This window comes from Streptomonospora nanhaiensis (assembly GCF_013410565.1).
Classification (GTDB): Bacteria; Actinomycetota; Actinomycetes; order Streptosporangiales; family Streptosporangiaceae; genus Streptomonospora; species Streptomonospora nanhaiensis.
Genome location: NZ_JACCFO010000001.1, coordinates 2172262 through 2284133, shown reverse-complemented (window position 1 = coordinate 2284133; position 111872 = coordinate 2172262). Strand labels below are relative to the sequence as shown.

Below are 111872 nucleotides of genomic sequence, written 5' to 3'. Positions count from 1 at the left end.
CCGCGCCGGCCGCGGCCCCCGAGCCGCAGGGCGGCGGTCTGCTCAGCCGCCTGTTCGGCGGAGGCCGCTGAGGAGCGGTCGGCCTTCCGGGGCCGGGCCCGCCGCGCGGCGCGCCCGGCCCCGCCGGCGCCCCGCCTACCTCGGCGCGGCCAGCGCCTCCCGCACGCCCGGCTCCCGCGGCCCGAGGAACTCCGGGTCGGGGCGGGTCAGCGCCTCGGTCAGCCCTAGGAACGCCGCCGGGACCTCGCGGACGTAGCCGTAGACCGTGGCCACCCCGCGCACGTGGTAGCTGGGGTCGCCCACGCCCTGGGAGTCGATCCCGGCGCTCGTGCACAGCGCCACCGCGCGCGGCAGGTGGAAGTTCTGGGTGATCACCGTCGCCGCCTCGACCCCGAACACCCGCCGCGCGCGGGCGCAGGTCTCCCAGGTGCTGAAGCCCGCGTAGTCGGCGACGATCTTGGTGCGGGGCACGCCGAGGTCGGCCAGGTACTCCCGCATGGAGTCGGGCTCGTTGTAGTGGTCGACGCTGTTGTCGCCGCTCACGAGCACGGCGTCGACCCGCTCGCTGTGGTAGAGCTCGGCGGCGATGTCCAGCCGGCGCTGCAGCAGCGTGGTGGGCGTGCCGTCGTCGCGCAGCCCCGCGCCGAGCACGATCGCCACCGGCCGCGGCTCCGCGGAGTCCAGGCCGGTGCGGTGCTCGGCCGTCGACAGGTTCAGCCACGTGTAGGGCGCCAGCGCGGCGACGGGCGCCAGCACGCACGCGACGAGCCACGCCCACGGATTCGACCACAGCCCCCGGAGTGTCTTCACACCAGGAGTGACGCTTCAACCGCGGCGGGGGTTCCGATCCGGCGGCCGCGCGGGGCCGGAAAAGCCTTGCCTGCGGCCCGCACCGCGCGAGTAGGGTCCAGGCCATGGACGACTATCCGGCGCGGCTGCGCGCCATCGCCGACCTCAACGTGGCCTCCGCGCGCGAGGAAGGCGGCCGCCACGAGTACGACGGCGTCGTGGGCGACCTGTCGCCCGAAGGCGTCACCGCCGGGCTGGCGCGCCTGGGGCGGGGGGACCCCTTCGCCGACGCCCACGACGAGGCGCACGCGCGCGCCGCCGAGGAGGCGCTGCGCGTGGAGCTGGGCGAGCTGGAGCTGCACCGCTCCAACCCGCTGCGCCACGTCTTCGAGCTGGACGTGTCCTGCTACGACCGCGAGTACGCGCCCGAGGCCGAGCGCCGCGCCGCCCGCGACCGCCACCTGGCCGCCTGGCCCGACGCGGTGGGCGCGGCGATCGCCGCGCTGGACCGGGTGAGCGCCCCCACCGCCACGGCGCTGCTGGACGCGGTGCGCGGGCTGGCCGCCGGGGTGCCCGAGGACGTGCCCGCCGAGGTCCGCGACCCCGCCCTCTCGGCCCACCGCCGCCTGGTCACCCACCTGGAGCGCGCCCAGCGCGAGGGGCCCCGCGACGCCGCGCTGGGCGGCGCGGCCCTGGCCCGCTACATGGGCGCCGGCGAGGCCCTGGAGGTCGACCTGGACCGGCTGCGGGCCCAGGCCGACACCGAGCGCGACCGGCTCATGGCGCGCCTGGCCGAGTCCGCCGGGCGCCTCGCCCCGGGCCGCCCGCCCCTGGAGACCGCCCGCGAACTGCTGCGCGACCACCCCGCGCCCGACGGCGTGCTGGACGCCGCGCGCACCTGGACGCGGCTGTGCCTGGACTTCACCCGCGAGCGCGACCTGGTGCCCTACGACGACGGCCGGTGCGAGGTGCGGCTGTCGCCGCCCTCGGGGCGGTGGGCGACCGCCGCGCTGGGCTGGTCGGGCCCCGCCGAGGCCGACGCGCCGTCCAGCTTCTTCGTCACCCCGCCCGATCCCGCGTGGTCGGAGACCGAGACCGCCGAGTGGATGGAGCTGTTCAGCGCCACCACGCTGCCGGCGATCGGTGTGCACGAGGTCGCGCCGGGGCACTTCTCGCACGGCCGCGCCCTGCGCCGGGCCCAGGGGCAGGTGCGGCGCTCGCTGTTCTCGCTGTCCTTCGTGGAGGGCTGGGCGCACTACACCGAGGAGCTGTGCGTGGAGGAGGGGTTCGGCGCCTACGCCGAGGAGGCGCTGGGCGCGGACGCCGGCTCGTTCACCGCCGCGCACTTCGAGGTGGGCGTGTGGGTCGAGGCGCTCATCCGGGTCACCCGGCTGTCCTCGGCGATCGGCGTCCACACCGGTGAGATGACCGTGGAGGACGCCGCCCGCCGCTTCGCCGCCGACACCCCGCACACCGGCCCGGCCGCGCTCGCCGAGGCCCGGCGCGCCCTGTTCGACCCCACCTACGGCCGCTACACCTGGGGCAAGCTGGCGATCCTGGACCTGCGGGAGCAGGCCCGCCGCCGGTGGGGGAGCGGGTTCAGCCTGCGGCGCTTCCACGCCGCCCTGATGGAGTTGGGCGCGCCGCCGCTGGGCCTGCTCGGCACGGCCCTGGAACGGGGCTGAGCAGGGCGGCGGCCCGCGCGGGCGGCCGCGCGCCCCGGCCGTCACTCCGGGGCGCCGCCGTCGTCGCGGGCCCCGTGCGCGGGGCGCGGGTCGGCGGAGGCGGCCCGGCGGCGCGGGGCCGGCCGGCGGCGGTCCTCGCCCACGCGCAGGCCGCGCACGGCGTCGTAGGTGGTGGCCAGCGCGCTGCGGCTGTCGGCGTAGCGCGACTGGGCCAGCCCCACGAACAGGCAGTCGATCACGGTGAGCTGGGCGAGCCGGCTGGCGGTGGCCCCCGAGCGGAAGGTGGTCTCGCGCGCGGCCGTGGTCAGCACGTGGTCGGCGGCCTCGCTGATGGGGGACCGGGGGAAGTTGGTGATGGCCACGGTGGTGGCGCCCCGGCGGCGGGCCTCGGTCAGGGCGTCGATAGTGTCGATGGTGGTGCCGGTGTGGGACACCGCCAGCGCGACGTCGTCCTCGCACAGCAGCGCGGCGCTGGTCAGCATGACGTGGGTGTCGGACCAGGCGAAGGACGTGATCCCGATCCGGTGCAGCTTCTGCTGGAGGTCGGCCGCGACGAACCCGCTGGCGCCCACCCCGTAGATGTCGATGCGCCGGGCCACCGCCATCCGCTCCACGACCGCCTGCAGCACCTCGATGTCGAGCTGTACGGCGGTGTCCTCGACCGCGCGCGCGTCGGTGTAGGCGATCTTCTGGACGACGGTCACCAGGGTGTCGTCGGGATTGATGTCGCCGGCGAACTCGCGGGTGCTGATGCCCGCGCCGCGTGCCTGCCCCGCCTCGGCGGCCAGGGCGAGGCGGAGTTCGCGGTACCCGGTGAAGTCGATGGTGCGGCAGAATCGGATCACCGTGGCCTCGGATGTGGCGCAGTCCTTGGCGAGCTGGGTGATGGAGGACGCGGCGACCCCCTCGGGGTCGGCGATGATGCGCTGGGCCACGCGCTGCTCGGCCGGTGCCAGCGACGGCAGCAGCGAGCGGATGCGCAGGACAGTGGTCGGCGAGGCGGAGTCGTCCCGTCCGAACAACCCCGTGGTGCCCTCGCCGCCCGCTGCCCCGCCCTCGTGGGTATTCGGCGGTTTCGCCGTTTTCGCCATGATGGAAAGTTTCTTTCGGTCGCTGAGCCGAGTCAATGCGGCGCCGGTTTTTCCCCATGGCCCGGCGCGGCGGCGCTCATCCGCCGCGCGCGTTCGGGACCGGCAGTCGGCGCCCTCGGCCGTGTCCGAATCCACGGTGGCCGACGGCGCCCGGTGTCACTGCCCGCAACGCTACCCGTCCCGCGGCGGTCGCTCCGGCTCCAGGGGGCGCTCAACGCGACGGCGCGGCAGGCGGCGGAACGGGTGGTGGCGGTGGCGCAAGGGGCGCGCCGCGCCCGCGCGGGCGGAGGCCGGGGCGGCGCCGATGGCTGACGGCGGGCGTGGGCGCGGGCTTTCGGCCCGCGGCCGCCCACGGCGGTGCCGGGATCGGAATCCGTGGGCTCGACCGGCGCCCGGGGCGGGCGGCGGCCGGGGAAGGTGGCGCCGCCGCAGCGCCTCCACGGTGCCACCACCGTGCCGCCACGGCGCCAACCCAATGCCGGTCCCGCGCGCGTGGACCCGGGCTTCCGGCAGGAGGGGTGGCCGCCACCGCCTGGGCGCGGCCGACCGCGGCCCGGGGGCGCGGGCGGCCGCCGCCGCGCGGCGGACCGGGCGGGCGTGCCTGGCGAGTGTGGACCTGCGTGGTCATCTCGCCAGGCACGGGCGGCTCTGCCGAGCCGCCGTCCCACGAGCCGGCCGTCCTCCGGCTCTTGGGAGCCGAGAGGATCGCCCACCGTTGTCCCGGCCCGCTTCGCGAAGGGGCTTCGGCCGCGGGGAAGTACCGGCCGCAGCCACCTTCTGACATCAGGCTCGTGCACTGGGCTTACAGCGCGCTGGCGATTCACTTTCACCTGCGTGCGATGCCGCCCGGCGGTCCGCGCCGCCAGGCGCCCCGACGCGGTATGACAACGGCCGCGCCCCCCGCGGGGTTCCCGCGGCCGGCGGTCCGTGGCCGTACCCGGCCAGCCTGACGGTCCGCGGCGACCTGGCCACCCGGTCGGCGGATCGTGCGGGCCGGGCGGCCCTCCCGGCCCGCGCGGCGGCACTAGGCTCTGCGGGCATGGTGCGGCATGCGGTCATCGGCGTCGACGCGGGCGGTACCGCGACGCGGTGCGTGGCGGTCTCCCTCGACGGCCGGGTGCTGGGCGCCGGGCGCGGCGGCGGGGCCAACCCGTTCTCCAGCGCCGACCCGGCCGCCGCTCTTGAGGGCGCCCTGCGCGCGGCCCTGGCCGAGGCCGGGCCGGTCGAGGTGGACCACGCCGTGTTCGGCATCGCCGGTTCGGCCGCCGCCGGGCGGCCCAAGGCCGAGGAGGCCATGCTGCGTGCGTGGGCCGCCGCGGGGCTGGGCGGGCGGCCGCGCCTCACCGACGACATCGCGGTCGCGTTCGCCGCGGGCTCGGCCGCCGACGCCGGGACCGTCCTGATCGCGGGCACCGGCGCGGTCGCCGCCTCCGTGCGGGCCGGGGCCGTCGTGCGCCGCTGCGACGGCTACGGCTGGCTGCTGGGCGACGAGGGCTCGGCGGTCTGGCTGGGCGTGGCGGGACTGCGGGCGGTGCTGGCGGCGATCGACGGGCGGGGCCCCGGCACCGCACTCGGCACGCGGCTGGCCGCCGCCCTGGGCGTCCCCGCCGGCGACCCGCAGGCCATCGTGCGCGCCGCCCACGGCCGCCCTCCGGCAATGCTCGGCGCGCTGGCGCCGGTGGTCGCCGGCGCGGCCGACGACGGCGATGCCGTGGCGGCCGGAATCGCGGCCGAGGCCGCCGAGCGGCTGCTGGCCACGCTGGGCGCGGTGATGGCGGCCGGGGCCGACCCGCTGAGCACACCGCCGGCCCCCGGGAGCGGCACCGCGCCCGCCCCCGCACCGGCCGCCAAGGCGCCCGCCCCGGTCGTGCTGGCCGGGTCGCTCCTGGCGAGCGGCCGCATCGCCGACGCGGTCCACGCCGGGGTCGCCGCCCGCTACGGGGTCCGGCCGCGCCGGGCGGTGGAGGGCGCGCGCGGGGCGGCCGGGCTGGCGCTGCGCGACCTCGGCGCCCCCGCCGAGGCGCACGCGGCGCTGCTGGAGGCGCCCGCAGGCTGAGGCCGAAGGCGGCGGGTGTGAGGTCGGCCGCGCCGACCGGTGGCCCCGCCCGGGGGCCGGACCCCGCCGAAGGCCGCGCGGCACCGCGGCCACCTGGCACGTCGCGCCGGGACCGGCGGCCCGGGGCGCGCGCCGACAAGACCGGCGAATCGGCTGATACCCGCTGATTTCTGCGTGGTGCGGGCTTCACGCGGGGGCGCGAGTCGCTATGGTCGTCTCCATGTCTGACAACAAGGATCAAGAGCAGGTCGACCCCGCGGGTTCGACCATGATGTTCCGCCGCTTCGTGGCGGAGAACCGCGAGCCCGAAACCCAGCCGAAGCCCCCGATCACCCCCTACATCCTCGCCGGTGTGGGCGCGATCGTGGCCATCGGCATCATCGTGGCCGTGGTCATGACGTGGTCCTGACCATGGTCCTGGCCATGGCCCCCGCCCGGGCCTAGCCCCCACTCCTCGTCCCCCCGCGGAGTGGGGGCGGCGGGCCGTACGCGGGCAATTCGGTTCGCCAGTCCTCTGGGCGGCTGCTATCGTTTACCACGTCGCGAGCCCGGCAGGCCGGATTTCCGCCGCGTAGGGCCGCACGGAGCGCCATTAGCTCAATTGGCAGAGCAGCTGACTCTTAATCAGCGGGTTCGGGGTTCGAGTCCCTGATGGCGCACCCACACAGCAGGCGCGGACGATCCCGTCCGCGCCTTCTGCTTTTCACCGGCCGAACCGCGGCCCCGCCCCGCGCCGGGGCGCCTGCCCGGAGGCGCCGTGGCACCGGGCCGATGGCGCGGCGGCGCCCGCACCGTGATTCCGCCGAACGCACGGCTACCGGCCACTGCGCCACCGGCCGGCCGCACGCACCCGGTGGGGGCGGCGGTCCGGCGTGCCGGCGCTTCCGGGCCGTCATCGGTACAAGTTTCAGAAAAGTTTGAAAGTTCATGCCGTTCGTCGTAGCATCGCGCCTGACACCACCGACACAGGGGGACGAACATGCCGGACACCGGGATGGAGCGTGAGCGCCAGGTCTTTGCCGAGGAACTCGGCCGGTTCTTCGAGGAACGGGGCCTGCCCCGCATGGAGGGGCGCGTCCTGGGCCGACTGATCGTGTGCAGCCCTCCGCACCAGTCGGCCGACGAACTGGCCGAGGCCCTCGGCGTGAGCCGGGGGGCGATCAGCATGGCGATCCGCCTGCTGCAGCGCTCCGAGGCGGTCGAGCGGTTCACCGTCCCCGGATCGCGGCGGCACTACTACCGGCTCCGCCCCGGCTTCTGGCGCGGGGAGATCGACACGCGCGTGCAGGAGGCGGCGGCCGTCCGGGCCCTGGCCGAGAACGGGCTCAAGCGCCTTGAGGGCGCGCCCGCCGAGGACCTGGACCGGCTCCGCGACCTGCACGCCATGTACACGTTCCTGGAACGCGGCTACGCCGCCCTGCGCGACTCCTGGCACGGAAACGGGCGGGCGCCGGAGGAGCATCCGGCACATCCACCTGACGCACCCTAGGGAAACCACCATGGCCCAGACCCGGGCCGGGGCCGACCGCATCCCGGCCGCCTCCGGCAAGACGCCCCCGGTCATCGAGGTCGCCGACCTCACCTACACCTACCCCAAGGCCCCCGTGCCCGCCGTGCGCGGCATGGCCTTCTCCGTCGCCCCCGGGGAGGTGTTCGGCTTCCTCGGCCCGAGCGGGGCGGGTAAGTCCACCACCCAGAAGATCCTCACCGGGCTGCTCACCGGCGCCCAGGGGACCGCCACCGTCTGGGGGCGCCCGCCGGCGGAGTGGGGAAACGACTACTACCGGCGGATCGGCGTCTCCTTCGAACTGCCCAACCACTACCAGAAGCTCACCGCGCTGGAGAACCTGGAGTTTTTCGCCTCGCTGTACGGCGGCGCGGTCGAGGACCCCCTCGCACTGCTGCGCCGGGTCGGCCTGGCCGACGCCGCGCACACCCGGGTGGGCCGCTTCTCCAAGGGCATGCAGACCCGGCTGACCTTTGTCCGCGCCCTGCTCCACCGTCCCGAACTGGTCTTCCTGGACGAGCCCACCAGCGGGATGGACCCCGCCAACGCGCGCATCGTCAAGACGATGATCACCGAACTGCGGGAGCAGGGCCGCACCGTCTTCCTCACCACGCACAGCATGGAGGCCGCCGAGGAGCTGTGCGACCGGGTGGCGTTCGTGGTCGACGGGCGCATCGCCGCCCTGGACTCCCCCGAGGAGCTGCGGCTGGCGCGCAGCCGGCGCACCGTGCGGGTGGCCTACCGGTCGGCGGACGGCCGCCTGGAGACCGCGGAGTTCCCGCTGGACGGCATGGCCGACGACCCCGCGCTGCTCGCCCTGCTGCGCGAGCACCGGATCGAGTCGGTGCACAGCCAGGAGGCGGGACTGGACGACGTGTTCGTCGAGGTCACCGGGCGGTCGATCCGATGAGCGCCTCCGCCGCCTCCCTCCCTCCGGCCGCCCGGCGCTCCGCCCGGCTGCGCAGCGCCGTCCGGCTGGAGCTGCGCCTGCAGAAGCGCTACGGGTTCCTCTACGCCGCCGCCTTCTCGACCGCGCTGTGGCTGGCGGTCCTGCTGCCGCTGCCCATGGGCTACCGCGAGGTCGCCGCGCCCCTGGTGATCTTCGGCGACCTGGTGGTCGTGCCGTTCTTCTTCATCGCCGCCTCGCTGTTCTTCGAGAAGGGCGAGCGCACCCTGTCGGCGCTGACCGTCTCGCCGCTGCGGTTCACCGACTACCTGGTCGCGAAGGTGGCCACCCTGGCCGTGCTGAACACGGCGCTCGCGCTGGTGATCGTGGTGATCGCGCACGGCACGGCGTTCTCGCCCCTGCCGCTGCTCGCCGGCGTGGCGACCACGTCGGTGTTCATGCTGATGCTCAGCATCACCACCGCGCTCCCGTTCTCCTCGGTCACCGACTGGGTGGTGCCCTCCACCTTCTGGCTGACGCTGGTGAACACCCCGCTGCTGTACCACGCGGGCCTGTGGGAGCACCCGGTGCTCTACCTGGTGCCCACCCAGGGCTCGCTCCTCCTGCTCGGCGCGGCCTTCGGCCAGGCCGACCCCGCCGCCTGGGAGTACGCCTACGCGGTCGGCTACCAAATGCTGTGGGTGGTCCTGCTGGGGCTGCTCGCCCGCCGGCTCTACACCCGGTTCATCGTGGCCGAAGGAGCATGACATGGCCCACGCTGTGCGCGCCTTCGGGCGCAACGACCTGATCGGCCTGCGGCGCGACTCCATGCTGCGCTTCCTGGTCGTCGCGCCTTTCATCTACCTCGCGGTGCTGCGGTTCACCCTGCCGCCGCTGACCGCCATGCTGGACGAGCGCTACGGGTTCGAGCTGACCCCCTACCACCCCCTGATCGTGTCGATGTTCCTGGTGCTGGGGCCGGTGGGCGTCCTGGGCTCGCTGGCCGGGCTGATGCTGCTGGAGGAGAAGGACTCCCGCACCCTCCAGGCGCTGCGGGTCACGCCGGTGGCCATGCCGGTGTTCGCGCTGTACCGGGTGGCCACCCTGGTCGCGGTGACCACGGTGTTCGTCACGGTCGCCGTGGCGCTCAGCGGTTTCATGCCCGCGGCGGGCCTGCCCGGCACCGCGGCGGCGGGGCTGTGCGCGGCCCTCACCGCGGCGGTGGTCGCGGTCCTGATGGCGCTGGCGGGGCGCAACAAGGTGGAGGGGCTCGCGGTGATCCGCGCCGTGGGGACACTGCTCTTCGCCCTGCCCGTCCTGCCGTGGTTCCTCCCGGGCGCCTGGGGCCTGGCGTTCGGGGTGCTGCCGTCCTACTGGGCCGCCAAGGTCTTCTGGGTCACCGCGGAGGGCGGTGCGGTCTGGCCCTGGCTGCTCGGCGGGATCGCGGTGAACGGGGCCTACCTGATCCTGCTGGTCCGGGGCTTCGCCCGCCGCAACCGCTGAAGCGGCGCCACCCCGCCCCACGGGCGCCCTCCCCCGGGAGGGCGCCCGCCGGTGTTTCGCGGCCGTCCGCCGCTCCACCGCGACGCTCGACGCAGCGTGCTCGAAATTTTCGGCAGGGTGGCGGTGCGGTTGGAATGGGATTGGAGGACGGGGGATTTCGGTCAGGGGCCTATGCGCACGGCTTCCGTGGTGGACACCGGTGCACCGGGCGGTGCGGAGTGATCCAGATCTCCTTTGGGGCTTGGCCATGTGATGGCGCTTACGTAAATTCAGGCGCCAAGCCTTGCGGCAGGAATTCCGATAGTTTCGGGACCCCGTTTAGATCCCATTTCCCGGTCGCGCCCCGTGCGCGGGCCCGTGCACCCGACCCCTCGAACCCCCCGCCCTCTCCGCCCGACGCGGCGGCCTCGGTTCCCGCCCGCCGGGAGCCCCCAAGGAGGAGAGCCATGCACACCCCCGACCCGGCGCCCGGCCCCGCGCATCCGCTGCGCGTGGCCGTCGTCGGCACCGGAAACATCGCCCGCTACCACGTCGAGGCGCTCCAGGCCCTCTCCGGCGACGCCGTGGTCGTGGCCGCCGCCGACGTCAACCCCGACGCCCTGGCCGTCTTCACCGACCGCTACGGGATCCCCGAGCGCTTCACCGACCTCGACCGCATGCTCGGCGAGGTCCGCCCCGACCTGGTCCACCTGTGCACCCCGCCCGGCCTGCACCACGGCCAGGCACTGGCCTGCCTGCGCGCCGGGGTGAACGCCCTGGTCGAGAAGCCGCCCGCCCTCAGCCTGGCCGAACTTGAGGACATGGCCGCCGCCGAGGGCCCCCAGGGGCCCTACGTCGCGACCCTGTTCCAGCACCGGTTCGGCTCGGGTGCCCGCCGCGTGCGGGCGCTGGTGGAGTCGGGCGGCCTGGGCCGGCCCCTCCTCGCCGTCTGCCACACCCTCTGGTTCCGCGACCAGGCCTACTTCGACGTCCCCTGGCGCGGGCGCTGGGACACCGAGGGCGGCGGCCCCACCATGGGCCACGGCATCCACCAGATGGACCTGCTCCTCGCGCTGCTGGGGGACTGGACCGAGGTCAGCGCCACCGCCCGGCGCCAGGCCCGGGTGATGGAGACCGAGGACCTGTCGCTGGCGCACGTGGCCTTCGCCAACGGCGCGGTGGCCAGCGTCGTCAACAGCGTGCTCTCCCCCCGCGAGGAGAGCTACATCCGCCTCGACTTCGAGCGGGCGACGGTCGAACTGCGCCACCTCTACGGCTACGGCGACTCCGACTGGACGCTCACCCCGGCGCCGGGGTTCGAGGAGGCCGCCGCGGCGGCCTGGGCGGCGGGGGAGAGCGGGGTGGCCAGCGGGCACCACGCCCAGATCGCCCAGGTGCTGGCGGCGCTGCGCGCCAAGGAGCCGCCGCCGGTGACCACCGCCGACGCCCTGCGCACCCTGCGGCTGGTCGCCGGGCTCTACGCCTCGGCCGCCCAGCGGCGCACGGTGACCCCCGCGGAGCTGCGGCGGGGGTCGCGCTACTACGACCGCATGCACGGAGGCGGCACGCCATGGCAGTCACGGTGAACGCCCATGAGGTAAGCGCTATCCGCTTGCGGGCCGCCGCGCCGGCCGCGTCCGGCTCCGCGCCGCCCCGGGTTCGGCAGGCCCGCCTGGTAAGCGCTATCCAACACGGCCGGTCGGCACACCGCTCCGCTCACCGCAGCCGGGGGTCCGCATGCGCGCGCTGGTGATCCGCCGCCTGGTCTACATGGTGCCCACGCTCTTCGCCATCTCCCTGGTGGCGTTCCTGGTCATCCAGCTGCCGCCGGGCAACTACCTCGCCACCTACATCGCCGAGCTGTCGGCGCGCGGCGCGGAGGGCAACCAGCTGCCCTACATCGACCGCGTCGTGTTCGACATCATGCAGGACGAGGAGGTGATGCTGACCCGCGCGCTCAACGGGGACATCAACTTCCACACCCGGCACTTCAACACGCTGGAGAACCGGCCGGTGCTCGCCGACAACCGGGAGTCCGGCGGATACCGGTTCGTGGACCTGCAGCCGGGCGAGATGAACACCGCCGTGATCTCCTTCAACCTCACCCACCAGGACGAGGAGCTGCGCGAGGTCTTCCGCGACCGCGACTTCCGGGTGGCGATGTCGCTGGGGATCGACCGGCAGTCCATCATCGACGTCGTCTACCAGGGGCAGGGCGAGCCCTGGCAGGCCGCGCCGCGCCGCGACACCCCCTTCTTCAACGAGGAGCTGGCCAAGCAGTACACCGAGTACGACGTCGAGCGCGCCAACGCGCTGCTGGACGAGGCCGGCTACGACGAGCGCAACGGCGACGGCGTGCGCGTGGCCCCCGGCGGGCGCGCGCTCAGCTTCACCCTCTCGGTGCCCGGCGACTTCCGGCCCGACATCGTCGACTCCATGGAGATGGTCGTCGGCTTCTGGGAGGAGCTGGACGTCGACGTCGAGATGGAGATCGAGGAGCGGTCGCTGTGGCAGGACCGCCGCGAGAACAACGAGCACGACGCCAACGTCTGGTCGGGCGACAGCGGGCTGATGGACGCCATGTACGACCCCCGCTGGTACGTCCCCGTCCACAGCGGTGAGTCCAACTACGCCATCCCGTGGGCGCAGTGGTACGTCTCCGACGGCGAGGACCCCCGCGCCCAGGAGCCGCCGCGGGAGGTGCGCGAGCACCTGGAGATCTACGACGAGCTGCTGGCCGAGCCCGACCCCGAGGGCCGGCAGGAGCGGATGCGCGAACTGCTGGAGGTCTCCCAGGAGCGGTTCTACGCCATCGGCATCAACCTGACCCCGCCCGGATACGGGATCGTCGCCGAGGACTTCCGCAACGTGCCCGAGTCCATGCCCGAGGCCGCCGTCTACAACACCCCCGGCCCCAGCAACCCCGAGCAGTACTTCATCCGGCAGTAGGACCGCACAGGACCCGCCGCCGCGCCCCGCCGCCGCCACTCCCACCGCGGCGGGGCGCGGCCGGCGCGCGCCGCGCCGCGCGGCGCGGCCCGAGCGCACAGGAGGCCGCACATGACCCCCGACCAGCACGACCGCCCGGCCGCGGACGGGGCCGAGCCGCCCGCCCGCGGACTGGGCCTGGTGCACGAGCACGACCGCGCCCTGCGCATCACCCACGACGGCGCGGAGCTGACGCGCTACGTCTACCGGCCCTGGGACGTCCAGCTGGAGTCCCCGCGCCCCTACTTCCACCCCGTCCGCACCCTGGGCGGCGACACCGTCAGCCTCTACCGCCCGCACGACCACGTCTGGCACAAGGGGATCGCGTGGTCGCTGCCCAACGTGGGCCCGGCCAACCTGTGGGGCGGGCCGACCTACGTGCGCGACCGCGGATACCAGCAGCTGCCCAACGACGGCGCCATGGTGCACCGCGGCTTCGACCGGCTGGCGGCCGGGCCCGAAGCGGTGTCGGTCGCCGAGCGGCTGGACTGGGTCACCGAGCAGGGCGAGACCTGGTTCACCGAGGAGCGCGCGTTCCGCGTCAGCGCCGACCCCGCGCGCGGCGCGTGGACCCTGGTGTTCGACAGCGCCTTCACCAACCGCACCGGCGCCGCGATCCGGATCGGCAGCCCCACCACCGAGGGGCGCGAGAACGCCGGGTACGGCGGCCTGTTCTGGCGGGGGCCGCGCTCCTTCAGCGGCGGCCGGGTCTACAGCCCCGACACCGAGGGCGGCGACGACATGATGGGGCTGCGCGCGCCCTGGCTGGCCTTCGCCGGACGGCACGACGGGCACGACCGCTCCGCCACCCTGGTGTTCGTGGACGCGCCCGGCAACCCCGGCCACCCGGTGCGGTGGTTCGTGCGCACCGGGATCTTCGCGTGCGTGTGCCCGGCGCCGTTCTTCAGCGAGGAGGTCCCGGCCGAGCCGGGCCGGCCGCTTCGCTACCGCTACGCGGTGGTGATCGCCGACGGCGACCGGGGGCGGGCGGGCAGCGCCGAACTGGCGGAGTCGGGCCTGACCGGGCTGGAGCGGGCGGCGGCCGAGCAGGCGCCGGGGGGCGTACCGGACCAGGAGGGGCGGGTGCGGGTGCCGTGAGCGGCGGGGGACACGCGGCCGGGGTGCCCGGGTTCCCCGGCGGCACGGCGGTCTCGCACCTGCGGGTCTACGACTGGCCCGCGGCCGACGGGCAGGCGGGCGGCTCGCCGCACCTGCACACCGCCTCGGCCGAGGGCTACGTGGTGGTGGGCGGCGAGGGCGCCCTGGAGACGCTGAGCGGCGCCGGCTACGCCCGCACGCCGCTGCGGCCGGGCACGCTGCTGTGGTTCACACCGGGCACGGTGCACCGGCTGGTCAACGGCAGCGGCGACCTGGAACTCCTGGTCGTGATGCAGAACGCCGGGCTGCCGGAGTCCGGCGACGCCGTGCTGACCTACCCGCCCGACGTGCTGGCCGACCCGGCGGCCTACGCGCGGGCGACCGCGATCCCGGCGTGGTCGGACTTCGCCGACACCGCCACGGCGGGGGCGGCGATGGCCCGCGCCGCGCGCGAGCGGCGCGACCTCGCCGTCGAGGGGTACCTGCGGCTGCGCGACCGCGTGCGCGCCGAAGGGCCCGGCGCGCTCGCCGGGCTGTACGAGGCGGCGGTGCGGCTGGTGCGCGACAAGGCGGCCGGCTGGCACCACCACTGGGAGCGCGGACCGCACGCCCAGGCCGAGGCCACCCGGGGCCACGTCGCCGGCCTGGCGGCCGGGGAGGGCGGCCACCTGCGCGACTCGGCGGTGTACACGGCCGGGTCCCCGCCCGGTCCGCGCCGCAACGGCATGTGCGGCACCCTGCGGGTGTGGGACCTCGACGGCGCCCACCCCGTGAGCGGGCAGGAGTAGCAGCGGGCGGGCGGCGGGCGGGAGCGGCTGCGCCCGCCCGCCGGGCGCGGGAACCGGGTCGGGGCGCGGGGGCGGCGCAGCGGAGGCGGGGCGGAGCGGAGGACGGCCGCAGCCGGTCGGCGGGCCCCGGATCGGGTGCCTCTCCACCCCGGAGGGCCGCAAGCGGCCGCCCCGGCCCGCGCGACCGCGCGCGGCGGTGGCGGGCTGTGGACAACGCATTACCAATCGGGTGCCAAGGCGCTAGGGTGGCAACCGATCGAGGAATTGTGGATCAGCGGGCACGGGCTTCGCCGCGGCCGCCGTCCTCCGCCCCGCGCGGGCGGCGGACCGGTGCGCGGGCGGCTCTCCGGCCACCCGCTCGCGGCCGTCCTCGCCCGTGGCCCCGCCCTCGGATCTAGGAGGCAGCACCATGCGACCCTGATCCCGCCGATTCCCCCGCGCGCCGCTCTCCGGACGGGCCGCCCCTGTCCACCCGTCCCGGGGAAATAAGGCGGACCGCCTCATGATCGTGTCTGTCACGCCCCGGTGATCATGAGACGGCCGCCCGTTCCGACACCTGGGTCCTCCCAGCCGGGCCGCAACCCGGCTGCCGTCCTTGGAGGACCAACGGTCTCTTCCTCCCGCCAAGCCCGCTTGTGGTGCCCGCGGATGTCTCCGTAGCGACGACCCTGCGGGCCCGTCGAGCGGGAGACCACCGTGCGGTTCCCGAGAGTTCCGCTCCGGCCCTTCCGATCCTCGCGGAGGCCGGCTGAAATCCGGTTGGAAGCCGGTTGGGAAACCGTGGCGGGGCCGGGACCGGCCGAACCCGGAACGCGGGCGCGCACCGGGCGGTCTCACCGGTAGGCCGTCCGACCACCGCACCGGCCCCCACGGCCGGTGCGACCGCGGGTTCCGGACGGGCGCGGCGAGCACCGCGCCCCCCGGAGCGGGCGGCCGGGCGTGCGACCACCGCCAGGCGCCGGGCCGGCGCCGGGCGGTCGGGGTCTCTCCCCGCACCGGCCCGTGAGGAGTTGACATGGAGTTCGAGGTTCTCGGACCACTGCAGGTGAGCAGCCGCGGCGCGTCCGTACGCCTCTCGCCCAAGCTCGCCGCCCTGCTCGCGGCGCTGCTGTGCAAACCCGATGTCGTGATCCCCGAGGACCAGTTGATCGACGTGCTGTGGGGCGAGGACCCGCCGCGCTCGGCCACCAAGAGCCTCCAGGTCTACGTCCACCACCTGCGCCAGGCCCTGGGCGAGGGCGGCCGGATCGAGCGCGCGGCGTTCGGCTACCGGTTCGCGGTGCCGCGCGCGGCCGTCGACGCCCGCCGCTTCGAGGACCTCGCCGAACGCGGCGAGCAGGCGCTGGAGTCCGGCGACACCGCCGAGGGCAGCGCGCTGCTGCGCTCGGCCCTGGGCCTGTGGCGGGGCACGGCCTTCGCCGGGCAGGACACCCTGCCCCTGGTCCGCGAGGAGGCCGCCCGGCTGAACGAGCAGCGGCAGCGCGTGGCCGAGTCCTGGGTCGACGCCGAGCTGAGCCTGGGCCGGCACAGCGCGGTGGTGGCCGAACTCCGCGCGCTCGTGGCCGAACACCCCTTCCGCGAGCGGCTGCGGGCCCAGCTCATGATCGCCTACCACCGCATGGGCCGCTCCACCGAGGCCCTGGAGGTCTTCCGCGAGGGCCGCGACCTGCTGGTCGACGAACTCGGCATGGAGCCCGGCCGCGAACTCGCCGCGCTGGAGCAGGCGGTCCTGCGCAACGACCCCGCCCTGCACGGCCCCGCGGCCGCCGACCCGCCGCCCGAGGCCCCCGCGCCCGGCGCTGCGCCCGAGGGCGGGCCGTCCGCACCGGCCGACCCCTCCGCCGCGCCCGGCGACCCCCTCCCGCCCGCCGAGCCGGCCCGCCCCGTGCCCGCGCAGCTGCCGCCCGACATCGCCGACTTCACCGGCCGCGAGGAGCAGGTCGCCCTGCTCCACACCCGCCTGGGCGTCCGCCCCGCCACCCCCTCCGCCCCCGCCGCCGTCCCCGGCCCGCGCCCGGCCGACGGCGGGGGCCGGGGCGGAGCCCAGGACGGCGGCCGTGCGAGCGGGGGAGCGGCCGAACCCCCCGCCACCACGCCCGGCACCCCGGGGGGCGGGGCGCGCCCGGTCGTGGTGTCGGCCGTCGCCGGCATGGGCGGGGTCGGCAAGACCGCGCTCGCGCTGCACGCCGCCCACACCAGCGCCGCCGCGTTCCCCGACGGCCAGCTCTACGCCAACCTGCGCGGAGCCCAGGAGGTCCCCGCCGATCCCGCCCAGGTGCTGTCGCAGTTCCTGCACGCCCTGGGCATCGAGGGCGCGGCCGTCCCCGAACCCCTTGAGGCGAGAGCGGCGCTGTTCCGCTCGCTGCTGGCCGACCGCCGGATGCTGGTCGTCCTCGACGACGCCGGGTCCGAGCAGCAGGTCCGCCCGCTGATCCCCGGCGCGCCCGGCTGCGCGGTGCTGATCACCAGCCGCGCCCGCCTGACCGGCCTGGAGGGCGCCCACCTCATCGACCTCGACGTGTTCGAGCCCGAGCGCGCGGTCGAGCTGCTGGCGCGCATCATCGGCGCCGACCGGGTCGCCGCCGAACCCGGGCACGCCGCCGAGATCGTCCGGCTGTGCGGGTACGCGCCCCTGGCGGTGCGCATCGCGGGGGCGCGGCTGAACGCGCGGCGGCAGTGGCCGCTGTCCCGGCTGGCGCGGCTGCTCGGCGACGAACAGCGCCGCCTGGACGAACTCCGCACCGGCGACCTCGGGGTGCGGGCCACGTTCGCCCTCAGCTACGCCGCCCTGAGCGAGCGCGGCCGCTCGGCGTTCCGGCTGCTGGGCCTGCTCGACGCCGGCGACTTCACCGAGTGGGTGGCCGCCGCGCTGCTGGACGTCCCCCTGCCCGAGGCCGAGACCGTGGTCGAGGACCTGGTCGACGCCCAACTGCTGTCCATCTCGGGCACCGACGGCACGGGCCGGCTGCGCTACCGCATGCACGACCTCATGCGCCTCTACGCCCGCGAGCGCTGCGCCGAGGAGGTCCCCCGGCCCGACCGCGAGGCCGCGCTGCGGCGCGCGTTCGGCGCGTGGCTGTGGCTGGCCGAGCAGGCCACCGAGTACATCCCCGGGCCCTGCTACGCCACCATGCACGGGACCGCGCTGCGCTGGCCGCTGCCCTCCCCGGAGGCCGCCGACCTCCTCAACGAGCCGATGTCGTGGTTCGACGCCGAGGCCGGGGCCATGGCGGCGGCCGTGACCCAGGCGTGCGCGCTGGGCTGGGACGAACTCGCCTGGGACCTCGCCGGCTGCCTGGAGAAGTACTTCGACGTGCGCGGCCGCTTCGACGACTGGCGGCGCACCCACGAGGCCGCGATCGCGGCCTGCCAGGCGGCGGGCAACGTCCGCGGCGAGGCCGTGCTGCGGCGCGGCCTGGCCGACCTCGTCACCTGGACCACGCAGAACACCTCGGGCGGCGCCAGCGGCGCCATGGGCACGCTGCTCGACCAGTCCCAGCTGGTGTGGGAGATGTTCCACGAGGTCGGCGACCGCCGCGGGATGTCCGACGCCCTGGTCATGCGCACCTGGGCGCTGGTGTCGCAGGGCGACTCCGCCAAGGCGCGCGAGTCCGCCGAGGCGGCCCTGGACCTCGCCGAGACCGCCGACTACCTCGGCGGCCGGGCCCGCGCCTACCACGTGCTGGCGGTGGCGGCCCACGGCGAGGGCCGCGACGACATCGCGGTCACCCATCTCACCAAGTCACTGGAACTCGCGCGGCTGCTCGGCAACTCCCGGTTCGAGGCCACCGCCATGCAGTTCCTGGGCGCCGCGCAGTGCCAGATCGGCCGCGTCGACGAGGGCCGCGCCAACCTCACCCGCTCGCTGGCCATGTCGCGCGCCCTGGGCGACCACTACGCCGAGGTGTTCTCCCTGCTCTACCTGGCACGCCTGCACCGCGCGACCAACGACCCCGCCGCCCTGCCCACGGCCCGGACCGCCGCCGAACTCAGCCGCCGCCACAACATGAACCACCACCTGGCCGACGCGCTGACCCTGATGGGCGGCGCCCTCCTCGACCAGGGCCGCACCGTCGAGGCGGTCTCCGCCCTGGAGGAGTCCGTGGCCCTGTGGCGCACCCGCGGCTGGCCGGCGTTCCTGGCCGACGCCCTGACCACCCTGTCCCGCGCCTACACCGCCCTGGGCGACCACACAGCCGCCACCACCGCCGCCCAAGAGGCCGCCACCATCCGCGCCGACTCCCCCGACACCACCCGAACCGAGTAATCCGCCCCCGCAGCGCCGGTGTGGCCCACACAGCACCGCACCCGCCCAACGCCGCCCCAACATCCGGTAAACTGACCACGTCAGCGCGCCATTAGCTCAATTGGCAGAGCAGCTGACTCTTAATCAGCGGGTTCGGGGTTCGAGTCCCTGATGGCGCACCAACACAACCGCAGGTCGACTGCGGTGCAGGGGACGGACCGGGCGAACACGTTCGCCCGGTCCGTCCCTTTCTCGCGCTCCGCGCTCGCTCCGCGTCCCGCCCCGGACGCATCGCCGACCAGCGGATTGGGCGCAGTCCCGCCCGACAGTTGCCCAGCAGCGCCGACTCGTTGCCGAACCGGGCTGTACGGACCAAGCCGCCGCCCGCCAGGGCGGGCTGAGTGCCACGCGAAGAAGCCGTCGTCCTATGAGAACGGTCGCTTGGCTGAGGAGGTGAGTCGCGCCGGGGTACCCGGCCGCGACCGGCATGGGCGGCTAGCAGTCGGCCAGGCGGTCGAACCTACCGGGCCAGGGCCACTGGTAGTTGTGCGATCCGCCGCTGGGAATGCTCTGGCAGGCGAAATCGGTGGCGTTGGCCAGCACGACCTTGACGCGCACGCTGTAGCTGCATCCGTTGCGCACGGTCAGGTAGTCGGTTGCTCCGTCGTCGTTGAGGCTGGTCGTGACGCAACTGGGGACCGCCGCGGCCCGCGGAGCCGTCGGGGTGCCGGCCTCCGCCGCGGCGGGGGCGGCGCCCGCCAGGATGCCGGCCGCCACCAGCGTGCTGACGACGATCGCCGTCTTCTTGCCGAGCATGCTGTACGCCTTTCGTGTCGGAGTGTGGAGACGCAGTGACACTAAGTGGTGGCGGAGGTCATGCCTAGAGATGTGGCCACAGACGGTCATTGTTGGACCGCATTGCGCTACTCTCTGCAGTCTCTTTCGCACCAAAACGGTCTGCATGGGACGCGCCTGGTACGGTCGCGCGCCCTCGTGCCGCGCCCGGCCTTGGCGGCCGGGGTTCGGCGTGGAAGCGAGGCCGGAGTCCCGAGCACTGCTGCGCGACCCCCCGTGGGCGCAGTACCGGGTACAGGCGCGGCCGAGGAACCGACTGCGTCGTGGCCCGGCGGGTGCGGGGCCCTCAAGAAGGCTGGACCTCGTCGAAGAGGGCCAGGGCCGCGGTGGGGTTCGGGCTGATGAGGCGGTCCAGGCCGGCGGCGGTCGTTTGCGCCCATCGGGCGGCCCGTGGGTGGGTGTGCTGCTCGAAGGCGCGGACGGTCGCGTCCAGGTCCGCGGTGTCCGGTGCTCCGGCGATGGACTCGGCGAGTTCGGCGCCCTCCAGCATCGCGAGGTTGGCGCCCACGCCCAGCGGGGGCATCAGGTGGGCCGCGTCGCCCAGGAGGGTCACCCCGGGGACGTGGGGCCAGGTGTGGGGCGCGGGCAGGACGTAGTGGGGGCGGTGGGCGAAGGCGGTGCCGCGGCGGAGGAAATCGAGGACCGGGTCGGCCCAGCCTTCGTACAGGGCCAGCAGGGCCGACCGCACGGCCTCGGCGTCGGCCAGGTCCACGCGCCCGCGCCCGGGCAGGCCCAGGTGGCGCTCGGGGTCGGTGTGCCAGTCCAGCGGCGCGCGGAACTGGGCGTACACCTTGACGTGGCCGCCGCTGCCGCGCTGGGCGACGAGGGCGCGGTTCACGCCGTACACGGCCACCGCGCCGTCGCCGACCAGCCGGGCGAGGTCGGGATGGCGGGTGTCGAGGTCGTCCAGGGAGGTCTCGACCAGCGTCACGCCGGTGTAGCGCGGTGCCGCAGGCGTGACCGCCGGGCGGACCCGCGACCAGGCGCCGTCAGCGCCGATCACCAGGTCGAACATCTCCCGCCGGCCGTCCGCGAAGCGGACCAGCACGCCGTCGCGCGTCCCCGGAACGACCTCCGCCACGTGCCGCCCCCACCGGACGTCCAACGGGCCGAGCAGCAGATCGCGGAGCAGCCCGCGGTCGATCTCGGGGTTGGCCAGGTCGCCCGGCCGGGGGCGCCAGTCGCGGAGCACGGTCCCGTCCGTGTCGAGGACGCGCATGGCCTGCCCCTCGGGCCGGGACAGCGCCCGGAACTCTCCCAGCAGCCCGGCCTTGTCCAGGGCGAGCCGGCCCAGGCCCTCGTGCAGGTCCAGGGTGCCGCCCGGGGGACGGGCGTCGGGGGCGGGGTCGCGCTCGAAGACGGTGACAGGGTGGCCGCGGCGGTGCAGGACGCGGGCGAAGGTCAGGCCGCCGGGGCCGGCGCCGACCACGGCGATACGGTGTCTCATGCCGATACACTGTATTGATCCAATACGGCGTATCGCAAATGTACGGTGTTCGCATGACTGTATGGGACCGCCCGGATCCCCCCGCCCGCCCCGCGCCGCTGGACCGGGAGCGCATCGTGGCCGCCGCCGTCGCGCTCGCCGACGAGGGCGGGCTGGAGGCGGTGTCGCTGCGCAAGGTCGCCGCCCGGCTGGGCGTCGGACCGATGCGGCTCTACGGCCACATCGCCACCAAGGAGGAGCTGTTCGACCTCATGGTGGACGAGGTCCACGCCGAAATCTTGACCGGGGAGCCGCCCGGCGACTGGCGGGAGGCTCTGCGCGTCCGCGCCCACCGCACCCGGCAGACCGCCCTCCGGCACGAGTGGCTGGCCGACCTGCTCGGCGGCCGCCCGTCCCTGGGCCCCCACGCCCTCGCCGTGACCGAGGCCGCGCTGGCCGCCCTCGACGGGCTCGCCGATCTCGGCACGGTCCTGCGCGCCGTGGAGATGGTCAACGCCTACACCATCGGCGCGATCCGGCGTGAGGTCGCGGACCGGCGGGCCGAGCGCGCCACGGGCCTGTCCGAGCGCGACTGGCAGCGCGCCTTCGGCCCGCACCTGCGGCGGATGCTGGCCACGGGCCGCTTCCCGGCCCTGGCCAAGGCGGTCTACGAGGGCCCCGACGTCGACGCCGAGACGACCTTCTCGACCGGCCTGGACTGGGTCCTCGACGCCGTGGCCGCCCGGCTCGCCCGGCCGCCGGCGTGACCCCCGCGCCTCGGCCTTCCGGCGGCCGCGGCCGGTGAACCGGTCCCCGGGCCGCCCGGGCCGCCACCGCGGGTGCGGCCCCGCCACCAGGGGGCGGGGCCGCACCCGCTCGGCCCGGCGGCCGGCGTCAGGGGGCTTCGTGGACCTCGCTCACCCAGGCGGTCTCCACCAGGGCGGCGTAGTGGTTCACGATGGGCAGTTCGTCGGCGTTGCGGTACTCGCTGCGCACCACGACCGTCTCGTGGTAGAGCGGCATCCCGGTGTCCGGGTCGAACATGATGCGGCGCTGGAGCACCTCCCCCTCGCTGGACTCCCGGTCCTCGGTCAGGAAGAGCAGGCCCTCCCGGCCCTCGCGGTCGGTGGCCGTCCCGGCGAACCGCACGTCGTCGCGGTCGGCCAGCGCCCGCAGCGCGGCGGCCTGGACCTCCGGGTCGACCGGCATCTCGCTGTAGAGGGTCTGCAGCGCGGTGAAGAGCCGCGCGCTGCCGCCGCTCGGCACACCGTCCACCGTCGAGAGCCGGGCGGCCAACTCGTCGGGGTCGGTGGGCAGCGTGTCGGGCTTCCAGGTGAGGAACATGCCGTTGCCGCCCTCGCCCTCGCCCCACTCCTCCTCCGTCGGCCCCTCGCCGAAGAGCCGGCTGAGCGGGTCGGGGTCGCCGGACAGGTGCTCGGGCGGCTGCGGCCGCTCGATCGCGTAGCCGGAGTCGTCCAGGGAGCGCCAGACCTCGCGGTCGACGGGCAGCACCCCCCACCCCTCCTCGTCGGTGTCGGCGTTCTGCGACATGGTGAGGGTCCACTCCGAGGTGTGCACGTAGGCGACGTCCGCCCCCTCGCCGCGCACGGGGGGACGGTCCTCGGCCCGGTCCGCCAGGGCCAGCAGTTCCTCGTCGGCGTCGGTCACCTCGGCGGGGACCACCGCGAGGGGAGGGGGCGGGGGCCCGGCGTAGGCGGGCGCCGCGGTGTTCACGGCCACCGTTCCCGCCACCGTCAAGGCCGCGGCCGCGCCCGCCGCGGCCAGGAGCATCCACCGGCCCCGGCCGGCCCGCCGGTGGGCGCGCGGCGGCGCGCTCGCGGCGGCCGCCAGCGCGGCGACCCGGGCCCGGGCCCGCTGGTCCTCGCCGACACGCACGGCGGCGGCCGGGTCGTGGGGTGCGAAGATGCCGCGCACAACGCGTTCGTCCGTGCTCATTTCGGGCCCTCCTGGGAGACAAGGTGGTGGTTTCGGGGTGTGGCCGCGGCGCCGCCCTCGCCGAGCAGCCGCTCGATCCGCCGGCGCGCCCGGTACAGGCGCACCCTGGCCGTGGCAGCCGTGCAGCCCAGCACGCCGGCGGCGGTCGGCAGGTCGAGCCCTTCCCAGGCCAGCAGCATCACGAGTTCGCGGTCCTTGGGTTTGAGGCGGTTGAGCGCCGAGAGCGCGGCCTGCCGGTCGAGGACCTGCGCGGTGACGTCGGGCTCGGCGGGGGCGTGCGGCCACGGGCCGTCGAAGGCGTCGGGCAGTTCGCCGCGGCGCCGGGCCCGGCGGCCCCGGGCCAGCACGATGTTGCGCGCCACGGTGTAGAGCCAGGGCAGGGGGCTCTGCCGGGGCACGCGGTCGAACCGCGCCCAGGCCACCCCGAACGCCTCCGATGCCACGTCGTCGGCGTGGTCGGGGCCCACCCGCCTCAGGGCATAGCGGTAGACGGCGTCGTAGTGCAGTTCGAAGAAGCGGGTGAACTCGCCCGCGGCCCTCGATCCGCTCTCCTCGTCCCGGTCATTGGTCATCGGATTCCCTCCGTGCGACGTTATTCATCTATGTCGCGGGGAGGGCGGTTGTTACCGCCGCGCCGAATCCCGTCGGGCGGCCACCGCGCGGCGGCGGGTCCGGCCCCGGCCGGACCCGCCGAAAAAAAGTTCGCCGGCCGTGTCGAGAACCCGCGTCCGGCTCCGTCCCCGGGGTGAACGCGCCCACAATGGGGCGCAGGAGCACCGAGGAGAGACACCATGGCCAAGTACCTGCTGCTGAAGCACTACCGCGGGGCCCCGGCTCCGGTCAACGACGTCCCCATGGACCGGTGGAGCCCGGAGGAGATCACGGCGCACATGCGGTACATGAGCGACTTCGCCGACCGCCTCAAGGAGACCGGCGAGTTCGTCGACGCCCAGGCGCTCGCCCCCGAGGGCACCTTCGTCCGCTACGACGGCGAGGGCCGCCCCCCGGTCACCGACGGCCCGTTCGCCGAGACCAAGGACCTCATCGCCGGCTGGATGGTGATCGACGTCGACAGCCACGAGCGCGCCGTCGAGCTGGCCGGGGAGCTGTCGGCCGCCCCCGGCGCGGGCGGCAGGCCGATCCACGAATGGCTGGAGGTGCGGCCGTTTCTGACCGAGACCCCCACCGTCACGGAGTGACGCCCCGATGGACGAGGTCCTGCTGAGGAGCCTCACGCCGAGCGTGCTCGGTGTCCTCTGCCGCCGCGGAGCCGACTTCGCGGCGGCCGAGGACGCCGTGCAGGACGCGCTCGTCGAGGCGCTGCGGGTCTGGCCGGCCGACCCGCCGCGCGATCCCAAGGGCTGGCTGGTCACCGTGGCCTGGCGCCGGTTCCTCGACGCCACGCGGTCCGACGCCGCCCGCCGCCGGCGCGAGGACCGCGCCGAGGAGGAGCCGGCGCCCGGGCCGGTGCCCGCGGCGGACGACACCCTGCGCCTCTACTTCCTGTGCGCGCACCCGTCGCTGTCGCCGTCGTCGGCCGTCGCGCTCACGCTGCGCGCCGTCGGCGGGCTGACCACCCGCCAGATCGCCCGCGCCTACCTGGTGCCCGAGGCGACCATGGCCCAGCGCATCAGCCGGGCCAAGCGCACCGTCGCAGGCGTGCGGCTGGACCGGCCCGGCGACGTCGCCACCGTGCTGCGCGTCCTCTACCTGGTCTTCAACGAGGGCTACTCCGGCGACGTCGACCTCGCCGCCGAGGCCGTGCGGCTCACCCGGCAGCTCGCGGGCGCGATCGACCACCCGGAGGTGGCCGGGCTGCTCGCCCTCATGCTGCTGCACCACGCCCGGCGCGCCGCCCGGACCACCGCCGACGGCCGCCTGGTGCCGCTCGCCGAGCAGGACCGGACCCGGTGGGACACCGCGCTGATCGCCGAGGGGATCGGGATCCTCCAGGCGGCGCTCGCCCGCGACCGGCTGGGCGAGTTCCAGGCGCAGGCGGCCATCGCGGCGCTGAACGCCGACGCGCCCACCGCCGAGGAGACCGACTGGCCGCAGATCGTCGAGTGGTACGACGAGCTGTGGCGCCTGACCGGCAGCCCGGTCGTCCGGCTGAACCGCGCGGTCGCCGTGGGCGAGGCCGACGGCCCGCGCGCCGGTCTGGCGGCGCTCGCGGAGCTGGACTCCGCGCTGCCCAGGTACGCGGCGGTGGCCGCCTACCTGCACGAGCGCGACGGCGCCCTGGAGACAGCGGCCCGGCTGTACGCCGAGGCGGCCGGCCGGGCGTCCAACCTCGCCGAGCGCGACCACCTGACGCGCCGGGCCGCCCGGCTCAACGCCCGCCTGCGCCGCTGAGGGGCCGGGCGCGGACACCCCCCGAGGGGGCGCCCCGGGACGACCGGGGCGGGGCGCGAGGCGGGCGGGCTTCCCCGGCGGGGGAGCCCGTGCTAGCTTATCTGCATGTACATGCAGATACATGGAGCGGTGCGATGGCCGACGGCGTGAGCGCGGACTGGTCCCAGGTCGCCGCCTTCGCCTCTGCGGTCGACGCCGGCCTGGGCAAGTGGCTGGCGGACCGCCACGGTGTCGGCCTGACCGAGTACCGCGCGCTCGCCCACCTCGCCCAGGCCGCCGACAGGGAGCTGCGGGTCAACGACCTCGCCCAGAAGGTCGGCCTGAACCAGAGTTCGGTGACCCGGATGGTCTCCCGCCTGGAGGACAAGGGCCTGACCGTCCGCGACCTCTGCCCCGATGACGGCCGCGGGGTCTACGCGGTCCTCACCGACCGGGGCGAGGAGCTGCTCCGCGAGGTCCGCGGCCCCTACGAGGAGCGGCTGCGCGACCTGCTGGCGAACACGGCCGTCCACTACCCGCACCTGGACGCGGCGCGGCTGCGGGGCGCGTTCGCCGCGATCGGCGGCCTGATCGGGGCCTGAAACCGGCGCCGGGCTCCCGCGCGGCTCCTTTTCGGTCAAGTAAATGCATGTACATACATATAAACAACCGCTGAAAGGACCACCATGAGCTGGCTCTACCTGGGAATCGCCGTGATCTTCGAGATCGCGGTCGCGCTGTCGGCGAGCAAGGCCAAGGGGTTCACCCACGCGGGGTGGACCGCCGCCACGCTCCTCAGCGGCGGTATCGCGACGTTCTTCCTCAGCCTGGCGCTGCTCACCTTCGACGTGGGTGTCGGCTACGCGCTCTGGACCTCGGTGGCCGGTGCCGGGATCGTCGTCGTCGGGGCCCTCTTCCTCGGCCAGCGCCTGGACTGGCGCAAGCTGCTCGGCATCCTCGCGGTCGTCGTCGGTGTCGTCGGCCTCCAACTCAGCGGCACCGCCTGATCCGCGTTCCCCGCCCCCACACCACTCCACCCGAAAGGAAGCAACGAGAAATGACCGCGTCCACCACGTCCCCCGCCGCCGCCTCCCCCGACACCGCCGGCAAGGCCGGAGCCTGGCTGGTGCTCCTGCTGGCCGGCGCGTTCGAGGTCGGCTACGCGCTCAGCGTCGGCGGCAGCGAGGGCTTCACCCGCGTCGGCTGGTCGGTCTCCGCCGTGGTCTTCTTCCTCCTGACGCTGTTCGCCCTCAGTGTCGCGCTGAAGAGGATCGACGTCGGGATCGGCTACGCCGTCTGGGCCGGCCTGGGCGCCGTGGGCGCCGCGGTGCTGGGGCCCGTCTTCTTCGACGAGACGCTCACCCCCGCCAAGGCGCTGTGGCTGGCCGTCATCATCGGCGGAGTCGTCTGGCTCAAGCTGGCCGACCGCCCGGCCCGGGCGGAAGGGTAGCGCCGGTGGGGCCGTGCGCCGCCGGGTCTGACCCGTGCCCGGCGGCACACGGCCGCGGCCCTTTAGGCCGTGACAGGAAGCAGGACTCCGCCGGTCAGGCGGACGAGTTCGTCGGCGGTGGTGGGAAAGACCGTGTGCGGTGTTCCGGCCGCCGCCCATACCTGCGGGTAGTCGGCCAGGGCGGAGTCGACCACGGCGGGCAGCCGGCGAGGGTGGCCGACCGGGGCCACGCCGCCGATGGCCTGGCCGGTGGCCTCGCGCACCTGGTCGGGGGTGGCGCGGCGGAGCCTGCCGCGTCCCCACCGGGCGGCGAGGGCCGCGGTGTCGACCCTGTGCCGGCCGCTGGTCATGACCAGGACGGCCTCGTCGTCGGAGATGAACACCAGGCTGTTGGCGATCGCGCCGACCTCGCAGCCCAGCGCGGCGGCCGCCTCGGCGGCGGTCCGGGTGGAGTCGGAGAGTTGGCGCACCGTGCCGGCGGCGCCTTCGGCGGCGAGGACGCGGGCGACCTCGGCGCTGCGCTCGGGCAGCGGCCTGCTCGTCGTCGATTCCATGGGACCCCCTATGCCGCTGCGCCGCCCGCCACCCCGGCGGGCGCGGCTGTGTCGTTCCGTAAACGGAACGATGTGCCTATGGAACGATAGACCCGACGGTAGCTGTGATCAACCCGCCGCGACCGGCCGGGACGCAGAGGGGGCGGCATGGGGTTGGCGGTCCAGGTCGGTCTCCGGCTGCGCGAGCTGCGCGTCTCCAGGGGCCTGTCCCTCTCCGAGCTGGCCCGCCGCTCGGGCGTGGGCAAGGGAACCCTGTCGGAACTGGAGGGCGGCCGCCGCAACCCCACCCTCGAGACGCTGTACGCCCTGACCACCGAACTGGGGGTGCCGCTGAGCAGCGCGCTGGCCGGGCCGGCCGCGCCGGTGGGCATCTCCGGCGACGCGGTGGACGCGGTGCTCACCGACCGGTACGAGGACGCCGACGCGGTGACCGAGACCTACCGGATCCGGGTCCGGGCTGCGGCCGTCCAGCACTCACCCGGGCACACCCGGGGCACCACCGAGCACGTCGTGGTGCTGTCCGGCACGGTCCTGGTGGGCGACCCGGCCGCGCCGGTGCGGGTGCCCGCGGGCGGGCACACGCGCTGGGCCGCCGACGTTCCGCACGTCTACCAGGCGCCCGACGGCGACGCCGAGGCCGTCCTGGTCGTGCGCTACCCCCGCTGAACCCTCGCCGAAACCCCGCGGAAACCCCGCCGAAGCGGGGGAGGAGCGCGCCGGTCGGGGCTTTTCGGACTCCGCCGGGCGGCTTTTTCGGCATATCCGCAGTTCCTCCACCGGGGCGCGGGCGGCGGCCTGGAAAACGATCATCGCGTCTACCGGGGACTTCTCCCGCGACTGTTGACGCGGCAGGGAACTAGTGATGAAATCCGTTCACCGGGTGAGCCGAATGAACCCCGTGGATATCTCCGACTCCTGTTCCGGACGTCCCTTCGCCGTGATCGAAAATCTTCCGCTCCGAACGTTTATGTTGCGTTTCCGCGCCTGCCCTTCGGCGCGCCTCAAGAAAGTTGAGTCATGGGAAACCCCGCCGACGCGAAAACGTTCTACCTCAGCTCCGAAGAAATCGAGCAGTTCCACCGTGACGGCTACATCGGGCCGTTCGACCTCTACGAGAAGGAGGAGATGGAGGCCCACCTCCAGGCCCTGCGGCCCAAGCTCCTCAACACCAAGAAGGCGATCTACGGCGGCGGCAGGACGGTCTCGGGCACCACCAACCTGGCCAACTACGACCGCCACCTGGACATCGACTTCCTGGCCGACCACATCACCCGGCCCGAGATCGTCGACCGGGTCTCCAGCCTGCTGGGGCCCAACACGCTGTGCTGGCGCACCGAGTTCTTCCCCAAGTACCCCGGCGACGAGGGCACCGACTGGCACCAGGCCGACAACTTCTCCAATGTCGCCGGCTCCAAGCACCCGCAGATCGTCTGGCCCGAGGACGCGGAGTTCGGCGGCACCATCACGGTATGGACGGCATTCACCGACGCGACCGTCGAAAACGGCTGCCTGCAGTTCATCCCCGGCTCGCACAAGTCGATGAACTACGACGAGTCCAAGGTGATGGAATACAATTCAGAGAACATTAACAAGGTTGAAAAGAACGGCGTGCGCCGGGGCTTCTTCGGCTACGACTACCGGCAGTTGCAGAAGGACCCCAACTGGAGCCCGGACGAGTCCAAGGCGGTCTCCCAGGTGATGCGCCAGGGCCAGTTCATCGTGTTCTGGTCGACGCTGATGCACGCCTCCCACCCGCACAGCGGACTCACCGACCAGATGCGCCTGGGATTCGCCGCCCGCTATCTGCCGACGCAGGTGCGGGTCTACCCCTACTCCACCGAACTGGAGGAGTTCGGCGGCGACGCGAGTCTGGCCAAATTCGGCAACGTCCTGACCTCCGGCGAGGACACCTTCGGACACAACCGGTTCGTGGACCGCACGGTGACCGGGCACCCCTTCCGCACGCGCTGAACCCCGAAAGGACCGCCACCGTGTCGAACCGCACGCCGGCCGCCCCGCTCACCCAGGAGGGCCTGGAGGAGTGGGTGGTCACCGCCTGCACGGGCCTCGGGCTGAACGCCAAGGACGCCGACTCCGACTTCTTCGAGGCCGGAGGCAACTCGCTGACCGCGATCCGCCTCATCTCGCAGGCCGAGGAGTCGTTCGGCGAGGACGTCCTCCCGCCGGAGGACCTGTTCGCCGAGAGCTCCGTCCGCCAGATCGCCGCGACGATCCTGCGTAACGCGCGCGGCTGAGAGCGCGGCCGTGCAGCTCGACAGCGACACCTGGCTGCCCCTGATCCGGCGCGCGTCGGAGCCCCTCCGGCTGCGCCTGGTGTGCTTCCCCTACGCCGGGGGCAGCCCCGACCTGTTCCGCACCTGGGCGCAGCCCCTCGACCCCGGCACGGAACTGCTCGCTGTCCGGCTGCCCGGCCGCGGCCCGCGGCTGCGGGAGCCGCTGTATGAGGACTGGGAGCCGCTGGTCGCCGACACCTTCGGCGCGCTCGCGGCCGCGGGCGTCCTGGCCGAACCGCACGCGTTCTTCGGGCACAGCTTCGGCGCCCGGCTCGCCTACGAGGTCGCCCGCCGCACGGCGGCCGCCCACCCGGGGCTGACCCGGCGGCTGTTCGTCTCGGGCTGCCGCAGCCCCGACCACCCGCAGCACCGGCCCTACCTGCACGACCTCCCCCACGACACCTACCTGGACTCGGTCCGCGCCATGGGCGGCCTTCCGGCCGAACTGCTGGCCAACCGGGCCATGCTGCGCCTGTTCGTGCCCACCATGCGCGGCGACATGCGGCTCGCCGAGCTGTGGGGCGACATGCACGGCGGATCCCCGTCGGACGTGCCGATCACCGCCATGTACGGGCGGGACGACCCGGTCGACGGGCGCGCGGCCACCCTGGGCTGGCCGCGCTACGGAGGCCCGGGCTCGGAGTTGCTGGAGATGCCCGGAGGCCACTTCTTTCTGGACACCCACCGGGAGCTTGTGGTGAAGACCGTGAACGCGAGGCTGGTGAGCGACGGATGAGCGGCGCGGGGAGCCGCCCGGGCGAGGCCGTCGAGGCGACCGAGGCCGCCCTGGCGGCCCACCGGGCCCTCAACGGCGCCGCTGACGACCCCTATCCGGAGCGCGGTGTCGCCGAGCTGTTCGAGGCGCAGGCGGCCCGCCGCCCCCGGGCCACCGCGCTCGTCCACCACGGGCGCCGGATGAGCTACGCCGAACTGGACGAGCGCGCCGACGCGCTGGCGGCGGCGCTGCGGGCGGCCGGCGCGGCGCCGGGCGAGGCGGTGACCGTCGTCCTGCCCCGGTGCCCCGACCTCGTCGTCGCGCTGCTGGCGATCCTCAAGTGCGGCGCGGTGTACCTGCCGGTGGACGCCGCCTGGCCCGACGAGCGCCTGCGCACGCTGCTGGACGCCGCCGCCTCGCGGCTGGTGGTGGCGCGGGAGGCGGACACGGCGGCCCTCGGCGCCCGGCTGCCCGGGCGGCGGGTGCTGGCCGTGGAGTCGGCGCGGCCCGACGACGGCGCGGCCCCGGCCCCGGTGTACCGCGCCGGCCCCGACGACCTCGCCTACATCAACTTCACCTCCGGCTCGACGGGCCTGCCCAAGGGCGTGCCGGTCCGCCACCGCGGCATCGTGCGGCTGGTGCACGGGGCGCGCTACGCCCGCCTGGACGAGCACGCGGTGCTGCTGCAGATGGCGCCGGTGACCTTCGACGCCGCGACCTTCGAGATCTGGGGCGCGCTGCTCAACGGCGGCACCCTGGTGCTGTACCCGTCGCCGTTCATCCGGCTGGGCGAACTGCGCCAGGTCCTGGCCGAGCACGGCGTGACGGTGCTGTTCCTGACCACCGCGCTGTTCAACGCCGTGGTCGACGAGGCCCCCGACACGCTGGCCGTCCTGCGCACCGTCCTCACCGGCGGCGAGGCGCACTCGCTGCCGCACATGGCCCAGGCGCTGCGGCACTACGGCACCGACCGGATCGTCAGCGTCTACGGGCCCACCGAGTGCACCACCTTCGCCACCTACCACCCGGTGCGCGAGCTGCATCCCGAGGAGCCCAGCCTGCCGATCGGCCGCCCCATCCAGCACACCCGCGCCTACCTGGTCGAGGACGGGCGGCTGTGCGAGCCCGGGGAGTCCGGCGAGGTGCTGCTGGCCGGGCCCGGGCTGTCGCCCGGCTACCTGGGGCTGCCCGACGTCAACGCCCGGCAGTTCGCCGACCTGGTGATCGGCGGGCAGCGGGAGCGGGTGTACCGCACCGGCGACCGGGCCCTGCTGTCGCCGCGCGGGCACCTGGTGTTCCAGGGGCGCACCGACGACCAGGTGAAGGTCAACGGCTTCCGCATCGAGCTGGGCGAGATCGCCCACCACCTGCAGACCCAGCCCGAGGTGCGGCGCTGCTACGTCACCACCCGGCCCAGCGGCCAGGGCGGCCTGGAGCTGGTGGGGTTCGTGGTCCCGGCCGCCGAGGGCTGCGATATTGCGGCGGTGCGGGCGCGGCTGCGCGCGGTGCTGCCGGCCTACATGGTCCCGGCGGTGATCCGGGTCCGCGACGACCTGCCGCTGACCATCACCGGCAAGGTCGACCGGGCGGCGCTGCTGGCCTCGCTGGAGGAGCCCTCCGGGCCGGATTCGCCCGCGCCGGGCGGCTCCGCCTCGGCGCGGTCGGCCTCGGGGGCGGCCACGTGAGCCCCGCCGGCGCGGCCGCGGTCCCGGCCGACCACCAGCCCTCCTGGGAGTTCCCCTTCTACGACACCGGCCACGACGAGTTCCGCGCCTTCGTACGCGCCCGGCTGGGCGAGGCCGTGCTGCCGTTCGCCGACGACTGGGAGCGGCAGGGCTTCGTCGGCGACTCCGGCTGGGCGGCCCTGGGCGCCGCCGGGCTGCTGCGCGAGGCCCACAGCGGCGCGGGCTTTTTGCGCAGCGCCGTGCTGCTGGAGGAGCTGGGCGCCACCGGCTACGCCGGGATCCGGTCGTCGGTTGGCGTCCACGCCTACATGGCGGCGTCCTACCTGCTGCTGTTCGGCTCGCAGGCCCAGCGGGCGGCCTGGCTGCCCGCCGCCCAGCGCGGCGAGCGGGTGACGGCGCTGGCCATCACCGAGCACCAGGCGGGATCGGACCTGAGCGACCTGCGGACGGTGGCCGAACCGCGCCCCGAGGGCGGGTTCCGGCTGGACGGGAGCAAGTGCTACATCGCCAACGGCACGCGGGCCGGCCTGCTGGTCGTGCTGGCCCGGACGGGCCAACCGCGCCCGGGGGGCACCGGCCACGGCCTGGCGGGCGCGGGCCTGCTGCTGGTGGACGCCCGCGCCCCGGGGGTGGTGCGCCGTCCGCAGCCCATGTCGGGGTACCGGTCCGCCGACATCGCCGAGATCGACTTCGACGGCGTGGAGCTGCCGGCAAGCGCGCTCCTGGGCCGCCCCGGGCGGGCGCTGCTGCAGCTCATGCGCGCCCTGGACTTCGAGCGGCTGGTGGCCGGCCTGCTGGCGGTCGGCGGGGTCCGCCACACCCTGGAGCTGCTCGCCGCCCACCTGGCCGCCCGGCAGCTGAACGGCGGCCGCCTGGGGGAGCGGCAGGCGGTCCGCCACCAGGTCGCCGACCTGCTGGCGGAGTACGACACGGTGCGCCGCTACGCCCACCACGCGGCGTGGCTGCACGCCCAGGGCCGGCTGGACACCCGGACCGCGTCGGTGGTCAAGCTGCGCGCCACCGAACTGGCCGTGGCGGCGGCGCAGACCTGCGCGCGGCTGCACGGCGCCCAGGGCTGTCTGGAGTCCTCCGCCGTGGCGCGGGTGCACCGCGACGCGCTCGCCGGAACGGTCGCGGCGGGGGCCAGTGAACTGCTCCGCGACCTCATCGCCGAGGCGGGCGCGGCATGACCGCGCCGCCACCCCCCGAGTCCCCGGACTCCTCGCCGCCGCCCCGCGTGCCGCCGCCGCCCTGTGCGACGGAGGCGGCGCGACCGGCGCCGGCGGTGCCGGACCCGCCGGGGGAGGGGGCCGCGGAGCGGCCCGCCCCCGGCCGGCGGGGCCGGCGCTGGCTGCTGGCCGCCGCGCTGACCGGCACCGTGCCGCTGGTCGCGATCGTCGCGGCCGCGGTGGCGGCCGGAAGCCTGGCCTCCGGCGGCGGGCAGGGGCCCGTCGAGACCGGCGGCTTCCTGCAGTTGGGCGCCACCGGGCACTTCTTCCTCGCCGCGGCGGCGGTGCTGGCGGCCGCCCGCGCCGGGGGCGCGCTGGCCCAGCGGGTCGGCCAGCCCCGGGTGGTCGGCGAGATCTGCGCCGGGCTCGCCCTGGGACCCTCGCTGCTGGGCCGCCTGGCGCCGGGGGTGATGGACTGGCTCTTCCCGTCCGCCGTCCTGGCGCCCATCGACGGGCTGGCGCAGTTCGGCCTGGTGCTGTTCATGTTCGGTGTGGGCCGCGAACTCGCGGGGATGCGGCTGCGCGGGGCGACGGGCCGGGCGCTGCTGGTCAGCCAGGCGTCGATGGCGGTGCCGTTCGCGCTCGGCGCCCTGGCGGCGGTGCCGCTGGCCGCCGCCTTCGCCGGTCCCAACGGCAGCGGCGCCGCGTTCGTGCTCTTCATGGGCTGCGCGCTGAGCATCACCGCGTTCCCGGTGCTGGCGCGGATGCTCACCGACCTGCGCCTCTTGCGCACCGAGGTCGGCGGGCTGAGCCTGTTCGCCGCCGCGGTCGGCGACGGCGCCAGCTGGCTGGTATTGGCGGCGGTCCTGGCCGCCGCGGCCGGCTCCGCGCCGATGGTGGTCATGGTCAACGGCGTGGCCACCGTGCTGGTGGTGGCGCTGTTCCTGGGCCCGGTGAAGCGGCTGCTGGGCCGCTGGGCGCAGCGCGCCGGCGGCGGCGCGAGCGAGTCGCTGGTGCTGGCCGTCGGCGTGGCGGCGGCCGCGGCGCTGACCGCCGCGCTGGGCGTGCACCAGCTGATCGGCGCGATGCTGGTCGGGCTGGCCTGGCCCGGAACCGCCCCGGGCGCGGACACGGGCCCGGTCGGCCGGTTCATCCGGGTCGCCGACCAGCTGACCGCGACCGCGCGCAACGTGCTGCTGCCGTTCTTCTTCTTCGGCTTCGGCCTCACCGCGGACCTGGGCGCCCTGGACTGGACCGGGCCGGCGCTGCCGGCGTTCCTGGTACTGCTGGCGCTCGCGGTGGCCGGCAAGGTCGTGGGGCCGGGCGTGTGCGCCTGGCTGCTGGGCATGGCCCCGCGGTCGGCGCTCATCCTGGGCGCCCTGCTCAACGCGCGCGGCCTCACCGAGCTGATCGTCATCCAGATCGGCTACGACGCCGGCATCATCGACGCCCCGATGGCCGCCGTCCTTACCCTGGTCGCCCTGTGCACCACGATGATGACCGGTCCGCTCCTGCGGCTGCTGCGGGCCGCGCCCGAGGAGGAGCCGCGCGCCCCCGACCGGCGGCCCGCCGAGGCGAGCCGCTGACGGGCGGCAAGAGCGCCGGGGCGGGGCGGGCGGACCCGCCCCGCCGGGGGTCACGGGCGGCGGGCGGTGCCGCCCGCGGTCAGGGGGTGCTCCGCAGGCGGTCGAGCGTCTCGGCCCGCAGGTGCCGGGCCTCGTCGTCGAGTTGCCGGTCCAGGCCGGCCGACGCCCCGCAGGAGGTGTCCCGCTTCGGGAGCGCGCCCTCGACCAGGAACTCCGTGGCGGTGTTCCAGGCGCAGGCGTTGTCGCCGAAGACGTAGACGCCGTGCCCGCCCGCGTCCACGCTCACCAGCCGGGCCCGGTGGCCGAACCCCTCCCGGAGCAGCCGCCCGCCCACGTGGGGCGTTGCCGGGTCGCGCCGGTTCTGCAGGAGCAGGACGTTGCGCGGGCCCTCCGCGGAGACCTCCACCGGCGGCTCGGCCGGCTCGTGCGGCCAGAAGGCGCAGGGCGTGATGTTGGCCGCGGCGGCGCCGTAGAGCGGGTACCGCTCGCGGTCCTGGGCGACGGCGCGCCGGTAGGTGTCGACGTCCTCGGCCCAGTCGGTGTCGTTGCAGGTCACCGCGAGGAACGCCGACCAGGTGTTGTCGTAGGGAGAGAGAGTTGCGCGCCCGGTGCCGGGTCCGCGGCGCCCGCGCCGGCGGCGGGCGGGCCGACGGGCACCCCGCTGTCGGCCAGGTGCCGCCGGACCGCCGCCTCGTCGGAGTCGCGCACCGACTCCCACAGCCGGGCGGTGGGCGCGTACTGCGCCTCGCCGTAGAGGCCCACGGAGGTCGCCAACCGGAAGACGCGGCCGTCCACGCCGGCCACGGGGGTGTGGTCCAGCCGCTCGGCGAGTTCGGTGTAGGTCGCGCGGACCGCCTCCGGGGTGCGGCCCAGGCCGTAGCTCGCGTGCCGCGCCGCCGCCCACCGCGCGAAGTCGGGGAAGGCCTCCTCGGCGCCCAGGCCGAACCGGCGCATGGCGTCGCGGCTCAGGTGGGCGCCGCCGAGGTTGCTGTCGAGCACGACCCGGTCGGTGCGGTCGGGGAACATCGAGGCGTAGGCGGCGCCCAGGGCCGACCCGTAGGACAGCCCGAAGTAGGACGCCCTGTCCTCGCCCAGCGCGGCGCGGATCCGGTCGAGGTCGCGCGCGGTGTTCGCGGTGGTGATGTGGCGCAGCCGCCCGTGGGGGTCGTTGGCCGCGCACTGGTCGGCGACCGCCTCGGCGAGCGCGGCCTGCTCGGCGACCGCCGCGTCGTCGGCCGCGTAGGGCGGGATGTTGCCGTAGTACTCCTGGTCGGCGGTGAACCCGCAGCTCACCGGAGCGGAGTGCCCGACACCGCGGGGGTCCATGCCGATCAGGTCGTAGCGGTCGGAGACACCGGCGGGCAGGCCGAGGGCCGCCAGGTCGGCCGGCAGGGTCAGCCCGGACCCGCCGGGGCCGCCGGGGTTGAGCAGCAGGATGCCGCGCCGCTCCTCGGGCCGGGGGCGGCCAGCCGGGAGACCATGATGTCGATCGCGGCGCCCTGGGGGTCGGTGTAGTCCAGGGGCACCGGCACGGTGGCGCACCGCAGCTCCGGAGCCTGGGCCGCGACGTCCTCGCGGCAGGCGCCCCACTCCACCGGCGCCGCCGGCACCCCGCCCGTGTCGTCGGCCGCGGCCGGTGCCGCGACCAGCGACCCGGCGAGGCCGATCACCACCACGGGGGCCAGGTGCCGGGCCGCGCTCCGCCTTCGTCGCATGTTCGTCCTCCTGGGGGTGTGGATTCCTGCGGTCCCCTGCCGCTCCGGCTCCGCGGGGCGCGCTCCGGACCGCCGCCAGGGGGTGCGCCCTCAGCCTGCGGCCGCCCCGCGGCGCCCGCCAGTGACACCGCTCATGACTTCCACCAGACGAATGTCATGGCGGAGTCATGACGCCGGCGCACTGTGCGACGGCCGCCGCGGCGGCTGGAACGGCGGGGGCGGCGCCACCACGGCGCGGGCCCGGCCACGGCAGGGGGCGCGAGAACCGAGGAGGCCCGTGTGCGGCGCGCCGCTGATCGTCGAGGACCCGATGCCGCTGCTGGTCGTCCGCGGTCGGGCGCGTTCGCCGGGGAGGGCGGCGCGCTCCCGCACACCCTGGCGGGCGCGGCGCTGGTGGAGGTGGCGGGTGGTGGGCGGGTCGACATCGACCCGCCCACCACGGCGCGCGGCCGCACGGTGCGCGCCGCCGGGGCCGCGCCGCCGGCCGGCCCGCTCCTGCGCGAGGTGTGGGAGCGCGCCGCCCGCGATCCCGCGGACGTGCAGGCGCTGGTCCTGCGGATCGGGCCCGTGCTGCGCGCGGGGGTACCTTCGTCCTGCCCCACGCCCGACCGGAGGGACCGGCCCGCCCCGGCGCGGACGCCGTCCAAAGGGTGCCGAAGGCCACACGCGGCCGCGGGCGGCGCGGCGGCGCGGCGGCCGTGCTGGTGGGGCGGTACGGGCCGTCCCGCGCACCGTCGCGTGGGAGGCGCGCGCGTCCCGTCACTCCCGAAGTCCCTTGCCGTAAGGGGTTTTCGCGCATAATGTCTGCCTGTGCAAGCAAATATCTCAGGCGAGGAGTGAGCGGGATGAAGACCGAGGACGCGGTGGAGAACCCGTACGGAGTCCCCGTGGTGGCGCTGCCCGACGAGGTGGAGTCCCAGGGCTACTACAACACCGAGTTGGAGGTGATCCTCAGAGGGGAGCAGACAGGGGGGCGGTTCTTCATGATCCGCCAGCGCGCCATGCGGCCCGAGGACGCGCCGCCCTTCCACCTGCACACCCGCGAGGACGAGATCTGGCTGGTCAACAGCGGGCGGTTCCGCTTCTGGATCGGCGGGGAGTCCCTGGCCACGGCGACCACCTACGACGTGGGGCCGGGGGCGGTGGTCTACGGGCCGCGCGACGTGGCCCACAGCTTCCAGCCCCTGGACGGCGCCGGCGACGTCACCATCCTGTGGGGCCCCGCCGACAGCCAGAGCTACTTCCTGAGCGTGGGCGAGGCCGAGGAGCGCGAGGACTTCGAGCACCTCGACCGCCTGGAGGCCATCGGCGTGCGCGTGCTGGACCGGGCCCCGGTCGACGGCGCGTGACGCCCCGCGCCGCCCGCCCCGGCCCGGGGCGGGCGGCGCGCACGTGGGGGCCGGGCTAGGCAGTGTTTGTTGAACGGGTAAGGTCGCGTAGCCAGATTCTGATCGAGGCCACCTGGACGGTGCCCTCGAAGATCACGGCCCGCTTGTCATAGCGGGTGGCCACCGCGCGGTTCTGCTTGAGCAGGTTGATCGCGCGCTCGACGGTGTTGCGCAAGCGGTAGGCCTCCCGGTCGAAGGACGGGGGCCTGCCGCCCGCCGAACCGCGCCGCAGCCGGTTGGCCCGCTGGTCGGCGGGCTCGGCGATGGTCGCCTTGGTCTTGCGCCGGCGCAGGTAGGACCGGTTGGCGCGGCTGGAGTAGGCCTTATCGCCCAGCAACCGGTCCAGGCGGGTGCGCGCCCGCCCTTGGGAGCGCGCCAGGCGCAGCCGCTCCAGCAGAGGCCGCAGCATCACCGTGTCGGCGTGCTGGCCGGGGGTGAGGGCCAGGACCAGCGGCCGCCGGCGGGTGTCGGCGATCAGGTGGAGCTTGGTGGACCAGCCGCCCCGCGAGCGCCCGAGTGCTTGGGCCCTGTCCCCTTCGTCCCGGGCCGCCTCCCCTTTTTTGGGGCTCCGGCGGCGTGGTGGTGGGCGCGGATCACGGTGGAGTCGATACCGGCGGTGAGTTCGGCGCCGGTGAGGGCGTCGATGCGCAGCCGGTCGGCGATGCGCTGCCAGGTGCCGTCCAGGCACCAGCGGCGGTGGCGTCCGGCGGCGGTTTCCCAGGGGCCGTAGCGTTCGGGCAGGTCGCGCCAGGGGATGCCTGTCCTGGTGCGGTAGAGGATGGCGTTGATGACGCGGCGGTGGTCGGCCCACCGCTTGCCTTTGCGGGGGTGGGCGGGCATGAGCGGGGCGAGCAGGTCCCACTCGGCGTCGGTGAGTTCATGGCGTCGGACCATGGATCCCAAGGATTACCGAAGACCAGCCCGCCCCGCAGACCTTTCAAAAAACAGGACCTAGGCCCGGGAGGACGCCGCCTTGCCCGCGGGCGCGGGTTCGGCGTCGTCGCCGGGTCCGTCCTCGGCGCCGGCCTCGGGGTCCAGCCGCTCCCAGACCTCGGCGAGGTTGCGCAGGTGGTCGTCGTCGAGCCGGCTGAAGAAGAGCTCGCGCAGGTCGCTGTGGTGGCGGCGGCGCGCCCGGCGGATCAGGGCCCGCCCGCTCGGGGTCAGGGTGACGTCGAAGCCGCGGCCGTCGATGGTCGACCGCCGGCGTTCGATCAGCCCGCGGCGCTGGAGGCGGTCGGCGAGCCGGGTGAACCCGCCGCTGGACATCAGGTGGCGCTGGGCCAGGATGGACATGCGCAGGCCCGCGGGTCCGGCCTCGTGCAGCAGGCTCAGCACGCTGTACTCGGCCATGCTGACGTTCAGCGAGGCGAGCCTCTCGGCCAGCGCCCGCCACAGCCGGTCGTGGGTCACCAGGAACCCCGCCCAGGCCGCCTGTTCAAGGTCTGTGAGACCGTCGCTCGCCATGGCGGCACGGTATCCGCATCCCCCGAACGCCACCAACTCACCCCGGCCGCCTCCGCGGGGACCCCGTCCACCCGATGCGGACGCGGATGCGGGCGCGGGTGCGCGGTGTCCGGCCCGCACGGTCTCCGCCGCGCCCCAGCGCGCCGGAGCACGCGGTCACGCGGTGAGGACCGCCCGGGCGATCTCGCCGGGCCGGGCCCCCGCCTCGGCGAGGAGGCCGCCATCGGGGGACCAGACCCCCGAGCGGCCCGAGGTGCGGTCGAAGCCGCCGCCGGTCGGCCCCGCGAAGGCGGCGGTGGCCACCCACACGCCGTGGGCGGCGGCGACCCGGCGGGCGCGCTCGGCGTGCAGCCCGGCCTCGCGGTCGGTGTGGACGACCCCGGCCACGTAGCCGTCCATGCCCAGCGCCGCGGTGCGCGCCGCGTGCTCGGGGACCCCGGTGTCGCGGCAGACGGCGAGCCCCAGGCGCCAACCGTCCACCTCGACCACGGCCGGCTCGCCGGGCAGGAAGCGCTCGGTCTCGGCGCCGTGCGGGTGGACCTTCGCGTAGGCCGTCCGCGCGCCGGTTCCGTCGACCGCCAGGACCCCGATGTGCGGCCCGGGCACGGGCGCGCCCACCAGTGCGAGGGATTGGGTGCGGGCGCAGGCGGCGACCACGGGGTCCAGCCGCGGGTCGTCGGGCGGGACCACGGGCGCGTCCAGGTGGTACCCCGTCAGCGACATCTCGGGGAACACCACCACCCGCGCCCCGGCGGCCAGTACCGCCTCGGCGTGGGCGGCCGCGTTGGCCCGCACGTCGTAGGGCGTGCACCCGGGCTGCGCCACGGCGATGCTCAGCGACCGCCCCACGACTGGACCTCCTCGGCGCGTCCGCGCGGCGCCGCGCCGCCCCGTGCCCCCGTACCGGCCGGGGCGCGCGTGGCCTACCGTACCGGGGGCCCGGCCCGCGCGGCGGGGCCGGCCCCGGTACCGGCGCCCGGCCGGGGGCGGGGCGGCTCAGTTCCCGCCGTTCCCACCGTCGGTGTCGCCGTGGGCGGCCAGCGACAGGTGCTGGGTGTCGTCCCAGGTCTTCAGCCGGTCCGCGTAGACCTGCCGGATCATCGGGTAGAAGCCCTTGCCGAAGAGCACCCGCAGCGGCGGCTCGGGGGAGTCGACGATCGTGAGCAGCGTGCGGGCCGCGGCGGCCGGGTCGCCGGCGGGCGCGCCGGACATGGCGCCGGCCAGGCTCTTGCGCAGGTCGTCGTAGGCGGGGTGGAGTTGCGCCATGTGGCCGTTGTCGAGCGGGTCGGGGTTCTTGCCGCCGCGGGTGGCGAATCCGGCGGGCTCGATCACGGTCACCTTGACGCCGAATCCGGCGACCTCGCGGGCCAGGGTCTCGTTGAGGGCCTCCAGGGCCCACTTGGAGGCCTGGTAGGCCCCGCCGAGCGGCATCGCGATGAGCCCGGCGATGGAGGACAGCTGGACGATGTGGCCCGAGCCCTGCTCGCGCAGGTGGGGGAGTGCGGCCTGGACCACCCAGACGGCCCCGAACAGGTTGGTCTCGAACTGGTCGCGCAGTTCGCGCTCGGACAGCTCCTCGACCGCGCCGATCTGGGCGTATCCGGCGTTGTTGACCACGACGTCGAGCCGGCCGAAGTGCTCGGCGGCCCGCCGCACGCCCGTGAAGGCGGCGGTCCTGTCGGTGACGTCCAGTTCGACGGGGAGCACCGCGTCGCCGTAGGCGGCGACGAGCGCGTCCAATGAGGCGGTGTCGCGGGCGGCCGCGGCCACCCTGTCGCCGCGGGACAGCGCGGCCTCCACGAAGGCGCGGCCCAGGCCGCGGGACGAACCGGTGACGAACCAGACCTTGCTCATTGCCGCATCCGTTCTCTCGTTGTCGGCTTCCGGCCACCAGACACCGGGCTCCCGCGCCCTGTGACAGGGGCGCCCGAGTGACGCGCGCCACCCGGCGTGCGGGCGGCGGCCCGGCCTCGACCCGCGCGGCGCTCCCGGTTTAGGATGATGAGATCATTCGGATTCTCTCGGCATTGGAAAGTGGGCGGCGATGGCCACGCGGCACCTGTACGTGGTGAGGCACGGCGCGGCGGACCCCTTCGGCGAGCTGACCGAGGCGGGGGCGCGGCAGTCGGAGCTGCTGGCGGACCGCCTCGCGCGGCTGCCGGTGGACGCGGTGTGGCACTCGCCCCTGCCCCGGGCGGAGCGCTGCGCGCACATCATCGGCGCGCGCCTGCCGGGCGTTCCCGTGCGCGCGGCCGACGAACTCCTCGACCACGTGCCGCACGTGCCCGAGGACCCGCCGCCCGCCTGGGCCGGGTTCTTCGACGGCTACGACCGCGCCGAGGCCGACGACGGCCGGCGCCGCGCCGACGCCCTGGTCGAGCGGTTCGCCTGCCCCGCCCCCGCCGAGGCCTTCGAGGTCCTGGTCACGCACGCCTACCAGGTGGCGTGGCTGGTGCGCCACGCGCTCGGGGCGCCGGTGGAGCGCTGGCTGGAACTGGGCTGCGGCAACACCGCCCTGACCGCGATCGAGTACCGCGACGGCGCGGCGCCCGCTCTTCTGCTCTACAACGACATGGGCCATCTGCCCGCCGACCTGCGCTGGACGGGGTTCGGCCCGGGGGTGCGGCCCTGACGGGCGCCGCCCCCGGGCCGCGGCCCGGCAGCCTTCTCAGCCCGCGCCGCCCCCGCGCAGGACGGCGTGCGCGTCGGCCAGGCGGCGGGCCTCCGCGCGCGCCGAGTGGTCGCCCGACACCTCGTCGGCCCAAGAGAGAAGGCGGTCCAGGTGCGCGTCGGCGGTGCCGGCGGTGACCGGCGGGCTGCCGGCCACGACCTCGCCGCCGGTGCCGTCGATCGTCACCAGGGCGCCCTCGGCGAGGGCGCGCCCGCCGGCGCGGACCGCGGCCCCGGCGGGGTCGACGGCAAGGCCCGCGGCGCCCACGACGGCGGGTCTGCCCAGGGACCGCGCCACCACCGCCGCGTGGGAGGCCGTCCCGCCGCGCGCGGTCACGATCCCGGCCGCCGCGGCCAGGCCGCGCATGTCGTGCGGTGAGGTCTCGGGGCGCACCAGGATGACCGGCCCCTCGGCGGCCATGCGCACCGCCGCCTCCGCCGTGGTGGCGACGCGGCCGGCGGCCACCCCCGGGCAGGCGCCCACCCCCCGCACGAAGGCGTCGGCCCGCGCGGGGGCGGCGATGCGCGGGGTGCGGGCGTGCCGCAGCTGCCCGGGCGCCACCCGCAGCAGCGCCTCCTCGCGGGTGATCACCCCCGCATCGGCGAGCTCGGCCGCCACGCGCACGGCGGCGGCGCCGGTGAGGCGGCCGGGCCGCGCCTGCAGCAGCCACAGCCGTCCGGACTCGAAGGTGAACTCCAGGTAGCAGGCGTCGCGGTAGTGCCCCTCGACCCGGGCCAGGGCGCCGGTCAGCGCCGCCCACACCGCGGGCTCCCGCGCGCGCAGCGCGCGCAGCGGCGGGGTCGGCACGCGGCCGGAGACCACGTCCTCGCCCTGGCGGCCGAACAGGACGTCGCCGTAGGGGGTGTCCTCGCCGGTGGTGGGGTCGCGGCTGAACGCCACCCCGGTGCCGCTGCGGCCGTCGCGGTTGCCGAACACCATCGCCTGGACGACCACGGCGGTGCCCAGGTCGTGGGGGATGCCGTGCAGCTCGCGGTAGGTGCGCGCGCGGGCGGACTCCCACGAGGAGAAGACGGCCTGGACCGCGAGTTCGAGCTGCATTGCGGCGTCGTGGAGGACCGCGCGGCCGCACCGCCGCTCCAGCTCCGCCTCGGCGGCGGCGATCGCGCGCGCCGGCCGGTCGCATTCGGCGCCGGGGCCACCGGCGGCCCCGGCGTGAGGTGCGTCGGCCGCGTCGATCGCCGGTGCCGCGCAGGTCAGCGCCGCGGACAGGGACATGAGGAACCGCAGCCGCGACTCCAGGGCGAAGCGCGTGTCGCCGGTCTCGGCGGCCAGCCCCGCGGCGGCCTCGGCCGTGAGGCCCAGGTTGAGGACGGTGTCCATCATGCCGGGCATCGACACGCTCGCCCCCGAGCGCACCGACACGGCCAGCGGCCGCTCCGCCGCGCCGAACCGCCGCCCCGTCGCGGCGGCCAGGCCGTCGGCGGCGGCCGCCAGTTCGGCGCGGAGCCCCTCGGGCAGGCGCCCCTCGCGCAGGAACGCCCGGCAGGCGTCGGTGGTCACCACGAACCCCGGGGGCACCGGAAGCCCCAGGCGGTGCAGGGCCACCAGGCCGCGCGCCTTGGCGCCCACGGTCTCGGCCGGCTCGGCCAGGCGCGCCGACAGCGGGCGCACCCACCTCACCGGGGGATCCCCAGGGTGGCCAGGAAGTCCTCGTGCAGTTCGGCCCACACGGTGTGGTAGGACGCGAGGTCGTCGGCGACGTACCCCGGGTCGCCGGCCCGCGCCCGGTCCAGGGCGAAGGACAGCCGCGTCCGGTAGCGGCCGAACCGGGGCAGCGCCGCGGCCAGGTCGGCCAGGACGGCCTCCGCGCGCCCGTGCAGCCCGGCGAACCGGTCCAGGACGCGGGCGTCGTAGTCGGGGTCGGCGTGGTCGTTGACGGCCGCCGCGCCGTCGACGGTCCGCAGTTGCCAGGCCGTGCACAGGTCCAGGAGTTCGGGATTGAGCACCATGAAGCGCTCGTAGGCCGCGTGGACGGCCGGGCGGGCCCCGGCCGCCTCCAGTTCGCCGGTGATGCGCCGGGCGTCGGCGGCGCGCCCGGCCTCCGTGAGCCCCCACGCCGGCCACGGCCCGGCCGAACGCGTGACGAGGCCGTCGACCCCGAGGTCGATCAGCGCGGACTCCACCGCGGCCTCGTCCAGCCCGGTGGCCGCGGCCAGGCGGGCGACGGCGGAGTGGCCGACGCAGCGCAGGGCGTGGAGGACCAGCAGGTCGTCGGCGGTGGGAGGGGGAGGGGAAGGCAGGTTCATCGTGGTTTCCCGTCAGCGTGGGGAGTGGTCGGTGGCGGCGGTGGCGGCCGCGTAGGCGGCGCCCCGCCCCTGGGCCCGTGCGGCGAGTACGCCGGCGTGGACGCGCACGGCCGCCTCGGTGTCGTCGTCGGCGCCGGGCAGGCCGAGGGCCGCGGCCACCCCGGCGGTGTCGTCCACCACCAGCCGCAGCGGCCGCCATGTCCGCGGCGGGAACACCCGCCGCAGGCACGCGGCGAGGTCGGCCACCCGGAGCCGGACGAGGGCGCCGGTCTCGGCCGGATCGCCGGTGACCACGACGACGGTCGCCTGGTCGCCCCGCCGCGCCGCGCGGACGGCCTCCTCGGCCGCGCCCAGGCGCCGGGCGCCCAGCACCGCCACCAGGCCGTCGGCGCCGAGGTCGACCGGGTCGCCGGTGAGGTGGTCCACCGCGCCCTCCGGTGGGGACCAGGGGTCCCGGCACGGAGCCGCGGGCGTGACATAGGGCAGGTGGGAGGGGGCCCAGGTGTCGGCGAGGTCGAGGCCGGCCAGGTGCGCGCAGGCGCGGGCGCGGTCGAAGGGGTCCCCGAAGCCCGGCGCCGTCTCGGCCAGGAAACCCGCGCCGCCCAGCAGGGTCAGGGCGAGTTCGGCCAGCCGCACGCGGCGCGCCGGGGGGCCGGCCGATTCGCCGCCGGGCGGCCCGCACGCCTCCAGCCCCAGCCCGAGCAGCAGCGCCTCCAGCCGCGCGACCTGCGCGAGCACGGTGCGCCCGGGTTCGTCGTCCACCACACCCACCAGGGAGCGCAGGTGCAGGCGGCCCCCCGCGGCGGTGTCGTCGACCAGCGGCAGCCGCTCCAGCCAGGCGCGGGCGAACGCGCCGAGCGCCTCCGCGGCGTCGGCCGGGGGGGCGTCCGGGACGCCGGGCGCCCCCCGGGACGCGGCGGGGGCCGCCTTCTCGACCAGGTCCGCCAGCACCGCCAGGTACAGCGCCCGCTTGCCGGGGAAGTTGGAGTACACCGCGCCGCGGGTCAACTCCGCCCGTTCGGCGATCCGGTCGACCTTGGCCGACGCGTAGCCGTACTCCACGAACTCCTCGCGCGCCGCCGCCAGCACGGCGGCCCGGGTGCGCGCCTGCTGCTGGGCGCGTGTCAGTCGGACCATCACGCTCCTTCCCTCGGTGGCGCAATCAGGATACGCACATAATCCAGATGTTGGCGACATCTGAATTGCCGGCGTCGTCGATGGGCGGGGCGCCGCGAGGTGGGGAACAGGCGCGGGGCCGCCTCGAACCCGGTGGGCACGGCCTCCACCGCGAAGGCGAACCGGCTCCGCGCGCCGCCGGCGGCGGGCCCCGGCGGTCGCGACCGCCGCAGGGAGGCGCCCCGCCGTTTACAGGCGGAACAGTTCGGTGAACCGCCGCAGCAGAGCGGGGTCCCCCTGTACCCGCACGTCGCCCTGGGCGAGGGCCTGGTCGGGGGAGGCGGCGCCGGTCAGCAGCCGGCGCAGCCCGTCCTCGGGGCCCCGCTCGATGACGAGGTCGGGAGCGGGATGGGGGCCGATCCCCACCGCCAGCGCCCCCTCGGTGACGTCCACCCGGAGGGTGAAGCCCATGCGGACCTCGTAGCCGGCGGTCACGCCGCGGGCCGCCTCGGGGCGGAAGGAGGTGCGGAACGCCATGGCGACCGACTCCGGGGTGACGACCTCGCCGGGGCGGGGCTCGGACATGGTCCGCGCGCCCCAGCGGCCCAGGGCGATCAGCGCCGGCTCCAGGTCGCGGCCGTGGTCGGTGAGTTCGTAGACGACGGCGCGCTCGGGGCGGGGCAGGGCGCGGCGGAGGACCAGACCGGACTCCTCCAGTTGCTTGAGGCGCGCCGACAGGATGTTGGTGGGGATGGCGGGCAGGCCCGTGCGCAGGTCGGTGTAGCGCTGCGCGCCGCTGAGCAGGTTGCGCACGATCAGCAGGGTCCACCGCTCACCGACCGTCTCCAACGCGCGGGCCAGGCCGCAGAACTGTCCGTACTCACGAGCCGCCATGGTCCAGATCCTATCCCAAGCTTCGTTTGACAAAGCTTACTTGCAAAAGACAAGCTTGCTTCGCAACAGGAACGGAGACGGCGGCCCCGCACGGCACCGCCGCCGCCTCCCGCCCTCCGCCACCACTCCGGCCACCGCCCGCGCCGCCGCGCGGCCCGCCACGATCGAGGAAGCAGACCATGACTGCGACGACCACCGCCGCGCCCGCGGCCCCCGCCGCGTCCCCGGCCGCCGCCGCGCCCGCGCGGCCCGCGACACGCGCCCTCCTGGCCGCCGGTATCGCGGCCGGCCCGCTGTTCCTGGGCGCGGGCCTGGCCCAGGCCCTCACCCGCGACGGCTTCGACCTCTCCCGCAACGCGCTCAGCCAGCTCAGCCTCGGCGACCTCGGCTGGATCCAGGTCACGGCGTTCCTGGCCACCGGCCTGCTGGTCATCGCGGGCGCGGTGGGGATCCGCCGGGCGCTGGGGGCGGGCCCCGGCGGGCGCTGGGCGCCCCGGCTGGTCGGGGTGTTCGGGGTGTCGTTCCTGGTCGCGGGGGTGTTCCCGGCCGACCCGGGTGCCGGGTTCCCGCCGGGGACCCCCACCGGACCGGCGGCCGCGATGAGCCTTCCCGGGGCCGTCCACATGCTCGGCGGCATGGTCGGCTACCTCGCCCTGTGCGCGGCGTTCGTGGTGCTGGCCCGGCACTTCGCGGCCCGGGGCCTGCGCGGCTGGGCACGGGCCACGCGGCTGGTGCCCGCGGCGGTGGTGGCGGGGTTCGCCGCCTCGGCGGTCGCCGTGCCCGCCTTCACGGCCGGCGCCGGCCTGGGGCTGCTCTGGCTCACCGCGGTCGCCGCCCGCCTGCTGCCCGCCTCCGGACGCTGACCGCCGTCCACCGCCCCCACCCGCCCCCACCGCGATGCCCCCACCTGATGAGGAGACCGGCATGCCCGCACACGAGAAGGGCCCCACCAGCTACTTCCCGGCGATCGAGAAGAAGTACGGCCGTCCTGTCCAGGAGTGGACCGACCTCATCCGCGCCGCGCCCCTGACCAGGCACGGCGAACTGGTCGCCTGGCTCAAGGCCGAGCACGGGCTGGGCCACGGACACGCCACCGCGCTCGTCGCCCACACCCGCGCCCAGGGCGCCTGAGCCGCCGCGCGCGAGCGCGGGCGGGGAGGCGGGCCCCTGCGGCGGGCTGGCCGCGCCGGAGGCGCCCGGCCGACGACGCCGCCGACGCCGGGCCCCCGCGCGGGACCGGCCCGGCGGACGGCCGGGCCGGTCCGCGTCAGCGGCGCGTGGCCAGGATGACACCGGCCAGGCAGAGCACGCCGCCCGCCAGCGCGAGCGCGGTGGGCACCTCGCCCAGCAGGAGCCAGGACAGGCCAACGGTGACCGGCGGCGACAGGTAAGTCGCGGCGGTGGTGCGGCCCGCGGTCCAGTGGGACAGCACGTAGCCCCAGCTGAGGAAGCCGACCGCCGTCGGGAAGACGCCCAGGTAGAGCACTGCCGCCACGGACCCCGCCGGCGCCGCGGCGAGTTCGTCCAGCAGGACGGGCAGGAACGGCAGCAGGGCCGCGGTGCCGGCCAGGGCGCCGATCCACGTCATCGTCGCCGCCTCGACGCGGGCCAGCAGGCGCTTCTGGAGGAGCACGGCCGAGGCGTAGAGCACGGCGGCCAGCACCGCCAGCCCCACGCCGGCGGCGTCGACGTGCCCGGTGAACCCGGTGGCGGCGATCAGCGCGACACCGGCGAACGCGATGGCGACCCCGGCGCCGAGCCGGGCGCTCAAGCGCTCGCCCAGCACCAGCACGGCGGCCACCGCGACGAGGATGGGCGCGGTCGACACCAGCAGCGCCGCCGTCCCGGCGTCCACCAGCCGCTCGGCGGCGTTGAGCGCCACGTTGTACCCGCCGAACCACACGACGCCCCAGAACGCCACGAGGCCCAGCAGCCCGCCCCGGGGCAGGCCGCGGGCGGGCGCCGGGGGCGCCGCCTCGGCCGGCCGCGCGGCGGCCCGCCGCCGCGCGGCCGCGGCGACCGCGACGAACAGGCTCAGCGCCAGGGAGGCCGCCGCCATACGGCCCAGCGCCATGGCGCCGGGGGAGAAGTCGTGCCCGGCGGAGCGGATCCCGACGAACGCCGAGGCCCACAGCAGCACGGTGGTCCCGGCGGCCAGGACGAGCGTCCAGGCCGGCGGGCGCGCGGCCCCGCCCCCGGCGGCCGGGCGCGAGGCGGCGGGGGCGGCGGGCGGGGCGGCGGCGCTCTCCAGGCCGCCGGACTCGGGGATCTCAAGGCTCTGCGGACGTGTCATGACTGCGATTGTGGCGCCCGCGCGGATTCAGTACCAGCGACTCTTTCTTCACGACCGTTCAGTCCTGCTGTATGGTCGCGACATGCTCGACGTCCACCGCCTCCAGGTGTTCCGCTCCGTCGTGGCGTCCGGATCGGTCCAGTCGGCCGCCGCCAACCTCGGCTACACGCCCTCCGCCGTCAGCCAGCACCTCACCGCCCTCCAGCGCGAGACGGGCCTCACCCTCTTCGCGCGCGCCGGACGCGGGCTGCGCCCCACCGCCGCCGCCCACGCGCTGGCGGCCGAGGCCGACCGGGTGCTCGCCCGCCTGGGCGAGGCGGAGTCGCTGGTGGCCGACCTCCGCTCGGGCCGCACGGGCTCGCTGTCCATCGCCTACTTCGCGTCGGTCGGCTCGGCGTGGATGCCGCACGTGGTCCGGCGGCTGGACACCGACCTGCCGGGCGTGCGGCTCAACCTCTCCCTGAGCGAGCACATCCCCGACTCCCCCGAGGAGCGCGCCGACGTGCAGGTGGTCGTGGCCCGGACCGGGTTCGACCCGGGCACCGGGTTCACCGCCCACCACCTCCTCGACGACCCCTATGTGGCGGCGCTGCCGCGCGGCCACCGGCTCGCGGGCCGGGACGAGGTCGAACTCGCCGAACTGGCCGAGGACCGGTGGATCGACAACGACTTCGCCCGCGGCTGGTGCCGGGCCAACCTCATGGAGTCGTGCACGGCGGCGGGCTTCAGCCCGAGCTTCCACGTCGAGGCGCACGACTACCCCACCGCGCTGGCGTTCGTCCAGGCCGGGATCGGCCTCACCGTGCTGCCCTCGATCGGCGCGGCGCACCCGCCCGGCGGTGTCACGTGCGTCCGCCTGGTCCGCCCCACCCCCGTCCGGTCGATCTACGCGGTGGTGCACGACGCGGTCGAGCACACCCCGGCGGCGCGCACGGCCGTGGCCGTGCTCCGCGAGGTCGCCGCCCAAGGCCGCGGGGCGCGCGGCGCGCGCGGGCCCGCCGACTGAGTCCGCGCCGCCCTCCCGTCTCGGCGCCGCCCGCGCGGGCCGCCCGGCCGCCGCACGCGGCGGCCGGGCGGGACCCCTCCGGCGCGCGGTGCTCAGCCGAACAGCGTCTCGCCGATGAAGCCGTCCGGGCCGCAGCCCGGCGGCACGGCGAACACCGCGGAGCCGATCGCGGTGACCCACTCGTTGAGCAGGTCGAGTTCGTCGAGCCGGCGCTGGATGGGCGTGAACTGCCGGTCGACGTCGGCCTGGAACGCGGCGAACACCAGGCCCGCGCCCTCGGCGTCCTCGTAGTTGTAGGCGCGGCGGAAGATCCGCTCGGCCGGGTCGGCCGACCGCGCCCGGCGGATGTGGGCGTACTCCGGAATGACCGGGAACCCCAGTGCGCCCACCGCCGCGAAGTCGGGCTCGTCGTGCTCGGCCCCGCCGGTCAGCGGTGCGCCGTCGGACAGCCGCCGGCCGACCGCCTCCTCGCGGCCCGGCCGATCGAGGCGGTCCCACCCCTCCAGGTCCATGGCGATGCGGCGGACGACCAGCGCGCTGCCGTGCCGCAGCCACGCCGCGCCGCCCTCGCCCCGGTTCCACACGAGGCCGGCGAAGTCCTCCGTGCCGGGCTCCGGATTGGTGGTGCCGTCGACCTGCCCCATGAGGTTGCGCATCGTGGTGCCCTCGGGCTGGGCGCCGCGCGCCCGGCGGAACCCCTCCTGGACCCAGCGGACCCGGGCGAAGGCGCGGGTGTCCTTGGTCAGCATGCGCGCGGCGTGGGAGACGCTGACCGGGTCGTCGGCGCAGATCTGGAGCAGCAGGTCGCCGCCGCACCACCGCTCGCGCAGCCGGTCGTGGCCGAACTCGGGCAGCGGCCCCAGCCACTCCGGCACCGCCGCGGGGTCCACGCGCTCGACCAGGCCCGGGCCGAAGCCGAAGGTGACGGTCAGACCGGCGGGGTCGTGCGCCAGTTCGGGTTCGGTGTCGGCCAGCGCCGCCTCGCCGGCGGTGAGGCGGGCCGCGTCGTCCGACAGCAGCCGCAGCAGGCGGCGGACGGCGTCGCGGTCGGCCCCTCCGTCGAGGTCGAAGGCGATGAACCGGGCGTGGGCCTGCGGCGGCGTGGCGATCCCGGCCTGGTGGCGGCCGTGGAACGCGACGGTGCGCGTGCCGAAGGGCGGTGCCGGGGCGGCGGCGGGCTCGCCGCCGCCCGCGGCGCGCAGGAGCGCGTCCGCTCCGATCAGGGCGGCCGCCCCCGCGCCGGCGGCGGCCCCGCCGAGCAGGAGGTGCCGGCGCGAGGGGCCGGCGGCGTCAGCGCGGTCGGACATCAGCCGTGGTCCTCCGAGCCGTCCGTCTCGCCGTGGCCGTGCGCGCCGCCGCCGGAGCCGCCGCCCTCGTAGTTCTCCTCGCCGCCCGCGAAGTCCTTGACCGGCGCGGAGACCTCGGTGGTGGAGCCGTCGGCGAACTCCAGTTCCACCTCGACCTCCTCGCCCGGTTCGAGGTCCTCGCCCAGCTCCATGAGCATGATGTGGTCGGCGCCCGGCTCCAGGGGGTGCCGGCCGTCGGCGCCGATCACGAACCCGCCCTCCTTCGGGCGCATCACCGGGGTGCCGTCCTCGCCGGTGACGACCTCGTGCAGCTCCACCGTGCCGGCCACGGAGGTGGAGGCGGCGACCAGGTGGGCCTCCTGGCCGGCGTCGTTGACCAGGACCCCGAACAGGGCGGTCATGCCGTCCTCGGCGGGGACGGCCTTGACCCAGGCGTCCTCGACGGTGACGGCCTGGGCCTGCGCCGGCGGGCTCGCCTCGGGGGCGGCCGCCGCGCCGGTGCCGCCGCAGCCGGTAAGGGCCGCGCCGGCCGCCAGGCAGGCGGCGGCGAACAGGAGGGTGCGCATGGGACTGGCCATGGTGGTGCCCTTTCGGTGGTGAGAGGTGGTGATGGGGGAGCGGGGGCGGCGCGGCCGGGCCGGTCACCGCCGCCGCCGGCGGCGCGACCGCACCAGCAGCGCGTAGGCGGCAAGACCCGCGGCCGCGCCGACCGCGGCGATGCCCGCGGCGCGCAGGGCGGGGGCGGGTGCCCCCGCCTGCTCGGGGGCGGCCGCGCCGGGGCCCGGGGAGGGCGCGTCGGCGGACGCGCCGGTCTGCGGGTCGGGCGGGGGCGGACCGCCCCGGCCGACGGTGAAGGTGAAGGACCCGCTGATGGGGTGGCCGTCGCCGGAGACCACCTTCCAGCGCACGGCGTGGCCGCCCGCCTCCAGTTCGGCGGAGAGGGGGACGACCGCCTCGGGGCCGTCGACGGAGACCGCCCCGGTGGGGACCGGCTCGCCGTCGGGCGCCAGCACGACGACCGCGGCGCCGAGGTCCATGATGTCGCCGCTGAAGGTCAGCGTGATCTCCTCGGGCGACTCGGCCGGGCGCCCGCCGTCGTCGGGAGACGACGAAATCAGGGTCTCGTGCGCGTGGGCGGGCCCGGCGGCCACCGCCACCAGCACCGCCGCCGCGGCCGCGGCACTCGTGAGCCTTCGCATGCTTCCTCCCTGGTCCGGTCCTTGTCCACGCCACAGGTCGCACCGAAGGCCACGGGAGTTCCCGAGGATCGGGACTTTCGCGTCACCGCGCCGCGCCGGGGCTGGGCGGCGCGGCGCGGTGCGGGGCCCGGGCGGGCGGCGCGCGGGACCGGGGAAGGGCACGGAAGAGCCCCGGGCGGCGGTGCCGCCCGGGGCTTCGGGGGGTCCGGCGACGAGCGCGGAGGCGGGGCTCAGCCCTCGGCGACGCCGAGGTCGGGCTCCTCACCGGTCAGGGTGAAGCTGTCGATGTAGCCGCCCCACTCCGGCCCCTCCCAGCTGATGACGAGGTGGTCGCCGTCCAGTTCGACCTCGCCGCGCTCCCGGCCCTCGCTGGGCGGGTCGCAGTCGAGTTCGATCGTGGCGGTGGTGCCGTCCGCCCCCGGGGTGAGGGTGCCCGGGCACGTGAGCGGCCCGGTGGTGGCGACCTCCTCGCCGACCACGTGCAGCGTGGCGATCTCGCCGTCGTCGACGATCGACTCCCACACCCCGTCCATCGGGGCCTCGGCCGCCGGGGCGGACTCCGCGGGCGCTTCAGCGGGCGAGGAAGCCCCGCCTCCGCCGCCGCTGTCGCCCCCGTCGGCTCCGCCGCCGCACCCGGCGACCGCCGCGGCCACGAACCCGGCTCCCAACACCGCCCGCCACACTGCGCGCATCTGCATCCTTCCTCTCACAGACATCTCATCAATTCGGTGTATTGACACGTTGATCAACTTCGCCGGAAATATGAAACCGCCCGCGGTGGCCTGGCCGAATGTGGCAAGCCGCCGCATCGCCGTTCCGCCGCCGCCTAAAATCGCTCGCCTTGGGGCAGGATTCGGATTCACCGATACCGAATGAGCGGAGGCCGCGTGCGAAATCGGCAGGGGCTCCCGACGCCGCTTCAGTTTTCCCTGGTGGCCGTGGTGGCTCTGCTGGGGCTGATCACGCCCGGCACGTTGGACGGCAATGCGGCGCCATTCCCGCTCAACGTGCTGGAGCAGATCGCCTTTAACACGCTGGTCGTACTCCTCTTCGTGCTGGTGCTGATGCATTTCGTCGCTCACGGCGGGAGGCGGCGCGCCCGGCGCGGAGCGCGCGAGGACACCGCCGGCGACCGCCCGTACCCCGGGCTGGACGCGTTCCAGGAGAACGAGGCCGCAGTGTACTTCGGCCGCGAGGAGGAGACCGCGCAGGTGGTGCACCGCCTGCTGCGGCCCGCGGCCGAGCCCGCCGAGCGCTTCGTCGCCGTGGTGGGTGCCTCCGGGAGCGGCAAGTCCTCCCTGATCAGGGCCGGCGTGCTCCCGCGCGTCCGCGCCGGCCGGTGGACGGTGCCGCCTCCTGTCGTCCCGGGCGACGACCCGTTCGCCGCGCTGGCCTCTTCGCTGGCGCCCGCGCTGGGCGAGGCGCCCGACCCCGTGGCCCGGAGGCTGCGCGGCGGCGCGGAGGAGTTCGCGGCCACGCTGGCGAGGTACCGGCGCGCGTCGGGGCCGTGGGCCGGGCGCGTCCTGCTGGTGGTCGACCAACTGGAGGAAACCGTCACGCGCGGCCGCGAACGCGACCGCGAATACTTTCTCGAATGCGTGGCCGAGGCGCTGCGCCGCGACCGGAAATTGCACGTCCTGGCGGCGCTGCGGGCGGAGTTCCTCAGCGATATGCGCAGGGCCGACCGCACCGGGCTGTTCGCCCAGCCTGTTTTGCTCACGGAACTGCAACGGGCACGCCTGTTCGATGTGGTGAAGCGCCCGGCCGACGCTGCGGGTTTTCGGTTCGCGCCGGGCCTGGTCGACCGGATTGTCGCCGACACCCGAAGGGGCGACGCCGTTCCGCTGCTGGTCCACCTGCTGCGCGAACTCCATTCCCGCGCGCGCGAGCGCGATTATGCCGACCTGCGGGACTACGCGGCCCTGGGCGGAGTCGGCGGCGCCGCCGTCCGCCAGGCCGACCTGGCCGCCGCGCGCCTGCGGGAGGCGGTCGGCACCCGGGACGTGCTGCGGACCCTGCTGCTGTTCGCGGGCGACACAGCAGGCGGGGCCGGCGCGGCCGACGGCGCCGACGCGCGCACCGTGGCCGCGCGGTCGCTCGACCGGCGGCAGCGCCGGGTGGTCGACGCGTTCGTGTCGGCCCGCCTGCTCGTCTCCGACTCCGGCGGCGGCGAGGCGACGGTGCGCGTGGCCCACGACGCCCTGGTGCACGCGTGGGCACCGCTGCGGCAGGAGATCGCGGCGCACCGGGAGCGCCGGCGCGTACGCGCCGAACTGGAGCACCGGCGCGCGGAGTGGGAGCGCGGCGGCCGCGGCCTCGACCGCCTGCTCACCGGCGAGCGGCTGCGCCTGGCCCAGGAGTGGCTGCCCCGGCTGCGGGAGGCCGGGGAGGCCACCCCTGAGCTCGCGGCGTTCGTGGGAGCCTCGCAGCGGCGCGACGAGGAGATCCGCCGGCGGATGGCCGAGGGGATCAGGCGGTTCGCCGAGCGCGCCGCCGAGTCGCGGGCGGACTCGCCGGTGCTGCTGCCGCTCGCGGCACTGAGCGGGTTCCCGCTGCGCCCTGCCGAGCGGCGGGCGCTGGTGACGGTGTTGGCGCTGCACCACGCGCGCTTCGCGCTGGGCCGCCGAGGGGAGGCGGTGCGCAGCCTGGCGTGGTCGCCCGACGGGCGGCTGATCGCCACCGCCACCCGCGACGGCGCGGCCCGGGTCTGGGACGCGGAGACGGGCGCGCTCAAGCGCGCCCTGGGCGAGGAGGGGGGCGCCGCGAGCAGGGTGCTGTGGACCCCCGACCCGGCCCGCCTGATCGTGGCCTCCCAGGACGGCGCCCTGCGGCTGTGGAACGTGGAGACCGGGGAGCCGACGCCCCTGCGGGCGGAGGCCGCCGGCGTGGTGCACCGGGCGCCCTGGACCCCCCGGGGCGACCGGCTCGCGGAGGTCCCCCGCCGCCGCGGCCTGCACCTGGGCGGCCCGCCCGCCGCCGGCCGCCTGCCCACCCGGCTGCGCGACACCCCCACAACCCCGGAAGAATGGCGCAACCGCCTGATGGTGCGGGGCGCCCAGCACCGCCGCCCCCGCCACCCCGCGGCCACCACCCCGCACCATCGCGCAGCCGCCCCCCCTTCCTCGCCCGAGCGCCCGAGGGCGGCGGTGTAGCCGTGCCCGTCTAGTGGAGGTGCTCGCGCAGGAGGGTGTGGAGGGCGGGTTTGAGTTCGACGCCCAGGCCCGGGGCGTCGGGGAGGGGGACGCGGCCGTCGCGGACGGGGGTGGTGTCGGCGAAGCCGCCGAAGGGCTGGAAGACCTCCGGGTAGGACTCGCAGCCGCCGAACCCGAAGGCGGCGGCCATGGCGAGGTTGATCTGGTTGCCGCCGTGCGGGCAGACCTGCCGCGGGGACCAGCCGGCCTGGGCGAGGTCGCGGAGCATGGAGTCGTACTCGGCCACGCCGTAGCTGAGCGAGGGGTCCATCTGCAGGATGTCGGTGCCCGGGCGCAGGCCGGCGTGGCGGCGGAGGTTGCGGACGTCGGCGGCGGAGAACAGGTTCTCGCCGGTGGCCAGGGCGCCGGGGTACTCCTCGGCGAGGACGGCGTGGCCGAGGTAGTCGAGGGGGTCCACCGGCTCCTCGTACCACATCAGGTCGTAGGCGCCGAGGGCGCGGCCGTACTCCAGGGCGGTGGGGAGGTCGAAGCGGCCGTTGGCGTCCACCGCCAGCCGGGAGTCCGGCGGGAGGAGGTCGAGGACGGCCTCGATCCGGCGCAGGTCCTCGGCCAGGGGCGCGCCGCCGATCTTGATCTTGACGTCGCGGTAGCCGAGGTCGAGGTAGCCGCGGATCTCGTCGCGCAGCCCCTCGATCGGCTTTTCGGGGTGGTAGTAGCCGCCCGCCGCGTACACCCACACCGACGGGTCGGGCTCGGGCCCGGTGCCGAAGCGGCGGTGCAGCAGCCGGTACAGGGGCACGCCCTCGGCCTTGGCGGCGAGGTCCCACATGGCCATGTCGAGGGTGCCCACCGCGACGGCGCGGTCGCCGTGGCCGCCGGGCTTCTCGTTCTCCATGGCCACCGCGCGCACCGCCACGGGGTCGATCACGCCGGTGTCGGGGTCGAGGAGGCGGTCGGGCGCGGCCTCGCGCACGCGCGGCAGGACGCGGGTGGACAGGATGCCCGACTGGGCGTAGCGGCCGTTGGAGTGGAAGCCGTAGCCGACGACGGGTTCGCCGTCGACGACGAGGTCGGTGTGCACGGCGACGATCGAGACCGTCATGCGGGAGAAGTCGATGACGGCGTTGGCGATACGCGAGGCGATCGGCGCCTCACCGTAGGTGATCCGGGTAATGCGCATGCGGGTCTCCCGTGGTGGCGGGGTGCGGACAGGGCGGTGGGCGGGCGGGAGGCGGTGCGGGCCGCGGCGGCGCCTGGAAATCATCCAACGCGACCGGCGCGCGGGGTGTCCAACTGGCTTTGGCGATCCTGTGGATAGGCGCCGCCTATGGCGGGCCGCGCCCGCCGGCGGCGCTCAGGCCCGGTGGGCGCTGCGGGCCGAGGCCAGGGCCGTGGCGCGAAACGCCGCCGCCGCCGGGGTGAGCGGGGCGTCGCGGTGGAGCAGGGAGATCCGGATCCAGGTGGGCGGCTCCAGGTCGAGCACGTGGGCGCCGCCGCTGCGGGCCGTGCGGGTCCAGGACTCCGTCATCACGGCCACCCCCGCGCCGTTGAGCACCAGCGGCAGCATCGCCTCGCGGTGCCCGGCCACCACGGCGACGCGCAGGTCCACGCCCGCGGCGAGCATGCGGTCGACCAGGTGGCGCATGCGGCTGCCGTGCGGCGCGGCGATCACCCGCAGGCCGTCGAGGTCGTGCCAGCCCACGGCCCGCGCGCCGCCGAAGTCCTGGCCGGGCGGCGCCACCAGGATGAACCGCTGGGTGTCGACGGGGTGCTCCCGCACGCCGGCGGCGCGCACCTGCTCGCCGGTGCCCACCAGGGCCAGCTCGCAGGCGCCCTCGCGCAGCAGCTCCACGGCCTCGGGCGGGGTGAACACCGGCGTGACGTCCACGGTCACGCCGGGGAAGCGGTCGGTGAACCGGGTGACGATGGTGGTCAGCGGCTCCACCGCCTGCGAGGGCATCACCGCGATGTCGACCCGCCCCGACAGCAGGCCCTTGACCGACTCCACGCTGGCGCGCGTGGCGTCGAGCCCGCGCAGCACCTGCCGCGCCGGCTCCACCATCGCCCGCCCGGCGGCGGTGGGCCGCACCCGGCGGCCCGTGCGGTGGAACAGCGGGACGCCCAGCTCCCGCTCCAGCCGCTGGATGGCCTGCGACAGCGAGGGCTGGGCGACGTGCAGCCGCTCGGCGGCCCGGTTGAACCCCCCGTGGTCCACGATCGCCAGGAAGTACTCCAGTTGGCGCGCGTCCATCCGCCTTCGCCCCCCGCTTCGCGGTCCGGCCGCGACCCCGGGGTCGTCCGCGCCCGGGCCGCGCGCCCATAGGTCCAGCCTATCGGCGCCGGTCCCCGGCCCCGGGGCCGGGCGGGCAGCGCACCGCGGACTCCGGCCGCGCCCGGTCGTGTCCGGACCGAGACCCGTATCGGTAAACCGGAGGCGAACGGCGGGCATCCCATCAGCGTCCCCCGATCCTGGAGGCCGCCATCCACCCCCCGCGCCCCCGAGGCCCTACTCGTGCCCTCGCAGCAGCCGCCGCCGGCGTGCTGCTGGCGCTCACCGCCTGCGGCGGTGCGGGCGGCGGCACGGCCTCCGACACCGGGTCCGGCCCCGCCGCGCCGCCCTCGGGCGACGGCACGCCCGGCCCCGTCTCCGCCACGCCCGCCCCCGGCGACACCCCGGGGCTCGGTGCCGAGACACCGGTCGACGTCAACGGCGACGGCTACTCCGACCTCGTCCTGGCGGGCCAGCGCGGAGAGCCCTTCGTCGGCGAGCCCTACGTGGCCGTCGTCTTCGGCGGCGAGACCGGCCTGGACCCCGCCCGCCGCGCCGTCTTCACCCGCGCCGACCTGGGCCTGCCCGCGGAGCGGCAGGACAACGGCCACCCCGCGCCCCTCGGGGTCGCCGCGACCGGCGACCTCGACGCCGACGGGTTCACCGACATGCTCCTGGGCGGCGACGGCCCCGTCCTGTGGGGCGGCCCCGAGGGGCCCGAGGGCCCGGCCGCGCCCCTTGAGGGCGCGCTCGCCGACTCCCCCTCCGACGCCGACGGCCCCGTCGCGGCGGTCGCCGACTTCGACGGCGACGGCGCGGTCGACGTCGCCATGGTCGAACTCCGCGTCGACACCGACCCCGACCGCCTCGACAGCGCCCTCCTGCGCGGCCCCTTCGACCGCTCGGGCGCGCCGGCCGCCGTCGACGACCTGCCGCTGCCGGCCGACGCGCTGGAGCAGGGGCTGTCCGACCGCGTCGCGGCTATCGACGCCAACGGCGACGCGGCCGCCGACCTGCTGCTGGAGACCTCCGCCGACGAATCCCCCGTCGCCCACACCGTGCTGCTCTCAACCGAGGGCGCCGGCCCCTCGGCCGAGGAGGCGGGCACAACGCCGACGGGCCACGAGGTGGCCACCGGCGACGTCGACGGCGACGGCGCCGCCGACCTGCTGATCGGCGCCCACGGCGTGCCCAACAACGAGAACGAGTTGGGGGAGGCCGACCCCGAGCTGCACCCCGGCTACGTGGACGTCTACTCCGGCGCCGAGGGTTTCGCCCGCGGCGAGCCCGTGCGGATCACCCGCGCCACCCCGGGCGTGCCCGGCGCGGCAAGGGACGCCGACGGGTTCGGCGGCACCCTGCTGGTCGCCGACGCCACCGGCGACGGCTACGACGATGCCGTGGTCCCCATGGACACCCGCGGCGGCACCAGGCGCACCGCCGTCCTGCCCGGCGGCCCCGAGGGCGTCGCCCGGGGTGTCGGAGTCGACCTGCGGCTGCCCGCCGACGGCCCGGACTCCCCGGACTCCTGGGAGGTGGCGGCCCTGCGCGACTACACCGGCGACGGCGCCGCCGACCTCCTCCTGGAGATCCGCTACGCCGGCGACGGCGGCCACGCCCGCTTCGCGCTCTACCCCGGCACCGCCGAGGGCCCGCATCCCCGGCCGCTGGCCGACTTCACCACCGAGGACTTCTGAGCGGGCCGCCCGCGCCCGGCCCGGAGACGGGCGCGGGCGGCGCGGCTCAGCGCGAGGCCGGCGAGGCGGCCAGGAAGCGGTCGGGGGAGTAGGGCGCCAGCAGCGGCGAGCGCACTCCCCGGGTGATCTCCTCGGCGGCGAGCCGGCCCAGCAGCGGCCCCAGCGTGGCGCCGCTGTGGGTGACGGCCTCGTAGTAGCCGGGCACGGTGGCCAGGAACCCCACGCTGGAGTAGCGGTCGGCCGGGCGGGCGCGCACGCCCACCCGCACCGCCAGCGGCCGGGCGCCGGCCAGTCCCGGCACCAGGGCCGCCGCCCGCGCGGTGAGGTCGGCCACCAGGCGGGTCAGCGGCGCGGTCTCCAGCCGCGCGTCGACCGCGTCGGAGTGGGCCTGCACGGAGTCGGGGCCGGTGGGCCGCACGCTCACCCGCGGTGTCACCAGCATCAGCGGGATCGACCCGCGCAGCGGCAGTTCCACCAGCAGCCCGGAGGTGGGCGCCAGCGGCAGCGGGCCCCCCGCCATCCGGGCCACGCGGTCGCCCTGGGCGCCGGCGGCGTTGAGCACGACATCGGCCGCCACCCGCGCGCCCGATTCCAGGTCCACCCCGCGCACGGCGCCGTCGCCGCCGAGGCGCACGCCCGAGACCACGGCGTGGAAGCGGACGTCGGCGCCGTGGCGGCGCGCCCGCTCCAGCATCCACTGCGCCATCACCGGGAGGTCGGCCCAGCCCTCCTCCGGGAGGTAGGCCACCAGCGCCGGGCGCCGCGACGGGGTGACGGAGAAGGCGGCGATCTGCGCCGTGGGCGGGCAGGACACCGCGTAGCCGTGCCCGCGCGCGGCCGTGATCTCGGCGCGCAGCCGGTCGGGGTCGGCCCGCCACACCAGCGTGGCGCACGGGTGGAACCCGGGCACGCCCTCGGCGCGCAGCCGGTGGTGCTCGGTCAGCCCGGCGCGGTTCAGTTCGAAGTAGGAGCCCGGGGGGTGGCCGAACGGCGAGACGCGGCAGAACGAGGTGGCGCTGGTGCCCATGGCCGGTGCGGAGGCCCGCTCCAGCACGATCACGCGGGCGCCCAGCCGGGCCAGGTTCCAGGCGGCCGACGCGCCGAGGATCCCGGCCCCCACCACGGCTACCGTGCGCATGTCCACCGCCGGTGGCGCGCGCGAGGGGTGCGGGCGGCGGACGGGGACGCGGGTCGGCGGAGCCGACCGGGCTGAGCGGGCCGGGCGGGCCGGCCCTGTGCGGGCCAGAGGTGCATGGACGTCCTTTCGGGCAGGCGGCGGCCGACCCGGGGAGCGGGCGCGCGCGGGAGAGGGGTTCCCCGGCCGGTGATCGCTGTATCCGGGCGGCCGCAATAGTGTTCGGCCGCGGTTGGAAAAGGGGTACGCGCGACCGATTCTCAGGGGATGCCGAATTGCTGATCCGGTGCTCGTCATCCTAGGGGTTTGCGCTGGTTGCCCGCCTGGAATTCGCGGTTCTCCATTTTCCTTGCGCGGGGTGGGCGCCGATGTATCCGTGCATTTGCCAAAAGCCGAGGGAAAAACGGTTCGACAGCGGCGCGGCGCCTCGGGCGCTCGGTCGGGCCGACCGGGCCGCCCGGGTGGGGAGCAAGAGGCCCCAGCCCGCGACCTGGGGAAATCCACAGCCGGGTGTGCGGTGGGCCCGATGGGCGCGCGGGGGTGCGAAGGCGCAGGATGTCCCGCGTGTTCGCTTCCCTGACTACGGGTTGTGGCCGCGCGCCGCGCCGCCGTGCCCCCGCCCTGATCACCCTGCTCACCGCCGCGGCCCTCACCGCCGCGCCCGTCGCGCCCGCCCTCGCCGCGGACGCCCCCGGCGGATCCGGGGGCCCGGCAGGCGGCCTGACCGCCGAGGCCGTGGACGCCTACATGGCCGACTACCTCGACTCGGCCGCGCTGCCGGGCGCATCGGTCGCGGTGACCCGCGGCGACGAGGTGGTGGTCACCGCCGGCTACGGCACCGACTCCACCGGCGCGCCGATGACCGCCCGCACCCCCATGGGGCTGGCCTCGGTGAGCAAGGCGTTCACCGCGCTGGCCGTCATGCGGCTGGTGGAGGAGGGCCGGGTGGAGCTGGACCGGCGGGTCACCGACTACCTGCCGGAGTTCGCCACCGCCGACCCGCGCGGCTCCGACATCACCGTCCGGCAGCTGCTCACCCACACCTCCGGCATGTCCGACCGCGGCTTCCACGAGAAGAGCGAGCCCGCGCCCAACTCCCTGCGCGGCGCCGTGGAGCGGCTGCGCGCCGCCGAGATGACCGCCGAACCCGGCGCCCGGTTCTCCTACCACAACCCCAACTTCCACGTCGCCGCGCGCCTGGTGGAGGAGGTGTCCGGGCAGCCGTTCGCCGACTACCTGGACGAGCACGTCTACACGCCGCTGGGGATGGACGACACCGTCACCGTCGACACCGCGGCCGAGGTGTTCGAGGCGGGTACGCCCACCGGCCACATCGCGGCCTTCGGGGTCCCCTTCGCCGTCACCGAGCCCACGAGCTTCTACAACGGCGCCGGCGGCATGGTCAGCACCGCCGACGACATGGCCGCCTGGCTCATCGCGCAGAACAACGGGGGCCGCGGGCCCGAGGGCGAGAGCGTGCTGTCGGCCGAGGGGATCGCGGCCACCCACACCCCCGCCGCCGGCGTCCCCGACGACACCCACGGCCTGGGCTGGGAGGTGGCCGAGACCGGCGCCGGCAACCCGCTGGTGGAGCACGGCGGCATCCAGTTCACCTACACCGCCTACCAGGCGCTGCTGCCCGAAAGCGGCTACGGGATCGCGGTCATGGCCAACACCGGTCTGGGGCGCAACGACGCCCAGGCCATCACGGCCGGGCTGATCGCCCTGGCCGAGGGCGAAGAGCCGCCGGGCCCCTCCTCGACCGCCCTGCTGGCCGTGGACCTGGTGACCGGGGCGCTGGCGGTGGCCGCGGCGGCCCTGGGCGTGCGCGGCGTGCGCCGTGCGGGCGCGTGGGTGGAGGCCCGGCGCGGCCGCCCGGCGTGGGCCACGGTCCTGCGGCTGCTGCCCTACGCGGCGGTGGTGGGCGTGGCCGCGGGGGTCAACCGGCTGATCGCGCCGCTGGCGGCGGGCCGGGACCTGGCCTGGACCCACCTGTTCTACCTCGCCCCGGTGGCGTGGACGTGGCTGATGGTCAGCGCCCTGGCCTGCCTGGCCGTCCTGGCCGCGCGCGGCCTGCGGGCGGCCAGGACGCGGCGGTCCCGCGCCGCGGGTTGACCTCAAGTCCGCTTGAGGTCGCATGATCGGAGGGCGGCGCGCGGAGGGGCCCCGGTCCCGGCGCGCCGCCCCCTGATGAACCGAGGACGATGGAGTGGGAACGGCGATGGCCAAGACCGAGCGGATCCTGGTGACCGGCGCGACCGGCAACGTCGGACGGCACGTGGTGCGCCGGCTGCTGGAGGAGGGCCGGCCGGTGCGGGTGCTGACGCGCGACCCCGCGCGCGCCGTGTTCCCCGAGGGGGTGGAGGTCGTCACCGGCGACCTGGCCGACCCCGAGAGCGTGCGCCCGGCCCTGGCCGGCGCGGGCGCGGTGTTCCTGCTGTGGCCCACCCTGAGGGCCGACCACGCGGCCGACCGGACCGTGCCGCTGCTGGCGGAGGGCGGCCGGCGGGTGGTCTACCTGTCGGCGCGGGGCGTGCCCGACACCGGCTCCGGGGAGGAGGCCGAGGGAGTCATGGCCTCGCACCAGATGATCGAGCGCCTGCTGCGGGAGTCCGGCGCCGACTGGACCTTCGTGCGGCCCGGCGGGTTCGCCGCCAACGTGGCCCCCTGGTTCGAGGAGCTGCGCGACACCGGCGAGGTGGCGATGGCCCATCCCGGGCTGACCCGCGCGCTCATCCACGAGGCCGACATCGCCGAGGTGGCGGTGCGCGCGCTCGTGGAGGACGGGCACAGCGGCGCCGCCTACGAGATCACCGGTCCCGAGGCGCTGACGCAGGAGGAGCAGGCCCGCGCCATCGCCGAGACGCTGGGCGTGCCGGTCCGCATCCGCATCCTCACCGAGGAGGAGGCGGTGGAGCGCATGGTGGCGGCCGGCTACCCGCGCGAACTGAGCGAGTCGATCCTGGCGGGGCAGGCGGCCATGCTCACCAACCCCGACACCCCCACCCCGGTGTTCGAGCAGGTCGTCGGGCGCAAGGCGCGCGACTTCCGCTCCTGGGCGGCCGACCGCGCCCGCGCCCCGCAGCCGAGGTGACACGGCGGCCCAGCGGCGGGGGACCGGCCGCCGGGCCCGCTGCTAGCGTCCCGCCATGACCGCGTCGCTGATCGTGAACCTGGCCGTCGCCGACCTCGACCGCTCGGTGGCGTTCTTCACCGAGCTGGGGTTCGGCTTCAACCCCGCCCTCACCGACGACAACGGCGCCTGCCTGGTCATCGGTGACAACGCCTACGTCATGCTGCTGCGGCCCGCCTACTTCTCGGCGTTCACCAAGAAGGGCATCGCCGACAGCGCCACCACCGCCGAGGCGATCCTCGCGGTGACGGTCGACAGCCGCGCCGAGGTCGACCGCATCGTGAACGCGGCGCTGGCCTCGGGCGGCAGCCCCGCCAACGACCCCGAGGAGATCTCCGGGGTGTACGGCTGGAGCTTCCACGACCCCGACGGCCACCTGTGGGAGGTCCTGAACATGGACGTCCCGCGCGGCCCCCGCCCCGGGCGCGAGGGCTGACACCGCGCCGCCGCCCCCGGCGCGAACGGCCGCCGGGGGCGCGGCGCCGCGCGTCGCGCGCCGCCTCCCGGGGCGCGCGGCGCGCTTCCGCCGACGGGCGCGCTCCCGCCGGCCCGGCCGCGCGCCCGACGGCTCCCGGCCCTCGAACGGGGGCGTCCGCAACCCCCTTTCGGACCGCCGTGCCGGGCGGGGCCGCGAATGGGCCGGTCACGGGCGGTGGCGGGAGGGGGCCGGACGCCGCCCGCCCGTGCAATCCCGCGGGCGAATGGTGCGAATCCGAAAAGGCGCGTCGAGAGCGCAATTCGCCGCGATGCAGGACCATGGCCTCCGCAATCGCGCCCTCGCGCAATTGCGCATTCCCGGTTCGCGGAAGGCCGTTGATTGCGCCATTTACCGCTCCGTGGGCGGCCGCACGGGCTACCGTGAGTCACGGACCTCCGCACCGTCCGTTGAATTTTAAATCAAGCACAGGCACCGCCTTTATCCGAGCGCCCCCTTTCGAGCGGCGGCACGGGGTCCGCCACCGGGCTGGACCGGCCTGCCCCCATCGCCGACGAGGACATGATCAATGTCAGCACGCGTGTCCGACCGCTCACCGTCGCAGCGCTCCGCGGACCCCGCCTTCCCGCACCCGCGCGCCGCCCCCGCCCTCTGCGCCGCGGCGGCCGCACTCGCCGCCGCGTGGTGGGCCGGAGCCGCCCTTCCCGTGGCCGGGAGCCCGCCCACCGCCGCCGCGGCGGCCGTGCTGGGCGCCCTGCTGTGCGCCGCCCTCTCCGCCACCGCCCTGCTGTGGGCCGAGGCCGCCCGCGCGCGGCGGCGCGCCGCCGAACTGGAGCGGACCCTGCTCGCGTTCGCCCACGAGGGCGTCGACCTGCTCTGGTGCGACATCCAGCGGGAGGGCGTCCGCGCCGACGAGGCCGTGGCCGCCGCCCTGGAGCGGATCGGCACCGCCGACGACACCCTGCGCACGCTCGTGCGCCGGGTCGGTGCGGCCCTGGGCGAGGGCGACCGGCGCGGCCGGTGCGCCCTGGCCGCCACGGCCGCCGCCGCGGCCCGCCTGCAGACGGGGTGCACCGGCCTGCTCGCGCTGCTGCGCGTGCTCCAGGACCGCTACGGCGACCAGGACCACGTCATGGCCGACCTCTTCGAACTCGACCACCGCGTCTGCCAGGCCGGCCGGGTCGCCGACGGAATCGCGCTCCTGGCGCGCGGCCGGACCGGGCGGCGCTGGGCCGCGCCCATCACCATGGAGAGCATCCTGCGCGGCGCCATGGGCCGCATCCGCGACTACCGGCGCGTGCGCATCCGCTCCACCGGCTCCGCCGCCGTCGTGGGCGCCGCCGCCGAGGGCGTGATGCAGGCCCTGGCCGAGCTGATGGACAACGCCGCCGCCTTCTCGCCCGCCGACACCGAGGTCCACGTCCACGTCGCGGAGCGCGACACCGGCGTCACGGTCACCGTCGAGGACGCCGGCCGCGGCATGCGCGGCCGCGAGCGCCGCCGCGCCGAGCAGATGGTCGCGACCCCGCACGACTTCACCGCCCTCACCGGCGCCCGCCTGGGCCTGGCCGTGGCGGGCGCGGCCGCCGCCGAGCACGGGCTGCGGATCTCCTTCCGCCCCTCGGCCCTCGGCGGCACCGGCGCCGTCCTGCTGATTCCGCCCCACCTGGTCACCACCGCCCCCCGCTACCCCCTGCCCGCCCCATCGCCGCACGACGGCCCCGTCGGCGCCGTGCCCGCGCCCCCGCGCGCCCGCGTAGGCGACCACCGCCCCGTCCTGGAGCCCGCCGCCCGCGCGCCGCTGCCCCGGCGCCGCCGCGGGGCGGCCCTGCCCGCCGCCGGACCCGTCTGGCCCGAGCCTCCGGCCGCGCCGGACGACGGTGAACCGGGTGAACCCGGTCGGCCCGGCGGCGACCCGGCCGCCCGGTTCGCCGCCTTCCGCCAGGCGTTCGGCCGCGGCCTCGGCGGCCCCGGCCCGGCCGCCGACTAACGACCCGCGCCGGCCCGGGTGCCGGTCCGGCGCACCCAGCCCCGCCCGCCCGCCCCGGCGGGCACCACGCGACAAAGGAGTGGAACACCGCGATGACCACCGCAGACCGCAGCGGGTGCCGGCCGCCGGACGGCCTTCCGGCCAGGGCGCCCCGACCCCGGCGCGCCCGCGTTCCGGCCGGAGACGCCCCGGCCCCGGCCGCCGGCCCGGCGCTGGGCGGGGAACCCGCGCCATGACGCTGAGCCGCACCGGACAGGAGTCCCCCGAGCGCCTGTTCACGCTCACCGCCGGCCGTGTCGGCACGGCGGAGCGCTCCCTCGACGGCGCCACCCTGATCGTCAGCACCGGGGACGCCGCCCCCGGTACCCCCTCCGAGCACGTCCGCATCCTGCGCCTGTGCCGCGTCCCCACGCCGGTGGGGGAGTTGGCGGCACGGCTGGGCCTGCCGGTGAGCGTGGTCACGGCCCTGCTGGGCGACCTGCTCGCCACCGGCCGGGTCACCGCCCGCCGCCCCTCTCCGGGCGGGTGCTTCCGATCGCCCCCGCGCGAGACCCTGGAGCAGGTGCTGCACGCCCTCCAGCGCCTGTGACACCGCGGCCGTCGGACCGCGGCGCGCCGCGGCCCGACGGCCGCCGTTCGAAGGCGCCGGCCGGCCGGGGAGCCCCGGCCGGCCGGCGGCGGTCAGGAGGTCGAGAACGTGAACCAGTTCAGGTTGACGAAGTCGGCCGGCTGGCCGCTGGTGAACGTCAGGTAGACCGTGTGGGTCCCGGTCACCGCGCTCATGTTCGCCGGGACCGTGCGCCAGTTCTGCCATCCGCCGGTGTTGGCCACCGCGAAGCTGGCGACCGGCGCGGCCGTGGGGCTGCCCAGCCGCACCTCGACCAGGCCGCTCACCCCCGGCGCCGCGCCCGAGGCGACCCGGGCCCGGAACTGGTGGGCGGCGGTCGATCCGAACTCCACGCCGTCGAAGCGCAGCCAGTCGCCGTTGGCGATCTGGGCGACGTTGCGCCCGCCGCCGGTGTCGGTGGTCGTCTCCAGCGAGGTGCCCGACTGCGCCTGGTAGTCCTCGCCCTGGATGGTGGAGCGGGCGTCCACGCCGTCGCCCGGGGGATCGGTGGGCCCGCCCGAGGTGCTCTCCCACACGGCGACGTAGTCGACCACCATGGGGTGGCCGGGCTGGGTGGCGGCCGTGGGCGTGGGGCTGCCCTGCACGCCGTCGGGGAACCCGCCGCCCATCGCGACGTTGAGCAGGATGAAGTAGCCGGCGTGGCTGGTCATGTCGTTCCAGGCGGTCGCGCCGACCTGGCTCTGGGTGACGGTGTGGTAGAGCTGGCCGTCGACGTACCAGCGCAGCTGGCCCGAGGAGCCCTCGCGGTCCCACTCGAACCGGTAGGTGTGGAAGCCGGACTGGCAGGTGGACCCGGGGCAGGGCCGGCTGGCGCCGAGTCCGTTGGTCTCGTTGCAGGGGCCGCCCGGGTTGACCCCGCAGTGCAGGACGCCCCAGACGGAGTTGATCCCGTTGACGTTCTCCATGATGTCGAACTCGCCGATGGCCGGCCAGTTCCAGTAGTTGCCCCGGTAGGGCGAGCCGAGCGCCCAGAACGCCGGCCAGTAGCCGAGGGCGGCCTGGCCCGTGACGTTGGGCACCTGGATGCGGCCCTCGATGCGCAGGGTCTCGCCGTCGGCGGGTTTGAAGTCGGCCTTGCGGGTCTCGATGCGCGCGGAGGTCCACTGGCCCGAGGAGTCGCGCCGGGGGGTGATGCGCAGGTTGCCCTGCCCGTCGAGGCCGATGTTCTGCGGGTTGGAGGTGTAGGTCTGGACCTCGCCGGTGCCCCAGTTGGCCGGGCCGCCGGGGTAGGAGGTACCGGTGTCCACGATCCACCTCCCCGAGTCGGGGAGGCTGCCGGCGGCGCCGGTGAAGTCGTCGCTCCACACGAGGTTCCAGCCCTGGGGGGTGGGCGGCACGTCGGCGTGGGCGGGGGTGGTCGCCGTGGTGAGCACGGCGAGGGGCAAGACCAGCGCGCCGAGGACGGCGAGCAGTCGGCGGAGGTGTCTGCTCCGGGGCGGTCGAGGGGTCTCAGCGTTGTGCACGTGGGCCTCTTCCCTGCGTTCGCGGGTGGGGGATGGTGGGGGATCCGGCGTGGAGGAGGTGCGGCGTCGTTGCCGAGAGAGCGCTCTCTCACCTTCGAAAGTGACACACAAACCCGGTCCCGACAAGGCGGGCAGGCGTGCGGACTTGCCGCCGCGCGGCGCCCGCGCGGCGCGGAGTCCCCCGCCGCGCGGGCGACGGCCCTGGCCAGGCGCGGCCGCCCGGCGGTCCGGCCCCCGCGCCCGGGTTTTCCGGGTTTGCGCCCCGGGTACGAGTGGACGGTAATCCGCCGGGGCCCGCTGCCCGCCGGGCCCGCGGCCCGCGCCGCCGCACCCGCGGGGCGGCCGCCGGCCGGCCCGGCCGCACCGGGCGGCGGAGACGCACAACACGGGAGGACCAGTGGTCGGCAGGCGTCCCACCCTTGAGGCGGTCGCCGCCCGCGCGCGGGTGTCCCGGGCGACCGTCTCCCGCGTCGTCAACGGGCGCACCACCGTCGACCCGCGCATGCGCGAGGCCGTGCTGCGCGCCGTCGACGAACTGGGCTACGTGCCCAACTCCGCCGCGCGCAGCCTGGTCACCCGGCAGACCGACTCCATCGCGCTGGTCGTCTCCGAACCCCCCACCCGCGTGTTCTCCGACGACCCCCTGTTCTCGCTGGTGGTGCGCACCGCGAGCAACGAGCTGGAGGCGGCGGGCAAGCAGGTCGTGCTGATGCTGGCCGGGTCGCCCCCGGCGCAGGCCCGGGTCGAGGGCTACGTGGCCGGGGGGCACGTGGACGGCGTCATGTTCGTGTCGATGCACGGCGCCGACCCGCTGCCGGCCGCCATCGCCCGGCTGGGCGTGCCGGTGGTCTCCTACGGGCGGCCCGCCGTCGAGGTGGACCTGCCCTACGCCGACAACGACAACGCGGGCGGCGCCCGCCAGGCCGTGCGCCACCTCCTGGCGGCCGGGCGCCGGCGCATCGCCGCCATCGCCGGCCCGCAGGACATGACCGCCGGGCAGGACCGGCTCACCGGCTACCGCGACGCCCTGGGATCGGTGCGGCACCGGCCGGCCGTGGCGGTCGGCGACTTCACCCGCGACTCCGGCGCCGAGGCCATGCGCCGCCTGCTGGAGGACGACCCCGCCCTCGACGCCGTGTTCGCGGCCAACGACCTGATGGCCATCGGCGCCCTGCACACCCTGCGCAGGGCGGGCCGCCGGGTACCCGACGACGTGGCGGTGGTGGGGTTCGACGACATCGAGGCCGCGCGCTTCACCGACCCCCCGCTGACCACCGTCCGCCACCCCGTGGTCGAACAGGCGACGGAAATGGTGCGCCTCCTGCTGACCCCCGCCGAGCAGCAGGGCCGCACCCACGTGGTGCTGCCGACGGAACTCGTCGCGCGCGAGTCCGCCTGACCCGCGCCCCGGGCGCGGACTAGGCCGCGCGCCCCTGCTCGGCCGCGCGTCGGCGGCGGGCCGCGGCGCGGGCGGCGCCGCGGTTGGGCGGACGCCGCTTCCAGCCGCCCCGGCGGCGCATGTCCCACAGGTAGGCGTCGCGCGGCAGGGTCCGCACCGCGCGCGGCAGCCGGGGGTACCAGGCGCGGACCAGGCGTACCAGCCGGTCGAACCGGCGCTGCCGGGCGGGGTCCCACTCCAGGCCGTACTGGCGGCGCACGTCCTCGGGCAGCAGCCCGGCGGTGAGGAAGCGCTGGGCCGCGGTCAGCGGGCGCAGCGCCCGGTTGGGCGGCGCGAACAGGGTGCGCGCGGTGCCGCGGGCGGCGTCGCTCACCGCGAGGCGGGCGACCGCGCCGGCCCAGTAGGCGTCGAAGTCGGCTCGGGTGGCCGGCCAGCGGTCGGCGGGGCAGCCCAGGCTGGTGGCGAAGACGGCCGAGCGCCGGTAGACGTCGTCGCGGTCCGCCTCGGGCAGCGGGCCGAAGACCATCTCATACAGCCGCAGGTTGCAGTGGTAGAGGGTGGCGGCTACCCACACCTGGAGGTCGGGGTCGCGGGCGTCGTAGCCGGGGCCGGTGACCCGCGTGTGGATGGCGCGCACGATCCGGGCCACCCGGTCGGCCTCCTCGGGGGTACCGAACATCTGGGTGTAGACGAACACGAGCGTGCCGCGCAGGCGGTCCAGCGGGCGGTGGGCGAAGTCGCTGTGGTCGGCCACCCCCTGGGCGACCGAGGGGTGGGCGATCTGCAGCAGCACGGCCGTGCCGGCTCCGCCCAGGAGCACCGCCTCGCCGAAGACCCGATGGGCAGCGGGGAGCGCGAGGTCGGAAGGGGTGTGCACGCGGTCATGCTAGCCGCGCCGGGGGAGTCGTCCGGCCCCAACCCGCCGAGGGCGCCGCAGGTCGCGGGCCTCGCACGGCCGCCCGGCCGCCGCGCGAAGGCCCGCCCGGCCTCACCCGGGGGCGCCGGGCACCTCCACCTCCAGCTCCAGCAGGGCCGAACTGAGGCTCTTGCCGTGGGCGTCCAGGTGCAGCGAGGTGGTGACGGTGTCCTCGGGCGCGCGCGGGCAGACGAAGATCAGCGCGGCCAGGTTGTCCAGCCGGTGGCGCACCACCGGTCCGGCCACCCGGTCGGCCAGGTGCGCGGCCACCGCCTCCGGTGTCACCGCCGCGCACAGCGCCGGGTACCACGCCGGGTCGTAGGGGATCAGCGAGATCGTGTTCAGGTTGCCCTTGTCGCCCGCGCGGGCGTGGGCCACCTCGTGCAGCCGCACCCTCATCGCCCCGCGCCCCCCTCCAGCACGACGACCCCGGTCTCCACCCGCTCGCGCGGGATCGTTGTCGACAGCACGCCGATGACCTCCTCGGTACCCACGCGCAGGCCCCCGCCCCCGGCGGGGCCGGAGGTGTAGAGCGCGCTGACCTCCTCGCCGACCGCCTCGGCCGCGGCCCGGTCCGCGGCCAGGCCCGCCACGCGCAGGCGGCACTCATAGGGCTCGGCCGCGCCGGCCAGCGCGGCGCCGTGCAGCGCGCTGTGGCCCACGATGTCCACGCGCAGCCGGGCCGGCACCCCGGCGAGCCGCTCGCGCACCACCTCGGCGGCCAGCCGGGCTCGGGCCAGGGCGCCGGTGCCCGCGTAGCCGATCTCGCCCTCGCCGCGGAACCCGGCGCGGTAGCCGACGCTGACCTTGAGCTCGGCGGGCCGGGGCCGGCCGCGCGCGCCGCGCACCGCCACCCGGTCGCCGCCGGTGTCGGTGACCGCCACCGCGCTCATGTCCAGCGTGACGTCGGGGGTCAGATACCCGCGCGGGTCGGTGACCTCGTAGGTGAGCTGCTCGACCACGGTCATGCGGTCCACCCGGCCGCCGGTGCCGGGCAGCTTGGTGACCACGGCGGCGCCGTCGGAGTCCACCTCGGCCAGCGGGTAGCCCAGGTCGGCCAGGCCGGGCACCGGCTTGCGCCCGGGGTCGGCGAAGTAGCCGCCGGTGACCTGGCCGGCGCACTCCAGCAGGTGGCCCACCAGGGTCCCCGCCGCCATGCGCGCCCAGTCGGCGGTGTCCCAGCCCAGGGTGTGCGCCAGGGGCGCCAGGAACAGAGAGGGGTCGGCGGCGCGCCCGGCCACCACCACCGCCGCGGGGGTGTCCAGGGCGGGCAGCAGGGCGTCGGCGCCGATGTAGGCGTTGGCCGAGACGAGTTCGCCGTGGGCCTCCAGCGGCAGGCCGTCCTCCCAGGCCGGAGCGGTGCGGTCGAGGCGGTCCAGGACGTCGTCGCCGGTGACGGCGGCCACGGTCGTGGGCACGCCCAGCTCCGCGCCGAGCGCCCGCACCATGCGGGCGGCCCCCACGGGGTCGGCGGCGCCGGCGTTGGTCACCAGCCGGGTGCCGGTGCGGTGCAGGGGCTCCAGCAGCAGCCGCATGCGCTTGGCCAGCATGGGGTCGAACCCGCCGGCGGGGTCGGCGAGCCGGCGCAGGGCGGCCAGCGCGACGGTGCGCTCGCCCAGGCACTCCAGGGCGATGACGTCGAGGTCGCCTCGTTCGACGAGGTCGACCGCCGGTGCGGTGCGGTCGGCGGCGAATCCGGCGCCGCAGGCGATCCGGGCCTGTGCGGTAGTCACGTGCCTCGCTTCCGTGGGACGTACGGGACGGGGATGCGGGGAGCGGCGGCCGGGGCCGAAGCCCGGTCTCAGCCGGCCCACAGCGGGACGACCCCGGTGGCGACGGCGGCGGCCAGCACGACCAGGCTCACCAGCCACGCCCAGGGCAGCAGGTAGCGGATGTGGGCGCCGATGGAGACCCCCGACAGGCCGGTGAGCAGGTAGAAGGAACCGGTGAGAGGGCTGATGGGGAACCCGACCGTCTCCTCGCCCACGATCGACGCCTGGGCCAGGGTGGTGGCCGGCACGCCGAACGTCTCGCCCACGGCGGTGAGCACCGGCAGCACCGCGAAGTAGTAGGCGTCGGGGCCGAACAGCAGGCTCAGCGGCACGGCGAGCACGCCCACCAGCAGCGGCAGGCCGGGCCCGACCGCCTCGGGCATGGCGCCGGTGAGCGCGCGGGCCATGCCCTCGATCATGCCGCTCTCCTCCATGACCCCGAGGAACACCCCGGCGGCCAGGAGGGTGCTGGCCATGAGGATCGCGCCCTCGGCGTGGGCGTTGACGCGGTCGGTCTGGGCCTTGAGCCCGGGGTAGTTGACCACCAGGGCCACGACCAGGGCGAGCATGAAGACGAGTTCGGGCGGCAGCACGGCTGAGACCAGCGCGGCCACGGTGGCGGCGGTCAGGGCGGCGTTGAACCAGAAGAGGCGGGGGCGGCCCAGCGCCGCGCCGCGGTCCTCGGCGGTGCCCTCCCCGCTGGGGGCGGGTGCGGCGGACGCGGCCGCGCCGCCCGGCGCGCCCGCACCGGCGGGCGCGGGCACGGGCGCCTCGGCGGCCAGGCGGGTCCGCTCCCTGCGGCCCAGCAGGTAGGCGATGGCCAGGCAGGCCGCGATCCCCGCCAGTTGCGCCGGGATCAGCGGCACCCACAGCGCGTTGGCGTCGGCGCCGATGGCGGTGGCCGCGCGGGCGGTCGGGCCGCCCCACGGGACCAGGTTCATGATGCCCGCACCCAGGCCGGTGAGCGCCGCCAGCACCAGGCGGCGCATGCCCAGGGCCTCGTAGAGCGGCAGCATCGCCGGGATGGTGATGAGGAAGGTCGTGGCGCCGGCGCCGTCGAGGTGGGCGAGCATCGCCAGCACCACCGTGGCCACCGCGACGGTCACCGGGTTGTGCCCGGCGAAGCGCAGCACCCGGCGCACCACGGGGTCGAACAGCCCGGCGTCGCGCATGACGCCGAAGTAGAGGATGGCGAACACGAACATCGCCGCGGTGCCGGCCACGCCCGCGATCCCGGTCGCGGCGAACTCCCCGATCTCGGCCGGGCCGAACCCGGCGGCCAGGGCCGCCGCCACGGGCGCGGCCGTGAGGGCGACCACCGCCGAGACGCGGTTGGACAGCAGCAGGCCCAGGACGGCGGCGATGGTCGCGAAGCCCATGGCGGTCAGCATGGCGGGGTCCTTTACGGCTGCGGGTGAGCGGCAGGGGGTGTGATGCGCCTCACCCGCCCGATGCTGCCAATCGTTTCCGTTGCGTGTCCAACATCAATATCCGAAGAACCTATGCTTCCCAGGCATGGATCTGACGCTGCGCCAGCTCGCCGTCTACGCCGCCGTGGCCCGCGCCGAGAGTTTCACGGCGGCGGCGCGCGAGCTGCGGGTGGCGCAGTCCTCGCTGAGCCGCACCGTCCTGGAGATCGAGCGGGTGCTGGGCGTGCGGCTGCTCGACCGCACCACGCGGCGCATCCGGCGCACGCCCGAGGGCCAGCAGGTGCTGGAGGCCGCCGAACGCGTGCTGGCCGCCCACCGCGTCGAGATGGCGGGGCTGGAGCGCTACCTGGCGGGGGAGCGCGGCGCGGTCACCATCGCGACCCTGCCCTCGGTCGCGGCGGCGCTGCTGCCCCCGGTCATCGCCCGGTTCCGGGCCCAGCGCCCGGGGATCGCGGTGCGCATCCTCGACGGGATGTCCGACACCGCCCTGGAGCGGCTGGCCGCGGGCGCCGCCGACCTCGCCATCACCGTGGCCGACCGGCTGCCCGCCGACCTGCGCGCCGAGCCGCTGGTGGAGGACCGGTTCTTCGCGGTGCTGCCGCCCGGCCACCCGCGCGCCGGCGCCGCCGCGCTGGCGTGGGCCGACTTCGCCGGCGAGGAGTTCATCGCCGTGGGCGCCGACTCCAGCGTGCGCGCCGGCACCGACCGCGCCTTCGCCGAGGCGGGGGTCCGGCCGGCCGGGGTCATCGAGGCGGGCAACGTGTCGACCGTGGGCGGGCTGCTGGCGGCCGGGCTGGGGGTGTCGGCCATGCCGGCGCTGGTGGAGGTGCTGATGAGCTTCGCGTCCTACGTGCGGCTGCCGCTGGCGGCCCCGGTGCTGGACCGGCGGCTGAGCGTGGTGGTGCCGCGCGGGCGCCGCCTCACGCCGCCCGCGCGCGGCTTCCTGGAGTGCCTGCGGGGCCTGCGGGAGGAGGGCCATCCGCTGCCCGCCGACGTGCGCTGGGCCGGCTGACCGGCGCACGTCGGCGGGCGGCACGGGGGCCGCGGGCTAGGCGCGGTCCAGCACGGCGCGCAGGGCCGCGGCGAACTCCGCGGGCGCCCCGAGGAAGCCCCCGTGGTCGCCGGGGAACACGGTCGGCTCGACGCCGAGCAGGTCGGCCAGCGCCGTGGTGGTCCGGTGGGTGAGCAGGTGGCCGGAGTCGGCGCCGATCCCCACCACCACGCGGGCCGCCCCGGCCGCCACCTTCGCGGCGTCGGGCACATAGCGGGTGGTGGCCTGGAGCTGGTGGACGAAGAAGTGGCGGGTGTCGGCCAGGTCCTGCTCGGAGGGCTCCTCGGGCGCCGCCTGCGGCGCCGCCTGCGGCGCCGCGTCGGCCGCCTCGGCCGCCTCGGGATCGCCCGGCCCCGTGTCGAACCCGGCGTTGGCCATGAACTTCATCCAGGCGGCACCCGGGCCCTCGCGGTGGAAGGTGGCCACGATGTCGTCGGTCGCGGCGCGGTGCTCGGCGGCGTCGGGCAGCAGCTCGGTCAGCGGCGGCTCGTGGGCGACCAGGGTGCGGACGCGGCCGGGGTGGCGCTCGGCCATCGCCAGGCCGGTGACGGCGCCGCCGCTGCTGCCGAAGACGTCGGCGGACTCCGCGCCGAGGGCGTCGAGGACGGCGACGGCGTCGTCGGCGCGCAGCTGCGGCGTGCTGTCGTGCTCGGGGCCCTCGATGCGGCTGCCGGCGGTGCCGCGCGGGTCGTGGGTCACGACGGTGTGGTCGGCGGCCAGGGCGTCGGCGAGCCCGGCGAAGTGGTCGGCGCTCATCGGCGCGCCGATGAGCATGAGCAGCGGCCCCCGGCCGCGGACGGTGTAGCGCAGGCGGGCGCCGGGAACCGCGAGGCGGTGCGCGCCGGAGGCGGTGGGGGTGTCGGCGGTGTGGTCGGTGCTGGTCATGGGCGGTCCTTTTCGATGGTCGGCCGCTGTCGGTCGGGCGCGCTCCGGTGCGGGCGGGCCCGCCCGCACCGGTAGCGCACAGGGCAGACCGTCCGGAGGGCGCGGACTCATCGCCGTCCGCGCCGCCTTTACCGGATTGGCCGGTTGTTCATCACGGCCCGGGGCACCCGCGACCCGGCCGCCGCGCTAGGCGGTGCGCGGCCAGCCGGCCACCAGCGCCCGCACCGCGACGGCGGCGCGGTCGGCCGCGGTCCGCGCGTCGGCGCCTCCGGGCGGCTCGTCGGCCAGCAGCATCGCGTGCCCGTGCGCGCTGGCCGCGGCGGCGAGCGCGAGCGCGTCGGCGTCGCCGGTGGCGCCGAGCAGGTCGCGGGCGGGGCCGGTGAACTGCTCGGACACCCCCCGGCCCGCGCTGAGCAGTTCGGGGTGGGCGGACTTGTCCAGGCCCGAGTGGTAGAGCACGTGGAACAGCGCGGGCCGCTCGGCGGTGAAGCGCACGTAGGCGCGGGCGGCGGCGGCCAGCCGGTCGGCGGGGCCCGCCTCCTCGGCGGTGGCCGCGGCGAGGTCGGCGGCGAGCCGGTCGGCGGCCCGGGCCGCCGCGGCGGCCAGCAGCCGGTCGCGGTCGGCGAAGTGCCGGTAGGGCGCGGCCGAGGTGACCCCCAGCCGCCGGCTCGCCTCGGCGATCGAGAACCCGCCCACGCCCCGTTCGCCGATGATGGCGATCGCGGTGTCGATCAGCGACTCCCGCAGGTCGCCGTGGTGGTAGGGGCGCTTGCGCGGTTGGGGCACGGGCATCAGCGTAGGCCACGGCGCGCGGCGCCCGGCGCTAGAGCGCGAACCGCACCCCGGTCAGCTCCTCCGAGGCCGCCCACAGCCGCTCGGCCGCCGCGCGGTCGTGGGAGGCCGGGCCGGACGCCACCACGGCCGGCAGCCCCCGCGACTGCCCCAGGCCGGCCGGGCCGACGTACTCGCCGCCGCGCAGGCCCGGGTCCACGGCCGCGCGCACCGTGGGCAGCGCCCCCGCGCGCGCGGACTGGGCACCGGTGTAGGCCAGCCGCAGCCACCAGTCGGGGCGGCCGCCACCGGTGCGGTGGCCGGTGGAGATCAGGCGCGACCGCGCCGCGCCGGGGTGGCAGGCAAGGGAGAGGGCGGTGTGCCCGGCGGCCTTGAGGCGGCGGTCGAGCTCGTAGGCGAAGAGCAGGTTGGCCAGCTTGGAGCGGCCGTAGGCGGCCCACTTGCCGTAGGAGCGCTCGGCGTGCAGGTCGGCGAAGTCCAGGGTCCGGCCGCGGTGGCCCCCGCTGCTGACGGTCACCACCCTGCCCTGCGGCGCGGCCGTGACGGCGCCGATCAGCAGGCCGGTCAGGGCGAAGTGGCCCAAATGGTTGGTGCCGAACTGAAGCTCGAACCCGTCCTCGGTGGTCTGCCGGCGCGGGACGGCCATGATGCCGGCGTTGTTGCACAGCGCGTCGATGACCGGGCGGCGCTGAAGCAGGGCGGCGGAGAAGGCCCGCACCGAGGCGAGCCGGGCGAGGTCGAGTTACATGGGGTCCAGGGAGGCGGCGGGGACCTCGGCGCGCAGCCGGTCGGCGGCCTCCTCGGCCTTGCCGCCGCGGCAGGCCGGCACGACGTGGGCGCCGGCGCGCGCGAAGGCCAGCGCGGCCTCGAATCCGATGCCGCTGTTGGCGCCGGTGACCACGACGGTGCGGCCGTGGAGGCGGGGGATGTCGGCGGGGGTCCAGCGGGGGGCGGTGGCAGTGGGCACGGTCGCTCCTATATAAGTGCCTCTAACTATGTGAGTGACAGTAACATCGGAGCGCGCGCGGCGCCACTGGCGCGGACGCGCGGGCGGGAAGGGGAGGGGGAGGAGCGGGCGGCAGGAGAAGCGGCGGCGGCCCGCGCCGTGGGGCGCGGGCCGCCGCCGGGAGCGGGGCCGAGGGTCAGGCGCCGGCCGGCTCCGCCGGAGGGGGCGCGGCGGCGGCCTCCTCCAGGGCGTCGCCGAGCCGGCGCATGGCCGCCACGGCCGCCGCCAGGTCCGCCGGGCCCAGTTCGGCGGCCAGGCGGTGGGCCAGGGCGTGGTGGGCGGGGTCGATCCGCTGGACGGCGGCGCGGCCCTCGGCGGTGGGGGCCAGCAGTTTGGCGCGGCGGTGCGCCGGGTTGGGCCGGTACTCGGCGAGGCCCTTGGCCACCAGGAGGTCGGCGACGCGCTGCACGCTCTGCCGCGTGATGCCCATGGCCCGGGCGACCTCGGCCACCGGCAGCGGCGCGCGCAGGACCGCGCCCAGCACCTGCCACCACGCCGCCGTCAGCCCCGCCGGGCGAGCCAGGTCCTCGGCCACCGCCAGGAACCGGCCGTTGAGCCGGAAGGCGGTGAGGGCGGCCTCCGACAGCAGTCGCTGGGCGGCGTCCTCGCCGGCGGGGGCGGGGCCTGCCGGGGCCCCGCCGTCCGCGGCGGCGCTCACGCCGCTCCGCCCTCGGCCGCCATCAGGGCGCCGAAGGCCGAGGGGTCGTGGGCGGAGAACAGCTTGTACCAGGCGGCCAGCACCTCGGGCCGGTACAGCCCGAGCACGGCGAACACCTCGCGGGCGAACTCCACCGGCGCCGTGGGGCCGGCGGTGATGAGGCCGCCGTCGGTCACCGCGAGTTCGTCGCGGTAGTGTGCGGTGCCCCGGTAGCCGGTGGCCGCGAGGTCCTCGGCGCTGCCGGAGGTGTGGGCGCGGTCGTCCAGCAGGCCCTCGCGGGCGAGGCCCACCGTGGCGCCGCAGATGGCGGCCACCGGGGCGCCGGCCGCCAGGAACGCGCGGGCCGCGCGGGTGAAGGGGGCCAGCGCGTCGGGGTCGGTGTACCAGCAGTTGGAGCCCGGGAGGATCAGCAGGGCGCTGTCCGCGGGGTCGAGGTCGGCCAGCGCGAGGTCGGGGGCCACCCGCAGGCCGCCCATGGTGGTGACCGGGTCGGCGGTGGCGCCCACCGTGACGACCTCGTAGCGGTCGGGCCCCTCCTGGAACTCCCCGTTGCGGATGTGGGCCACGGCGTGCCCGGTCTCCCAGTCGGCGAGGTCGTTGTAAACGGCGAGGTGCACGGTCTTCGTTGTCATGACAGTATTCTGTCAAAAAGGCAGCATGCTGTCAATCTGCGGGCCGCGCGGCTCCCGGCTGGGGAAAAGGTATCGGAGGGTGATCACTCCTGTGCTATATGTGATCGTGGGCCGGCGGTGGAAGAGCGTCAGGAGAGGAGCCGGCCACCGGGCCAACGGGCGGAACACGCGGGCGCGCCGGGCACTCGGGGCGGCGGTTATCGTGGCAGGGGCCGCGCCGTCGGCCGGCGGGCACCGGCCCCGTCGCGGTTCCCGGGCTCAGGGCGCCGCGGTCGGTTTCACGCGGAGGGCCGCGGAGCGTATGCGTTTCGCGGCCGTGGAACCGGCGCGTCGGCCCCGAATCCGTCGCGCGTCGGCGGCCGTCCCCGGTCGGACACACGTGCCCGCGCCAGGATCGCCCGCCCCGGTGGCGCGGGGGTGGCCGCCGCCCGGCATCGGCGTAAACACCGCACGTACGTTCCCTTTTGCTCTCAGTCGAAAAGAGCCATAAGTTCCATGAGCATGGATCTTCTACGCAAGATGAACTCGGCGCTCGGCGCCAGCATGGGCGTTGAGCTGCGCAGAGTGCGCAAGAAGCCGGACACCGCCCCGGCCGGCGCCGCCCCGAAGACCGCGGCCGAACCCGCAAAGAAGGCCAAGGCCCCCTCGGTGTCCTACCGCCCGCCGCAGGACCCCGCGCTGGACCGCCTGCTCGACCGCCCCGTGTTCGTCATCTCGCCGGTGCGCTCGGGTTCCACCCTGCTGCGCCTGCTGCTCAACGGCCACTCCCGCCTGCACGCCCCCCACGAGCTGCACATCCGGCGCCTGGAGGTGCACTTCCGCACCAAGCTGTCCCAGCGCGCCATGGAGGAGCTGGACCTCCAGCGCGGCGACCTGGAGCACCTGCTGTGGGACCGCGTGCTGCACCGCGAGCTGGTGAAGTCGGGCAAGGACTTCATCGTCGAGAAGACCCCCAGCAACTCCTTCGTCTACAAGCGCCTGGCGGCCTGCTGGCCCGACGCCCGCTTCATCTGCCTGCTGCGCCACCCCGTGTCCATCGCCCGCTCCTGGCACGAGGCCGACCCCCAGAAGCGCACCGTCGACGAGGCCAACGAGGACGCCCTGCGCTACATGAACGCCGTCCAGCGCGCCCGCGAGGGCCTGGAGTCCTCCCTGACCGTCCGCTACGAGGACCTCACCGCCGACCCCGCCGCCGAGCTGAAGCGCATCTGCGACCACCTCGACATCGACTTCGAGCCGCAGATGCTCGACTACGGCCAGAGCACCGAGGGCAACTACACCAAGGGCCTGGGCGACTGGAAGGACAAGATCCGGTCCGGCAGCGTGCAGCCCGGCCGCAAGCTGCCCGACCCCGACGAGATCCCCGAGATCCTGCGGCCCATCAGCCAGACCTGGGGCTACGTGGAGTCCGGCGCGCGCGAAGGGGCAGTGGTCTCGTGAGCGTCCAGAGCCGCGCGGACACCCCGCTCGCCGAGATCGCCGAGGTGTGGCCGCGCGACGGCCGCATCCGCGTCGTCGGCGACATCCACGGACACCCCGACCCCGCGTCCACCCGGTGGCTCCTCGTCCTGCAGCTCCGCGACCACGACACCCGCCTGACCTACGACCTCCCCGGGGCGGGCGCCCGCTTCGACGCCGCCGTGCCGCTGGCCGACCTCGTGCCGGCCGACCCCGGCACCCGCGCGGCGGCGGTCAAGTGGGACCTCTACCTCGCGCCCGAGGACGCCGCCGACCTGGGCACCGACCACTGGCTGCGCGTCGGCCGCCGGCTCGACGACATCCGCGGCAAGAAGAAGATCATGGTCTTCCCGGTGCAGTACGTCCGGAGCGACGACGGAACCGCGCTGGCGATCCAGCCGTTCTACACCATCAAGGACAACCTGTCCGTCGAGTGCGCCCCCCACCCATCCGAGTCCCCCGGGCAGGCAACACCATGAGGATCCGCTACCTGCTGCTCAACGCGTTCGGCACCGGCGGCACCATCCGCACGGTGTTCAACCAGGCCAACACGCTGGTCGAGCGGGGCAACGACATCGAGATCGTCAGCGTGGTGCGCCACCGCGACACCCCCGTCTTCCCCCTCGACGACCGGGTGCGGCTGACCACCATCATCGACGAGCGCGGCACCGACACCGGGGCCACGCAGGCGGAGCCCGCGTCCGGCCTGGTGTCGCGCTACCGCTCCTGGGACACCACCCGCCTCAAGGCCAAGCCCGGCGCCGTGGTGCCCGCCGGGGAGTTCGGCGCCGAGTACTTCACGCGCTACGTCGAACGCGAGGTCATCCGCTACCTCAAGGGCGTCCACGACGGCATCCTGGTGTCCACCCGGCCCGCGCTGAACATCCTGGTCGCGCGCTACGCCGACCCCGGCCTGGTCCGGGTCGCCCAGGAGCACATGAACCTGGGCACGCACCGCAAGGACGTCCAGCAGGCCATCGCACGCTACTACCCCCGCTTCGACGCCGTCGCCGTGCTCACCCACCGCGACCGCGCCGACTACGAGAAGCTGCTGCCCCGCACCCGGGTCGTGCGCATCCCCAACGCCGTGCACTCCCTGGACCAGGTGCCCTCCGACCACAGCAACAAGATCGCCCTGGCCGCGGGCCGGCTCATCCCGCAAAAGGGCTTCGACATGCTGATCCCCGCCTACAAGCAGGTGGCCGAGCGGCACCCCGACTGGCAGCTGCGCATCTTCGGCACCGGCAAGAAGAAGGCCGAACTCCGGGCCCTCATCGAGGAGCACCACCTCTACAACCACGTGTTCCTCATGGGCCACACCGACCAAATGGACGACGAGCTCGCCAAGGCGTCCTTCTACATCCTCAGCTCGCGCTTCGAGGGCCTGCCCATGGTCGTCATCGAGGCGATGACCCACGCGCTGCCGGTGGTCAGCTTCGACTGCCCCACCGGCCCCGCCGACGTCATCACCGACGGCAAGGACGGCATCCTGGTGCCGCCCAAGGACACCGACGCGCTGGCCGAGGCGATCTGCACGCTCATGGCCGACCGCACGCTGCGCGCCGACATGGGCGCCGCCGCGCTGGAGACCTCCCGCGGGTACGCGCCCTCGGTCGTGCACCCCATGTGGGAGGAGCTGTACGGCGAACTCACGGCGGCCCGCGGCGGCACCAGGCAGCCCGCGTCCTAGAGTTGGCCTGCCAGGCGCCGGGCGGCGTCTGCCCGCGTACTCCGGGCGCCGCCCCCGCCACCGCGCCGCCCCGCGCGTGCGCGCCGCGCCCGGCACCGCCGCCAGCCGACCGGAAGGGGCGCCTGTGAGCCGGGTGAGCACGTTCGACGCCGTGACCATCGACACCCTGCGGGCGCGCGGCAGCCTGAAGTGGACCCTCCACGGCGACCGCAGCCTCGGCGCGTTCGTCGCCGAGATGGACTTCGGCACCGCGCCCGCCGTCCTGGACGCGCTGCGCGCGGCCGTGGACTCCATGGCCTTCGGCTACCTGCCGCCCCGCGCCGCCGCCGAGCTGGCCGCCGCCTGCGCCCGGTGGCAGCGGGAGCGCTACGGCTGGGCGGTCGACCCCGCCCGCGTCCACCCGCTGGCCGACGTCCTCAACGGCTTCGAACTCGCCGTGCGGCACTTCTCGCGTCCCGGCAGTCCCGTCATCCTGCCGACCCCGGCCTACATGCCGTTCCTGAGCCTGCCCGCCACTCTGGACCGCGCCGTCATCGAGGTCCCCATGGTGCGCGACGGCGGCCGGCACGTGCTCGACCTCGACGCGCTCGACGCCGCCTTCCGCGCCGGAGGCCACCTGCTCGTGCTGTGCAACCCGCACAACCCGCTGGGGCGGGTGCACACCGCCGCGGAGCTGACCGAGCTCAGCGCCGTGGTGGAGCGCCACGGCGGCCGGGTCTTCGCCGACGAGATCCACGCGCCGCTGACCTACCCCGGCCACCGGCACATCCCCTACGCGTCGCTGTCGCCGGCCACCGCCGCGCACACCGTGACCGCCACCTCGGCGTCCAAGGCGTGGAACCTGCCGGGCCTCAAGTGCGCGCAGCTGATCATCAGCAACGACGCCGACGCCGCGGCCGTCGAGCGGCTGGGCCCCTACACCTTCAACGGCGCCAGCACCCTGGGCGCGGCCGCCAACACCGCCGCCTACACCGCGGGCGGGCCCTGGCTGGCCGACGTGCTGGCCTACCTCGACGGCAACCGCGAAGCCCTGGCCGGCCTGCTGGCCGAGCACCTGCCCGCCCTCGACTGGACCGCGCCCGAGGGCACCTACCTGGCCTGGCTGGACCTGCGCCCGCTGGGCCTGGGCGACCACCCCGCCCGCGTGCTGCGCGAGCGCGCCGGGATCGTGCTGGTCGACGGCCCCGACTGCGGCGCGCCCGGGCTCGGGCACGCGCGCCTCAACTTCGCCACGCCCCGCCCGATCCTGCGGCGGATCGTCGCCGGGATCGCCGAGGCGGCCCGCGGCGGCCCCGCCTGAGCCGCGGCCGTGCCGCGGGCGGTGCCGCCGCGGGCCGCCCGCGTCCTACAGCAGCACCACCGAGCGCAGCACGTCGCCGCGGTGCATGCGCTCGAACGCGCCCTCCACATCGTCCAGGGCGATGGTCTCGGACACGAACGCGTCGAGGTCGAGCCGGTCCTGCAGGTAGAGGTCGACGAGCATGGGGAAGTCGCGGCTGGGCAGGCAGTCGCCGTACCACGACGACTTCAGCGCGCCGCCGCGCCCGAACACGTCCAGCAGCGGCAGTTCCAGGGTCATCTCGGGCGTGGGCACCCCCACCAGCACCACCGTGCCGGCGAGGTCGCGGGCGTAGAACGCCTGCCGGTAGGTCTCGGGGCGGCCCACCGCCTCGATGACGACGTCGGCGCCGAACCCGCCGGTCAGCTCCCGGACGGCCTCGACCGGATCGGTCGCGCGGGAGTCCACCGTATGGGTGGCGCCCAGCCGCGCGGCGGTGTCGAGCTTGCGCCGGTCGATGTCGACGGCGATGATCCGCGCCGCCCCCGCCAGCCGCGCCCCCATGACGGCGGCGGTGCCCACCCCGCCGCACCCGATGACCGCGACGCTGTCGCCCCGGCCCACGCCGCCGGTGTTCAGCGCGGCGCCCAGACCGGCCATCACGCCGCAGCCCAGCAGCCCGGCGGCGGCGGGCGCGGCGCGGCGGTCGACCTTCGTGCACTGCCCGGCCGCCACCAGGGTCTTGTCGGCGAAGGCGCCGATCCCCAGGGCCGGGCTGAGCGGCGTGCCGTCGGCCAGGGTCATCGGCTGGGCGGCGTTGTGGGTGTCGAAGCAGTACCAGGGCCGGCCCCGCCGGCAGGCGCGGCACTGGCCGCACACCGCCCGCCAGTTCAGCACGACGAAGTCGCCGGGCTCGACCTCGGTGACCCCGGCGCCCACCGACTCCACCACGCCGGCCGCCTCGTGGCCCAGCAGGAAGGGGTAGGTGTCGCTGATACCGCCCTGCTTGTAGTGCAGGTCGGTGTGGCAGACCCCGCACGCCTGCACCCGCACCACCGCCTCGCCGGGGCCCGGGTCGGGAACGACGATCGTCTCGACCGCCACCGGGGCGTCCTTCTCACGCGATACGACTCCGCGGACTTCCTGCGCCATGGGGCCTGCCTCCTTCGTTGCCGCGCGGCCTGGGGCGGTGCGCGCCCGCGCCCGCCCGCACCCCTCACCCGGCCATCGTCGCCAGCGGCGCCGCCCGCGTCCAACACCTGTTTCGGATCGAATTCAGCACGGCGGGTGCTGAATCATCGCGGCGAGCGCCTGCGCCGCCGCACCGGGCCGCCGCGCGGCCGAGGTCGCCACGCCCACCCGCCACGCCGCGGCGGCCGCCAGCGGCACCGCCCGCAGTGTGGCGGCCTGCGGCTTGGCCGTGACGGGCCGGGGCACCACGGCCACCCCCAGCCCGCGGGTGACCAGGTCCAGCAGCGTGAACACGTCACTGACCTGCATGGCGACCTGGCGGCGCACGCCGGCCGCGCTGAACGCGGCGTCGGCGGCCCGCCGCGACCCCCAGTCGGGGTGCAGGTCCACGAACACCTCGCCGGCCAGCCGCTCCAGCGCCACGGCCCCGCCCGCGCCGGCCAGCGGGTGGTCGGGGCGGCACAGCAGCAGCATCGGCTCCTCGGTCAGCGGCTCCAGCCGCACGCCCTGCGGGGGCGCCACACCCGCCACGAACGCGAGGTCCAGTTCGCCCGAGCGCACGCTCTCCAGCAGCCGCGCCGAGCCGGCCTGCACCAGGTGGACCTCGACCCCGGGGTGGCGGGTGCGGAAGTCGGCGAGCAGGGCCACCGGCTCGATCGCGGCCATGCACTGCTCGGTGCCCACGCGCAGCGTGCCGGTCAGCAGCCCGCCCACCGCCTTCACCGCCTCGCGCGCCGCGGTGGCGCAGGCCAGGGTGCGCCGGGCCTCGGTCAGCAGGGCCCGCCCGGCCTCGGTGAGCCGCACCCGGCGCGTGGTGCGCACGAACAGGTCGGCGCCCAGTTCGCGCTCCAGGGCGCGCACTGAGGCCGACAGGCCGGACTGGGCGATCCCGAGCACCTCGGCCGCCCGGGTGAAGTGCTGCTCCTCGGCGACCGCGACGAAGTGCTCCAGGTGCCGTAGCTCCATGACTCGCAGGATAGAAGCCGAAGGCCCGCCGGGGCAGGGCTTCGGCCGCTCCGGTGCCCGCCCGCCGCGTCCCCGGGGCCGGGGCGGGTGCCCTCCGGCCCGGCCCCCATGCGGTAGAACGGCGTCATGACCGAAACGACGGACACCTCGCCCGGCTGGCTCACCCGCACCGACCTCGACGAGGTGCGCGGCCGGCTGCCCATCGTCTATGTCAACGCCGTTCCGGTGCGGGTCGACGAGTCCGGCTCGGTGACCAGCGTCGGCCTGCTGCTGGGGGTCTCGCCCGACGGCAGCATCAGCCGCTCCCTGGTGTCGGGCCGGGTGCTCTACCACGAGCGGATCCGCGACGCCCTGCTGCGCCACCTGGAGAAGGACCTCGGACCCGTGGCGCTGCCCCAGGTGCCCGCCTCACCGCAGCCCTTCACCGTCGCCGAGTACTTCCCGACCCCGGGGGTCACGCCCTTCCACGACCCCCGCCAGCACGCCGTGTCGCTGGCCTACATCGTTCCGGTCACCGGCGACTGCCGCCCCCGCCAGGACGCCCTGGACCTCGTCTGGTTCTCGCCGGAGGAGGCCGCGGGCCCCGGCGTGGCCCAGGAGATGAGCGGCGGTCAGGACGTTCTGCTGCGCCAGGCCCTGGCCCACGCGGGACTGGCGCCCTGACACCGGGCGCGGGCCCGTCCGAGCGGTGTTTTAGCGGTTGATGAAGGTTTCCTCACGGGTCGCTCACTGACTTTTCATCGCCTGTCCGCAGAGTCTTGGGTGGTGCCCCTTGGTCTGGACCGGGCACCGCCACCCGTGCGGGAAGTGAGGAAACGAGTGAACGTGACGGTTCTGCCCGCGCTCGCCGCCGACGTGATCGCCATCGCCGTGCTGGCCTGCCTCATCTACTACCGGCGGCACCGCCGCGCCGACCTGATGTTCGCCTACATCGCCCTCAACACCGGGATCTTCACGGTGTGCACGCTGCTGATGTCGCAGCGGGTGGAGTTGGCGATCGGGTTCGGCCTCTTCGGCGTGCTCTCGATCATCCGGCTGCGCTCCGACGAGATCAGCCAGCGCGAGGTCGGCTACTACTTCGTCGCACTGGCGCTGGGACTGGTCAACGCGCTGGCCCAGGGCTCCTTCGGCGTGCTGATCGGGCTCGACCTGCTGCTGCTGGCCACGATGTACGTCGCCGACCACCCGGCGCTGACCGGCCGCTCGCGCCGCCGCGTGGTGGTCCTGGACGTGGTGCACCACGACGACGCCGGCCTGCGCGCCGACCTGGAGCGGCGGCTGCGCGCCCCGGTCACCAAGGTCGTGGTCAACGAGGTCGACTACGTCCGCGACGCCATGGTGGTCGACGTCCGCTTCCTGGCCGACCGCCGGCCCGAGGACGCCTGGCCGGCCGTCCCGGCGCGGCTGGCCACCCGGCTGAGCCGCGCCAACGGCGCCGGCTCCGCCGCCGCGGGGGAGCGGCGGTGAGCGCCCGCCACGCCGAGACCGCCGCCGCGGCGGCCTTCCCCGGCATGGAGCTGGCCGAGGTGCGTGCGCGGGCCGAGCTGCAGACCCGCCGCGACCGCAAGTACCTCGTCCGCCGCGACGTGTTCCTCGCCTTCCTGGACCGGCTGGCCGACCAGGGGGACTGGTCCATCCTGCAGATCGGGGGGATGCGCCGGTTCCGCTACTCCTCGACCTACTTCGACACACCCGACCTGCTGACATTCCGCCAGCACCGCCAGGGCCGGCGCCGAAGATTCAAGGTCCGCACCCGCAGCTACCTCGACACCGGCGCCTGCACCTTCGAGGTCAAGCTGGAGGGCGCCCGCGACGCCACCGTCAAGCAGCGCAGGGAGCACCCCTTCGCCCTGCGCGACGAGTTGACCGACGACGCGCGCGCGTTCCTGGCCGAGGTGCTGCGCGCGGGCTACGGCGTGGACCCGCCGGGCGAGCTGATCCGCACCGCCGTCACCGCCTACTGGCGGCGCACCCTGGTGCAGCGCTCGGGCACCGCACGGATCACCTGCGACACCGGGCTGGTGTGCCGCTCGGAGGCCGCCGCCGTGGTGGCCGACCCCGGCTGGGTGGTGGTGGAGTGCAAGTCGGCGGGGCCGCCCACCGCCGCCGACGCGGTGCTGGCCGACCTGGGGGAGCGGCCCCGGCGCATCAGCAAGTACTGCCTGGCGGCGGCCGTGCTCCACCCGGGGTTGCGCGCCAACCCCTGGCGGCGGTCGCTGCGCGACTGGTTCGGCACCGAGGACGCGGAGTCGCCGCCGCTGCCACCCGCACGGCGCCGACCGGAGACGTCCCGCCCGCGCGCGGCCCCCGGCGCCAACGAGGCACCCGGCGTACCGGTTGCGCCCGCCGTACCCGCCGCTCCCTCCGAGGCGGGCGGACGCGCGGCCTGAGACGGCGTGGTCTGTGGCGGTGGTGGCGGCGGTGGTGATGGGTGCCTGGGGTGGGTGGTGGTCGGGTCGGTTGGCGGTGGCTGGGGTTGTGACGGGGGCGGCGGCGGGGGTTCGGGTCGGTGGTGATCGCGGTGCTCGGCGGTGGTCGGGCTCGGCGACGGGACGGCGACGGCGGCGGGTGTTCGGGCGGGTGGTGGTCTGGTCGGTCGGCGGTGGTCGGGGTTGTGACGGGGGCGGGTGGCCTGGGGTGGGCGGGCCTGTCGGCGGCCGCTCAAGCGGGCGCGGAGTCAGAGGGCGGGACGCGGGCTCTGGCGCCGCTGTTCCGACCGTTGACATACGGTCGGGAGAGACCCCTCATTCAGAAAACGGGACAAGTCAATCACGGAGTCGTTGAAATCTCACATGGTGAGACGAAAACGGTCTCTTTCATCACGAAATACGGCTGTGGTGCGCCTTTTTGAAGGGCAGAGCATTTTCGTCGGCCACGGAAACGGGCATTGACGACAAAAGGGTGTGGCGTGCGCCTCGGGTGTCTCATCATGCGGACACTGTGGCCTCATGGGACCGCTTTGGCGTCGTGACGGCCTCTTATGGCAGCGACAAAAGGGGCGACTCGCGATAAAGCGCCGCGCCCGGCCCAGACGATCTGCGGATTTGCGTCACCCGCTCCATTCAAGTTGGGCCCTCCCGCGCGGAAACGGGGGGCCATGGCCCCCGCCGTACGGGAGGGGTGTCCGCCTACACTCGGCCCCACCAGCCGCACCCCGACCGATTGACCGCCCCCGCCCGTCGCCACGCTGATCATCCGCCCACCTGGCCGATGACCGCGCGCCCGCACGCGCCTCGCGTCGGCGCCCCGATGCCGCCCCAACCACCCGCTTGGGGTACCGATGACCGCACGCCCGAGGCTCCGCTTGGCTTCGGCGCCCTCGTCGCAACCCGACCATCCGCCCCGCTGACCGCTGACCGCTGACCGCTGACCGACGGCCGGGCGCCCCCGTCCGCCCAACCCAGCCCGCTCCTGTCCGCACAACCCCGCCCGCGCCCGTCGCCCGACCCAGTGCGCCCCGGGTCTCAGCCTGCCGCTGCGGCGGTGTCGGCCAGCGCCCGGAACACCAGGGCCGTGGACGCCGCGCCCGGGTCCTCGTGGCCCTTGCTGCGCTCGCCCAGGTAGGACGCCCGGCCCTTGCGCGCCTGCAGCGGCTCCGTGGCCCGCGCGCCGTCCTCGGCGGCGGTGGCCGCGGCCTGCGCCGCCTCGGCCAGTGCCGCGCCGCGCTCGGCCGCGGCGGTGAACGCCTCGACGGCGGGGGTGTAGGCGTCGACCATGGTCTTGTCGCCGGGCTGGGCTCCGCCCAGCCTGCGGACCTCCTCCAGGCCCGCGGCAAGCGCGGCGGCGACCTCGGCCGGGTCGGCGCTCGCCCCGGTGAGCCGCTTGCCGGCCGCGCGCAGCGCGCTGCCGTACAGCGGGCCCGACGCCCCGCCCACCTTCGAGACCAGGGTGGTACCGGCCTTGACCAGCACCGCGCCCACCGTTTCCGGCTGGAGGGCCTCCACCGCCTCGGCCGCGGCCGCGAAGCCCCGGTTCAGGTTGGCCCCGTGGTCGCCGTCGCCGATCGCGGCGTCCAGGTCGCTCAGGTGCTCGCGGTTCTTCTCGACGGCCACGGCCACGGCCCGCACCCACGCGCGGGCGAGTTCGATGTCCACCGGTGGCTCCCTTCCCTTCGGATCCCTTCGGACTTCCCTTCGGACCTTCGAGTCCGGCCTCGGTGCTGCCGGCACCGGGGCGCCGCCCGCCTCGGGCGCGCCCCGCACCGCCACCCTGCCCCATCGCGCCCCGCCCGCACCGGCCGGGGCACCCGCTCACATGCCCCAGCGCAGCCCGGGCGTGCTCACCGGGGCGTCCCACAGCGCCAGCATCTCCGGGTCGGCGCCGCACAGCGTGATCGAGCAGCCCGCCATGTCCAGGCTGGTGACGTAGTCGCCCACCAGGCTGCGGGAGATCCGCACGCCGCGCTCGCCCAGCAGCCGGGCGACCTCGCCGTAGACCAGGTACAGCTCGCTCAGCGGCGTGCCACCCAGACCGTTGACCAGGGCGATCACCTCTTCACCGGCCGCCGGGGCGCGGTCCTGGAGGATCGCCTCGACCATGTCGGCGACGATCTCGCGGGCCGGGCGCAGCCGCTCGCGGCGGCGGCCGGGCTCGCCGTGGATGCCCACGCCCACCTCGATCTCGTCGGCGGGAAGGTCGAACCCGGGGCGCCCGGACGCGGGCGTGGTGCCGGCGGTCAGCGCCACCGCGAAGGACCGCGACGCGGCGTTGACCCGGCGGCCGACCTCGGCGACCGCCTCCAGGGAGTCGCCGCGCACCGCCGCGGCGCCCGCGATCTTCTCGACCAGCAGCGTGGCGCCGGTGCCCCGGCGGCCCGCGGTGAACGTGGAGTCCTGGACCGCGACGTCGTCGTCCACCAGCACGGTCTCGACCCGCACGCCCTCGTCGCCGGCCAGTTCGGCGGCGAGGTCGAAGTTCATGACGTCACCGGTGTAGTTCTTGACCACCAGCACCACGCCCGCGCCGGAGTCGGCCGCGCGCACCGCCGCCACCACCTGGTCGGGCACCGGGGAGGTGAAGACCTCGCCGGGGCAGGCGGCGTCCAGCATGCCCTCGCCCACGAACCCGGTGTGCAGCGGCTCGTGGCCCGACCCGCCGCCCGAGACCAGCCCCACCTTGCCGGGGACCGCACCCCGGGCGCGGGTCACCACACGGTTCTCCAGGTCCACCGCCAGGTCCGGATGGGCGGCGGCGAACCCGGCCAGCGCGTCGGTGAGGTAGGTGTCGGCGGAGTTGAGGAACTTCTTCATGTCGGGCTCCCGCGGTCTGCGAAGGCGGTGACGCGCGTCACGGCGTGCGCGCCGATCAGTAGCCTAGGGGCCATGGAGACCAAGGACACGGCCGTGGGGGTCGTTCTCGTGTCGCACAGCGCCAGACTCGCCCAAGGACTGAGCGAGCTGATCGACCAGCTCGGATCGGCGGGCGGGCGCGTCTTCTGCGCCGGGGGCACCGACGACGGCGGGATCGGCACCTCCTACGAGCGCATCGCGGCCGCCGTCGCCGAGGCGGACTCCGGCGCGGGCGTGGTGGTGCTGCCCGACATCGGCAGCGCCGTGCTCACGGCGCGCATGGTGCTGGAGGACGACCCGCGCGACGACGTGGTGCTGGTCGACGCCCCGTTCGTGGAGGGCGCGGTGGCCGCCGCGGTCACGGCCGGCACCGGGGCCGACCTCGCCGCCGTCGTCAGCGCCGCGCGCGAGGCCCGCCAGGCGGCCAAGATCCCCGACTGAGGCCGCCGCGGGTCCCGGCGAAGCCCGGCGCGTGGTCGGAGCCCGGGAGCGCGGTCGGAGTCCCGAAGTCTCGGAGTCCCAAAACCTCGGAGCCCCCGAACCCCGAAACCGCGAACCCCGAACCCCGAACCCCGAAGCGTGGTCGCAGCGTCGGCGCGCCCGGGGCGGCGCCTGTGGACAGCCGCGAAAACCCCTTGTGCGGGCCCATATCCTGGGGGTTGGTATGAAAACACCGCCCGCGGCCGTCCCCGGCGCCCACCTCCGTGACCTCCGCGAACGCCTCTCCCCGCTGATGCTGGCCGACCGGCACCGGCTGCGCCGGCGTATCGACGGCCTCCAGAAGGTCCGCGACGACCGCAAACGCGCCGACATCAGCGCCCGCATCGCGGCCGAGATCGACACCGCCCAGGCGCGCGTCGACCGCCGCGCCGCCGCCGTACCCCGCATCACCTACCCCGAGGACCTGCCGGTCAGCCGGCGCAAGGACGACATCGCCGCCGCCATCCGCGACCACCAGGTCGTGATCGTCGCCGGCGAGACCGGCTCGGGCAAGACCACCCAGCTGCCCAAGATCTGCCTGGAGCTGGGCCGGGGCGTGCGCGGCGCCATCGGCCACACCCAGCCCCGCCGGCTGGCCGCGCGCACCGTCGCCGAGCGCATCGCCGAGGAGCTGGACTCCCCGCTCGGCGAGGCCGTGGGCTACAAGGTCCGCTTCACCGACCGCTCCGGCGACGACACCCTCGTCAAGCTGATGACCGACGGCATCCTGCTGGCCGAGATCCAGCAGGACCGCATGCTGCGCCAGTACGACACCCTGATCATCGACGAGGCCCACGAGCGCAGCCTCAACATCGACTTCCTGCTGGGCTACGTCAAGCAGCTGCTGCCGCGCCGCCCCGAACTGAAGGTCGTCATCACCTCGGCCACCATCGACCCCGAGCGGTTCTCCCGGCACTTCGACAACGCCCCCATCGTCGAGGTCTCCGGCCGCACCTACCCGGTCGAGGTCCGCTACCGCCCCATCGACGAGGACGCCGACGAGGACCAGGTCCAGGCCATCTGCGCGGCCGTGGCCGAACTTCAGGGCGAGGGCCCCGGCGACATCCTCGTCTTCCTCAGCGGCGAGCGCGAGATCCGCGACACCGCCGACGCCCTGGCCAAGCAGCGGCTGCGCGACACCGAGATCCTGCCGCTGTTCGCCCGGCTGTCGGCGGCCGAGCAGCACCGCGTGTTCGCGCCGCACCGCGGCCGCCGCGTGGTCCTGGCCACCAACGTCGCCGAGACCTCGCTGACCGTGCCCGGCATCCGCTACGTGGTCGACCCCGGCACCGCGCGCATCTCCCGCTACAGCCACCGCACCAAGGTGCAGCGGCTGCCCATCGAGCCCGTCTCCCAGGCGTCGGCCAACCAGCGCAAGGGGCGCTGCGGCCGCGTCGCCGAGGGCATCTGCATCCGGCTGTACTCCGAGGAGGACTTCCTCTCCCGCCCGGAGTTCACCGACCCCGAGATCCTGCGCACCAACCTCGCCTCGGTCATCCTGCAGATGGCCTCGCTGGGCCTGGGCGACATCGCCGCCTTCCCCTTTGTGGAGGGCCCCGACCGCCGCCAGATCAAGGACGGCGTCAACCTGCTGCAGGAGCTGGGCGCGCTGGACCCCGGCGAACCCGACCCCGGCAAGGGCCTGACCCCGCTGGGCCGGCGCCTGGCGCAGCTGCCCATCGACCCCCGGCTGGGCCGCATGGTGCTGGAGGCCCAGGACAACGGCTGCGTGCGCGAGGTCATGATCATCGCGGCGGCGCTGTCCATCCAGGACCCCCGCGAGCGCCCCGCCGACAAGCAGCAGGCCGCCGACGAGTTCCACGCCCGCTTCGCCGACAAGGACTCCGACTTCCTGGCCTACCTCAACCTGTGGAACTACCTGCAGGAGCGCCAGCGGGAGCTGTCGGGCAGCCGGTTCCGCCGGCTGTGCCGCGACGAGTACCTCAACTACCTGCGGGTCCGCGAGTGGCAGGACATCTACGGCCAGCTCAAGCAGACCGTCAAGGCCATGGGCGTCACGCTCAACAGCACCGCGCCCAACCCGCGCGAGGTCCACGTGTCGCTGCTGTCGGGCCTGCTGTCCCACGTCGGGCTCAAGGACCCCGAGAAGCACGAGTACCTGGGCGGCCGGGGTGCCCGGTTCGCCGTCTTCCCCGGCTCGGCGCTGTTCAAGCGGCAGCCGCGCTACGTCATGGCCGCCGAGCTGGTCGAGACCTCCCGGCTGTGGGCCCGCATGGTCGCCCGCATCGAGCCCGAGTGGGCCGAGCGGCTGGCCGGCCACATCGTCAAGCGCAGCTACAGCGAGCCCCACTGGGAGAAGAACCGCGGCGCCGTCATGGCCTATGAGCGGGTCACCCTCTACGGCGTGCCGATCGTGGCCCAGCGCAAGGTCAACTACGGCTCCATCGACCCCGAGGTCTCGCGCGAGCTGTTCATCCGGCACGCCCTGGTCGAGGGCGACTGGACCACCGGCCACCGGTTCTTCCACGACAACCGGCGGCTGCTGGAGGAGGTCGAGGACCTCGAACACCGCGCCCGCCGGCGCGACATCCTCGTCGACGACGAAACCCTGTTCCGCTTCTACGACGAACGCGTGGGCGCCGAGGCGGTGTCGGCCGCGCACTTCGACACCTGGTGGAAGCGCGCCCGCCGCGCCGACCCCGACCTGCTCAGCTTCGAGAAGTCGATGCTGATCAACGAGGGCTCCGACGAGGTCAGCGAGGAGGACTACCCCGACGTCTGGCGCCAGGGCGACCACTCCTTCGCGCTGAGCTACCAGTTCGAGCCCGGCGCCCAGGCCGACGGCGTCACCGTCACCGTCCCGCTGACCGTGCTCAACCAGGTCGGCGAGGACGGCTTCGACTGGCAGATCCCCGGCCTGCGCCAGGACCTGGTCACCGCGCTGATCCGGTCCCTGCCCAAACCCCTGCGGCGCAACTTCGTGCCCGTGCCCGACCACGCCCGCGCGGTGCTGAAGACCCTCACCCCCTACACCGAGCCCCTGGTCGACGCCCTCGCCCGCGAACTGGGCCGGATGAGCGGCGAGCGGATCTCCCCGGCCGACTTCGACCCCTCCCGGGTGCCCGACCACCTGCGCATGACCTTCCGCGCCGTCGACACCCGCGGCCGCACCCTCGCCGAGGAGAAGGACCTCGCCGCGCTGCGCGCCCGCCTCAAGCCCACCCTGCAGAAGGCGATCTCGGCCGAGGCCCGCGACCTGGAGCGCACCGGCCTGACCGCCTGGGACTTCGGCCCGCTGGAGCGGGTCTTCGAACGCCGCTCCGCCGGCTTCGCCGTCAAGGGCTACCCCGCCTTCGTCGACCGCGGCGCCGCCGTGGACGTCCGGCTGTTCGACACCGAGGCCGAGCAGCGCCACGCCATGTGGGCGGGTGTGCGGCGGCTGCTGCTGCTCCAGGTGCCCTCGCCGGTGGCCGTGGTGCAGCGCGGCCTGGACAACCGCACCAAGCTCGCGCTCAGCCACAACCCCCACGGCGGGGTGCCGGCGCTGTTCCAGGACTGCCTGGAGTGCGCCGCCGACTCCCTCATGGCCGACCGCGGCGGGCTGGCGGCGCTCACCTCCGCCGACGGCGCGGCCTGGGACCCCGACGCCTTCGCCGCACTGCGCGAGCACGTGCGGGCCGAACTCGCCGACACCCTCGCCGAGGCCGTCGACCGCACCGCCCGGGTGCTGGCCGCGTCGCACGAGCTGGGCCGCAGGCTCCGGGGCACCACCAGCCTGGCCGTGCTGCCCTCGCTCAACGACATCCAGGGCCAGCTCGCCGGCCTGATCCGGCCCGGGTTCGTCACCGACGCCGGGCTGGCCCGGCTCGCGCACCTGCACCGCTACCTGCGGGCGGTCGACCTCCGGCTGACCAAGCTGCCCGACAACCCCCGCCGCGACCAGGTCAACATGGCCAAGGTCGAGCAGATGCGCCAGGCCCGCGAGCACCTGCTGGCCGCGCTGCCGCCCGGCCGCGAGCACGACCCCGACGTCCGCGAGATCCGCTGGATGCTGGAGGAGTTCCGCGTCAGCCTGTTCGCCCAGGAACTCGGCACCGCCCACCCCGTCTCCGAGAAGCGCATCCTGCGCGCGATCGAGGCCGCCAAGGGCTGACCCCGGGGCACGGCGCCGCGCCGGGCATAATGGGGCGCCGCCGGCGGGCCGTCCGCGCGGCCTCCTCCGCCGCAGGAGTGCGTCCGCGCTCGGCGGGGAATGACCCCGGCTGACCTGCCGCGACGAACGGACGGAAGAACCACCATGAGCGACCCGCGCCTGCTGTGGATCGGCACCTACACCGCCGCCACCGACCCCCGCGCGGCCGGGGTCGGGGTGTACCGCGCGTGGCTCGACCCCGCCACCGGCGCGCTGAGCGGCGGCGAGCCCGCCGCCGCCGCGTCCAGCCCGTCCTTCCTGGCCGTCCACCCGCACCACCCCGAGCGGTTCTACGCGGTCAACGAGCGCGCCGAGGGCACGGTCTCCGGGTTCGGCTCCGAGGCCGCGGTCCTGCGCTCGCTGGGGTCGGCCGGCACCTGCGGCGGCCTGCCCTGCCACGTCCTCGTCCACCCCGCCGGCCGCCACATCGTGGCCTGCGACTACGCCGACGGCCGCGTCAGCGTGCACCGCCTGCTGCCCTGCGGCGCGCCCGAGGAGCCGCTGGCCGTGCTGCGCGGCAGCGGCAGCGGCCCCGTCCGGGGCCGCCAGGACGGTCCGCACGCCCACTCCTCGGCCCTGGCCCCCGGCGGCGAGTACCTGCTCGTGGCCGACCTGGGCGCCGACGTCCTGCGCCGCTACCGCTTCGACGCCGACGCGGCCGACCCCGTCTCCGACCCGGGCACCGCGATCCACCTCGAACCGGGCACCGGCCCCCGCCACATGGCGGTGCACCCCAGCGGCCACATCTACGTCGTGGGCGAGCTGGACGCCCGGGTGCACGTGCTGGTCTGGGACCCCGCCTCGGCCACCGCCCGCGAGACCGCCGTGCTGCCCGCGGGCGCCGACCCCGCCGGCCTGCCGTCCGAGATCGCCCTCAGCGCCGACGCGTCGCGCCTGTACGTGGCCAACCGCGGCCCCGACACCGTCACCGCCTTCGAGGTCACCGACGGCGGCGCCGGGCTGCGGCGTCTCGCCGAGGTCCCCTGCGGCGGCACCTGGCCCCGGCACTTCGCCCTGGCGGGGGAGTGGCTGATCGTGGCCAACCAGCAGTCGGCCGAACTGACGGTGCTGCGCCTGGACGGCTCCGGCGTGCCCCAGCCCACGCCGCACCGGCTGAGCGTGCCCGACCCCGCCTGCGTGCTGCCCGCCTGACACCGGGCCCGTGACCGCCGCCACCCGGCCCGGCCACGGGGCCGCGCGGGGCCATCACCGACAATGGAGGGGGGCGCCCGTGCGAACAGGGCGCCGTGAGAGCGTGGAGAGGACCAGACACCCATGCCCGACATCCCCCAGCGGCGGGTCCGCTACCGGGGCCTGACGGCCCGCGACATCGCGCTCATCGGGATCTTCGCCGCCCTGCTGGCCGTGCTCAGCATGCCCTTCGCCATCCCGGTCGGCCCGGTGCCCATCACCCTGCAGACCCTCGGCGTGATGCTGGCGCCCAGCCTGCTCGGCGCCAAGCGCGGCACCCTGGCGGTGCTCACCTTCCTGGCGCTCACCCTCGCCGGGCTGCCGCTGCTGCCCGGCGGGCGCGGCGGCGTGGCGCCCTTCCTCGGCCCCACCGGCGGCTACCTGCTCGGCTGGGTCGTCGGCGCCCTGGTCATCGGGCTGCTCGTGCAGCTGATGCTGCCGCGCTACCGCTTCTGGGCCGGCGTGGGCGCCAACATCGCCGGCGGCATCGGCGTCGTCTACCTCGTCGGGGTGCCCTGGAGCGCCGTCGCCCTGGGCGACGAGATGCTCGCCGCCCTGCTCGGCGTGGGCGTCTTCCTGCCCGGCGACCTCGCCAAGGCCGTGGCCGCCGCCGCCGTCGCCGCGGCCGTGCACCGCGCCTACCCCGTGCCCCCCGCCGGCCGCCCGGTGGCGGTGGGCGCCGAGGACGACGCCGGATGACCCTGCGGCTGGAGGGCGTGGGCCACGCCTACGCGGGCCGGCCGGTGCTGCGCGACATCACGCTGGAGCTGGCCGAGCACCGCATCGGGATCATCGGCGCCAACGGGTCGGGCAAGTCCACCCTGGCCCGCACCCTCAACGGACTCGTGGTGCCCGACTCCGGCCGGGTGCTCCTCGACGGGCTGGACACCCGCCGGCACGCGCGCGAGATCCGGCGGCGCGTCGGGTTCGTCTTCTCCGACCCCGCCGCGCAGATCGTCATGCCCACGGTCGCCGAGGACGTCGCCATCGGCCTGCGCCGCAGCGGGCTCAGCGGCGCCGAGATCGACGCGCGGGTCGCGGCGGTCCTGGAGCGGCACGGCCTGGCCGGGCACCGCGACCACCCCGCCCACCTGCTCTCCGGCGGCCAGCGGCAGATGCTCGCCCTGGCCTCGGTGCTGGTCACCGAGCCCGAGGTGCTGGTGTGCGACGAACCCACCACCCTGCTGGACCTGCGCAACACCGCGGTCATCGAGGACACCCTGCGCGCGCTGCCCCAGCAGGTCGTGCTGCTCACCCACCACCTGGACAGCCTGGCCGACTTCGACCGGGTTCTGGTCATGGACGAGGGGCGGGTCGTCTTCGACGGCGCGCCCGCCGACGCCGCGGCGCACTACACCGCCCTCATGCGCGCCGGCGCGGCCGCCGCCGCGCCGGAGGAGGGCCGCCCGGAGGCGCGGCCGTGACCGCCGCGCCGGCGGCGGCCGGGCTGTACGCGCCCGGCGACTCCTGGCTGCACCGCGCCCCGGCCGGCGCCAAGCTGGCGGCGCTGGTGGCGGCGGTGAGCGCGGTCGTGGCCGCCGCGAACCTCCCCGCCGCCCTCGCCGCGGCCGGGGCCGGGGCCGCGCTGTACCCGCTGTGCGGCCTGGGGGTGCGTCCGATCTGGCGCACCCTGCGGGCGCTGGCGCCCTTCCTCGTCCTCATCGCGCTGTTCCAGCTCCTGGCCGGCGACGCCTGGGCCGCCGCGCGGCTGTGCGCCCAGCTCGCCGGCGCCGTGCTGCTGTCGGGGCTGGTCACCGCGACCACGCGGGTCAGCGCGATGCTCGCCCTCTTCGAGCGGCTGGCCCGGCCCCTGACGGTGTTCGGCGCCGACCCCCGGCGGGTGGGCCTGGTGCTGGCGCTGACCATCCGGTGCATCCCCATGGTGGCGGAGTCCTGGCGCGCCTCGCGCGAGGCGTACATCGCCCGGGGCCTGCGCGGCCGCCCGCACGTGCTCGTGGTGCCGGTGGTGGTGGGGCTGCTGCGCTCGGCCGAGGCCATGGGCGAGGCGCTGACCGCGCGCGGCATCGACTGACGCGCGCCCCGCCCGCCGCCCGCGTACGGGCCGGGCGGAACCGGCCGGACACGCCCTGGCTAGGGTGGAAGCGCCCCGCCACCGGGGCCGCGGCAGGAGGGAGAGCGCACACCACCATGATCGATCTGCGTTCGGACACCGTCACCCGCCCCACCCCCGGCATGCGCCGGGCCATGGCCGAGGCCGAGGTCGGCGACGACGTGTTCGGTGAGGACCCCACCGTCCGGCGGCTGGAGGAGGAGACCGCCGCGCTGCTGGGCAAGGAGGCCGCCCTGTACGTGCCCTCCGGGCACATGTCCAACCAGCTGGCCGTCTACGCCTCCACCGAGAGCGGCGACGAGGTCTGGGCCCACCGCGACGCCCACGTGGTGGCCAACGAGCAGGGCGCGCTGGCCGTCCTGGCGCGGGTGCAGCCGCGCGTGTACGACTCCCCCGACGCCTACCCCGACGACGCGCTGCTGGAGGCGTGGATCCGCGGCGCCGACGACATCCACCGCGCCCGCCCCCGCCTGGTCTGCCTGGAGAACACCTTCACCGGCCGCGTCGTGCCGCGCGAGCGGCAGTTGCGCGTTGCCCGCTTCACCCGCGAGCACGGGATGCGCCTGCACCTGGACGGCGCCCGGCTGTGGAACGCCGCCGTCGCCCAGGGGCTGGCGCCCGAGGCGGTCGCCGAGGGCGCCGACACGGTGTCGGTGTGCTTCTCCAAGGGCCTGGGCGCCCCCGTGGGCTCGGCCCTGGCCGGCGACGCCGAAACCGTCGCCGCCGCGCGGCGCGCCCGCAAGCTGCTGGGCGGCGGCATGCGCCAGGCCGGGATCATCGCCGCCGGAGCGCTCTACGCCCTGCGCCACCACGTCGACCGGCTCGCCGAGGACCACGCCCGCGCCGAGCGGCTGGCCGCGGGCGCCGCCGAGGTCCCCGGCCTGCGCGCCGAGGCCCGCACCAACATGGTGGTGCTCACCGCGCCGCGCGGCCGGGCGCACCGGCTCGCCGGCCTGCTCGCCGACGAGGGGGTCGGCTCGGTCGTGCTCGGCGCCGACCGGCTGCGGCTGGTGGTGCACCTGGACATCACCGACGCCGACATCGACGACGCCGTCGCCGGGATCGCCAAGGCCGCCGCCGCGCTCTGAGGGCGCGGGGCGGCCCCGCGGGCGGCCGCCGGGGCGCACGCCGCCCCGGCCGCCGCGCCGCGCGGCCGGCCGCTCAGCCGACCTCGGCCGCCGGCAGGTCCACCAGCCGCGCCAGGGCCAGGCGGTGCCGGTCGGCGGTGCCCAGCGCGATGGCGTCGCTCTTGGCCCGCTTGAGGTACAGGTGCGCCGGATGCTCCCAGGTGAACCCGATACCGCCGTGCAGCTGCACCGCCTCCTCGGCGGCCTTGACCGCCACCCCCGACACGAACGCCTGGGCCAGCGCCGCGTTCAGCTCCGCCTCGCGGGCGGCCTCGGCGTCGCCGGGGTCCTGCCGCGCGGCAGCCGCCGCGCTGGCCGCGCCGCGCACCACCGCCCGCGCCTGGGACACGGCCACCCACAGGTCGGCCAGCCGGTGCTTGACCGCCTGGAAGGACCCGATGGGCCGGCCGAACTGGTGGCGGGTCTTGGCGTAGGCCACCGTGGTCTCCAGCGCCCACTCGGCCACACCCAGCTGCTCGGCCGACAGCAGGGCCGCCCCGGCCGTCAGCGCGCGCCGCAGCGCCCGGCCGGCGGCCTCGCCGGAGGCCACCCGCCGCGCCGCCGACGCGGTGAACGCGACCTCGGCCAGCGGCCGGGTGAGGTCCAGGCTCACCACGGGCGACACCCGCGCGGCCGCGGCCTCCACCACGTAGAGCCCCGGACCGTCGGGGCCGACCGCCGGGACCACCAGCACGTCGGCGGTCACGGCGTCGACCACGCCGGTGACCGTGCCGCTCAGCGCGCCGTCCTCGGCGCGCACCGCCTCGGGGAAGGCCGCGCCCGGGGGAGTGGCCAGCGGCACCGCCAGCGCCGCCACGGCCTCGCCCGAGGCCAGCGCGGCGATGTCGCCCTCGGCCTCGGCGCCGGCCTCCAGCAGCGCGGTGGTGGCCAGCACGGCGCTGCCCAGGAACGGCACGGGCGCCACGCACCGGCCCAGCTCCTCGGCGACCACGGCCGACTCCCGCAGGCCGGCGCCCGCGCCGCCCAGCTCCTCGGCCACCGGCAGCCCCGCCACGCCGATGCCGGCCAGCTCCTTCCACAGCGCGGTGTCGGTGACCTGGTCGCCCTCCACGCGCGCCAGCACCGCCTCGGGCGGGCTCTTGTCCTCCAGCAGCGAGCGCACGCTGGCCCGCAGCTCCTGTTCGACCTCGGTGTAGAGCAGGTCCAGACGCTTCTCGCTCACTTGGGCAGGTCCTTCCACGCGACGTCCTTGTCCACCCGGATCTCCCCGGGCAGGCCCAGGACCCGCTCGGCGATGATGTTGCGCAGGATCTCGGAGGTCCCGCCCTCGATGGAGTTGCCCTTGCTGCGCAGGTAGTGGAACCCCGGCGAGCGCGCGGCCAGCGACACCCCCTCGGGGCGGCGGAAGGTCCAGTCGTCGTAGAGCATGCCCTCCTCGCCCAGCAGCTCCAGCTCCAGCCCGGAGATCTCCTGGTTGAGCCGCGAGAAGGCGAACTTGGCCGCCGATCCCTCCGGCCCCGGCTGGCCCACCGCCAGCTGCTGGCGCAGCCGCTCCTTGGTCAGCCGCGCCGCCTCGGCCTCCACCCACAGCCGCAGCAGGGCGTCGTGCAGGCCGGGGGTGCGCAGCTCGGGCCGCGTGCGCCAGATGTGCGCGGCGACGGCGATGAGCCCGCCCTCGCGCGGCTCGGGGTGGCCGCCGATGGCGACCCGCTCGTTCATCAGCGTGGTCTGGGCCACCCGCCAGCCCTCGCCCTCGGCGCCGAGCCGCTGGGAGTCGGGGATGCGGACGTCGGTCAGGTAAACCTCGTTGAACTCCGCCTCGCCGGTGAGCTGGCGCAGCGGCCGGACCTCCACCCCATCGGCGGACATGTCGCAGATGAAGTAGGTCATGCCCTTGTGCTTGGGCACGTCGGGGTCGGTGCGGGTGACCAGGATCGCGAAGTGCGCCCGGTGCGCCAGGGAGGTCCACACCTTCTGCCCGTTGACGACCCAGGTGTCACCGTCGCGCACCGCCCGGGTGCCCAGGGCCGCGAGGTCGGAGCCGGCGCCGGGCTCGCTGAAGAGCTGGCACCAGACCTCCTCGCCGGTGTAGAGCGGCTTGAGGTAGCGGGCGCGCTGCTCGGGCGTGCCGAAGGCCAGGATGGTCGGCGCCGCCATGCCCAGGCCGATGACGAGCCCCTCGCGGCCGGTGGGGACGAACCCGAGGCGCTCGAACTCCTGGTCGACGACGGCCTGCAGGGAGCGGGGCGCGCCCAGGCCGCCCTCGCCCTCGGGGAAGTGCACCCAGGCCAGCCCGGCGTCGAAGCGGGCGGCCAGGAACTCGCGCTGGTCGGTGGTCGCGGGGTCGTGTGTCTCGACGAGGGCGGCGACCCGCCGCCGCAGTGCGGGCGCGTCGAGCGACGCGCCCGCGGGGGCCGTTGTCATGGAACCTCCGAACTGAGGGTCAGGCGGGGGGTGGGGTGCGGCCGCGGCGGCCGGGTCAGTCGCGCGGGCCGCCGGCGACGTAGATGACCTGGCCGGAGACGAACCCGGCCTCCTCGCTGGTGAGGAAGGAGACGGTGGCGGCGATGTCCTCGGGCCGGCCGGTGCGCCGGACGGGGATCTGGGCCGCGGCGGCGGCCTTGAACTCCTCGAAGTCCATGCCCACGCGCTCGGCCGTGGCGCGGGTCATGTCGGTCTCGATGAACCCGGGCGCCACGGCGTTGGCGGTCACGCCGAACTTGCCCAGTTCGATGGCGATGGTCTTGGTGAAGCCCTGGAGGCCGGCCTTGGCGGTGGCGTAGTTGGCCTGCCCGCGGTTGCCCAGCGCCGAGGTGCTCGACAGGGAGACGACGCGGCCCCAGCCCTGGGCGGTCATGTGCTCCTGGACGGCGCGGGTCATCAGGAACGAGCCGCGCAGGTGCACCTGCATGACGGTGTCCCAGTCGTCCTCCGACATCTTGAACAGCAGGTTGTCGCGGATGACCCCGGCGTTGTTGACGAGGATGGTCGGCGGGCCCAGGCGCTCGGCGACCAGCGCCACGGCCGCCGCCACCTGCCCGGGGTCGCTGACGTCGGCGCCCACCGCCAGGGCCGTGCCGCCGTCGGCGGTGATCCGGTCGACGGTGGCCTGGGCGTCGCTCTCCTTCAGGTCGACGACGGCCACGGCGCGGCCGTCGGCGGCCAGCCTGCGCGCCGTGGCCGCGCCGATGCCGCGGGCGGCCCCGGTGACGATCGCGACGCGACGGGTTTCTGACATTGGCTACCTCCGAGGGGGTGGTCCAGGACACATCGAGCCGATCCTATCCACTCATACCGACCAGGTGGTATGTGGGGTGGTCCCGGGCGCGGCGCGGCGGCCGCGCGCCCCTGCGCCTCCGCGCCGCCCCCGCCCCGGCGCGGACCGAGTCCGAAACGAGTCCCCGCCCGGCCCACGGCGGTGCGCTGGACGTACTAGCGTGGTCGACCGGGCCCCACCCCGCAGCGGGCACCCCTCGGGCCCCGGTTCCCCGTCCGCTCGTGCGGTCCTCCCCGACCCCGGCCGAAACGAGGCGCTGCGTTGTTCGACGCCCACCTCCACATCATCGACCCGCGCTTCGCGCTGCCCGGCAACGACGGGTACCGACCCGACCCGTTCACCGTCGACGACTACCGCGCCCACGCCGAGGCGCTGGGGGTCACCGGCGGCGCCGTGGTCGCCGGGTCGTTCAACGGCACCGAGCAGGACTACCTGATCGCCGCGCTGCGCGAGCTGGGGCCCGCCTTCGTGGGCGTCGCCCAGCTGCCGCCCGAGACCTCCGACTCCCACCTGCGCGACCTGCACGCCGCCGGGGTCCGCGCGCTGCGCATCAACCTGGTCCGCGGCCCGGCCGGCGACCTGGACGCCCTGGTCCAGCTCGGCATGCGCGCCGCCGAACTGCTCAACTGGCCCACCGAGCTCTACGTCGACGCCCGCGACCTGCGCCGCCTGGCCCCCCGCATCGCGCCGCTGCCCCGCGTGAGCGTGGACCACCTCGGCCTCAGCCAGGAGGGCCTGCCCGCCCTGCTGGCGCTGGTGGGCACCGGCGCCCGCGTCAAGGCGACCGGTTTCGGCCGCGGCGACCTCGACGTGCCCGAGGCCCTGCGCGCCATCGCCGAGGTCAACCCCGGCGCCCTGATGGCCGGCACCGACCTGCCCTCCACCCGGGCGCCCCGGCCCTTCGACCCCGCCGACCTGCGGCTCATCGCCGACACCCTCGGCGCCGCCGCCGATCGGGTGTTCACCGCCAACGCGCTCGACTTCTACGGGATCGCCGAGACCGGCGAGCGGTAGGTCCGGCGCGGGCCCCGTGCGCGCGGCCGCCGCGCGGTGTCGGGAGCCGGCAGGCGGCGGCAGGGGGCGGCCCCCCGCGCCCGGGGTGGTGCGTCCACCACATCCCCGGTAGAGCGGGCCGGTCAATCCACGCGGCGCCGGGGAAAGCGCGTTGCGCGGCGATAGGGTGACGCAGTGACGAAGCCCCGGCGGCACGGCGCGGCGACCGCGACCGGGCAACGGCCCGGCGCGCTCCACCGGGCGATCACTCCTCGGCCACCGCGTGTTGGCCGGGAGCGGTGAGGCTTGAAGACAGGCCCCACGAGGACCGAGTGGAAAGAGGCGGTGGCCATGTCGCTCGTCGGCACCGCGGCACACCGGGCGCCCGATCCGGCCGCGCGGCGCCGCGGCCCTGTCCGCGCCCCGGCGCAGCCCGCCCGGGCGCACATCCGGGGTGACCGGCGGTGATCGTCGTCGCCCACCGCGGCGCCTCGGCGTACGCGCCCGAGAACACCCTGGCGGCCCTGCGCGCCGCCCGCGAGCGCGGCGCCGACATGGCCGAGATCGACGTCCGCCCGACGGCCGACGGCGCGTTCGTCGTCATGCACGACTCCACCCTGCGCCGCACCACCGACGTCGCCGACGTCTTCCCCGAGCGCCGCACCTTCAACGTCGCCGACTTCACCCTCGCCGAGATCCGCCGCCTCGACGCCGGCGCCTGGTTCGGCCCCGGCTTCGCCGGTGAGCGCGTCCCCACCCTGCACGAGAGCCTGGAGGTCCTGCGCGAGGAGGGCCTGGGCGCGCTGGTGGAGCTGAAGGTGCACCGCCGCGACCGCGACCGGGCCATGGCCCGCCGCCTGGCCGAGGAGCTGAGCACCGACCCGCACTGGCGCGAGGCCGGGGCCGAGGGGCGGCTCATCCTGCAGAGCTTCGACTGGGTCATGCTGCGCGAGATCGCCGCCGCCGCCCCCGCGCTGCACACCGCCGCGCTGGGCAAGACCTACGGGCGGCTCGGCCTGCGCCGGATCGCCCAGTACGCGCGCTTGATCAACCCGCACCACCTGCGGGTGTCAGCGCCCTATGTGCGCCACGCCCACGCCCAGGGGCTGGCGATGTTCGGCTGGACCGCCAACAACGACCAGGCCATCCGCCGCCTCATCCGCGACGGGGTGGACGGGATCATCACCGACTACCCCGACCGCGTCCACCGTACGCTGCTCGCCGCCTGACCGAGGCGCCTTCGCCGCGCCACCGGGCCGCCCACCCGCGCGGACGGCCCCGCGCCCGCCGCCGACCACGTACCCGATTGCCCAACGTTTCTGCAGGTCCGACCGGTCTTTCATGATCTGCGGCAGAAACTCTGCGGGCAACTCAACGCTTTCACTGAAGTCCCGGGCACGGGTGCCCTAGGATGCCTGCATGCGGTGAATGCACGTGCATTTGGTTCCTGCGCGACATCCGCTCCCGATGCTGCGGCAGCCGGCCGGACCGGCTCTGGGGCCCGATGAAGACGACTGCGAGGGGATCGCGGTGACCGGACAACCAGCCCGCGAATCGATGGGAAGACTGGACGACGGCGACTGTTCGGGGCCGTTCGCGGCACCCTCTCCACGGGCGTGGTGGTCGTCCGTCCTGCTGAACGGCGCCCCCGACCACAACGGCCGTGCGCGGGCACCGCACGCCGACCACCTCTTCTTCCGCCTGGAGGCCGAGCCCGCCGCACCGGCGGCCGCCCGCGAGATCGCCGTCGGCGTCCTGCGCGAGTGGCGCATGGGCGCGCTGGTGGCCGACGTCGAACTCGTGGTCTCCGAACTCGTGACCAACGCCCTGCGCCACGGCCGCCCCTCCGCGCGCCCGGCCGCCCTCGACGACCCCATCCGCATGGGCCTGCTGCGGCGCGGCGGCGAGTTCGTCTGCGCCGTCTGGGACCGCGGTGAGCGCATGCCGATCCCCCGCGAACCCGACCTCCGGCTGGAGAACGGCCGCGGACTGCACCTTGTGGCGTGTTTCTGCCGCGCCTGGGGTGTCCTTCCCGTCCTGCCCCAGGGGAAGTACGTCTGGGCGAGTTTCCACTGACCACCGTCCGCCCGCACACCCCCGGGCGGCCCCGGACCACCCTCCGCGCCGGCGCCGGACGCGCGCTTCGGCGCCCGTTCGGGGTGCCGCTGATCGAGTTGTCGGTCCAATCGGCGATATCGTGGGCTTGCGTGGGTATGCCATGCGGCGCGGCGGTCCCCGGCGGGTTCCGCCGGAGTGGAGCAGGGAGGCACCGGCAGTGGACATTGCTCGTCTGAAGAAGGGGAGCGGTCCCACAGTGCGCCGGATGCTGCTGGGATCGGAACTGCGCAAGTGCCGGGAGGCCAAGGGCCTCACCCGGGCCGAGGCCGGCCACTACATCCGCGGCTCGGAGTCCAAGATCAGCCGTATGGAGCTGGGCCGGGTCGGCTTCAAGGTGCGCGACGTCGAGGACCTGCTGAAGTTATACGGGGTCACCGACAGAGAACAGATCCGCACCATGGTGCAGCTGGCCCGCGACTCCAAGAAGCCGGGCTGGTGGCAGGCCTACGGCGAGAGCCTGCCCAACTGGTTCCAGGTCTATGTCGGCCTTGAGGAGGCCGCAACCCGCATCCGGGTCTACGAGGCGCAGTTCGTGCCGGGCATGCTGCAGACCGAGGAGTACGCCCGCTCGGTGATCGCCCTGGGCAACCGCGTCAAGCCGGTCGAGACCGAGGACCGCGTGGCGGTGCGGATGCGCCGGCAGCGCCACGTGCTCAGCGGCGCCTGCCGGCTGTGGGCCATCATCGACGAGGCCGCGGTGCGCCGCCCGGTGGGCGGCCCCGACATCATGCGCGGGCAGCTTGAGCGGCTGATCGAGCTGAGCGAGCGCCCCAACATCACGGTGCAGATCATCCCGTTCAGCGTGGGCGCGCACGCCGCGGCGGTGGGGTCCTTCACGATCCTGCGCTACCCCGACTTCGGGCTCTCCGACATCGTCTACCTGGAGCAGCTCACCGGGTCGATGTGCCTGGACCGGCGCAGTGAGATCGACGTCTACACCATGGCCATGGAGAACCTCAGCGTCATCGCCGACACCCCGGCCCAGACCACGCTGCGGCTCAAGGACATGATGAACGACCTCTGAGCCCCTGCGGAGCGGCCCGGAGCCGTTCCGCGCGGCGCCGAGGCGGTCCGGCCTTGCTCCGCCCCGTGAGGCGCGACGCCTCGGACGCGCAGCGCAAGAAGGGCCCCGCGACCGGCCCGCAGGCCGTTCGCGGAGCCCTGACCACGCGCCGGGGGGGCGGCGCATGGGCGGGTCGGCCGGGGGCTACCCCAGCAGGTTGTCGAAGTCGCCGTCCTTGGCGCCGAGGATCAGGGCGTCGATCTCGGCCTGGGTGTAGACCAGCGCGGGGCCGTCGGGAAAGCGGGAGTTGCGCATGGCGATGGACCCGTCGGACAGGCGCGCCATCTCGACGCAGGTGCCCTGGTGGTTGCTGCGCCGGCTCTTCTGCCAGGCGACGTCGTGGAGTTCGGAGGCCGCGATGCCGTTGTAGGCGTCCATGGGAAAACTCCTCTGGGTCGGTGGCGCAGTTTCACAGAGCGGGGGAGCACAGCTAACTGCACCGTCCAATGCACGTGCATCAGCACCGTACTTTGATCAGGATAACTCACGTGCATACTCTCTGTCCGCCCCTCGCCACTGATTTGTGACGTGGAAAGGGCCCGTTCCCCCCGCGCGGCGGGGAACGGGCCCGGGCGGTGCGCCCGCGGCGTCAGCCGCAGTCGAGCGCGGTGCTCAGCGCCTCCAGGTTGCCGCGCATGATGGAGGGGTAGTCGTCGCCGGGCGAGGCGTCGGTGACCCCCTCCAGCGGGTCGAGCACGGCGGTGTCGGCTCCGGTCTCCTCGGCGATGGTCTCGGCCGACTCCGGGCTGGTCAGCGGCTCGGTGAAGACGGTCTGGACGTCGTGCTCGCGGACGACCTCGGCGACCTCGGCCATGCGCGCCGGCGAGGGCTCGGAGTGGGAGTCCAGCCCGGCCACGGGGATCTGGTGGAGGTCGTAGCGCGCGGCGAGGTAGCCGAACGCGGTGTGGCTGACCACGATGTCGCGGCTGCGGCAGTCGGCCAGGCCGGCGGTGTAGTCCTCGTGGATGCCGTCGAGGAGGGTGGTGACCTCCTCGGCGTTGGCGGCGTAGGCGTCGGCGTGGTCGGGGTCGATCTCGGCGAGCCGGTCGGCCAGGCCCGAGGCGGCCTCGGCCATGCGGTCGGTGTCGAGCCACATGTGCGGGTCGAACTCGCCATGGTCGTGGCCGTCGTGGCCGCCCTCGTCGTCGTGGGACGCCTCGGCGCCCTCGTCCTCGGCGTGGGCGTCCTCGGCGTGGTCGTGGGACTCCTCGGCCGCGTGGTCCTCCTCGGCGTGGTCGTGGCCGCCCTCGTCGTCGTGGGACTCCTCGCCGCCGTGGTCGTGGGACTCCTCGGCGGCGTTCTCCTCGGCCGTGCGGAGTTCGACCACGTCGGCGACGTCGAGGGCGTTGCCGTCGCCCTGCTGGGCCACGGCGTCGTCGACCGCCGGCTGCAGGCCGCTGACGTAGAAGGCGAGGTCGGCGTCGGCCACCTGGCCGACCTGGCGCGGGGTGAGTTCGAGGTCGTGGGGCTCGGCCCCGGGCTCCGTGAGGTTGGCGACCTCGACGTGGTCGCCGCCCACCTGCCCGGCCAGCCACTCCAGCGGGTAGACGCCGGTGACGACGCTGAGCCGTTCGCCGGACCCGCCCTCGCCGCCCCCGCCGGTGCCGCAGCCCGCCACGGTGAGCATCCCGGCCGCGCACACGGCGGCCACCTTGACATACGTCCGTCCTCGCATGGGCTCCATCATCGCGAAAATGAAAATGGTTGTCAATTTGCGGCAATGTGAGCAATATGGGGCGTATGTGGCTGTTGTCCCGTGATGTCCGGACCGGCGGGTGTGGACGGGCGGACGCGTGCCGGCCTCAGTTGATCTCGGCGAACCGCTCCACGGCGTCGGTCTTGCCGGCGACCACGATGATGTCGCCCTTCTGCGGAACGGTGTCGGCCGTGGCGTAGGTGAACTGCTCGCCGTGGCGCTTGATGCACACCACCGTGATGCCGTGCTTGGTGCGCACCTTGGTCTCGCCCAGCTTGCGGCCGATCATCTCGCGCGGCGCCTTGGTCTTGCCCAGCGCGAAGTCCTCCTCGATCTCGACGTAGTCGAGCATCCGCCCCGAGACCAGGTGCGCCACGCGCTCGCCCATGTCGTGCTCGGGCAGGACGACGTGGTGGGCGCCGATCTGCTGCAGGATGCGGCCGTGCCGGCGGCTGGTGGCCTTGGCCCAGATGTGCGGCACGCCCATGTCCACCAGGAGCGAGGCGGCCAGGATGCTCTCCTCCAGGTGGGTGCCGATCGCCACGACCGCCCGGGTGAACTCGTGCGCGCCGACCTGGCGCAGCGCCTCGTCGTCGGTGGCGTCGGCCACCACGGTGTGGGTCAGCGACTCGGCGTAGGCCTGCACCAGGCGCGGGTTGGAGTCCATGCCCAGCACCTCCCAGCCGTGCGCCACCAGCTCCAGGGCCAGGGAGCTGCCGAAGCGCCCCAGCCCGATGACGAGCACGCGCTTGTCGTTTGGCCTGCTCCGCTGCACTGTGTTCTCCGTCCCGTTGCGGCCCGGCCCTGCGCCGGGTCCTCTAACCAATAATCGGACGCGACTCGGCCAGATCGTAGCGCCGGGTGTGCTCGCGCAGGGCCAGCGCCGAGGCGAACGTGATGGGGCCGATCCGGCCGGCCAGCATGAGCACGACCAGCAGCAGCTGCGCCCCCTCGGGCAGGTCGCCGGTGATCCCGGTGGACAGCCCCACCACGCCCGAGGCCGACACCACCTCGAAGAGCACGACCTCCAGCGGGTAGGTCGTGGCCACCAGCAGCGCCACCGTGGAGGCCACGACCACCGTCATCGACAGGAACGTCAGGCTCAGTGCCTCGCGGATCACCGAGGGCGGGAGGCGGCGGCCGAAGACGTGGACGTGGGGGTGGCCGCGGATCTCCGCCCACACCACCAGGAACAGCACCGCCAGCGTGGCCACCTTGATGCCGCCGGCCGTGCTGCCGCTGCCGTTGCCCACGAACATCAGCATGATCGTGACCAGCAGCGTGGACTCCTCCATGGCGCCCACGTCCACCGTGTTGAACCCGCCGCTGCGCGGCATGATCCCGTGGAAGATCCCGTTGACCAGCCGCGCCTCGGTGCTGAGGCCGCCCAGGGTGGCGGGGTTGGTCCACTCCAGGAGGGGGACCAGCACGATCCCGGCCGCGAACAGCAGCCCCGTGGTGGTCATGGTCAGCTTGGTGTGCAGGCTCCAGCGCCGGGGGCTGCGCAGGTGGCGGCGCAGCTCCAGCAGCACCGGGAAGCCCAGCCCGCCCACGATGGTGGCCGCGGCGATGGGCAGCAGGATGACGGGGTCGCCGGAGAACCGGGTGAGGCTGTCGTCGTAGAGGGACAGCCCGGCGTTGTTGAAGGCCATGATCGAGTGGAAGGCCCCGCTGTAGAGCACCTCCAGCGGGGACATGCCGTGGGACAGCCACAGGCGCGGCACGATCACCGCCGCCAGCACCGCCTCGCACAGCAGGCTGGTGCGCACCACGCGGCCCACGATCCCGCTGACGTCGCCGACACTGAGGCTGCGGGTCTCGGCCTGCACCGTGAGCTGCATGCGCAGCCCGAAGCGGTGGATGACCACCACGCCCAGCACCGAGGCCAGGGTCATGATCCCGATGCCGCCGACCTGGACCAGCGCGGCCACCACCAGTTCGCCGAACACCGACAGCTCGCTGCCCAGCCCGATGACCGCCAGCCCGCACACCGCCAGCGCGCTGGTGGCGGTGAACAGCGCCTCGACCACGGTGAGGCTCTCGCCCTCGGCGTGGGCGGCGGGCAGCAGCAGGACCAGCGCGCCCAGCAGGTCGGCGACCACGAACAGCAGCACGAACACGCGCGCCGGGCGGCCCCACAGGGCGCGGGGGATGTCGCGCGGCAGCGTGGGGCGCCGCCAGAGCCGCGCCAGCCTGCGGTAGACGGCGCTGCGCACGGTCTGGGCGCGGTCAGGCTGGGGTGTTCGCATCGGGGTCCTGATCGGGGTGCTGGGGTGGCCTTCGGTGGGGCCGCGGCCGGCCGCGGGTCCCGGCGCACCTGGACGGGGAACGCACCACCATCCAACCGCGTTCCGCGCCCGGCCGCGGGGCCAACGCCGCGTGTCGGGCCCGTCGGCTCATGATGCCACCGAAGGCGGGGCCGGTTCAGGACCCGGCGGCTCCGGCGCCCGCCTCGGCGGTGTCGTAGCCGTGGCGCCGGTAGTGGGCGCTGCGCACGCCCAGCACCAGGGCGGCCAGCACCGTGGCAACCAGCGAGGCCACCAGCACGCCGGCCTTGGCGTCCTCCATCATCTCCGGGTGCTCGGGGAAGGACAGCTCGGTCACCAGCAGCGACACCGTGAAGCCGATCCCGGCCAGCAGCGACATGCCGAAGATGTCGACCCAGCGCAGCGAGGGGTTGAGTTCGGCGCTGGTGACCTTGGTGGTGATCCAGGAGCCGCCGAAGATGCCCAGGAGCTTGCCGCAGACCAGGCCGACGATCACGCCGAGCGCGGCGGTGTCGGAGAAGATCGCGTCCAGGCCGGTGAAGGCCACGCCCGCCGACATCATCGCGAAGAAGGGCAGCACCACGCCGGAGGACCAGGGGCGGATGACGTGCTCGGCGCGGTGGCTGGGGTCGGTCTCCTCGCCGGGCAGGGCGACGGTGCGCATGAGCATGCCCATGGCCACGCCGGCGATGGTGGCGTGCACGCCGCTGGCGTGCATCAGCGCCCAGGCCGTGACGGCGAGGGGGATGTAGACGACCCAGTTGGGCACGGGGGAGCGGTCCAGCGCGGCGGCCAGGCCCCGGCCGCGCTGGAGGTAGCCGAAGACGGCGAGGAGGGCGATCGCGCCCAGCAGCGGCAGGAACGCCAGGTGGTCGGTGTAGAAGACGGCGATGACGACGATCGCGCCGAGGTCGTCCACGATGGCCAGGGTGAGCAGGAAGGTGCGCAGCGCGGGGGGCAGGTAGCGGCCGACGACGGCGAGGATGGCGACCGCGAAGGCGATGTCGGTGGCCATGGGGATGCCCCAGCCGCCCAGGGCGTCGGGGTTGCCCAGGTTGATCAGCGCGTAGATGGTGGCGGGCACGACCATGCCGCACAGCGCCGCGATGATGGGCAGCATGGCGCGGCGCGGGTTGCGCAGCTCGCCGTGCACGAACTCCTGCTTGAGCTCGTTGCCGACGACGAAGAAGAAGATCGCCAGC

The 111872-nt window shown here is 75.5% G+C and carries 105 protein-coding genes, 2 tRNA genes and 2 pseudogenes (2 of these 109 only partly in view); 61 read left to right on the top strand and 48 right to left on the bottom strand.

Going from position 1 to position 111872, the window contains the following annotated elements; translation table 11 throughout:
- On the top strand, nucleotides 1-71 hold the final stretch of the coding sequence (locus HNR12_RS09825) for a hypothetical protein (protein ID WP_179767203.1). It extends 1369 nt beyond the left edge of the window; 71 of the gene's 1440 nt are visible here — the last part of the coding sequence; its start codon lies beyond the left edge, outside the window; the stop codon is at nucleotides 69-71.
- 64 nt (nucleotides 72-135) lie between these two features.
- Here HNR12_RS09825 and HNR12_RS09820 read toward each other — a convergent pair whose 3' ends face one another.
- Complete coding sequence (locus HNR12_RS09820; RefSeq protein ID WP_179767202.1) at nucleotides 136-810, bottom strand: SanA/YdcF family protein; 675 nt, start codon at nucleotides 808-810, stop codon at nucleotides 136-138.
- Nucleotides 811-914: 104 nt separating this feature from the next.
- Here HNR12_RS09820 and HNR12_RS09815 point away from each other — a divergent pair, with 104 nt between their 5' ends.
- Entirely contained in the window at nucleotides 915-2474 is a 1560-nt protein-coding gene (locus HNR12_RS09815; RefSeq protein WP_179767201.1) for a DUF885 family protein, read from the top strand.
- Nucleotides 2475-2515: 41 nt separating this feature from the next.
- On the opposite strand, the gene HNR12_RS09810 is transcribed toward HNR12_RS09815, so the two are convergent.
- Nucleotides 2516-3565, bottom strand: coding sequence for a MurR/RpiR family transcriptional regulator (locus HNR12_RS09810; RefSeq protein WP_179767200.1), 1050 nt, complete (start codon nucleotides 3563-3565; stop codon nucleotides 2516-2518).
- 1039 nt (nucleotides 3566-4604) lie between these two features.
- On the opposite strand from HNR12_RS09810, the gene HNR12_RS09805 reads away from it, so the two are divergent.
- The 13 genes from HNR12_RS09805 (at nucleotide 4605) to HNR12_RS09745 (ending at nucleotide 18798) form a co-directional block, all read left to right on the top strand.
- The gene (locus HNR12_RS09805; RefSeq protein WP_179767199.1) at nucleotides 4605-5621 is read left to right on the top strand and encodes an N-acetylglucosamine kinase; all 1017 of its coding nucleotides are present in this window, start codon (nucleotides 4605-4607) and stop codon (nucleotides 5619-5621) included.
- A 220-nt stretch (nucleotides 5622-5841) separates the two neighbouring features.
- Complete coding sequence (locus tag HNR12_RS09800) at nucleotides 5842-6030, top strand: hypothetical protein (protein ID WP_179767198.1); 189 nt, start codon at nucleotides 5842-5844, stop codon at nucleotides 6028-6030.
- A gap of 177 nt (nucleotides 6031-6207) precedes the next feature.
- A tRNA-Lys gene (locus HNR12_RS09795) sits at nucleotides 6208-6280 on the top strand.
- A 320-nt stretch (nucleotides 6281-6600) separates the two neighbouring features.
- Nucleotides 6601-7110, top strand: coding sequence for a GbsR/MarR family transcriptional regulator (locus tag HNR12_RS09790; protein ID WP_179767197.1), 510 nt, complete (start codon nucleotides 6601-6603; stop codon nucleotides 7108-7110).
- Between the two features lie 10 nt (nucleotides 7111-7120).
- A complete protein-coding gene (locus HNR12_RS09785; RefSeq protein ID WP_179767196.1) occupies nucleotides 7121-8038 on the top strand; it encodes an ABC transporter ATP-binding protein in 918 nt (305 codons plus the stop codon).
- Entirely contained in the window at nucleotides 8035-8781 is a 747-nt protein-coding gene (locus HNR12_RS09780; RefSeq protein ID WP_179767195.1) for a fluoroquinolone export ABC transporter permease subunit, read from the top strand. The genes HNR12_RS09785 and HNR12_RS09780 overlap by 4 nt, the downstream gene beginning before the upstream one ends.
- Before the next feature lies 1 nt (nucleotide 8782).
- On the top strand, nucleotides 8783-9517 hold the full coding sequence (locus HNR12_RS09775) for an ABC transporter permease (protein ID WP_179767194.1): 735 nt from the start codon (nucleotides 8783-8785) through the stop codon (nucleotides 9515-9517).
- 446 nt (nucleotides 9518-9963) lie between these two features.
- Nucleotides 9964-11082: a Gfo/Idh/MocA family protein gene (locus HNR12_RS09770; RefSeq protein ID WP_179767193.1), complete on the top strand. Its 1119-nt coding sequence runs from the start codon at nucleotides 9964-9966 to the stop codon at nucleotides 11080-11082.
- A gap of 151 nt (nucleotides 11083-11233) precedes the next feature.
- On the top strand, nucleotides 11234-12445 hold the full coding sequence (locus HNR12_RS09765) for an ABC transporter substrate-binding protein (protein ID WP_179767192.1): 1212 nt from the start codon (nucleotides 11234-11236) through the stop codon (nucleotides 12443-12445).
- Between the two features lie 111 nt (nucleotides 12446-12556).
- A complete protein-coding gene (locus tag HNR12_RS09760) occupies nucleotides 12557-13582 on the top strand; it encodes a DUF6807 domain-containing protein (protein WP_179767191.1) in 1026 nt (341 codons plus the stop codon).
- Entirely contained in the window at nucleotides 13579-14370 is a 792-nt protein-coding gene (locus tag HNR12_RS09755) for a cupin domain-containing protein (protein WP_308251243.1), read from the top strand. Before HNR12_RS09760 ends, HNR12_RS09755 begins: the two co-directional genes overlap by 4 nt.
- Nucleotides 14371-15385: 1015 nt before the next feature.
- Entirely contained in the window at nucleotides 15386-18637 is a 3252-nt protein-coding gene (locus HNR12_RS09750; RefSeq protein WP_179767190.1) for an AfsR/SARP family transcriptional regulator, read from the top strand.
- 85 nt (nucleotides 18638-18722) lie between these two features.
- Nucleotides 18723-18798 (top strand) — tRNA-Lys (locus HNR12_RS09745).
- Between the two features lie 313 nt (nucleotides 18799-19111).
- Here the strand turns inward: HNR12_RS09745 and HNR12_RS09740 are convergent.
- Complete coding sequence (locus HNR12_RS09740) at nucleotides 19112-19432, bottom strand: hypothetical protein (protein WP_179767189.1); 321 nt, start codon at nucleotides 19430-19432, stop codon at nucleotides 19112-19114.
- 325 nt (nucleotides 19433-19757) lie between these two features.
- Nucleotides 19758-20918, bottom strand: a complete 1161-nt coding sequence (locus HNR12_RS09735; protein WP_179767188.1) for an FAD-dependent oxidoreductase — start codon at nucleotides 20916-20918, stop codon at nucleotides 19758-19760.
- Nucleotides 20919-20971: 53 nt separating this feature from the next.
- Between HNR12_RS09735 and HNR12_RS09730 the strand changes: the two genes are divergently transcribed.
- On the top strand, nucleotides 20972-21664 hold the full coding sequence (locus HNR12_RS09730) for a TetR/AcrR family transcriptional regulator (protein ID WP_179767187.1): 693 nt from the start codon (nucleotides 20972-20974) through the stop codon (nucleotides 21662-21664).
- A gap of 127 nt (nucleotides 21665-21791) precedes the next feature.
- On the opposite strand, the gene HNR12_RS09725 is transcribed toward HNR12_RS09730, so the two are convergent.
- A complete protein-coding gene (locus HNR12_RS09725) occupies nucleotides 21792-22853 on the bottom strand; it encodes a CU044_5270 family protein (RefSeq protein ID WP_179767186.1) in 1062 nt (353 codons plus the stop codon).
- Nucleotides 22850-23425, bottom strand: coding sequence for an RNA polymerase sigma factor (locus HNR12_RS09720; RefSeq protein WP_179767185.1), 576 nt, complete (start codon nucleotides 23423-23425; stop codon nucleotides 22850-22852). The genes HNR12_RS09725 and HNR12_RS09720 overlap by 4 nt, the downstream gene beginning before the upstream one ends.
- 219 nt (nucleotides 23426-23644) lie before the next feature.
- Here HNR12_RS09720 and HNR12_RS09715 point away from each other — a divergent pair, with 219 nt between their 5' ends.
- The 5 genes from HNR12_RS09715 to HNR12_RS09695 all read left to right on the top strand — a co-directional run bounded on the left by HNR12_RS09715 (nucleotide 23645) and on the right by HNR12_RS09695 (nucleotide 26634).
- Nucleotides 23645-24052, top strand: a complete 408-nt coding sequence (locus HNR12_RS09715) for a YciI family protein (RefSeq protein ID WP_179767184.1) — start codon at nucleotides 23645-23647, stop codon at nucleotides 24050-24052.
- Between the two features lie 7 nt (nucleotides 24053-24059).
- Nucleotides 24060-25205 (top strand): RNA polymerase sigma factor, encoded by a 1146-nt coding sequence (locus HNR12_RS09710; RefSeq protein ID WP_179767183.1) that lies wholly within the window; start codon nucleotides 24060-24062, stop codon nucleotides 25203-25205.
- 134 nt (nucleotides 25206-25339) lie between these two features.
- A complete protein-coding gene (locus HNR12_RS09705) occupies nucleotides 25340-25786 on the top strand; it encodes a MarR family winged helix-turn-helix transcriptional regulator (RefSeq protein ID WP_179767182.1) in 447 nt (148 codons plus the stop codon).
- Nucleotides 25787-25870: 84 nt separating this feature from the next.
- A complete protein-coding gene (locus tag HNR12_RS09700; protein ID WP_179767181.1) occupies nucleotides 25871-26191 on the top strand; it encodes a DMT family transporter in 321 nt (106 codons plus the stop codon).
- 50 nt (nucleotides 26192-26241) lie between these two features.
- Entirely contained in the window at nucleotides 26242-26634 is a 393-nt protein-coding gene (locus HNR12_RS09695) for a DMT family transporter (RefSeq protein ID WP_179767180.1), read from the top strand.
- Nucleotides 26635-26696: 62 nt separating this feature from the next.
- On the opposite strand, the gene HNR12_RS09690 is transcribed toward HNR12_RS09695, so the two are convergent.
- Nucleotides 26697-27188, bottom strand: coding sequence for a YbaK/EbsC family protein (locus HNR12_RS09690; RefSeq protein ID WP_179767179.1), 492 nt, complete (start codon nucleotides 27186-27188; stop codon nucleotides 26697-26699).
- 147 nt (nucleotides 27189-27335) lie between these two features.
- Between HNR12_RS09690 and HNR12_RS09685 the strand changes: the two genes are divergently transcribed.
- From HNR12_RS09685 to HNR12_RS09655, 7 genes are all read left to right on the top strand, one after another.
- The gene (locus HNR12_RS09685) at nucleotides 27336-27854 is read left to right on the top strand and encodes an XRE family transcriptional regulator (RefSeq protein WP_179767178.1); all 519 of its coding nucleotides are present in this window, start codon (nucleotides 27336-27338) and stop codon (nucleotides 27852-27854) included.
- Nucleotides 27855-28205: 351 nt separating this feature from the next.
- Complete coding sequence (locus HNR12_RS09680; RefSeq protein ID WP_179767177.1) at nucleotides 28206-29159, top strand: chlorinating enzyme; 954 nt, start codon at nucleotides 28206-28208, stop codon at nucleotides 29157-29159.
- 20 nt (nucleotides 29160-29179) lie between these two features.
- On the top strand, nucleotides 29180-29443 hold the full coding sequence (locus HNR12_RS28370; RefSeq protein ID WP_179767176.1) for a phosphopantetheine-binding protein: 264 nt from the start codon (nucleotides 29180-29182) through the stop codon (nucleotides 29441-29443).
- Nucleotides 29444-29453: 10 nt separating this feature from the next.
- Nucleotides 29454-30218 (top strand): thioesterase II family protein, encoded by a 765-nt coding sequence (locus HNR12_RS09670; RefSeq protein WP_179767175.1) that lies wholly within the window; start codon nucleotides 29454-29456, stop codon nucleotides 30216-30218.
- On the top strand, nucleotides 30215-31882 hold the full coding sequence (locus tag HNR12_RS09665) for an amino acid adenylation domain-containing protein (RefSeq protein WP_179767174.1): 1668 nt from the start codon (nucleotides 30215-30217) through the stop codon (nucleotides 31880-31882). The genes HNR12_RS09670 and HNR12_RS09665 overlap by 4 nt, the downstream gene beginning before the upstream one ends.
- Nucleotides 31879-33072, top strand: a complete 1194-nt coding sequence (locus HNR12_RS29505; protein WP_179767173.1) for an acyl-CoA dehydrogenase family protein — start codon at nucleotides 31879-31881, stop codon at nucleotides 33070-33072. Before HNR12_RS09665 ends, HNR12_RS29505 begins: the two co-directional genes overlap by 4 nt.
- A 95-nt stretch (nucleotides 33073-33167) precedes the next feature.
- On the top strand, nucleotides 33168-34637 hold the full coding sequence (locus tag HNR12_RS09655; RefSeq protein WP_179767172.1) for a cation:proton antiporter domain-containing protein: 1470 nt from the start codon (nucleotides 33168-33170) through the stop codon (nucleotides 34635-34637).
- A 79-nt stretch (nucleotides 34638-34716) separates the two neighbouring features.
- On the opposite strand, the gene HNR12_RS28365 is transcribed toward HNR12_RS09655, so the two are convergent.
- The 3 genes from HNR12_RS28365 to HNR12_RS28355 are packed head-to-tail and all read right to left on the bottom strand — an operon-like array spanning nucleotide 34717 to nucleotide 36352.
- Nucleotides 34717-35193 carry an alpha/beta hydrolase gene (locus tag HNR12_RS28365; RefSeq protein WP_338119747.1) on the bottom strand — a complete coding sequence of 159 codons (477 nt, stop codon included), beginning with the start codon at nucleotides 35191-35193 and terminating at the stop codon, nucleotides 34717-34719.
- On the bottom strand, nucleotides 35190-36017 hold the full coding sequence (locus tag HNR12_RS28360) for an alpha/beta fold hydrolase (protein ID WP_246425408.1): 828 nt from the start codon (nucleotides 36015-36017) through the stop codon (nucleotides 35190-35192). Before HNR12_RS28360 ends, HNR12_RS28365 begins: the two co-directional genes overlap by 4 nt.
- Nucleotides 36018-36031: 14 nt before the next feature.
- Entirely contained in the window at nucleotides 36032-36352 is a 321-nt protein-coding gene (locus tag HNR12_RS28355; RefSeq protein WP_246425043.1) for a hypothetical protein, read from the bottom strand.
- Between the two features lie 183 nt (nucleotides 36353-36535).
- Here HNR12_RS28355 and HNR12_RS29740 point away from each other — a divergent pair, with 183 nt between their 5' ends.
- Together HNR12_RS29740 and HNR12_RS09640 are read left to right on the top strand one after the other, a co-directional pair.
- Complete coding sequence (locus tag HNR12_RS29740) at nucleotides 36536-37153, top strand: GPP34 family phosphoprotein (RefSeq protein ID WP_386693050.1); 618 nt, start codon at nucleotides 36536-36538, stop codon at nucleotides 37151-37153.
- 44 nt (nucleotides 37154-37197) lie between these two features.
- Nucleotides 37198-37701 (top strand): cupin domain-containing protein, encoded by a 504-nt coding sequence (locus HNR12_RS09640; RefSeq protein ID WP_217781665.1) that lies wholly within the window; start codon nucleotides 37198-37200, stop codon nucleotides 37699-37701.
- Between the two features lie 55 nt (nucleotides 37702-37756).
- On the opposite strand, the pseudogene HNR12_RS09635 reads toward HNR12_RS09640, so the two are convergent.
- The 4 genes and pseudogenes from HNR12_RS09635 to HNR12_RS09620 form a co-directional block, all read right to left on the bottom strand.
- Nucleotides 37757-38634 (bottom strand): annotated as a pseudogene (locus HNR12_RS09635) (IS5 family transposase).
- 57 nt (nucleotides 38635-38691) lie between these two features.
- Nucleotides 38692-39204, bottom strand: coding sequence for a MarR family winged helix-turn-helix transcriptional regulator (locus HNR12_RS09630; RefSeq protein ID WP_179767170.1), 513 nt, complete (start codon nucleotides 39202-39204; stop codon nucleotides 38692-38694).
- A gap of 156 nt (nucleotides 39205-39360) precedes the next feature.
- Nucleotides 39361-40053: a carbon-nitrogen hydrolase family protein gene (locus tag HNR12_RS09625; protein ID WP_179767169.1), complete on the bottom strand. Its 693-nt coding sequence runs from the start codon at nucleotides 40051-40053 to the stop codon at nucleotides 39361-39363.
- Nucleotides 40054-40200: 147 nt separating this feature from the next.
- Entirely contained in the window at nucleotides 40201-41058 is an 858-nt protein-coding gene (locus HNR12_RS09620) for an SDR family NAD(P)-dependent oxidoreductase (protein ID WP_179767168.1), read from the bottom strand.
- 190 nt (nucleotides 41059-41248) lie between these two features.
- Between HNR12_RS09620 and HNR12_RS09615 the strand changes: the two genes are divergently transcribed.
- Nucleotides 41249-41836 carry a histidine phosphatase family protein gene (locus tag HNR12_RS09615; RefSeq protein ID WP_179767167.1) on the top strand — a complete coding sequence of 196 codons (588 nt, stop codon included), beginning with the start codon at nucleotides 41249-41251 and terminating at the stop codon, nucleotides 41834-41836.
- Nucleotides 41837-41872: 36 nt separating this feature from the next.
- Here HNR12_RS09615 and HNR12_RS09610 read toward each other — a convergent pair whose 3' ends face one another.
- The 4 genes from HNR12_RS09610 to HNR12_RS09595 all read right to left on the bottom strand — a co-directional run bounded on the left by HNR12_RS09610 (nucleotide 41873) and on the right by HNR12_RS09595 (nucleotide 46152).
- The gene (locus HNR12_RS09610) at nucleotides 41873-43516 is read right to left on the bottom strand and encodes a pyruvate, phosphate dikinase (protein ID WP_179767166.1); all 1644 of its coding nucleotides are present in this window, start codon (nucleotides 43514-43516) and stop codon (nucleotides 41873-41875) included.
- The gene (locus HNR12_RS09605; protein ID WP_179767165.1) at nucleotides 43513-44142 is read right to left on the bottom strand and encodes a transcriptional regulator; all 630 of its coding nucleotides are present in this window, start codon (nucleotides 44140-44142) and stop codon (nucleotides 43513-43515) included. The genes HNR12_RS09610 and HNR12_RS09605 overlap by 4 nt, the downstream gene beginning before the upstream one ends.
- A gap of 12 nt (nucleotides 44143-44154) precedes the next feature.
- Nucleotides 44155-45279 carry a TetR/AcrR family transcriptional regulator gene (locus tag HNR12_RS09600; RefSeq protein WP_179767164.1) on the bottom strand — a complete coding sequence of 375 codons (1125 nt, stop codon included), beginning with the start codon at nucleotides 45277-45279 and terminating at the stop codon, nucleotides 44155-44157.
- 228 nt (nucleotides 45280-45507) lie between these two features.
- Nucleotides 45508-46152 (bottom strand): winged helix-turn-helix transcriptional regulator, encoded by a 645-nt coding sequence (locus tag HNR12_RS09595; RefSeq protein WP_179767163.1) that lies wholly within the window; start codon nucleotides 46150-46152, stop codon nucleotides 45508-45510.
- 179 nt (nucleotides 46153-46331) lie between these two features.
- On the opposite strand from HNR12_RS09595, the gene HNR12_RS09590 reads away from it, so the two are divergent.
- Nucleotides 46332-47015, top strand: a complete 684-nt coding sequence (locus HNR12_RS09590) for a DUF998 domain-containing protein (RefSeq protein WP_179767162.1) — start codon at nucleotides 46332-46334, stop codon at nucleotides 47013-47015.
- 61 nt (nucleotides 47016-47076) lie between these two features.
- Nucleotides 47077-47283 carry a DUF4287 domain-containing protein gene (locus tag HNR12_RS09585; RefSeq protein ID WP_179767161.1) on the top strand — a complete coding sequence of 69 codons (207 nt, stop codon included), beginning with the start codon at nucleotides 47077-47079 and terminating at the stop codon, nucleotides 47281-47283.
- Nucleotides 47284-47419: 136 nt separating this feature from the next.
- On the opposite strand, the gene HNR12_RS09580 is transcribed toward HNR12_RS09585, so the two are convergent.
- Entirely contained in the window at nucleotides 47420-48445 is a 1026-nt protein-coding gene (locus tag HNR12_RS09580) for a DMT family transporter (protein WP_179767160.1), read from the bottom strand.
- Nucleotides 48446-48527: 82 nt separating this feature from the next.
- Here HNR12_RS09580 and HNR12_RS09575 point away from each other — a divergent pair, with 82 nt between their 5' ends.
- Nucleotides 48528-49451 carry a LysR family transcriptional regulator gene (locus HNR12_RS09575; RefSeq protein ID WP_179767159.1) on the top strand — a complete coding sequence of 308 codons (924 nt, stop codon included), beginning with the start codon at nucleotides 48528-48530 and terminating at the stop codon, nucleotides 49449-49451.
- A gap of 92 nt (nucleotides 49452-49543) precedes the next feature.
- Here the strand turns inward: HNR12_RS09575 and HNR12_RS09570 are convergent, their stop codons facing one another.
- The 4 genes from HNR12_RS09570 to HNR12_RS09555 form a co-directional block, all read right to left on the bottom strand.
- Complete coding sequence (locus HNR12_RS09570; RefSeq protein WP_179767158.1) at nucleotides 49544-50758, bottom strand: Dyp-type peroxidase; 1215 nt, start codon at nucleotides 50756-50758, stop codon at nucleotides 49544-49546.
- On the bottom strand, nucleotides 50758-51336 hold the full coding sequence (locus HNR12_RS09565; protein ID WP_179767157.1) for a copper chaperone PCu(A)C: 579 nt from the start codon (nucleotides 51334-51336) through the stop codon (nucleotides 50758-50760). The genes HNR12_RS09570 and HNR12_RS09565 overlap by 1 nt, the downstream gene beginning before the upstream one ends.
- A gap of 63 nt (nucleotides 51337-51399) precedes the next feature.
- Nucleotides 51400-51957, bottom strand: coding sequence for a copper resistance CopC family protein (locus tag HNR12_RS09560; protein ID WP_179767156.1), 558 nt, complete (start codon nucleotides 51955-51957; stop codon nucleotides 51400-51402).
- Between the two features lie 230 nt (nucleotides 51958-52187).
- A complete protein-coding gene (locus HNR12_RS09555) occupies nucleotides 52188-52655 on the bottom strand; it encodes a hypothetical protein (RefSeq protein ID WP_179767155.1) in 468 nt (155 codons plus the stop codon).
- A gap of 234 nt (nucleotides 52656-52889) precedes the next feature.
- On the opposite strand from HNR12_RS09555, the gene HNR12_RS09550 reads away from it, so the two are divergent.
- Nucleotides 52890-55109 carry an AAA family ATPase gene (locus HNR12_RS09550; RefSeq protein WP_179767154.1) on the top strand — a complete coding sequence of 740 codons (2220 nt, stop codon included), beginning with the start codon at nucleotides 52890-52892 and terminating at the stop codon, nucleotides 55107-55109.
- Nucleotides 55110-55119: 10 nt separating this feature from the next.
- Here HNR12_RS09550 and HNR12_RS09545 read toward each other — a convergent pair whose 3' ends face one another.
- Together HNR12_RS09545 and HNR12_RS09540 are read right to left on the bottom strand one after the other, a co-directional pair.
- Nucleotides 55120-56289, bottom strand: coding sequence for an enolase C-terminal domain-like protein (locus HNR12_RS09545; RefSeq protein ID WP_179767153.1), 1170 nt, complete (start codon nucleotides 56287-56289; stop codon nucleotides 55120-55122).
- Nucleotides 56290-56463: 174 nt separating this feature from the next.
- Complete coding sequence (locus tag HNR12_RS09540; protein ID WP_179767152.1) at nucleotides 56464-57360, bottom strand: LysR family transcriptional regulator; 897 nt, start codon at nucleotides 57358-57360, stop codon at nucleotides 56464-56466.
- 287 nt (nucleotides 57361-57647) lie between these two features.
- On the opposite strand from HNR12_RS09540, the gene HNR12_RS09535 reads away from it, so the two are divergent.
- Nucleotides 57648-59075, top strand: a complete 1428-nt coding sequence (locus HNR12_RS09535; RefSeq protein WP_308118767.1) for a VCBS repeat-containing protein — start codon at nucleotides 57648-57650, stop codon at nucleotides 59073-59075.
- A gap of 46 nt (nucleotides 59076-59121) precedes the next feature.
- Here the strand turns inward: HNR12_RS09535 and HNR12_RS09530 are convergent, their stop codons facing one another.
- Nucleotides 59122-60213, bottom strand: a complete 1092-nt coding sequence (locus tag HNR12_RS09530; protein WP_179767151.1) for an NAD(P)/FAD-dependent oxidoreductase — start codon at nucleotides 60211-60213, stop codon at nucleotides 59122-59124.
- A 561-nt stretch (nucleotides 60214-60774) separates the two neighbouring features.
- Here HNR12_RS09530 and HNR12_RS29130 point away from each other — a divergent pair.
- From HNR12_RS29130 to HNR12_RS09505, 5 genes are all read left to right on the top strand, one after another.
- Nucleotides 60775-62325: a serine hydrolase domain-containing protein gene (locus tag HNR12_RS29130; protein WP_338119746.1), complete on the top strand. Its 1551-nt coding sequence runs from the start codon at nucleotides 60775-60777 to the stop codon at nucleotides 62323-62325.
- Nucleotides 62326-62431: 106 nt separating this feature from the next.
- On the top strand, nucleotides 62432-63304 hold the full coding sequence (locus HNR12_RS09520; protein WP_179767149.1) for an SDR family oxidoreductase: 873 nt from the start codon (nucleotides 62432-62434) through the stop codon (nucleotides 63302-63304).
- Between the two features lie 55 nt (nucleotides 63305-63359).
- Nucleotides 63360-63779, top strand: a complete 420-nt coding sequence (locus HNR12_RS09515) for a VOC family protein (RefSeq protein ID WP_179767148.1) — start codon at nucleotides 63360-63362, stop codon at nucleotides 63777-63779.
- 568 nt (nucleotides 63780-64347) lie between these two features.
- On the top strand, nucleotides 64348-65769 hold the full coding sequence (locus HNR12_RS09510; RefSeq protein ID WP_217781657.1) for an ATP-binding protein: 1422 nt from the start codon (nucleotides 64348-64350) through the stop codon (nucleotides 65767-65769).
- Between the two features lie 232 nt (nucleotides 65770-66001).
- Complete coding sequence (locus tag HNR12_RS09505) at nucleotides 66002-66358, top strand: DUF742 domain-containing protein (protein WP_179767147.1); 357 nt, start codon at nucleotides 66002-66004, stop codon at nucleotides 66356-66358.
- Between the two features lie 92 nt (nucleotides 66359-66450).
- Here the strand turns inward: HNR12_RS09505 and HNR12_RS09500 are convergent, their stop codons facing one another.
- Nucleotides 66451-67860 (bottom strand): carbohydrate-binding protein, encoded by a 1410-nt coding sequence (locus HNR12_RS09500; protein ID WP_179767146.1) that lies wholly within the window; start codon nucleotides 67858-67860, stop codon nucleotides 66451-66453.
- A 397-nt stretch (nucleotides 67861-68257) separates the two neighbouring features.
- Between HNR12_RS09500 and HNR12_RS09495 the strand changes: the two genes are divergently transcribed.
- Nucleotides 68258-69259, top strand: a complete 1002-nt coding sequence (locus HNR12_RS09495) for a LacI family DNA-binding transcriptional regulator (protein WP_179767145.1) — start codon at nucleotides 68258-68260, stop codon at nucleotides 69257-69259.
- A 19-nt stretch (nucleotides 69260-69278) separates the two neighbouring features.
- Here the strand turns inward: HNR12_RS09495 and HNR12_RS09490 are convergent, their stop codons facing one another.
- The 4 genes from HNR12_RS09490 to HNR12_RS09475 form a co-directional block, all read right to left on the bottom strand.
- Nucleotides 69279-70136: an oxygenase MpaB family protein gene (locus tag HNR12_RS09490; RefSeq protein WP_179767144.1), complete on the bottom strand. Its 858-nt coding sequence runs from the start codon at nucleotides 70134-70136 to the stop codon at nucleotides 69279-69281.
- Between the two features lie 111 nt (nucleotides 70137-70247).
- Nucleotides 70248-70574, bottom strand: a complete 327-nt coding sequence (locus HNR12_RS09485; protein ID WP_179767143.1) for an AtuA-related protein — start codon at nucleotides 70572-70574, stop codon at nucleotides 70248-70250.
- Entirely contained in the window at nucleotides 70571-71908 is a 1338-nt protein-coding gene (locus HNR12_RS09480) for an acyclic terpene utilization AtuA family protein (protein ID WP_179767142.1), read from the bottom strand. Before HNR12_RS09480 ends, HNR12_RS09485 begins: the two co-directional genes overlap by 4 nt.
- 68 nt (nucleotides 71909-71976) lie before the next feature.
- On the bottom strand, nucleotides 71977-73338 hold the full coding sequence (locus HNR12_RS09475; protein WP_179767141.1) for a CitMHS family transporter: 1362 nt from the start codon (nucleotides 73336-73338) through the stop codon (nucleotides 71977-71979).
- A gap of 124 nt (nucleotides 73339-73462) precedes the next feature.
- Here HNR12_RS09475 and HNR12_RS09470 point away from each other — a divergent pair, with 124 nt between their 5' ends.
- On the top strand, nucleotides 73463-74389 hold the full coding sequence (locus HNR12_RS09470) for a LysR family transcriptional regulator (protein ID WP_179767140.1): 927 nt from the start codon (nucleotides 73463-73465) through the stop codon (nucleotides 74387-74389).
- Between the two features lie 36 nt (nucleotides 74390-74425).
- Here HNR12_RS09470 and HNR12_RS09465 read toward each other — a convergent pair whose 3' ends face one another.
- The 5 genes and pseudogenes from HNR12_RS09465 to HNR12_RS09445 all read right to left on the bottom strand — a co-directional run bounded on the left by HNR12_RS09465 (nucleotide 74426) and on the right by HNR12_RS09445 (nucleotide 78401).
- A complete protein-coding gene (locus HNR12_RS09465; protein WP_179767139.1) occupies nucleotides 74426-75313 on the bottom strand; it encodes an alpha/beta fold hydrolase in 888 nt (295 codons plus the stop codon).
- Between the two features lie 186 nt (nucleotides 75314-75499).
- Nucleotides 75500-76105, bottom strand: a complete 606-nt coding sequence (locus HNR12_RS09460) for a TetR/AcrR family transcriptional regulator (protein ID WP_179767138.1) — start codon at nucleotides 76103-76105, stop codon at nucleotides 75500-75502.
- Nucleotides 76106-76136: 31 nt separating this feature from the next.
- Nucleotides 76137-77006 (bottom strand): annotated as a pseudogene (locus tag HNR12_RS09455) (oxidoreductase).
- Nucleotides 77007-77247: 241 nt separating this feature from the next.
- Nucleotides 77248-77769, bottom strand: a complete 522-nt coding sequence (locus HNR12_RS09450; protein ID WP_179767137.1) for a MarR family winged helix-turn-helix transcriptional regulator — start codon at nucleotides 77767-77769, stop codon at nucleotides 77248-77250.
- The gene (locus HNR12_RS09445) at nucleotides 77766-78401 is read right to left on the bottom strand and encodes a DJ-1/PfpI family protein (protein ID WP_179767136.1); all 636 of its coding nucleotides are present in this window, start codon (nucleotides 78399-78401) and stop codon (nucleotides 77766-77768) included. The genes HNR12_RS09450 and HNR12_RS09445 overlap by 4 nt, the downstream gene beginning before the upstream one ends.
- A gap of 495 nt (nucleotides 78402-78896) precedes the next feature.
- Here HNR12_RS09445 and HNR12_RS09440 point away from each other — a divergent pair, with 495 nt between their 5' ends.
- The 4 genes from HNR12_RS09440 to HNR12_RS09425 all read left to right on the top strand — a co-directional run bounded on the left by HNR12_RS09440 (nucleotide 78897) and on the right by HNR12_RS09425 (nucleotide 82849).
- A complete protein-coding gene (locus tag HNR12_RS09440; protein WP_246425042.1) occupies nucleotides 78897-79841 on the top strand; it encodes a sulfotransferase family protein in 945 nt (314 codons plus the stop codon).
- A complete protein-coding gene (locus tag HNR12_RS09435; protein ID WP_179767135.1) occupies nucleotides 79838-80338 on the top strand; it encodes a hypothetical protein in 501 nt (166 codons plus the stop codon). The genes HNR12_RS09440 and HNR12_RS09435 overlap by 4 nt, the downstream gene beginning before the upstream one ends.
- Nucleotides 80335-81549, top strand: a complete 1215-nt coding sequence (locus HNR12_RS09430) for a glycosyltransferase family 4 protein (protein WP_179767134.1) — start codon at nucleotides 80335-80337, stop codon at nucleotides 81547-81549. The genes HNR12_RS09435 and HNR12_RS09430 overlap by 4 nt, the downstream gene beginning before the upstream one ends.
- Before the next feature lie 124 nt (nucleotides 81550-81673).
- Nucleotides 81674-82849 carry an aminotransferase class I/II-fold pyridoxal phosphate-dependent enzyme gene (locus HNR12_RS09425; protein ID WP_179767133.1) on the top strand — a complete coding sequence of 392 codons (1176 nt, stop codon included), beginning with the start codon at nucleotides 81674-81676 and terminating at the stop codon, nucleotides 82847-82849.
- Between the two features lie 45 nt (nucleotides 82850-82894).
- Here HNR12_RS09425 and HNR12_RS09420 read toward each other — a convergent pair whose 3' ends face one another.
- Both HNR12_RS09420 and HNR12_RS09415 read right to left on the bottom strand, forming a co-directional pair.
- Nucleotides 82895-83980 (bottom strand): S-(hydroxymethyl)mycothiol dehydrogenase, encoded by a 1086-nt coding sequence (locus tag HNR12_RS09420; protein WP_179767132.1) that lies wholly within the window; start codon nucleotides 83978-83980, stop codon nucleotides 82895-82897.
- 123 nt (nucleotides 83981-84103) lie between these two features.
- Nucleotides 84104-84985 (bottom strand): LysR family transcriptional regulator, encoded by an 882-nt coding sequence (locus tag HNR12_RS09415; RefSeq protein ID WP_179767131.1) that lies wholly within the window; start codon nucleotides 84983-84985, stop codon nucleotides 84104-84106.
- A 126-nt stretch (nucleotides 84986-85111) separates the two neighbouring features.
- Here HNR12_RS09415 and HNR12_RS09410 point away from each other — a divergent pair, with 126 nt between their 5' ends.
- The 3 genes from HNR12_RS09410 to HNR12_RS09400 all read left to right on the top strand — a co-directional run bounded on the left by HNR12_RS09410 (nucleotide 85112) and on the right by HNR12_RS09400 (nucleotide 87375).
- Nucleotides 85112-85648 carry an NUDIX hydrolase family protein gene (locus tag HNR12_RS09410; protein ID WP_179767130.1) on the top strand — a complete coding sequence of 179 codons (537 nt, stop codon included), beginning with the start codon at nucleotides 85112-85114 and terminating at the stop codon, nucleotides 85646-85648.
- A 156-nt stretch (nucleotides 85649-85804) separates the two neighbouring features.
- The gene (locus HNR12_RS09405; protein ID WP_179767129.1) at nucleotides 85805-86452 is read left to right on the top strand and encodes a DUF4956 domain-containing protein; all 648 of its coding nucleotides are present in this window, start codon (nucleotides 85805-85807) and stop codon (nucleotides 86450-86452) included.
- Complete coding sequence (locus tag HNR12_RS09400; RefSeq protein ID WP_308251241.1) at nucleotides 86449-87375, top strand: VTC domain-containing protein; 927 nt, start codon at nucleotides 86449-86451, stop codon at nucleotides 87373-87375. Before HNR12_RS09405 ends, HNR12_RS09400 begins: the two co-directional genes overlap by 4 nt.
- Before the next feature lie 1074 nt (nucleotides 87376-88449).
- Here HNR12_RS09400 and dhaL read toward each other — a convergent pair.
- Nucleotides 88450-89079, bottom strand: a complete 630-nt coding sequence (dhaL, locus tag HNR12_RS09395) for a dihydroxyacetone kinase subunit DhaL (RefSeq protein ID WP_179767128.1) — start codon at nucleotides 89077-89079, stop codon at nucleotides 88450-88452.
- A gap of 156 nt (nucleotides 89080-89235) precedes the next feature.
- Nucleotides 89236-90234 carry a dihydroxyacetone kinase subunit DhaK gene (gene dhaK, locus HNR12_RS09390; protein ID WP_179767127.1) on the bottom strand — a complete coding sequence of 333 codons (999 nt, stop codon included), beginning with the start codon at nucleotides 90232-90234 and terminating at the stop codon, nucleotides 89236-89238.
- A 72-nt stretch (nucleotides 90235-90306) separates the two neighbouring features.
- Here dhaK and dhaM point away from each other — a divergent pair, with 72 nt between their 5' ends.
- The 7 genes from dhaM (at nucleotide 90307) to HNR12_RS09355 (ending at nucleotide 99256) form a co-directional block, all read left to right on the top strand.
- Nucleotides 90307-90714 (top strand): dihydroxyacetone kinase phosphoryl donor subunit DhaM, encoded by a 408-nt coding sequence (gene dhaM / locus HNR12_RS09385; protein WP_179767126.1) that lies wholly within the window; start codon nucleotides 90307-90309, stop codon nucleotides 90712-90714.
- Between the two features lie 223 nt (nucleotides 90715-90937).
- Nucleotides 90938-94867, top strand: a complete 3930-nt coding sequence (gene hrpA / locus HNR12_RS09380) for an ATP-dependent RNA helicase HrpA (RefSeq protein WP_179767125.1) — start codon at nucleotides 90938-90940, stop codon at nucleotides 94865-94867.
- 144 nt (nucleotides 94868-95011) lie between these two features.
- A complete protein-coding gene (locus HNR12_RS09375; RefSeq protein ID WP_179767124.1) occupies nucleotides 95012-96058 on the top strand; it encodes a lactonase family protein in 1047 nt (348 codons plus the stop codon).
- A 123-nt stretch (nucleotides 96059-96181) separates the two neighbouring features.
- Nucleotides 96182-96796, top strand: a complete 615-nt coding sequence (locus HNR12_RS09370; RefSeq protein ID WP_179767123.1) for a biotin transporter BioY — start codon at nucleotides 96182-96184, stop codon at nucleotides 96794-96796.
- Nucleotides 96793-97521 carry an energy-coupling factor ABC transporter ATP-binding protein gene (locus HNR12_RS09365; protein WP_179767122.1) on the top strand — a complete coding sequence of 243 codons (729 nt, stop codon included), beginning with the start codon at nucleotides 96793-96795 and terminating at the stop codon, nucleotides 97519-97521. Before HNR12_RS09370 ends, HNR12_RS09365 begins: the two co-directional genes overlap by 4 nt.
- Entirely contained in the window at nucleotides 97518-98129 is a 612-nt protein-coding gene (locus tag HNR12_RS09360; protein ID WP_179767121.1) for an energy-coupling factor transporter transmembrane component T, read from the top strand. Before HNR12_RS09365 ends, HNR12_RS09360 begins: the two co-directional genes overlap by 4 nt.
- A gap of 116 nt (nucleotides 98130-98245) precedes the next feature.
- Nucleotides 98246-99256 (top strand): threonine aldolase family protein, encoded by a 1011-nt coding sequence (locus tag HNR12_RS09355; RefSeq protein ID WP_179767120.1) that lies wholly within the window; start codon nucleotides 98246-98248, stop codon nucleotides 99254-99256.
- A gap of 73 nt (nucleotides 99257-99329) precedes the next feature.
- Here HNR12_RS09355 and HNR12_RS09350 read toward each other — a convergent pair whose 3' ends face one another.
- From HNR12_RS09350 to fabG, 3 genes are read right to left on the bottom strand one after another with little or no spacing between them, the layout of a single operon-like run.
- A complete protein-coding gene (locus HNR12_RS09350) occupies nucleotides 99330-100478 on the bottom strand; it encodes an acyl-CoA dehydrogenase family protein (RefSeq protein WP_179767119.1) in 1149 nt (382 codons plus the stop codon).
- Complete coding sequence (locus HNR12_RS09345) at nucleotides 100475-101680, bottom strand: acyl-CoA dehydrogenase family protein (RefSeq protein ID WP_179767118.1); 1206 nt, start codon at nucleotides 101678-101680, stop codon at nucleotides 100475-100477. Before HNR12_RS09345 ends, HNR12_RS09350 begins: the two co-directional genes overlap by 4 nt.
- Before the next feature lie 55 nt (nucleotides 101681-101735).
- The gene (gene fabG, locus HNR12_RS09340; RefSeq protein ID WP_179767117.1) at nucleotides 101736-102494 is read right to left on the bottom strand and encodes a 3-oxoacyl-ACP reductase FabG; all 759 of its coding nucleotides are present in this window, start codon (nucleotides 102492-102494) and stop codon (nucleotides 101736-101738) included.
- A 300-nt stretch (nucleotides 102495-102794) separates the two neighbouring features.
- On the opposite strand from fabG, the gene HNR12_RS09335 reads away from it, so the two are divergent.
- The 4 genes from HNR12_RS09335 to HNR12_RS09320 all read left to right on the top strand — a co-directional run bounded on the left by HNR12_RS09335 (nucleotide 102795) and on the right by HNR12_RS09320 (nucleotide 106668).
- Entirely contained in the window at nucleotides 102795-103547 is a 753-nt protein-coding gene (locus HNR12_RS09335; RefSeq protein WP_179767116.1) for an amidohydrolase family protein, read from the top strand.
- Between the two features lie 443 nt (nucleotides 103548-103990).
- Entirely contained in the window at nucleotides 103991-104755 is a 765-nt protein-coding gene (locus tag HNR12_RS09330; protein ID WP_179767115.1) for a glycerophosphodiester phosphodiesterase, read from the top strand.
- Nucleotides 104756-105083: 328 nt separating this feature from the next.
- Nucleotides 105084-105602, top strand: coding sequence for an ATP-binding protein (locus HNR12_RS09325; protein WP_179767114.1), 519 nt, complete (start codon nucleotides 105084-105086; stop codon nucleotides 105600-105602).
- Nucleotides 105603-105849: 247 nt separating this feature from the next.
- Entirely contained in the window at nucleotides 105850-106668 is an 819-nt protein-coding gene (locus HNR12_RS09320; protein WP_179767113.1) for a helix-turn-helix domain-containing protein, read from the top strand.
- A 183-nt stretch (nucleotides 106669-106851) separates the two neighbouring features.
- Here HNR12_RS09320 and HNR12_RS09315 read toward each other — a convergent pair whose 3' ends face one another.
- From HNR12_RS09315 to nhaA, 5 genes are all read right to left on the bottom strand, one after another.
- Complete coding sequence (locus HNR12_RS09315; RefSeq protein WP_179767112.1) at nucleotides 106852-107085, bottom strand: DUF397 domain-containing protein; 234 nt, start codon at nucleotides 107083-107085, stop codon at nucleotides 106852-106854.
- Nucleotides 107086-107296: 211 nt separating this feature from the next.
- Nucleotides 107297-108382, bottom strand: a complete 1086-nt coding sequence (locus HNR12_RS09310; protein WP_179767111.1) for a metal ABC transporter substrate-binding protein — start codon at nucleotides 108380-108382, stop codon at nucleotides 107297-107299.
- Nucleotides 108383-108509: 127 nt separating this feature from the next.
- Nucleotides 108510-109178 carry a potassium channel family protein gene (locus HNR12_RS09305; RefSeq protein ID WP_179767110.1) on the bottom strand — a complete coding sequence of 223 codons (669 nt, stop codon included), beginning with the start codon at nucleotides 109176-109178 and terminating at the stop codon, nucleotides 108510-108512.
- Between the two features lie 43 nt (nucleotides 109179-109221).
- Nucleotides 109222-110652 carry a TrkH family potassium uptake protein gene (locus tag HNR12_RS09300; RefSeq protein ID WP_179767109.1) on the bottom strand — a complete coding sequence of 477 codons (1431 nt, stop codon included), beginning with the start codon at nucleotides 110650-110652 and terminating at the stop codon, nucleotides 109222-109224.
- Nucleotides 110653-110827: 175 nt separating this feature from the next.
- Nucleotides 110828-111872, bottom strand: partial view of a Na+/H+ antiporter NhaA gene (nhaA, locus tag HNR12_RS09295; protein WP_179767108.1) — the 3' portion only. The gene runs 245 nt beyond the window's last position; only the last 1045 of its 1290 coding nucleotides appear in the window; its start codon lies off the right edge, out of view; its stop codon occupies nucleotides 110828-110830.

Coding starts and splice junctions, on each gene's coding strand:
- HNR12_RS09460 (WP_179767138.1), bottom strand. CDS start 76,105: ATGCCCGTGCCCCAACCGCGCAAGCGCCCCTACCACCACGGCGACCTG.
- HNR12_RS09410 (WP_179767130.1), top strand. CDS start 85,112: ATGACCGAAACGACGGACACCTCGCCCGGCTGGCTCACCCGCACCGAC.
- dhaK (WP_179767127.1), bottom strand. CDS start 90,234: ATGAAGAAGTTCCTCAACTCCGCCGACACCTACCTCACCGACGCGCTG.
- HNR12_RS09800 (WP_179767198.1), top strand. CDS start 5,842: ATGTCTGACAACAAGGATCAAGAGCAGGTCGACCCCGCGGGTTCGACC.
- HNR12_RS09790 (WP_179767197.1), top strand. CDS start 6,601: ATGCCGGACACCGGGATGGAGCGTGAGCGCCAGGTCTTTGCCGAGGAA.
- HNR12_RS09605 (WP_179767165.1), bottom strand. CDS start 44,142: ATGAACCTGCCTTCCCCTCCCCCTCCCACCGCCGACGACCTGCTGGTC.
- dhaM (WP_179767126.1), top strand. CDS start 90,307: ATGGAGACCAAGGACACGGCCGTGGGGGTCGTTCTCGTGTCGCACAGC.
- HNR12_RS09530 (WP_179767151.1), bottom strand. CDS start 60,213: ATGCGCACGGTAGCCGTGGTGGGGGCCGGGATCCTCGGCGCGTCGGCC.
- HNR12_RS09355 (WP_179767120.1), top strand. CDS start 98,246: ATGATCGATCTGCGTTCGGACACCGTCACCCGCCCCACCCCCGGCATG.
- HNR12_RS09740 (WP_179767189.1), bottom strand. CDS start 19,432: ATGCTCGGCAAGAAGACGGCGATCGTCGTCAGCACGCTGGTGGCGGCC.
- hrpA (WP_179767125.1), top strand. CDS start 90,938: ATGAAAACACCGCCCGCGGCCGTCCCCGGCGCCCACCTCCGTGACCTC.
- HNR12_RS09695 (WP_179767180.1), top strand. CDS start 26,242: ATGACCGCGTCCACCACGTCCCCCGCCGCCGCCTCCCCCGACACCGCC.
- HNR12_RS09325 (WP_179767114.1), top strand. CDS start 105,084: ATGGGAAGACTGGACGACGGCGACTGTTCGGGGCCGTTCGCGGCACCC.
- HNR12_RS09805 (WP_179767199.1), top strand. CDS start 4,605: ATGGTGCGGCATGCGGTCATCGGCGTCGACGCGGGCGGTACCGCGACG.
- HNR12_RS09440 (WP_246425042.1), top strand. CDS start 78,897: ATGAGCATGGATCTTCTACGCAAGATGAACTCGGCGCTCGGCGCCAGC.
- HNR12_RS09415 (WP_179767131.1), bottom strand. CDS start 84,985: ATGGAGCTACGGCACCTGGAGCACTTCGTCGCGGTCGCCGAGGAGCAG.
- HNR12_RS09570 (WP_179767158.1), bottom strand. CDS start 50,758: ATGTCCGACCGCGCTGACGCCGCCGGCCCCTCGCGCCGGCACCTCCTG.
- HNR12_RS09515 (WP_179767148.1), top strand. CDS start 63,360: ATGACCGCGTCGCTGATCGTGAACCTGGCCGTCGCCGACCTCGACCGC.
- HNR12_RS09765 (WP_179767192.1), top strand. CDS start 11,234: ATGCGCGCGCTGGTGATCCGCCGCCTGGTCTACATGGTGCCCACGCTC.
- HNR12_RS09320 (WP_179767113.1), top strand. CDS start 105,850: ATGCTGCTGGGATCGGAACTGCGCAAGTGCCGGGAGGCCAAGGGCCTC.
- HNR12_RS09640 (WP_217781665.1), top strand. CDS start 37,198: ATGAAGACCGAGGACGCGGTGGAGAACCCGTACGGAGTCCCCGTGGTG.
- HNR12_RS09770 (WP_179767193.1), top strand. CDS start 9,964: ATGCACACCCCCGACCCGGCGCCCGGCCCCGCGCATCCGCTGCGCGTG.
- HNR12_RS09315 (WP_179767112.1), bottom strand. CDS start 107,085: ATGGACGCCTACAACGGCATCGCGGCCTCCGAACTCCACGACGTCGCC.
- HNR12_RS09545 (WP_179767153.1), bottom strand. CDS start 56,289: ATGCGCATTACCCGGATCACCTACGGTGAGGCGCCGATCGCCTCGCGT.
- HNR12_RS09485 (WP_179767143.1), bottom strand. CDS start 70,574: ATGAGGGTGCGGCTGCACGAGGTGGCCCACGCCCGCGCGGGCGACAAG.
- HNR12_RS09560 (WP_179767156.1), bottom strand. CDS start 51,957: ATGCGAAGGCTCACGAGTGCCGCGGCCGCGGCGGCGGTGCTGGTGGCG.
- HNR12_RS09510 (WP_217781657.1), top strand. CDS start 64,348: ATGTCAGCACGCGTGTCCGACCGCTCACCGTCGCAGCGCTCCGCGGAC.
- HNR12_RS09715 (WP_179767184.1), top strand. CDS start 23,645: ATGGCCAAGTACCTGCTGCTGAAGCACTACCGCGGGGCCCCGGCTCCG.
- HNR12_RS09700 (WP_179767181.1), top strand. CDS start 25,871: ATGAGCTGGCTCTACCTGGGAATCGCCGTGATCTTCGAGATCGCGGTC.
- HNR12_RS09430 (WP_179767134.1), top strand. CDS start 80,335: ATGAGGATCCGCTACCTGCTGCTCAACGCGTTCGGCACCGGCGGCACC.
- HNR12_RS09300 (WP_179767109.1), bottom strand. CDS start 110,652: ATGCGAACACCCCAGCCTGACCGCGCCCAGACCGTGCGCAGCGCCGTC.
- HNR12_RS09520 (WP_179767149.1), top strand. CDS start 62,432: ATGGCCAAGACCGAGCGGATCCTGGTGACCGGCGCGACCGGCAACGTC.
- HNR12_RS09575 (WP_179767159.1), top strand. CDS start 48,528: ATGCTCGACGTCCACCGCCTCCAGGTGTTCCGCTCCGTCGTGGCGTCC.
- HNR12_RS09555 (WP_179767155.1), bottom strand. CDS start 52,655: ATGCAGATGCGCGCAGTGTGGCGGGCGGTGTTGGGAGCCGGGTTCGTG.
- HNR12_RS09420 (WP_179767132.1), bottom strand. CDS start 83,980: ATGGCGCAGGAAGTCCGCGGAGTCGTATCGCGTGAGAAGGACGCCCCG.
- HNR12_RS09505 (WP_179767147.1), top strand. CDS start 66,002: ATGACGCTGAGCCGCACCGGACAGGAGTCCCCCGAGCGCCTGTTCACG.
- HNR12_RS09735 (WP_179767188.1), bottom strand. CDS start 20,918: ATGAGACACCGTATCGCCGTGGTCGGCGCCGGCCCCGGCGGCCTGACC.
- HNR12_RS09750 (WP_179767190.1), top strand. CDS start 15,386: ATGGAGTTCGAGGTTCTCGGACCACTGCAGGTGAGCAGCCGCGGCGCG.
- HNR12_RS09665 (WP_179767174.1), top strand. CDS start 30,215: ATGAGCGGCGCGGGGAGCCGCCCGGGCGAGGCCGTCGAGGCGACCGAG.
- HNR12_RS09565 (WP_179767157.1), bottom strand. CDS start 51,336: ATGGCCAGTCCCATGCGCACCCTCCTGTTCGCCGCCGCCTGCCTGGCG.
- HNR12_RS09775 (WP_179767194.1), top strand. CDS start 8,783: ATGGCCCACGCTGTGCGCGCCTTCGGGCGCAACGACCTGATCGGCCTG.
- HNR12_RS09690 (WP_179767179.1), bottom strand. CDS start 27,188: ATGGAATCGACGACGAGCAGGCCGCTGCCCGAGCGCAGCGCCGAGGTC.
- HNR12_RS09785 (WP_179767196.1), top strand. CDS start 7,121: ATGGCCCAGACCCGGGCCGGGGCCGACCGCATCCCGGCCGCCTCCGGC.
- HNR12_RS09600 (WP_179767164.1), bottom strand. CDS start 45,279: ATGGTCCGACTGACACGCGCCCAGCAGCAGGCGCGCACCCGGGCCGCC.
- HNR12_RS09375 (WP_179767124.1), top strand. CDS start 95,012: ATGAGCGACCCGCGCCTGCTGTGGATCGGCACCTACACCGCCGCCACC.
- fabG (WP_179767117.1), bottom strand. CDS start 102,494: ATGTCAGAAACCCGTCGCGTCGCGATCGTCACCGGGGCCGCCCGCGGC.
- HNR12_RS09705 (WP_179767182.1), top strand. CDS start 25,340: ATGGCCGACGGCGTGAGCGCGGACTGGTCCCAGGTCGCCGCCTTCGCC.
- HNR12_RS09615 (WP_179767167.1), top strand. CDS start 41,249: ATGGCCACGCGGCACCTGTACGTGGTGAGGCACGGCGCGGCGGACCCC.
- HNR12_RS09590 (WP_179767162.1), top strand. CDS start 46,332: ATGACTGCGACGACCACCGCCGCGCCCGCGGCCCCCGCCGCGTCCCCG.
- HNR12_RS09445 (WP_179767136.1), bottom strand. CDS start 78,401: ATGACAACGAAGACCGTGCACCTCGCCGTTTACAACGACCTCGCCGAC.
- HNR12_RS09345 (WP_179767118.1), bottom strand. CDS start 101,680: ATGACAACGGCCCCCGCGGGCGCGTCGCTCGACGCGCCCGCACTGCGG.
- HNR12_RS09620 (WP_179767168.1), bottom strand. CDS start 41,058: ATGAGCAAGGTCTGGTTCGTCACCGGTTCGTCCCGCGGCCTGGGCCGC.
- HNR12_RS09685 (WP_179767178.1), top strand. CDS start 27,336: ATGGGGTTGGCGGTCCAGGTCGGTCTCCGGCTGCGCGAGCTGCGCGTC.
- HNR12_RS09815 (WP_179767201.1), top strand. CDS start 915: ATGGACGACTATCCGGCGCGGCTGCGCGCCATCGCCGACCTCAACGTG.
- HNR12_RS09365 (WP_179767122.1), top strand. CDS start 96,793: ATGACCCTGCGGCTGGAGGGCGTGGGCCACGCCTACGCGGGCCGGCCG.
- HNR12_RS09720 (WP_179767185.1), bottom strand. CDS start 23,425: ATGACCAATGACCGGGACGAGGAGAGCGGATCGAGGGCCGCGGGCGAG.
- HNR12_RS09475 (WP_179767141.1), bottom strand. CDS start 73,338: ATGCTGACCGCCATGGGCTTCGCGACCATCGCCGCCGTCCTGGGCCTG.
- HNR12_RS09710 (WP_179767183.1), top strand. CDS start 24,060: ATGGACGAGGTCCTGCTGAGGAGCCTCACGCCGAGCGTGCTCGGTGTC.
- HNR12_RS09470 (WP_179767140.1), top strand. CDS start 73,463: ATGGATCTGACGCTGCGCCAGCTCGCCGTCTACGCCGCCGTGGCCCGC.
- HNR12_RS09780 (WP_179767195.1), top strand. CDS start 8,035: ATGAGCGCCTCCGCCGCCTCCCTCCCTCCGGCCGCCCGGCGCTCCGCC.
- HNR12_RS09725 (WP_179767186.1), bottom strand. CDS start 22,853: ATGAGCACGGACGAACGCGTTGTGCGCGGCATCTTCGCACCCCACGAC.
- HNR12_RS09310 (WP_179767111.1), bottom strand. CDS start 108,382: ATGCGAGGACGGACGTATGTCAAGGTGGCCGCCGTGTGCGCGGCCGGG.
- HNR12_RS09630 (WP_179767170.1), bottom strand. CDS start 39,204: ATGGCGAGCGACGGTCTCACAGACCTTGAACAGGCGGCCTGGGCGGGG.
- HNR12_RS09540 (WP_179767152.1), bottom strand. CDS start 57,360: ATGGACGCGCGCCAACTGGAGTACTTCCTGGCGATCGTGGACCACGGG.
- HNR12_RS09730 (WP_179767187.1), top strand. CDS start 20,972: ATGACTGTATGGGACCGCCCGGATCCCCCCGCCCGCCCCGCGCCGCTG.
- HNR12_RS09465 (WP_179767139.1), bottom strand. CDS start 75,313: ATGACCAGCACCGACCACACCGCCGACACCCCCACCGCCTCCGGCGCG.
- HNR12_RS09580 (WP_179767160.1), bottom strand. CDS start 48,445: ATGACACGTCCGCAGAGCCTTGAGATCCCCGAGTCCGGCGGCCTGGAG.
- HNR12_RS09595 (WP_179767163.1), bottom strand. CDS start 46,152: ATGGCGGCTCGTGAGTACGGACAGTTCTGCGGCCTGGCCCGCGCGTTG.
- HNR12_RS28355 (WP_246425043.1), bottom strand. CDS start 36,352: ATGCGACGAAGGCGGAGCGCGGCCCGGCACCTGGCCCCCGTGGTGGTG.
- HNR12_RS09585 (WP_179767161.1), top strand. CDS start 47,077: ATGCCCGCACACGAGAAGGGCCCCACCAGCTACTTCCCGGCGATCGAG.
- HNR12_RS09810 (WP_179767200.1), bottom strand. CDS start 3,565: ATGGCGAAAACGGCGAAACCGCCGAATACCCACGAGGGCGGGGCAGCG.
- HNR12_RS09370 (WP_179767123.1), top strand. CDS start 96,182: ATGCCCGACATCCCCCAGCGGCGGGTCCGCTACCGGGGCCTGACGGCC.
- HNR12_RS09680 (WP_179767177.1), top strand. CDS start 28,206: ATGGGAAACCCCGCCGACGCGAAAACGTTCTACCTCAGCTCCGAAGAA.
- HNR12_RS09760 (WP_179767191.1), top strand. CDS start 12,557: ATGACCCCCGACCAGCACGACCGCCCGGCCGCGGACGGGGCCGAGCCG.